Genomic DNA, 114,108 nt, shown 5'->3' with positions numbered 1-114,108 from the left:
AGGTCTCCGTCAATTGCGAGCGAGCGTGAACGCACCGCCTCGTCCCACTGCCGTGCTGCGATGGCGAGGCCGCTGGCGCTAGGCGGCCGCACGATGTCGGCCACCACTAAGACACCGCCAGGGCGGAGCGCCGCCGCGAGGTCGGCATACAGGATCTGCTTCTGCCGGCCGTCGAGGTGGTGGATGGCGAGGGATGAGACAAACGCATGCGGCGGCTCGGAAAAGCTTCGCCAGCCGCGATCGGCCAGCTCGAATGTCGCTGTGTTCAATCGGTCGGCATGATCGCGGCAGGTCGCTCGCGTCTGTTCGAGCATCCGATCCGATCCGTCGAGCGCTAGCAGCCGGCTGTCGGGAAATCGTCCCAGCAAGGTTTGGCTAAGCAGCCCCTCGCCGGGGCAGAGTTCGACCAGCAAGCTACGCGGCGCCGCCGGAATTAAGTCGGCGATCATGTCGATCTGGCGCTCGCGTTCTGGAACGAAATAGCGCCCGTAGTCGAGAAAGCTGCGAGAATTGCTCTCGGTCCATTGCTGTGCGCCTTGCATATCAGTCATGATGCCTTTCCACGTTTTCGATCATGATGCCCGAGGCCGGCGGATTATCATGATGCGGAGCTGAAATTGGACTGAAATCGCGCGAGGACCAGATCACCAATCCCGAAGCTCGGTCCAAACGACGCCGCTGCCGCTTCTTGCTTGGTCACTTGCTGGCATATGAACGGCGCTGACCCGAGTCGGATGCGGAGTTCGCGGCGGCGCTTGAAATTGACCCGAATTATGCCGGTGCATGGGCGGACTTGTCAGACTTTCGGTGTTGAGCGGTAAGCCTGCCATCGCGATTGAACAGGTCGAAAAGGCACTCCGCCTGAACCCACCCGCCCCCCGTGGTACTACTAGGATTTGGGGTTCGCGCAATACGCCGCCCGACAATACGAATCGTAAGCGGTGTTTTAGGGCCACTGTTTGGGTGGGATCGCGATCGTGAGGTGCCGTTCTAACCCAAGACCGGGTTTGAACTATCGCGACAGCCCTCGGCAACAGTCACCTGTGTGTCAAAGCAGTCCCGATAAATAAGATCGCGTCGAGAAGAATGATGCCGACAAGACAGGCGGCGAATAGTTTGAGGAACAGAGTGAAAAACAAGAAAAACCCTCGCTTGTATGCTTCGTGGAACGATATCTGCCGCCTTGCGCGCCACCATGCGACGAACGTCCAGATTGCGGCCGCAGTTAGCAACATTATCGCCGAGGTCAACTGAGACACTAGCTAGATTTCTTTCGCTTTGATGCTTTCTTCCAACTTCTGTACCATCGAAGCTTGTAGGTGGGAGCGCCAACCAATCGATAGCCAACGTTCTGCGCAACCTGGATCATAATTGCAGCGAGCCAAATCCCGCTAAGAAAACCCAATGGACCGAAAATCCTTCCCAGCGTCGGCCCTCCAACGCTCCTGGCCAAGTTCGCGATGGGGACACCTAAGCTCAATACGAGGAAGAGATAGGCTATCATAAAGAGGGGCAAGAACCGGACCGAGTCCTTCTTCGCGGCTGATGGTCGGCTGACCCACGCGCTGAGGGTAATGACAACGACAATGGCACAGACCGAGAAAACTCCGGATTTGACAACCATCTCGGCGATTGCTGGATCCACTTTTTACCTCAGGCATTGGGCCGCCTCGGCGCTTGAATTGCAAACTCCGATCGTCTAGGCCGGCGGCACGGCATTCGTGGCAGTACAGCACCTTCCCCAAGTCGCAATGCATGCAGCCGTGGTCCGGCCCGAGCCGGCGCACCAGTTCGGCCACATCGGCTGCGTTGGACCTCGGCACGAACTGCGCAGCCAAACCCAACAAGGTCGCTGACGCAATGTTCCATTAGCGCTCTCTTGATAACCCCGGCGCATGGGCGGCTCGCTCGGGGCACGCATTAAGCTGCTCTGGCGGCCCGCACCGCTCAGTTTCCGCCTGCATGTGACCACAATCCGGCAGGCGTGTGCTCCGTCCCGGTCAATCACATATGTTGCAGTAGCGTTCACGTATCAGCCATCAATCGTGCACTTTTTGAATGGTACTGATTGGGGCTCACGCGTAAGTGTGACCGGTGGTGGGTCCCCGGGTGTTAGGCAAAGCATGGCCAGATTTTTCTTCGACATCTCCTACGGCGGGGACGTCTATCATGATGCGCACGGCACCTCTCTCAAGAGCCAGCGCGAGGCCATGGAAGGCGCATTCGATATAGTACGCAAGCTGATGGCCGAGGTGAAGCCGACGGACCTTATCTGTACCGTCCGCGATGCCGGCGGCCATCAGATAATGCAGATCAAAGCCAGTGACGCCGATCGAGGATAGCTCGTCTAAAAAGGCACGTCAGTGGCAACCGCTTGACGAGGCAAGTTGTAGCGCCGGAGTCATTGGCATGGCGAAGGGTTCATTCAAGGTTGGCGATGAGGTTGCCATTACCGCGACGGTGCGCAAGCGCATCACGGAGGATCGGGTCAGCGTGCTGATCCCAACCTATAGCCAGCCTCGTTCGATCGTCGACACCACACCTCACGTCAGCAGCGGGCAGAAGATCGGGCTAACCGGCGAAGTGGTTCGCGTGGATGACGACACGGTGACCGTCGGCGGCAAGGATCTCGGAATAACAGTCAAGCGCAGTGCCGTGCGGCTCGTCACGAGCCATGTGCCGCCGAAGCGGAAGACATCCATAGAAAAAGCCCGTCGCCAATGACACACAAGCGACGGGCTGAATTAGGGGACTACAAGGTGAGCGGTCCGGAGGGGAGATGAACCGCTCATCGTCGAAACTCGCCGGCTTCAAAACGGTTCCAGAACTTCTGCGGAACATTTTAGCTAAAGCGAATGTTTGTTCGTCATGGAGACGATCGACATCGCCGAGTGCCGGGCAGCGCTACGCCTGATCCGCGCGACGATCGAAGAGCACGCCCTCCAGGCGTGCTGATGAGCGAGGACCAGGTGAACGGCCTTTATGGGCCGACGCTGCTCGACGAAGCCGAGGCACTGTCCGTGGCGATTGTCGCCACCGTGGAGCGGCTGAGTTTTGAGCCCCGACATATCCCTCCAGCGCCGAGCATAAAGACGTAAGTTCCCCCCTCATCAAGGCCCCGGGGCTGACTGCTGCTCTGGGGGGAAGCCCGTAAACAACCAGGGTGCGCCTAGCTCGCCCGACGGTAGGCCTGCGTGGTCTGAACCGCCTCAAGCAGCTCTTCTTCCGTTCTCCGGCCGCTCTCGAACATGTTAACCAGCAGCAAGGCGGTTGCCTCGGCGTCCGGCGAACCTGGTTGGCATCCTCGCACGCGGCACACCACGTCAAACACGCGCTTCAGCACGTCGAGGTCTTCTGGATAAAAGGCATTAGTTAGCAGGTACCGTTGCATCTCTCTGTTCCCGTTGGGGCGAGAGTGCGTTGGTCGCTCTCAAGCAGCGGAGCCCATAACATAGCCGCCGACCAGCGCACCTTGGCGGTTCCCGCCCAGACTGTCTATTGCATTTGATGTAGCCGCCAAAGGACGGGATCACCGGTTAAACGGCCGCTGTGCGCCCCTGAGCCGGAACAAGGCTTGGCGCTCATCGTTGGATCGGTGACCGTATCGGGGCGCCAAGCATGAAAACCTACCTGGTTGAAGAGATGGCCGGCGACACGCCGGTCTCCCACCACACTGTGATCGCCAACACGCCGTGGGAAGCAGCGACGATCGGAACCAGGAAGGAGGTCAAGGGCCGAACCGATGAACGGCTATGGGTTCGTGTCACGGAGGAGAGCAGCCGGACAGTGTATAAGTACGCCTTCAAATAGCCCTGTGGGTAGTAATGTCTCGTTCACCATATCAGGACATCCTATTTGAAGGTGCAAACAGCGCGCCTAATCTGGACCTGCGTCAATTGAGACGCGCCCCCGCCCAACACTGGCGGCCGACGCTTTCATGTACGGGACCCCAACCCCAAGTATGCGTTGGCCGCTTGCGGCGCCGCCGGATGTTAGAAGCTACTATTCCACTCGGTATCGAAGACCACCTTGTGCTCGTCTGCCTCGATCAGCTGCGTGAGCATTAGGGTGCCCTTCGCACCGATCAGTTCCCGATCGCTCCAGCGTTTGATCGCGACCAGACCCGCATAGCGGCTACCGTTGTCAGTGATGACAGGGTCGGGACCGAAGCAGGCAATAAAGCCTGCCCAGTCACCCCGGTTAATCGCATCGCGCATCGATACGATCGCCTGCGGAAAGCTGGCCATGTTCCGGTTCCGTGTCACGGCGCCGGCACAAATGGACGAAGCCCGTCGATAAGTTCCGTCAACCCAAGACGCACGACACCGCCAGGCGCCGCGTCAACCAGACCGCCCGCGTTCTTTGCGTCGTTGGCCTTGACCAATAGGTCTGCGAGGCTCGGGGGCATGTTTGCAAACGCGCCATTCCATTCCGAGCGAGGTACGGCCTGCGCCTTTATGCTCTTGCCCGAGAGTTGGCTAACGGCCGCTGCAACATCGTCGGCGCTGTAGCGACGCGGTCCTTCGGCATGAACCACCACGAAGTCCGCTCCCCTGTCGGCCTGCATCAACAAGTCGGACGCGATGCGACCGGTGTCCTGAGCCGCGATTGTCGGCTGCAGCATGGTGACCGGAATTTGGAAACTCGGCAGAACACCAGACGTGATCGCGGTTGGGATGCCGCGACCCCAGTTGTGCATGTACTCGGCGGATCGAAGGATGATCTTGTGACCGTCGAGCTGCTGTAGCATTGCCTCGAAGTCGTGAAACATGCTCGGCATACCGATGTCGTGCTCCACGTGGGCGCCATAGTCGGAGATCACGAGAAGGCGCTTCGGTTTTGCGAGGTTAAACGCGCTGACTAAGCTTTGCATGGTTCGGCGCATGTCATCGCGCGGCTCCGGTGACGGCCGCAGCGGGACGATCGCCTGCACCGCGTCGGCGCCTTCGATAGCCGCTGTCAGCGAAGAGGTATCCTGCAGGTCAGCCATAACGACCTCGCAGCCGGCGTCGCGGAGTGCGCCCGCCTTCTTTTCATCGTGCACAATGGCCCGCACGGCTGCGCCTTTTTCGCGGAGTGCCTTTGCGGCGGCAGAGCCGACATTGCCGGTGGCTCCAAGAATTGCAAACATTGGAATCTCCTTGATTTTTCTTCGGGCAAGTTAGGTTTGTGAAGGCCGAGTGAAGCCGGCGCGGCTATCAGGTCTTGGCGCCGCCAGCGAGCAGCAGATGTTGACCGCTAACAAACGCTGACAGGTCTCCGGCAAGATATTCGGCCGCATTGGCGACGTCTTCGACTGTGGCCATGCGCGGCATCGGACGGAACCCGGCGACCCAGTCCTTGATCCGTTTGTCAGCACCGCCGGTAAACACGCCGGCGTTATCGACAGTCGTAGGAATGATCGAATTGACAGCCACGCCGCGATGGCCGAGCTCCTGAGCGAGGTGTTCGACCATGAACCGCGCGCCCATCTTGCTGGCGGAGTAGATGGCCGTTCCAGGGACCGGCTGCTCGGTCGAGCTGGAGCCGATGTAGATAATGCGCCCGTTGTCGACGACGTGACGGCCAGCGCGCTGCAAGGTGAAGATTGCGCCCTTGGCATTGATCGAAAACAGCCGGTCGAACTGTTCTTCGGTAAAATCGAGCGCGGGCGTATCGATCAGTTCGACACCGGCATTGACGACAATGATGTCGAGCTTGCCATAGGCCTGCAACGCATTCGTAAAGAGCGCATCGATGTCGGCGACGCGCGTCATATCGCCCTTGATGCCGATTGCTTCGCTGCCGGCTGCCTTGATCGCGGCGACGGTGGCCTGCGCACCGGCCTCATCAGCCGAATAGTTGATAACGACTTTAGCCCCGAGCGAACCGAGGCGTTCGCTAATGGCCTTGCCGATACCACGGGCGGACCCCGTTACCAGGGCGACTTTTCCGTCGAGTGTAGTCATGACATCCTCCTGTGATCGATACCGCGCGAGCGCTATGAGCAGGTCCGAATTCCGCCGCTGCTCGGCCAGCGAGTAAGTTGAGATCGATGGCGAGTAGCAGCCCGGACTGCGCTGCTACTTCGAGGTTTCGGGGCACACTCGAAGAATCAGAGGAACATGCCGCCGGAGACCTCGATGCGCTGAGCATTGACCCAGCGATTGTCGTCCGACAGGAGGGACGCCACGGCTGGGCCGATATCATCCGGTAAACCGGCGCGCCCCAATGCCGTATGTTCGGCGACCGTCTTGTTAGCGTCCGGATTGTCGCGAATGACGCCGCCACCGAAGTCGGTTTCGATGGCGCCAGGTGCAACGGAGTTTACGGCGATCTGCCGCGCACCGAGTTCCACTGCGAGGTAGCGGGTCAGCACCTCGATGCCGCCCTTCATCATCGCGTAAGCGGAGAAGCCAGGAGTGCTAAAGCGGGCGAGACCGCTCGAAAGGTTTACGATACGCCCGCCGTCGGCGAGCAGCGGCAATACCGTCTGGGTCAGGAAGAATGGCCCTTTCAGGTTGATGTTCATGACCCGATCGAAATCGTCTTCGCTGGTGGTGGCGAAAGGAGCGTAGACGCCGATGCCGGCGTTGTTGACCAAATAGTCGAAGTTCGTGCGGCTCCAGGTGTCTGCCAAAGCCTGCTTCAGGCTGACGGCGAATGCAGCAAAGGTCGGCGTCTTGCCGGTGTCGAGTTGGAGCATGGTCGCCTTCCGGCCCAGTCCCTCGATAATCTTGGTCACCGCATCCGCTTCCACCTTGTTGCTGTGATACGTGCCGATCACGTCCACGCCCTTCGTGGCGAGAGCGATGGCCATACTGCGGCCTAGGCCGCGGCTAGCGCCGGTGACCAAAGCGATTTTTGTTTCGTTCGACATCGGAAAGCTCCGTTGGTTTCAATCACCGAACAGCTTCGGCACCCCCTCCTTTTGAACCTTTGCTACTTTCCGATAATCATGCATTATTCGGTTTCATTATACGGGATTTCGGATAATGGACCGGATCGATGCGATGCGCGTGTTTGCGCGCGTTATGGAGAGGCGGAGCTTCGTGCGGGCGGCGGAAGACCTTGGGTTTCCACCGTCGACGGTCAGCGATGCGATTCAGCAGCTTGAACGGCGGCTCGGGGTCAGATTGGTTCAACGGACGACCCGGCAAGCGGTCCCTACATTAGACGGGGAGGCTTACTACCGGCGGTGCCTGACAATTCTCGATGAAATCGAGGAAGCCGAAACAATCTTCAGCAGCGCGAAACCGCGAGGGTTGCTCCGCGTCGACGTGCAAGGGACCCAAGCCCGGCGCTTTATTTTGCCGGGCCTACCAGATTTTTTCGCGCAGTATCCTGATCTTGAACTCTACATGGGTGAAGGAGATCGGCTCGTCGACCTCGTTGGCGAGGGCATCGACTGTGTCCTTCACGCAGGCGAACCCAAGGAAAGTGACCTTATTGCGCGCAAGCTGGTTACGCTGCCTGAGGTGACGGTGGCGTCGAAAATCTACATTGAACAGTTCGGTGTGCCGACAAGCTGGGATGCGCTGGAGGGGCATCGCATGGTCGCTTTTAGATCTTCGGCTACTGGCGGAGTGCTACCGCTAGAATTCAAGGTCAAGGGCGTGCTCAAGCACGTCACTTTGCCCTCCACTCTGTCGGTCAACGGTGCCGACACCTATACCGCAGCTGCTCGCCAGGGCTTGGGCCTCATCCAAGTGCCGCGTTACGGGGTAGAGGATGACATCGCTAACGGAGTTTTGGTGGAGTGCTTGCCAGAAACACCGCCCTCTGCAACACCGATGTATGCGATGTACCCGCGCAGTCGCCAGCTCAGCTTGCGTGTACGGGTTTTCATCGAGTGGGTAGCGAAGCGATACGTGACTGTTGGTGGCCAAGCTGAATGATGGCCATCATTCCACTCCACAATTGGTGGAGTGGCGCACCCGACAAGATTCGAACTTGTGACCTCTGCCTTCGGAGGGCAGCGGTCAACTTCTGCCCTGAAAACTCCGACTAAGCGGCGTGCCTCCGATAGCAAAAGAATGCCCCTTCAATAGTGGGTGTCGGGATGTAGCGGCCTCCCGCTACCATCGATCCCAACACACCTGTGTGGGTTTTGTTCGCGGTGGGGAGCGCTTGTAGCGCTCCTCTGCGTCGCAGCCGATCTTCGAACGGCCAGTCGTCGTCACATCGCTCACCAGGCGGCCCGGTGAGGCGTAGACGATAATCGAGGAGAGTGAAACCGCCCTCTCTCCCCAGCTTCTTACGGACGAACGCGGATGACCGTCTTTCCCGTGCGTCGCTCGCTTGCGTTGAAGGTTGCAACGGCCGCGTCGAGGGCCGAAACTCTGCCGATGTTCGTCCGCAGTCGTCCGTCCCGCACCCGCTGGACGATCTCACTCAGTTGGGCGCGATCGGATTCGACAACGAAGTCAACCGCCAGCCCGTCTGCGGGCCGCGCCTCGGCCGGGCCGACGACGGTCACCAGCGTTCCTCCGGCCCGGATCAACGCTGCGGACCGCTTCTGAATGTCACCGCCGATGACATCGAATACCAGGTCGACGCCGCCGACGTCCCCCAGGCTATCGTTCCCGAGGTCGACGAATTCATTCACACCGAAGTCGAGCGCCTTCTCGCGGTCCGCGGCGCGTCCAGTGCCGATGACATAGGCGCCGGCTTCCCGCGCAAGCTGCGTCACGACCGAACCGACGGCGCCCGCCGCGCCATGCGCCAGCACGCTCTGTCCTGCCTGAAGCCGGCCGTGCTGAAACAGGCCCTGCCATGCGGTGAGGCCCGAGATCGGCAGACTCGCGCCCACCGCGAAGTCGATATCGCCAGGCAATGGTGCGAGATTGCGTGCTTCCATGGCGACGTACTCAGCAAGGGTGCCGTCGCGATGCCAGTCCGACAGGCCGAACACGCGCTGACCGATTGACAGCCCCGTGGTACCGTAGCCAAGCGCCGTGACCACACCAGCCAATTCATGGCCGAGAATCGACGGCGTCCGGTCACGGAAGGCCCGATCCGCCCAAGTCGAAGGCCACTCCAGTTCCGTGTTGACGAATCCCGCCGCATGAACCTGAACGACAACGTCGTTTATTGCTGCCTGTGGTTCGGGCCGCTCCACCAGTGTCATGCCGGCCGTTCCCGCAGTCCGGTCCGTTGCAACGATTGCTTTCATGGGAATTGTCTCCTCCGAAAAGACGCCGGTATACGTGGCCCCGTAGCGATCACTTCTGGCGCTTTCGCCCTCGCGCGGCCTCTGGTTTTATTCTGATGCGGAGCGTTCCGCCCTCGGGGCGGTCGATTTCGAACGCGTTCGTCTTGCGGACGAGATCGCTCAGCTTGCGAAAGCCGAAGGTGCGCGGATCGAAGTCGGAAGCCAGATTTGCAAGCTGCGTGCCGACGGCACCGAGCGGAACCCAGCCATCCTCGCTTTCCATCTGCGCGATGGTTTTGCGGATGATCGGCACGGCCGCGGAAGGCGGCTGCAGCGGCTTCACAGTCGATAAGGCTTCAGGCTCGTTTGCTGGCGCGGACGGCAGCAGGTTCTCGGTATAGACGAATCGCCGGCATGCCTGGCGGAAACTCTCAGGCGTCTTCTGCTCGCCGAAGCCGAAAACGTCGATGCCCTGCTCGCGAATACGGGCCGCGAGCCGGGTGAAATCGCTGTCGGAGGAAACCAGGCAGAAACCGTCGAACCGGCCGCTGTGCAGCAGATCCATCGCGTCGATGACGAGCGTGATGTCCGAGGCGTTCTTGCCTGTCGTGTAGGCGAACTGCTGCTGGGGTATGATTGCGTGCTTCGAAAGGACGTCGGCCCACGCTTTCGAGCGCGAGCTGGAAAAATCGCCATAGATGCGACGCACGCTGGCCTCGCCGATCTTGGCGATCTCCTCGAACAGCCCATCGGCGATCTTGGCCGAGGCGTTGTCGGCATCGATGAGAACGGCAAGGCGTGGCGAGCGCGGCTCTGGCGGCATCGTGGTCTTTTCCTCAGCGCTGTTCATGGCACCTGAAGTTCTTGCTCTCAATGTCGATGATGTCGCCGCAGTTCGCGCATTCCATCTGGGTGTGAGTACGAATCCAACCGACGAGCGTCTTTGCCTGATGATGGCAACGGGGACATTCCACGTCGATTTCGAAGCTGTCCGTCTCGCGCTGCGTCATCGCCATGCCTCAGCTTTCGTCAGCAGCGGGCTCTCGCTGTTCTTTCTGCTCTATGGATAATGGTTTCTCCTTCGCGGCTTTCCCCGCAAGCTTGGCTTCTTTCTTGGCCGCCTTGGCCTTGTCCCGTTGACTGCGCTCGTATCGATAGTTCGGCTTCATCGCCATTCGAACTCTCCCCGTCTGGTGGATCCGCCAGGCCGAATGCTGGCTGAGGATCGCAATCCGGCCAGCGCGCGGCTTCAAACCGCACAGTCGCCGTCAAGCTCAGTAAATCAACTGTGCGGTCGTAGCCGATCCCCGCCTCCTGAAGTGCGGTGAGGAATGCAGCACTCGCGTCATCGGCAGCGCCGTCTTCGGCGCAGCGTTTCATCGCGTCGGTCCAAGCCACGCTGTCGTTTCCTGGCCAATGGTCAAACAGGAAATCCGAAGCCTGTGCGACTGACTCAATCAGAGTGAAGCCGATCGGGCCGGCGACATAGACAACCACGGGAACCCGGAATTTTTTGCCAGCCATTGTGCACCCTACGCCCAATTGCATGGAAAGACGAGCGCGGCGGGTCGATTGTTCACCCGCCTTGATCGCAAGCGGATGCCGCTACCTGAAATCGGCGGCGGTCAAAGTGTAGGAGTCGCGGCGGTGGCGCGCATAGACCTTGCCTGCGACTTGCTGGATGGAGGTTCGCAAACCATCGAATGCCGAGAGGTCGGCACATCAGAATTTTGATCCATAGACAGGCTCCAGCCGGCAACGTTGCGGTTCGGCTCGGATCGCGCCGTGCGACGCTGCAAACACGACCGGTAAGGGATACAATTGCCGGAGCGAATGCGTCCCCGGGATGGCTCAAATGTCCTCCATCGATTCTCTCGCCGCGAGATTATTGTCGGCGACATTGATGTTCGATCGGGCGTCGTTGCTGGCGCTCGAGGCTTTGGCTGCCGAATCCGATCGTCGGGTCCTGAGGCGCGGTGAGGTCCTGGTTCGCGAAGGCGATCCATCGGACAGGTTCTTCGTTGTGCTGTCCGGTCGCTTTACGGTGCACAAAGGAGATCCGATTGGCTCGGTCGCCGAGATCGCACAGGGCGAACTAGTCGGCGAAATTGGTTTCTTTGCAGGGCTGCCCCGTACGGCCACTGTCCTTGCAGCGCGCGATTCGATCGTCCTTGAAATCAGCCGTAATAATTTCGAGAAGGCGGCCAAGGCTTTGCCGAACCTGAGAGAGGCCGTCACAATATCTCTGGCGCGCCGGTTCGCCTCGGAATCTCCGATTTTGTCACGTCTCCAGAAACCCGCCAAGATCCGAACGCTTGCCATCATTGCAGCCGGCGGAAGTCGCATCTCACCGGTTTTCATCGCGCACCTACAGCAAGAGTTCGGCGCGGTCACGCGCGCTCAGTTCGTTTCCCGGCTTGACGTCCACGCGAAGTTCGCAGGTCGTCCGATCGACGACCAGCCGGTCCTTAACTGGTTGAACGAACTGGAGGCGCAAGCTGAATTCGTTGTCTACGTGGCCGATGAAGAACCTAATGAATGGACACGAGTCTGCATTCGCCAAGCCGATACCGTCCTGTTGTTAGCGGACGCGTCCTCCTCGCCTCACTTGAACACGTCCGAGGAATTGGCCCTATCGGTCCATCCACCGTCGACCGGTCGGCTTGTCCTAATTCACGACAGTCGCTCGGCTGCGGTCACCGGAACCTCGGCGTGGCTCGATGAGCGTCCCCATATCGGCCAGCATCATCATGTTGCGCTGGAGGATATGTCTGATATCCAGCGCTTGGTCCGATTTATTTCCCGCAAGGCACGTGGCTTCGTGGCGGCGGGGGGTGGGTCCCTGGGCAGCGCCCATGTGGGCGTCTACAAAGCCTTCGTCGAGGCGGGCGGGCGCTTCGACTATCTCGGCGGGACGAGTTCCGGAGCGGCGATGATGGCCGGCTTCGCAAGAGGGTTGGACGCGGAGCAGATCGACCGCGGCACGCATAACGTGTTTGTCAAGAGTCGGGCGTTTCGGCGCCCCACCTTGCCGCGTTTCGCGCTTCTAGATCACAAAGCATTCGATCGGGCCCTTCGGGAGGAATACGGCGATGTTCTGATCGAAGATCTCTGGCTTCCGTTCTTCGCGCTTTCGACCAATCTGAGCAGCCGTCAGCCTCATGTCCACCGTCGTGGAAAACTCTGGCAAGCCGTTCGGGCATCAGGCTCGCTCCCGGGTGTCCTGCCGCCTTTCTTTACGGCTGACGGCGATATGCTGGTGGATGGCGCCATCATGAACAATTTGCCGCTGGAACAGATGAGGGAACTCAAGACCGGCCCCAATGTCATCGTGAGCTTTGGGACCAGCGGACCGCAAAAATACCACATCGACTATGACCGCATCCCCGGCAGATCGGAACTGGCGGCCGCCCTGCTGAACCCTTTCGGCCGTGCGCGCTTGCCGCAGGTTCCGAGCATGCTTCAGGTTATTGCCGCGAGTATGCTGGCACACGGGCCGCAGGACCTTGCTGTCGGCGATGAGGATGTCTTGGTCTGTCCGCAGGTTTCGGGCACCTTCATGGATTGGAGTCGGCATTCCGAGTTGTTTTCGGACGCCTACCACCGCACGGCGCAATGGATCGAGGAACGTCTCCGCCAGAACGACTCTGGACTCCGTGCGATGCTCGGTAACGCACATCCTTAGCGCATCACCGTCCCACTATGCTCAAGCGGTTCACGGAGGGTATCGGCTGACCTCTGTACCCAGAATTGGAAAATTTTGACTAAGCCGCGTGCCTCCGATAGCAAAAGAATGCCCCTTCGATAGTAACAGAACGCCCTTCGATAGTGAGTCTCGCGAAGTAGCGCTCTCCCGCTACCAACCCTCTCCAGGGCATCCAAAGAATTTAATGAAACCGATGGGCGGCTAAGCGCTGTGTCCTGACACGTCGCACCGCATCCCTTCCGCAGCCCAGGATCGAGCTCAATTGAATTCGCTTGGGCGGCGGCCTATACGTCGAGGCCATGGAAACCATAGCCAGCGCCCAGAAAAACATCATTCCGCTGTCCGTCCGCGCGCCTCATTCCGGACGGGCAGCGCCGTTCTTGCCGATGAGCCGCGCCGAGATGGCGGCGCTCGGCTGGGATGAATGCGACATCGTGCTGGTCACGGGCGACGCCTATGTCGATCATCCGAGCTTCGGCATGGCGATCATTGGGCGCCTCCTCGAATCTCAGGGTTTTCGGGTCGGCATCATCTCGCAGCCCGACTGGCAGTCGGCGGAGCCGTTCAAGGCGCTGGGCCGGCCGCGGCTGTTCTTCGGCGTCACCGGCGGCAACCTCGATTCCATGGTCAACCGCTATACCTCGGACCGCAAGCTGCGCCATGACGACGCCTATACGGCGGGTGGCGAGGGCGGCAAGCGGCCGGACCGCTGTACGATCGTCTATACGCAGCGCTGCCGCGAGGCCTACAAGGACGTGCCGGTGGTGCTGGGCGGCATCGAAGCCTCGCTGCGCCGCATCGCCCATTACGACTACTGGTCCGACAAGGTGCGCCGTTCGATCCTGGCCGACGCCAAGGCCGACCTTCTGATCTACGGCAATGCCGAGCGCGCCGTGGTCGAGGTGGCGAACCGGCTTGCCGCCGGCGACACGCCGCGCCAGCTCGACACCATCAGGGGCGTCGCCCTGTTCCGCCGCGTGCCCGAGCATTTTACCGAACTGCACGCCGACGATCTCGATTCCGCCGACGAGGGCGCGAGCCGCAAGCCCGGCGACATCGTGATCCGGCTGCCATCCTTCGAGCAGGTCGAGGGCGATCGCGATGCCTATGCCCGCGCCTCGCGCGTGCTGCACCGCGAGGCCAACCCCGGCAACGCACGCCCGCTCGTCCAGCGCCATGGCGATCGCGACCTGTGGCTCAACCCGCCGCCCATCCCGCTGACCTCCGAGGAGATGGACGCCGTCTACGATCTGCCCTATGCGCGCGCCCCTCACCCATCCTATGGAGATGCCAAAATTCCTGCCTGGGATATGATCAAGTTCTCGGTGACGGTGATGCGCGGCTGCTTCGGCGGCTGCACCTTCTGCTCGATCACCGAGCACGAAGGCCGCATCATCCAGAACCGCTCCGAGGGCTCGATCCTGCGCGAGATCGAGAAGATCCGCGACAAGACCCCGGGCTTCACCGGCGTGATCTCCGATATCGGCGGGCCGACCGCCAATATGTACCGGATGGCCTGCAAGGACCCGAAGATCGAGGCGGCCTGCCGCCTGCCGTCCTGCGTGTTTCCCGACATCTGCCCCAACCTCAACACCTCGCATGACGACCTGATCCGGCTCTATCGCAAGGTGCGCGAGGTCAAGGGCGTCAAGAAGGTGATGGTCGCCTCCGGCGTTCGTTACGACCTCGCCGTCAAGAGTCCCGAATATGTCAAAGAACTGGTGACCCATCACGTCGGCGGCTATCTCAAGATCGCGCCCGAGCACACCGAGCGCGGACCGCTCGACAAGATGATGAAGCCCGGCATCGGCACCTATGACCGCTTCAAGGAGATGTTCGACGCCGCCGCCAAGGAAGCCGGCAAGAAATACTATCTCATTCCGTATTTCATCGCCGCCCATCCCGGCACGACCGATGAGGACATGCTGCAGCTGGCGCTCTGGCTGAAGAAGAACCGCTACCGCGCCGACCAGGTGCAGACCTTCCTGCCTTCGCCCATGGCCACGGCGACGGCCATGTACCACACCGGCGTCAACACGCTGAAGGGCGTCCGGCGCGGCGTGACCGACAAGGTCGAGACCGTTCGCGGCGGGCGGCAGCGCCGGCTGCACAAGGCGTTCCTGCGCTACCACGACCCCGACAATTGGCCGTTGCTGCGCGATGCCTTGAAGGAGATGGGCCGCGCCGACCTGATCGGCCCCCGCCCCGACCAGCTCGTGCCCGCTCACCAGCCGCCCGGAACCGGCAAGGCCGCCGCCACGAAGCGCCCCATGCGCCCGATCGGCAGAGGGCAGCGCTTCACCACTAAGGGCGTGCCGTTTCCAAAGAAGTGAGCCTAGGGGCCGATAGTCTCTCTGTAGCGCACCGTCAGCATAGCTGGCCTGCCGGATAGCGATCCGAGCCACAGGCAGATCCGATTTCGCCGACAGCTTGGCGCCTCAATTTTGGCCACCGAGGCGGCCGTTACCCCCGAAAGCCGACGTTTTGGCTGACTGTGCCCGGGGGTCGCACATGCGCATTCGATGCCGTAGGCAGGCACATGTCTTGGAAAATGCATGTGCAGCCGGCTAGGCTCCGGCGTACAGCCAACGGAGGATCAACATTCCTAAGCCCACCTTCCTAGAGATTGCGCGCCGCGCCGGTGTCGGCACGGCCACGGTCGAGCGCGTGCTGAACGGCAGGGGTGGGGTTCGGCCGCAGACCGTCGAGAAGGTGGTGGCGGCGGCGCGTTCGCTCGATTATCCGCGCCGGCTGCCGGAGGCGCATCGCGGCGTCATTCGCATCGAGGTGATCCTGGTCAGGCCGGACGCGACCTTCTTCGCCCGTCTTTCCGGTGCCTTCGAGCGCATCGCCGCGACGCTCGACCGCTCGATCGCCGTGCACCGTACCTTTCTCGACGAGGCGAAGCCGGTGGCGATCGCCAAACGCATCCTGGAACCCGATCTGCGGCGCGCAGCGCTCATTCTCGCCGTGCCCGACCATCCGCTGGTCAGCGACGCCTTGCGGAAACTCGAGGCGGAGAACATCCCGACGGTGCAGATCGTCACCCAGATTTCCCGGACCAAAAGCACCTATGTCGGCATCGACAATTACGCCGCTGGCCGCATGGCCGGGCTGCTCATGGCCAAGATGCAGCGGCGGCCGGGCAAGGTGATCGCGATCTGCCATAGTCAGATCTACCGCGTGCACCGCGACCGCGTGCGCGGCTTCTTCGACTATCTGATCGAGGAGGGGCGGGACCTCGAGCCGATCGCTGCTTTGTTCGGCTTCGACGACGGCGACCGCAATGCCGAGCAGTTGCACGAGGCGTTGAAGCGCTGGCCTGACCTCGCCGGCCTCTACAATGCCGGCGGCGGCAACACCGCACTGAACGAGGTGCTGCGCAGGCACGGCAGAGGCCGCGATATCTTCTTCGTCGGCCATGAGCTCACCGAGCGCAGCACCAAGGCCTTGCGCGAGGGCACGATGGATGTCGTGCTCGATCAGGCGCCGGAGGCGCAGGCGCGCCGCGCCATTGACCTGGTGCTCGCCGCGCTCAACTTGCATGACCTGCCTGTCGACAATCCGCCGATCCGCTTCATCACCTTCACCGCCGAGAACCTTTGATCTGATTTGATCAAGGAACAAGCGGCGCCCGCCGGGGCGCGGTGTTATCCCCTTGCGAAACGGGAGGATGACCAGTGGCAAGGCGACTGACGACATACGACCTGCAGAGCGCCAAAGGCAGCCGCAAATGGCTGCAGCTCCATGTCGACACGCCGGCTGAAGCCGCTGCCGCAGCGGCATGCGACATCGTCATCCTCTCCTGCGAGCCCGATCACAATCTGGAAGCCATCCGCCAGGCGGCACCCTATGCGTTCCTCTCCGTGGGCATGCCGCATGGCGCGGTTGCGTCGCCCGAGGAGGCGGTGCGGCTGGGCTTCGCCATGATGAAGCGCGGCGCCGATGCGGTCTATTCATCACACTCGCCGCGCTTCATCGAGGCCATGGCGGCGGAAGGCATTCCCGTCACCGGCCATGTCGGCCTGGTGCCGAATCGCGCCACCTGGACAAATTTTCGCGCCATCGGCCGCAGTGCGGAGGAAGCCTTCAGGGTGCTGCGCGCGGCAAAGGATCTCGAGAATGCCGGCGCCGCCTGCATCGAGGTGGAAGTCGTGCCGGTGCGTCTTGCCGACCACATCACCCGCTCGACGCCGCTGATCACCATGGGCATGGGCTGCGGCAGCGCCTGCGACACACAATACCTGTTCTCCTGCGATGTGCTGGGTACCCACACCGGCCACTATCCGCGCCACGCCAAGCGCTACGCCGACTTCGTCACCTTGGAAGCCGAGCTACAGGAAAAGCGCGTCGCCGCCTTCCGCGCCTTCGGCCGCGACGTTGCCGGCGGAACCTATCCGGAAGCGAAGCACCAGGTGGAGATGGACGATGCCGCCTATGACCGCTTCCTCACCCTCGCTCAGTCTTTGTGAGATAGACCATGGACGACCTGCAATACGGCACGCGCAACAAAAGGGGTGATTGGGCTCCGAACGAACCGGCCGGCACCGCGCCGCTCTTCGTCTTCCCGCCGCGCCCGCTGGCGGTGCTGAAATGGCTGCCGAGCTATTTCCTGCCCTACAATCTGCTCTTCGCGCTCACGGCCGTCGTCTGGTGGCGCTACGTGTTGCCCGACGTCGAGGTGATGAAGACGCTCTCCGCCGGCTGGATCCTGCGTCTGTTCATCGTCAACTGCGTGGCGCTGCTCGTCTTCTTCGGCGCCTTCGAGCTTCGACTCTACATTGTGAGAGCCCAGGGCAGCCGTTTCAAATACAACGGCAAATGGCCCTCGGAGCAGAAGAACAAGGCCTTCTTCTTCGAGAACCAGAATATCGACAACATGCTGCGCACCTTCGGCACCGGCATGCCGATCTGGACGGCGATCGAAGTGGCGATCCTCTACGCTTACGCCAATGGCTATGTGCCGTGGCTGACCTTCGCAGAGCATCCGGTTTACCTGTTCTGCCTGGCGCTGGTGGTGCCGATCATCCACGAGACGCATTTCTTCCTGCTGCACCGGGCGATCCATTGGGGCCCCCTCTACAAATGGGTGCATTCGGTGCACCACAATTCGGTCAACCCGTCCCCCTGGTCGTCGCTGTCGATGCACCCGGTGGAGCAGCTCGGCTATCTCGGCGTCGCTTTCTGGCACCTGATCATCCCGTCGAACCCGCTCCTGGCGCTCTACCAGCTCCATTATGCCGGCTTCGGCGCCATTCCCGGCCATGTCGGCTTCGACAAGATCGAGCTTACCGAAGGCGCCGGCATCGATAGCCACGCCTATATCCATTACCTCCACCACAGATATTTCGAGGTGAACTACGGCGACGGCTTGATTCCGTTCGACCGCTGGTTCGGCACCTTCCACGACGGCAGCAAGGAAGGCGAGGCCCGCATGCAGGCCCGCTACGAGAGGAAGAAGGCACGCGCCAACGCGGCGGCCATCAAATGACATCTGCACGCACAGCCGCGTGCGAGGCCCGGGCGGCTAAGAAGGCTATGCGGAGCTGCGCCTCGATCGAATTTGACGGATGGGAAAAAATGACCAATTGGATCAGGGCTTGCAGCCTCGATGACATCGAACAGGAGGGTGCCCGACGTTTCGACCACGAGGGCCGGACCTACGCCGTCTTCCGGTCGCCCGACGACGAGGTGTTCTGCACCGACGGCTTGTGCACGCATGAGGCCGTGCATATCGCCGATGGGCTAGTAATGGACTACGAGGTCGAATGCCCGAAACATGCCGGCGCCTTCGACTACCGCACCGGTGCCGCCAAGCGCCTGCCGCCCTGCATAAATCTGCGGACCTATCTTGCGAAGTTGGAAGGCGGCTCGGTCCTGGTTGCGATGCCGGTGGCAACTGTCTGAAGACTTCGCGGACCGATCGACCTGCGCCTGACCGCTTTGGGTCAGTTCATAGGTAGGCAAGCGGGGTGCCCCATCGTCCGCTTCTGGCTATTATGCCTCAAAGCCGCCGACCCGCTATCGGCCCCATTCGAATGGGTCATTCAGGAAATGGATCGCGAATGGCTATGGGCGGCCCCGCCTGGGAGCAGGCCTTCTCGCTGCATCACGGCGGCAAAGAAGCCGTCGGTGTCGTGGCGCGCGGGCGTCAGCGACAGATAGTCGGCATGGGCTGAATTCGTCAGGTGCGGCGCGGCCTCGCGCAGCGGCACAGCACGAAAAGCGGGATGCGCCGCGAGGAAAGCGGCCACCTGGTCCTCATTCTCCTCGGACATTAGGGAGCATGTTGCGTAGACCAGCCGTCCGCCGGGCTTCACCAGGCGCGCCGCGCTCGCCAGAATCCGGGCTTGCAACGACACGAGCTTGTCCAGACCCTGTTCCTCCTGCGCGCGCCAGCGTGCATCGGGATTGCGGCGCCATGTGCCGGTGCCGCTGCATGGCGCATCCACCAGCACGCGATCGAAACCGCCCTTGTGGCGCTTGATCCAGCGATCCGTTTCGCCGGCCAGGAGCCGCGTCTCGATATTGTGCAACCCTGCCTGCCGGAAGCGCTCGGCGCCGCGCTTCAATCGGCCTTCCACGACGTCGCAGGCGACAACATGGCCCTTGTTGTTCATCTGCGCGGCAATGGCCAGCGTCTTGCCGCCGGCTCCGGCGCAGAAATCGACCACGCGCTCGCCCGGCCGGGCATCGACCAGCATGGCGACAAGCTGCGAGCCCTCGTCCTGGATCTCGACCTCACCGTTTTTCAGCATCGGCAGGGTCGCCAGCGACGGGCGCTCATGCACACGAATGCCGTAAGGAGCCAAGGCTGACGGTTGCGCCCGCAAGCCGAGATCCTTCAACGCGCCAAGCATGGCCTCACGCGTCGACTTGATCGGATTGACGCGCAGGTCAAGCGGCGCCGGAGTCAGAAGCGCGGACATCTCCTGGCCGAACGCTTCCTTGAAACGGCGCCGCAGCGGATCGGCCGCCCAGGACGGACATTCAAGGCGCACCTCTTCCGGCATGCCGGGATTGTCGATTGTGCCTCCCTGCAATTTGACCAGCAGCGCGTGCTCGTGATCCGTCAGCATGGCAGGCGCGAATTTCGCGCCATTGAACAGGCGTTTGACCTGATCGGGCGTGCCGCCTTCCGTCAGCGTCAGCCACGCGAGCAGGCGGTTGCGGGGCCTGTCCTCGCGCCCATGCCTCGCCAGCCACCAGCCGAGCCGTGCATGGTGTCGCAGAAGCGCATAGAGCAACTCTAAAATCCGACCACGGTCGCTGTCGTGGATATAGCGCCGGGATCGAAACCAGGCCGAGACGACAGCATCCGCCGGACGCGCGACGCTGTCGACTTCATGCATAAGTTCGATTGTGGCTTGCAGGCGGGCGGCAGGGTTCACGGAACGGCGATCAGGCTCGAAAAAAGGCTTGTATAGTCGACAGAACCGCTCCTGACCATTGTTCGCGCCCGCCGTTACCGCCATCCACGACGAGGACGGCGCCGTAGACGTTGCGCTTTGCCGAGATCGGTCTCGTCGATTCGCATGACGGCGGCTGCCAAAGTGTCACGAATGCCAGCGCCCTGACCCTGCGATCAGAATGCTCAGCACAATTACGGGTCTCTTTTTCATGCCTATACCCTCACGTCGAAATAGATTGCGTTCGAACTCTATACTCGATATAGATTACGGATGAAATCTAAAACGGAGATCGATGATGCGCGTAAGTCGCACTCAGGCTGCGGAAAACCGGGAGACGGTGATCGATGTGGCAAGCCGCCTTTTCCGGGAACACGGCTTTGATGGCATCGGCCTCAAGGATCTGATGAAAGGCGCCGGGCTGACCCAGGGCGCCTTTTACAAGCAATTCGCGTCAAAGGAGGACTTGGAGGCACTGGCGTCCAGACGGGCACTTCAGCACGCATTCCGTCGATGGTCGGACGCGGCCGCGAAAAGTCCCAAGGACCCGCTTGGTGCTGTGATCGCGTTCTACCTCAGCGTCGGACATCGCGAAGAAAGGATGGACGGCTGCCCGGTCGTGGCGCTGGGCTCGGATGCTGCCAGGCAGGGCAGCGACGTGAAAGCATCTTTCGAAGCCGGGATCAGGGAATACCTCGGGCTGCTCTGTGGGTGGGTTGGCGATGCCCACGGCGAGGATCCCGGCGGAGCGGCCATGGCCATTCTCTCGACGATGGTCGGTGCGGTCGTCCTTTCGCGAGCCGTCAACGACAAGCAACTGTCGAAGCAGTTTCTGCAAGCGGCAGCCGAGAGCATACACGCAGGGCTGGCCGCTGATCGCCAATGGGAAATGCCCCAATGACGATGGCTTCCCCAACCAAGAGACGAGGGATTCGACCGAATTTTCGGTGGCTATTTTCTCGCGCGTCTTGGCGCCACTGGCTGGAAGAACTGCACCGGTTTGAGGAAGCGATCGAGACCACCGAACTGGATCTCCTCGAAAGGCGCGTCAGGGGTCTCGAAGCGCAAGTCTCCGAGTTGCGCATAAGGGCGAGGCAGCCGTGACGCTCACATTTTCGACTTCGGACTTTTCGGTCGTTTTCACTCTGAGCGACGAAACGGTCATCCAGCTCGGCTGGATGCCGGCGCCGCGCCAGCCCCGAGCCACGCCGGTTGGCATCGGAGGAGTGCTGGAATCGAAAGGGCAATAGATGCGGCGGATTGTTGTTACGGGCATGGGGGCGGTCACGCCCCTTGCCGCCAATGTCGAAACGTCCTGGTCGCGCCTTCTGGCCGGCCGCTCGGGCATCCGGAGGCTTACCGACGAGGTCGTGGGAGATTTGCCCGCGAAGATCGGCGGCGTAGTTCCCTCTCTGGAAGACGATCCCGAGGCCGGTCTCGACGCCAATGCCTTCGTGGCTCCGAAGGACCAGCGCAGGATCGACCGGTTCATTCTCTTCGCTTTGGCGGCGGCGGAAGAGGCGCTGGCCCAGGCGAGATGGAAGCCAGGCTCGGAGAGCGATCGGGTTCGCACCGCGACGATTATCGCTTCAGGTGTCGGTGGTTTTCCGGCCATAACCGAGGCGGTGCGGACAGTCGACCAGCGCGGTGTTCGGCGTCTTTCGCCGTTCACGGTGCCCTCGTTCCTGGTGAATCTCGCGGCCGGCCACATATCGATTCGTTATGGCTTCAAAGGCCAGATCGGCGCACCGGTGACGGCGTGCGCCGCCGGCATTCAGGCAATCGGCGATGCCGCTCGCATCATCCGCGCCGATGAAGCCGACATCGCGGTGTGCGGCGGCACTGAAGCTTGCATGAACGTGGTCAGTCTGGGCGGCTTTGCTGCTGCACGCTCGCTTTCGACCTCCTTCAACCACCGTCCGGATCAGGCCTCCCGTCCGTTCGACATGTCGCGCGACGGCTTCGTCATGGGCGAAGGCGCCGGCATCCTGGTCATCGAGGAATTGAGCCATGCGCTTGCGCGCGGCGCCACACCGCTCGCCGAGGTCGTCAGCTACGGAACGACGGCGGATGCGCACCACGTCACTTCCGGTCCCGAGGACGGCGATGGCGCGCGCCGGGCCATGGAGATCGCAATCGCCCAGGCAGGGATTTCGCCGCGCGAGGTCCGTCATCTCAATGCCCATGCAACCTCCACGCCGGTGGGCGACCTAGGAGAAATCGAAGCGATCAAGAGCGTGTTCGGCACGGATTTCTCGATAGCCGTCAGCGGAACGAAATCGGCGACCGGACACCTGCTCGGCGCCGCCGGCGGGCTTGGCGCGATCTTCACGATCCTGGCGCTCAGGAATCAGGTGGCACCGCCTACCCTCAATCTGAGCGCCCCAGATCCGGCAGGCGACGGGATAGATTTCGTCGCCAATCGGGCGCGGCCGATGGAGATGGATTACGCGATCGCCAACGGCTTCGGCTTCGGAGGCGTCAACGCCAGCGCGCTGTTTCGCCGCTGGGACGCAGCGGCGTGAACGGTCGAGTCGCTCATGACTGACGCTTCCCTCCGGACTTCCTGCTTCTCCAACCAAAACCAGAGAATGTGATCTCCATGAACAAGACCGATCCGGGCGTCGCCATCGTTACAGGAGCATCCTCCGGCATCGGGCATGTGACCGCCAAGGTCCTGCAGAATGCGGGCTTTCGTGTGTTCGGAACCACTCGCCGCGCAGCTTCCAAGAAATCCGATGGCATTACCATGCTGACCTGCGACGTGACCGACGACGCGTCCGTGGCGAAGCTGGTCGACGAGGTGCTGGCCGAGGCGGGGCACATCGACCTGCTCGTCAACAATGCCGGCATGGGCCTGCTTGGCGGCGCGGAGGAATCCTCGACCGCGCAGGCTCAGGCTTTGTTCGACGTGAACGTGTTCGGCGTCATCCAGATGATCAACGCGGTACTGCCGACAATGCGCCGTCAACGGAGCGGAAGAATCATAAACTTGAGCTCGGTGCAGGGGTTCATCCCAGCTCCTTATTTCGCGCTTTATTCGTCGACCAAACATGCCGTCGAAGGCTATTCCGAATCGCTTGACCACGAACTGAGACCGTTCGGAATTCGCGTCGCGTTGGTCGAGCCGGCTTATACCCGTACGTCGTTCGAAGACAATCTCGCCAAGCCGGACCGGCTGCGTGATATCTATGACACTGCACGCGCAAGCATGAATGCAGCCGTGCGGAAGGCTATGGAAAAAGGCGATACGCCCGAAGTCGTAGCCAACACCGTTTTGGCGGCTGCGACCGATCCCACTCCGAAGAGGCGCTATGCGGCGGGAAAAATGGCGCGCCAGGTCAGCTTCCTTCGCCGTTTCGTCCCCGCATCCGCGTTTGACAAAAGCCTGCGAAAGCAGCTCGGGCTGCCCGTGTGAGAGGGTATTGGTTCGCGCCAGCAACCCGGCACTCCGGCCTATTCGCACGGAGCTGACGGCAGACGAGCTGAGATCGGCGCTGCAGTCGGCGAAGCGGTCTCGCGCTGCCAGTAATCGCGACGCCCTTCTCAGGGAATTCATGGCAGCCAGCGGTAAGCTGAGCCACGACGAAATCGTGGCCCGCAACCGGGCGGTGACTGCGTGATTACCGAAGCCCAAGATCGACAGCTGAGCGGAACCCTCGATCTGATCGGTGTGGGGAAAGTCGGTAGCACCCCCGCTAACATCGCCCCACGTTTCTAGCTTTCGCGTTCCCGCGCTTATCCCTTGCGTTCCTGCAGGATGTTGCCACCATCGACGACGAGAACGGCGCCGTTGACATAGCTGGCTCCGTCGGACGCTAGAAACAACACGGCGGCGGCGACCTCCCCCGGACTGCCGGCGCGCCCAAGCGGCGTGTTGCGGGCAGCAGCGAGTTCCTCCGGCGTCGATGCGCCGGTCGCGATCCAGCCCGGCGCCACGGCATTGACGGTGACGCCGCTGCGGCCAACCTCCAGGGCGAGCGCGTGCGTCAGCCCGATCATGCCGGCCTTGGCCGCGGAATAGGCGGTCTCGCCCTCATTGGAGACGTAAGGTCCTGTCACTGAGGCCATGTTGACGACGCGCCCATGGCCGCGCCGCACCATGCCGGCCAGGAATCCGCGCGTGCTCAAGAACGCGGTTTTCAGGCTGACGTCGATGCCGCGGTCCCAGTCGCTTTCGCTGAGGTCGAGAAACCGCCGCTGCAGCGCCGGCTGGCCGACAGTTCCCATCCCGGCATTGTTGACGAGGACGTCGATCTCGCCGGCCTGCGAGCACAAGCGCTCGACATCGCCCGAAAGCGTCAGGTCGGCCACAACGGCGCGGACGTCGAACCCTTCCGCCCGCAGTTCCCCGGCCCGCTGCTCGACGCGCGCGGACGAAGCGGTGATGACGACCGAAAGGCCGGCCTCGCCCAGCGCCCGCGCGGTCGCGATGCCGATGCCGTCGGCGGCGCCGGCGCCGGTCACCAGCGCCCTGCGAGACTTGCGGAACACGATCATTTCCTCTCCACGATTGGAATGCCGGCATGCCGACGCGGGCAATCATACCCGCGATGAAACCGCCCAGGCTTTTTTCAATAGCCGGCGCTGACGCCGAAATCGATCGAAAGCGCGGCCCCGGTGATCGGCGCCGCGCCCGGCTGGCACAGATAGTGGATGAAGGATGCAATCTCTTCTACCTGAATGAACCTTGCTTTGTCCCCTTGCGGATAGTGCCCGAGAAGCCGGCGCTTGTAGCCGTCGGGATCGTCCCCCCCATAGGTCCTGGCCTGATATTCGATCATCGGCGTCGCCGTATCGCCGGGGCAAACGGCGTTGATCCTGATGCCTTGCGGGGCGAGTTCCAGGGCGAGAGCCTTGGTCAGCAGAACCAGCCCGCCCTTCGAGGCGCAATAGACGGCCGCGCCATTGTTGCCGACGAGGCCGGCGTCGGACGCGATGTTGACGATCACGCCTTGCGCCGCCGACAGATGGGGGACAGCCGCCGAGATCAGGAAGAACGCTCCCTTGAGATTGACGTCCAGCACCAGGTCCCACTGATCTTCCTCGACCCCGCTCGCCGGCCCCTCGAGCCAGACGCCGGCGGCGTTGACGAGGATGTCTATGGCGCCGCCCCAGTCCCTGGCCTTGGCCACCACGTCGCGGCAGGCAGCGACGGAACGGATGTCGAGCGGCAAGCCGACCGCATCCGCTCCGGTCGCGACAATCTTGGCCACGGCTGCGTCGAGCTTGGCGCCGGGAAGATCGGCAAGCGCGATCCGCTCGCCGTCGGCCGCGAGGCGCAGTCCGGTCGCAAGACCCATGCCCCCGGCGCCACCGGCGATCAGAACCGTCCTGCCAGCCATTCGATAAACCTCCACGCCACGCAGCGCCCGGCAAAGGCAAACCATGTTCCTAAATCACGTCATGGGGCCCTGTCGCATGGACCAGCCAGGCAAAACAATGACCTCAGCAGTTCCGCCGGCCCCCCCGATCATCCCAACTCGAGCGTCGTGATGCCGAAAACCGTCGACGGGGCATTGCCGGGTTTGCCGCCCTTGTACATGCGTGTCGTCGCAAAGCCCGGCATCATGCCGACGGCCTGAAGCATGGCGGTGAATTGAACCTGGCTGGCCGGTACGTCGATATACAGTACCTCGTTGCCGATCCGGCCCGCGAGGTCCGCCAGCAATGCCAAGGCAAGGTCCGTCCTGTCGGCGAACAGCGGCCCGACCTTGAAGCCTTCCCGGCATCGGCGGGCCGCGCCGTAGCCGGCAATGCCGGCCGAGCCGCCACAAAGCAGCGCAATCCGGGGCTGCCGCAGCCACGTCCGGAGGAAGGCTTCCCGGGGCGCCGGGAAGCACTGGCGATCATAGGCAAGTATCCCTGCCATGTCGCCGGCCGTCGCTGGCCGTATGTCGCCACCCCCTGGCAAACCGGCGGCGGGACCGCTGTAGCGGACGGTCTCATAGACGGGCACGAAGCCCATGCGCTGGTAGTTGGCCCGCTGCTCGGCCACCCCGTCGAGACCGATGATGCGGTTGCCGAGGCGTGCCATGCCGGCATCCCAGACCGCCTTGCCGTGGCCTTCGCCACGCCGGTCGGGCCGGCAGATATAGAGGCCGATGAAGCCGAAACCCGGGCCGTATGCGACGGCCGAAATGCCGGCCACCATCTCTTGGCCGACGAAAGCGCCGATGAAACCGTCCGGATCGGCTGTCCTGAACGCCGCGGCATCGCCGATGCCTGGATTCCAGCCCTCTCCAACCGCCCAGTCGACGAGCGTTTCCACTTCACTGGCGGTCAGTGTCCGGATTGTTCTCGGCATCATTTCACCCGGGCGGCCTCGGCAAACGGCGTCAAGGCATCAGGATAGGTAGCCGCTTCCACGCTGCAAAGTCCACACGAGAACTTCAGTGTCACCGCCGATGCCGCGCATCGGCGCCAGACCCTGTCCTTGTTTCTTCTTTCCGGGAAAGCGCTCCCCGCACCCCCGATGGCGCGGAACCTATGCCTGCTTGACGGGACTCGTCAATTCAACGCAGGGCTGCGGGCCGGACTATTATTGGGACGGGTTTAACGAACCGATGCAAAGAGTTAGCAACAAACGCGCCGCATGATCGTTCGTTGTTCCAATAGGCAACTGGACACAACCGGCGAAGATCGGGAATCTTCATTTGTCGTTGCGTGGAATCGCATGGAGTACCGCAGGAATGCCGCTGAGTGCCGCAGAGATCGTCCGTCATCCGGCAGCGCTTGGCAGTGTGCAGGAACAGTCGCGCGCACTCATCCATGTCTACGAAACGACCCCGCGGCTGGCCACCGTCTTCGCCACCCAGCAGCGCTGGCTGCTCGCTCATGTCGGCCTGGCTCTGCATTTCCGGCGCGACCCCAATGACCGCCGCACCGAAATGACAATGGCGCGGTTCATCGAAGTCGTGCGACGCCATTCCGTGGCCAGCCGCAATACCGCCGAGGCCTTCGTCAAGGAGATGCTGCGCTACAACATCGCCGAGTATATTTCGGCCAGCGGTGACGGCCGCGCCCACCCCATGCGGGTCACCGAGGGCACCATCGAAACCTTCACCGGCTGGATCCACGCGCATCTGAGGACGCTCGACCGGATAGACGGCGGAAACCGCCTGACGACTTTCCTCGATCGACCCGGGATGCTGTCCAGGCTGCAGCCGCTCATCGCCGACGGACTGCTGGCCAGCGACGGCGTGCGGGAGCCTGGGCGGACTTTCTCGTTGTTTATCTGGCTCAACAATGGCGGCATCGTCATGGACTGGCTGATGTCCGGTATCGATCCGGAGGACGTTCATCTCGACAGGATACCGACCAGCGTCATCTCGGTCAGTGAATTCGCGCACTGGCTGAAGCTGTCGCGCACCCACTTGGCGCGGAAACTCAAAGATGGCGAGGCGCTTGGCAGCATCGGCTGGGTCGGCCAGCGCGGTCATTCCGTCATGTGGGTTTCACGCCAGTTCTTCGACGAGTACATGGCGGTGCAGGCGTCCAAGCTCGCCGTCGTCGACATGGCTTTCGAGGGTAGTTTGTCCCAGGCGGACGAGAGCTGACGGCGCAACGGTCGCTTCCCGGACCCAGCCGACAAATACCGCTGGTTGCGCTGGCAGGCGCCGGCCAAAACTGCTATCCGCATCGCATATTGCGATATTTGGCCGAGTCTGGGGGGATGGCGCTGAACTTCGAAGACATTGTCGGTCATCCGGCGCTGAATGCCGCCGTCCAGGCACAGGCCCGGGCGATGCAGCAGGCCTATGAAGGAAACCCGCGCGCGTCCTCGGTCTTTGCCACCCAGCAGCGCTGGTTGATGGCGCATATCGGTCTTGCCCTGCATTTCCGCAGGGATCCCAGCGACTACCGGAAGGAACTGACCGCCGCGCGTTTCGTCGACGTCACCGTCCAGCATGCGGTGGCAAGCCGAAACACCGCCCATGCCTTCATCAAGGAAATGCAGCACTATAATTTCATCGGAGTCGGGCCAATGGCCGACGACGGCCGCATTCGCCCCCTGCACCTGCCCGCCATAACCCTGGAGCCGTTGATCGGCTGGATCCATATGCATCTGAGCACGCTTGATGCTCTTGACGGCGCGAACCGGCTGGAAACGTTCCAGGCAAGGCCGCAAATGCTGGCGCGGTTGCAGCCGCTGATCGCGGACGGGCTGATCTCCTCGGTGCCGGTGCGGGAGCCGCAACAGACTTTTTCGCTGTTCACATGGCTCAACAATGGCGGCGTCGTCATGGATTGGCTGATCGCCGGCGTCGACCCGCTGAATGCCGGCCAGGAGCGCATCCCGACCGGCGTGCTGTCGATCGGCGATTTCGCTAGATGGCTGAAGCTGTCGCGTACCCATCTTGCGCGCAAGCTGCGCGACGCCGAGGCGCTCGGCAGCGTCGGCTGGCTCGGGCAGCGCGGTCATTCCGTCATGTGGATCTCGAAGGAATTCTACGGCGAATACATCACCGCGCAGGCGGTCAAGCTTGCCATCATCGACGCGGCCTTCGCCGCGAGCACGGCCAGTTGAGCGTATTCCGCTTTCTATCCGGCCTTCAGGATGGCTGAAAAGCGCGGATCGAAGGCCCGGCTGATCGGCTCGGCCGCGGCGCCCACGGCGATCGCCCAGGGATCGGTGGTGCCGAGCTGCAGCCGCGGCAGGCGGCGGGTGGGCCGGTCCGCGATCGACGGCAGCAGCGGGTGCATGGCCTGAAGCAGAAGCCGGGCCAGCGCCTCGGGCGCGGTGCTGGTGAGGATGACGGTTTGCGGATCGAAGATCGTTTCGATCAGATGCACGCTCCAGCGCAGGTCGGACGCGGCTCTTTCGACCCAGCTCATGACCCGCGGGTCTCGCTGCAGCGCCAGCGCGCCAAGCGTCTCGCAAAGCCCCCTCTCGGCGGGGTCGAGGCCGAGATGCTGGTAGAGCGAGGCGAGCGAGGCGCGATGCTCCAACGGCATCGAGCCTGGACCGGCCGGCGACAGCAGCGCCCTGCCGATCTCGCCGGCATTGCCGTTGCCGCCATTGTAGAGCTCGCCGTTGAGAATCAGCCCGGCGGCGATGCCGTAGCCGACATAAAGGCAGACGGCGTGATCGACGCCATGCGCGGCGCCGACGATGCGCTCCGCCGTTGCACAGGCCGCCGCGTCGTTCTGCATCCCGACATTCAGTCCGGTGCCGGCGGCAAGCGTCTCGAGCAGCGGGAATTGCTGCCAGGCAGGCATCATCCATTTGTCGTCGGATTCCTTCAGCCCGAACGGCCCTGGCATCGCGACGCCAAGGCCGACCAGCCGCCGTTCGGACTGTGCGAAAGAGGAAGCCAGCTCGCGCCTGACGCGATCGACCAGGCCGAGGATGATCTTGACGCCGGCTGACGGCTCGTCGAGCGGCAGACCTGCCTCGGCGCGCGCGATGACCTTGCCCACGAGGTCGACCACCACGACGCGCGTCAGATGCCGGTCTATCTGCAACCCGATGGCAAAGGCGCCTTCGGGCACCAGCCGGTAGGGCGTGAAAGGCTGGCCCCTGCCCTTGCGCACCGCATCCAGCGCCACGACCAAGCCGTCCCGCTCGAGATCCTCGATGATGTTGGAAACCGCCTGCTTGGTGAGCTGTGTTGCCCGCGCCAGGTCGGCACGCGACAGCGCGCCGTTGAGCCGCAGCGCCTCGATCATGACGCGGCGGTTGTGCGCGCTGGTACCTTCCTGGTTGGTACCGCTCTTGGCCCGGATCGGGTTGATGTCGTGCACCGTCGTTTCCCCTCTTGACTCCATTAAAGGATTGATCGACTAATTAAGTCAAGCGAATTGACTTAATGGTGATGTTCGGACGGTTTCGAGAAAAAGACGGCATGGCTCAAAGCCCTCGCCGCCCCACCGTTCCGGCAGATCCGGTCACGCGCGATGCACATTCGAGGAAGCGGTAAAGCCTCTGCCGCCTGCTCGCTGCTGTCGAAAATGGGAGAAAGACAAATGCTGAAATCGATCGGTACGACACTTCTGGGCGCGGTGTTCGTTGGCGGACTGTTCGTCCCGCACGCCTTCGCCGAAACCACGCTGAACGCGCTTTTCATGGCCCAGGCCGCCTATAGCGAGGCGGATGTGCGCGCCATGACCGAGGCCTTCACCAAGGCCAATCCGGACATCAAGGTGAACCTTGAATTCGTTCCCTATGAAGGCTTGCACGACAAGACCGTCCTCGCTCAAGGGTCGGGCGGCGGCTATGACGTGGTGCTGTTCGACGTCATCTGGCCGGCCGAATATGCGACCAACAAGGTGCTGGTCGACGTCTCCTCGAAGATCACCGACGACATGAAGAAGGGCGTGCTGCCGGGCGCCTGGACCACCGTCCAGTATGACGGCAAGTACTACGGGATGCCGTGGATCCTCGACACCAAATATCTGTTCTACAACAAGGAGATCCTGGAGAAGGCAGGCATCAAGGCGCCGCCGAAGACCTGGGAAGAGCTTGGCGAGCAGGCCAAGATCATCCAGGACAAAGGCTTGTTGAAGACGCCGATCGCCTGGAGCTGGGCACAGGCCGAAGCCGTGATCTGCGACTACACCACGCTGGTCAGCGCCTATGGCGGCGACTTCCTCAAGGACGGCAAGCCGGACTTCCAGAATGGCGGCGGCGCATCGGCGCTGAAATACATGGTCGACAGCTACAAGTCCGGCCTCACCAATCCGAACTCCAAGGAATTCCTCGAAGAGGATGTCCGCAAGGTGTTCGAGAACGGCGACGCCGCCTTCGCGCTGAACTGGACCTACATGTACAACATGGCCAACGATCCGAAGGACTCGAAGGTCGCCGGCAAGGTCGGCGTCGTGCCGGCGCCGGGCGTTGCCGGCACCAGCGAGGTCTCGGCCGTCAACGGTTCGATGGGCCTCGGCGTCACCGCTGTCTCGAAGCATCCGGACGAGGCCTGGAAGTACATCGAGTTCATGACCTCGCAGGCGACGCAGAACCAGTATGCCAAGCTCTCGCTGCCGATCTGGGCCTCGTCCTACGACGACCCGGCCGTCACTAAGGGCCAGGAAGAGCTGATCGCCACCGCCAAGCTCGGCCTCGCCGCCATGTACCCGCGCCCGACCACACCGAAATACCAGCAGCTGTCGACCGCTCTGCAGCAGGCCATCCAGGAATCGCTGCTCGGCCAGACGACGCCGGAAGACGCGCTCAAGACCGCCGCCGAAAACAGCGGCCTCTGATCTGACGTTCCTCGACGCGGGCGGCCTCATGGGAAGAGTGCCGCCCGTGCTGTTTCTGACCGAATGAAGGGAAAGAGGCGCCTCCGATGTCAGGCACCTGGATGACGACTCGCGCGTGGCTGTTGATGCTGCCGCTGCTGGTGATCATGGTCGCCGTCATCGGCTGGCCATTGGTCGATACGGTCAGGCTTTCCTTCACCGACGCCCAACTGGTCGGCACGGCGGGCAATTACGTCGGCTTCGACAACTACACCAAGATGCTGACAAGCTCGAACTTCACCCGCACGCTCTCGACCACCACCTGGTTCGCGGTTGTCTCGGTCGCCGCCGAAATGGTGCTCGGCGTGCTCGCGGCCCTCCTGCTCAATCAGGAATTCCGCGGCCGCGCCGTGCTGCGCGGACTGATGATCCTGCCCTGGGCGCTGCCCACCGTCGTCAACGCCACGCTTTGGCGGCTGATCTATAATCCAGAATATGGCGCGCTGAATGCGGCGCTGACGCAGCTCCATCTCATCGATGACTACCGCTCCTGGCTGGGCGAGCCGGGCACGGCGCTTGCGGCGCTAATCGTCGCCGACTGCTGGAAGAATTTTCCGCTTGTCGCGCTGATCGCGCTGGCCGCCCTGCAAGCCGTGCCGCGCGACATCACCGCCGCGGCGCTTGTCGACGGCGCCGGGCCGTTCAATCGCTTCCGCTTCGTCATCCTGCCCTATCTTGCCGGCCCGCTGATGGTGGCACTGGTGCTGCGCACCATCGAGGCCTTCAAGGTCTTCGACATCATCTGGGTGATGACCCGCGGCGGCCCGGCCAACAGCACGCGCTCGCTGTCGATCCTGGTCTACCAGGAAGCCTTCTCCTTCCAGCGCGCCGGCTCCGGCGCATCGCTGGCGCTGATCGTCACCTTGCTCGTCACCGTGCTCGCCGTCGCCTATGCGGCGCTGGTGAGAAAGACAGCGGGGAGCGCTGCCTGATGGAACGCAAGAGCCCCGTCTTCACCGCCTTCGTCTACGCCTGCGCCATCCTGCTCGCCGCCGTCATCCTGGCACCGCTTGCCTGGCTTTTTGTCATGAGCATATCGCCGGCCGCCGATCTCGCCGCCAAGCCGCTGCGCTGGTGGCCGCAGGCGGCCGACTTCTCCCGTTACGGGCAGCTTCTGTCGACGGCTCAAAACAGCGCCGGCGCGGCCTTCACCGCATCGCTGCGCAACAGTCTGGAGGTCGCCGGCATGGCGACGCTTGCCGCGATCCTGCTTGCCGTGCCCGCGGGCTGGGCGGTCTCGCGCACGCCTTCGGTCGGCTGGTCGCTGTCGATGGTGATCGCCACCTACATGCTGCCGCCCGTGGCGCTCTCGGTGCCGCTCTATATGGGCCTCTCCCATCTCGGCCTGCTCAACAACGTCTTTGGCCTGGCGCTGATCTATCTGACGATCCTGGCGCCATTCACCACCTGGCTGATGAAATCGGGTTTCGATTCCATCCCGCGCGAGATCGAGGCCGCGGCCATGATCGACGGCGCCGGCCTGTTTCAGACCTGGCGCATCATCACCTTGCCGCTTGCGGCGCCCGTGGTGGCGACATCGGCGCTGTTTGCCGTGCTGCTCGCCTGGGACGAATTCTTCTATGCCCTGCTTTTTACCTCGGACCAGCGGGCGAAGACGCTGACGGTCGCCATCGCCGACCTCGCCGGCGGCCGCGTGTCCGACTACGGATTGATCGCCACCGCCGGCGTGCTCGCGGCCCTGCCGCCGGTGCTGATCGGCCTCGTCATGCAACGCGCGCTGATCTCGGGCCTCACCAGCGGCGGCGTGAAAGGATAATGATGACTGAAGAGAAGAAACGCCCGGCAGGTCTCGTCGCAATCGACCGCGAAATGGCGCGTCAGCATGAGGATGCGCTTGCCTCGTTCGAGAGCAATCAGGAGGTGGCCGCCAGGGTCGCCGCCTCCATCAGGAAGACCGGACGGCTCCTCCTGCTCGGCATGGGCGCCTCGCATGCCGTCGCCCGCGCCGTCGAGCCGCTCTATCGCGCGCACGGCATCGATGCCATCGCGCTGCCGCTGTCGGAACAGCTCGGACAGCCACTGCCGCTGGCCGGCAAGACCGTGATCGTCACCTCGCAGTCCGGCGAAAGCGCCGAGGTGTTGCGCTGGTTCGCCAAGACTGGCGATCGCACGGGGACCTTCGGCCTGACGCTGGAGGCCGGCTCTTTCCTCGGGCGCACGGTGCCCTGCCTCGTCGGTGCCGGCGGCACCGAACTCGCCTTTGCCGCGACCCGCAGCCTGACCGTGACCTTCGCCTTGCATCTCGCCATCCTGGCCGCGCTTGGCGACGATCCCGCAGCGGCGCTGGCCGCACTCAAGGCGCCCGAGGAGGTTGAGATCGACGCCGCCTTGGCAGCGTTGAGCAAGGTCGCGACCGTGGTCACCTCCGGCCGCAGCCTGCAAGGCGTAGCTGAAGCCCTGGCGCTCGGCCTCACCGAACTGTCGCGCCTGCCTTGTTTTTCTCTCGAAGGCGGCCAGCTGCGCCATGGGCCGATGGAGATGCTCGGGCCGAAGATCGGCGTCGTCCTCTTCCGCGGCGACGACCCGACCGCCGACCTCGTCACCGCGATGGCCCTGTCCGTCGTCGAGACCGGCGCGCCGCTGATCGTCTTCGACGCCTCGGGCATGCCGCCGATTGCGGGCGCCGTTACATTGAGGTTCAAGCCTGCCTCCGGGCTGGCAGCGGTCTTTGCCATGCTGCCGGTGGCGCAGCGCCTGATGATCGCCTTCGCCGACAGCCGTGTCGAGAATGCCGGAACGCCGGTGCGCACCACCAAGATCACCAGGAGCGAATGATGCGGCCGCTCGCGGTGATCGGCAACGTCAATGTCGACCTGATCGTCGGTCCGGTCGCGCCCTGGCCGAAGGCCGGCACCGAGACCGTCGTCGACCACGACGACCTGCGCGTCGGCGGCCAGGCCGGCAATACCGCGCTTGCCTGGCAGGCGCTGGGCATCGACTTCGAGATCGCCGCCAATGTTGGCGACGACCAGTTCGGTCGCTGGCTGCGTGAGGCGTTCGGGCACCGCGCGCAAAATTGGCCGGTTCGACCAGAAGGCACGACGCTGTCGGTCGGCATGACCCATCCCGATGGCGAGCGCACCTTCTTCACCACGCGCGGCCACCTGCCCGGCTTCAGCCTGGACGATGTGCTTTCGGTGCTCGACGGCAACCGGCTCGCCGGCGGCTATGCGCTGCTCAGCGGCTCCTTTCTGACCGACGATCTCACCCGCGACTACAGCGCCTTTTTCGACTGGGCCGAAGCGCACCGGATATCAGTCGCGCTCGACACCGGTTGGCCGATCGAAGGCTGGACGGAGACGAACTGCGCGGCGGCGCGCTGCTGGCTGTCGCGCTGCGAACTGGCCCTGTTCAACGAGGTCGAGACGACGACACTGGCCGGCCTGGCTAGTCCAGTGGCCGCCGCGCGCAAAATCCGCGACGGTATGAAGGACGAGGCAATCGTCGTGGTCAAACGCGGGCCGGACGGCGCGATTGCCATCGGTGCCGACGGCGAGCTCATCGAAGTGTCGGCCCCCCGCGTGACGGTGGTCGATACGATCGGCGCCGGCGATGTCTTCAACGCCGCCTTCCTAGCCGCCCTGGCACAGGGGCGCTCCCTTGAAAAGTGCCTGTCCACCGCCATCCGCGTGGCGTCGCGCGCCATCTCAACCTTGCCCCGCGACTATGGCGGGCAGATCCAATTCGAGGATGCCGACCATGAGCGCGCTTGAAATCCGCGATGTCCGCAAAAGTTACGGCAGCGTCGAGACGCTGAAAGGCATCGACATCGCGCTCGAAAACGGCGAGTTCCTGGTGCTGCTCGGCTCGTCCGGCTGCGGCAAGTCCACCTTGCTCAACATCATCGCGGGTCTTGCCGAGGCAACCAGCGGCGACGTGCTGATCGGCGGCCGGTCGGTGCTCGGCGTGCATCCGAAGAACCGCGACATCGCCATGGTCTTCCAATCCTACGCGCTCTACCCAAACCTGACCGTCAGCCGCAACATCGGCTTCGGCCTGGAGATGCGCAAGGTGCCCGCCGCCGAGCGCGACAAGGCGGTGCGCGAGGCGGCGAAGCTTCTGCAGATCGAGACTCTGCTCGACCGCAAGCCCGGCCAGCTCTCGGGCGGCCAGCGCCAGCGGGTCGCCATCGGCCGGGCGCTGGTGCGCAAGCCGCAGGTCTTCCTGTTTGACGAACCGCTCTCCAATCTGGACGCCAAGCTGCGCCTGGAAATGCGCACCGAGCTGAAGCGCCTGCATGAGATGCTCAAGACCACGGTCGTCTATGTCACCCATGACCAGATCGAGGCGATGACGCTGGCGACCCGCATCGCCGTCATGCGCGACGGCCGCATCGAACAGCTGGGCACGCCGCAGGAGATCTACAACCAGCCGGCAACGCTCTATGTCGCCGGTTTCGTCGGCGCGCCGGCGATGAACATGCTGGAAGCCACCGTCGAGGACGGCACGCTCGCCATCGCCGGCACGGATGCGCGTCTGGCGCTGCCGGCACGCTTCACAGGCGCAGCCGGTGACGGCGCCCAGGTCATTGTCGGCGTGAGGCCGGAAGCGCTCCGCCTTGGGCCCGGCAGCGGCGCCGACCTGTCGCTGCCAGTCGAGATCGACGTCGTCGAACTGACCGGTCCCGAACAGGTCACCACCGCCCGGATCGGCGCGCAAAGGCTGACGGCAGCCCTGCCGCCGCAGGCCCGCGTTGAGAAGGGCCAGCCATGCGCGTTTGTGTTCGACGAAGACGCGCTGCGCCTGTTCGACCCGGCGACCGGCAAGGCTTTCTGAGGAGCAATAGCGAGCGGTTCGGCTTCTCCAAGCCGAACCGCTCAATTGTTTCAATCGATGTCGAACGACACGCCTTGCGCGAGCGGCAGCGCCTTGGAAAAATTCACCGTGTTGGTGGCGCGGCGCATATAGGCCTTCCAGGCGTCCGAACCGCTCTCGCGGCCGCCGCCGGTTTCTTTCTCGCCGCCGAACGCCCCGCCGATCTCCGCGCCGGAGGTGCCGATATTGACGTTGGCGATGCCGCAATCCGAGCCGTCGACGCCGAGGAAGCGTTCCGATTCCTGCAGGTCGCGGGTGAAGATAGACGACGACAGGCCGGCGCCGACCGCATTGTGCAATTCTAGCGCCTCGTCGAAATCGGAATATTTCATCACATAAAGGATCGGCGCGAAGGTCTCTTCCGTCACCGGCGAGACTTGGCTAGGCATCTCGACCAGCGCCGGATGCACATAGTAGGCGTCCGGATGACCGTTTTCGACGCGCGCGCCGCCGGTCACCTTGCCGCCATGCGCCTCAGCCTCCTTCAGCGCCTTCTGCATGTTGTCGAAGGCGGCCTTGTCGATCAGCGGACCGACCAGCGCCTTGCCTTCCAGCGGATTGCCGACCGAGACGCTCTGATAGGCCTTCTTTAGCCGCGGCAGCAGCGCGTCGTAGACGCTGTCGTGCACGAACAGGCGCCGAAGCGTGGTGCAGCGCTGGCCGGCGGTGCCCATGGCGCCGAAGGCGATGGCGCGCAGCGCCATATCGAGATCGGCGGTGGGCGTCACGATGCCTGCATTGTTGCCGCCGAGCTCCAGCACCGCGCGGGCGAAGCGCTTGGCGAGTCTCGGACCGACCTCGCGGCCCATGCGGGTTGAGCCGGTGGCCGAGACCAGCGGCACCTTCGGATGGTCGACCAGCACCTCGCCGGCAACGCGGTCGCCGATCAGCACCTGCAGCAGACCTGCCGGCGCATCGGCGCCAAAACGCTTTGCGGCGCGCTTGAAGATCGCCTCGCAGGCAAGCGCAGTCAGCGGCGTCTTTTCCGACGGCTTCCACACCACCGCATCGCCGCAGACGAAGGCGAGCGCCGCATTCCACGACCACACCGCGACCGGGAAGTTGAAGGCCGAGATCACGCCGACGACGCCGAGCGGATGCCAGGTCTCCATCATGCGATGCCCGGGACGCTCGGTGGCGAGGGTGAGGCCGTAGAGCTGGCGGGAAAGGCCGACGGCGAAATCGCAGATGTCGATCATTTCCTGCACTTCGCCCAGACCCTCGGACGGGATTTTGCCGACCTCGATCGACACCAGCCGGCCGAGCTCGTCCTTATGCGCGCGCAATTCCTCGCCGAGCAGGCGCACCAACTCGCCGCGCTTCGGACCCGGCACCAGCCGCCAGGCTTGGAAGGCCTTGTGAGCGGCATCGATGGCCTTGCCAGCGTCGGCGGCCGAAATCTGATTCAGCGCCGCGATCTGCTCGCCCGTCACCGGGCTGCGCACGATGAGATCGCCGCCTGACAGCGCCTCCTTGGCGACGCCGAGTTTCTCAAGAAGTGAGGCCGTTTCCTTCGCCAATGTCATTTTTGTTCCTTTCAGATCCCGCCTCTCATGGGGCGGGAATGGAGCCATGCGCCATCTCTTTGGCGTGCCGTCGGGCACGCCTGGGCGCTTTGATGGCGTGGCATTACTCGTTTCAGGGAAAAACCGCCACCCCGGCATGGTCCAAGGCCCGGCTGCGAAATTGGGCCAGACCGCGAGGACTGGGAAGGCGTGTTGAGATTCAGGTCAGGCAGAGCCGGAGTCGAAGACGGGCGCGAAGCGACCAAACTGGGTGGGTTCCGAGAACCGGAGCGGAGCGTACTTAAGGTACGTGAGCACCGGAAGCGCAGGAAGCCGCCATTTGCAGGCCGGCCTCACCTGAATATCAACATGCCTCAACGCGCCTTCTGGATCGACTTCTCGCTGCTTTCCTTGATCAGCCGATCGATATGCATGCGGATATGCGCCGCCTCGGCGGCCGTATTGGCCAAGGCGATGGCGCGGTCGAAGGCGACGCGCGCCTCTTCGTTGCGGCCAAGCTGCATAAGCAGCCCGCCCCTCAGGCCGAAGAAGTGGAAATAGCCCGACAACCGCTCCTCCAGCGGCTCGATCATGGCAAGCGCTGCCTCCGGGCCGCGCACCTTGCTGACCGCGACGGCGCGGTTCAGCGTCACCACCGGCGACGGCTGCATCTGCTCCAACAGGCCGTAAAGCAGGTCGATTTCGGTCCAGTCGGTGTCCTCGGCGACAGCCGCCCGCGCATGCAGCGCCGCGATCGCCGCCTGCACTTGGTAGGGGCCGGGCTTGCGATGGCGCAGCGCCTTGTCGACCAGTGCCAGGCCCTCGTCGATCATCTTGCGGCTCCACAGCGAGCGGTCCTGATCCTCGAGCAGGACGATCTCGCCATTGTCGTCGAACCGCGCCGGTGCTCGCGCGTGCTGCAGCAAAAGCAGCGCGGTCAGCCCCATGATCTCCGGTTCGGCCTGGAACAGCCTGAGCAGCAGCCGGGCGAGCCGGATCGCCTCTTCGCACAGCGGCGCACGGGCCGGCGCCTCGCCGCCATTGCTCGAATAGCCTTCGTTGAAGATCAGATAGACCATCGCCGCGACGGCGGCGAGCCGCTCCGAGCGCTCGACGGCGCCCGGCGTCTCGAACGGCACGCCGGCGTCCGCGATGCGCGCCTTGGCGCGGGTGATGCGCTGTTCCATGGCGCTCTCGCCGACCAGGAAAGCGCGCGCGATCTGCTTGACGGTGAGGCCCGAGACGATGCGCAGCGCCACCGCGATCTGCTGCGTTGCCGGCAGATCCGGATGGCAGCAGATGAACAGAAGCCGCAGGATGTCGTCGCGATAATGCGCGCCGTCGAGCCGCTCGGCCATGTCGCCCTCGGCATCCTCCAGATCGGAGATCTGGTCCTCTTCCGGCATCGGCGCTTGCTTGGCGCGCTTGCGCACCGCGTCGATGCCGCTGTTGCGGCCGACGAAGATCAGCCAGGCCGCCGGATCGCGCGGCGGCCCGTTCTTCGGCCAGTTCTTGAGTGCCCTCAGGCACGCGTCCTGGAAAGCCTCTTCCGCGGCGTCGAGATCGCGGAAGTAGCGCAGCAGCGCGCCCATCGCCTGCGGACGGGCGTTGCTGATCGCCGTGCTTATCCAGGCAAGGTCGGTCATACCGCGACCTTTGTCGGGTTGAAGAGCGAGACCGGCCGGATCTCGTAGGAGCCGCCGCTCGGATTGACCTCGGAAAGCTCGCGGGCGAATTCGACCGCCTCGTCGAGGTCGCGGCATTCGAGCGTGTAGAAGCCGAGGAATTGCTCCTTGGTCTCGGCGAACGGGCCGTCGAGCACGATCGCTTCGCCCTTGACCTTTCTCAGCGTCGTCGCGGCGGTCGTCGGCAGAAGGCGCGCCACCGGGCCGAGCCGGCCGGCTTTGGCGTATTTGTCCTGCACGTTGAGGAGCTTCGCCATGACCTCGTCATCCTGTTCCTTGCTCCAGGAGCAGACGACGTCTTCGGATGCGTAGCAGAGGATGGCGTAGAGCATGGCAGGTCCTTTCCGTATCAAAGGACGCGACACTAGGACCCTTCCCGACACAAGGTCGATAAAAAAATTCGGCGGGCAATCACGGGCTCGGTTGCCCCTCGCGCCTGGCCGTCACGCGCCATGCGCCTGCAGCCATCTGAGCACCAGCGTTTCTTCCTCGTCGAGGCCGGGTATCAGGCGCTTGCGCTTGTTGGCCTCGGCCATTTCGTCAAGCAGGCGCCCTTCGCTCCACGCCTCGAACACCAGCGGGTGGATGTAGCATTTGCGGCAGACGGCGCGGGTATTGCCCAACCGCTCGGCAACCTTGTCGACGACGCTGTTGATCACACGCTTTTGCTGCGTCTTGCTTTCCGGCAGCTCGGTCCCGGCAAACAGCGACGCGGCATGGATGGTGCCGCCCCAGGTGCGGAAATGCTTTGAGCTGAATTCGGCGCCGGATGCTTCGCGGATATAGCGGTTGACGTCCTCCGAGCGCACCGGCCGCCGTTCGCCATCCTCGTCGAGATATTGGAACAGCTTCTGCCCAGGCAGATCCTGGGCGCCGCGCACCACCTTGGCGATCCGGCGGTCGACCAGCTTCAGCTTCCATTCCTTGCCCGACTTGCCCTTGAAGGCGAAGCGCAGGCTGGAGCCGTTGATCTCGACATGGCGGTCGCGCAGCGTGGTCAGCCCGAAACTTTTGTTGTCGCGCGCATAGGCCGCATTGCCGATGCGGATCATGGTGTTGTCGAGCAGCCAGACCACCGAGGCGACGACGCGCTCCAGTGGCAGCCCGCGCCGGCGCAGGTCGGCATCGATCTGCCGCCTGAGCGCAGGCAGGCTTTCCGCGAAGGCGACGAGGCTGGAATATTTGACGCCGTCGCGTTCCTCGGTCCATTGCGGATGGTAACGGTACTGCTTGCGGCCGCGCTGGTCCCTGCCGGTCGCTTGGATATGGCCGTCCGGATCGGGCGAGATCCACACATCCGTCCAGGCCGGCGGGATAACGATCGCCTTGATGCGGGCGAGCGTCGCTTTGTCGACAATTCCACCACCGGCCTCGATATAGGTGAATCCCGTGCCTTTCCTCAATCTGCGGATGCCGGGATCGGCATCCGTTACATAGTTGAGCGACGTGCTCCCGGCCGAGCCGCGGGCGCCGTTCCTCCGGGTTTCCTCGTCCCGCGCCGAACGGTCCGATGACGCTTGTGAATGCTGCAACATGCCGGCTCCGCGAAATGATCCGTAGATAAAGGCGCGCGCCGGTGACTTGTTCCAGAAGGGCGTCAGCCCTGGTGGTCGAGCGATAAATCCGCCATCCAGAGCCCGCCGTCGTCGGCATGGGCGGGAAAGTAACCTCGTCGGGGCGGTATGGTTTCGAGGATCATTCCCGCCTCGTCCGCCAGATAGTCGTAGCCGATCTGCTGCAGGCGGCGGTCCGGATCGAGACGATTGTAGAGGTCGCGGCGCGCCACGCGCCGCTTTGGCTCGATCATCTTCAGATGATAAAGGTTGAGACCGCTGTCCATGAGACTGAAGCCGATATCGTCGGGAAACCAGGCGCCGTGCAGATCCTGCGCGCGGTAGCGGTTGGGGTGATAGGCGCCGAAAAGCCTGTGCTGCATCTTCCGGCCCCAAGGACCGTCGACCCGGTAGCTGGCCGGCGTATACATCTCCCGGCAGCGGAATCCCCAGGCGATGCGCCTGGATCTGCCCGTCAGTTGGCCTATACGATCGGCGACAGCGTTTTCCAGCCTTTCGTCGGGATCCATGGCCAGAACCCAATCGGCGCCCGCCTCGTAGGCTGCGGCAACAAGTGCGCGCCGCCTTCGCGGCTCGTTGCTGAAAATTCCGTCCGAGGCGCGGTCATCATAGGCGATCCAGCCGTCGACAATTGGGTTGAGGTTGGCGATCAGATCGGGCACGAGATGCTGATCGTAGCGATAGCTGAACACGGCGACGATTTTTCGCCGCGACCAAAACCATCGGCCTCGCCGCCGGCGTGTCGGCTTCATCTCGACCGTGATCATCGGCGACAGCCTGTCCTGTCGCCATGCCGGGCGCCGGTGGAGGCTCCCAGCGATTTGGCGAACAATGCCATCCACACGATCGGCATCGACAGCCTTGCGAAAATCATTTCCTTGCAGGACAGGCCCTCCTTGCCCAGCTTGCCGACATTGCGCCAGTCCCGAAAAACCTTCCGGAACGGACGCGCGGGTTTTCCGCCTTCGACGGATCCGAGATAGGCGCCGTAGCGGCGCCCACGCCGATACTGGTCGGCAAGCAGCTTGAACAGGCTCGTCTCATTGCGATGGATCGTCAGGACCCGCGGCTCCCAGACGGGTCGCAGAGCTTCCGGCAGCCTGGCCATGAATTCGGTGTCTTCTCCCGACCTCATCCGCTCGTCGAACGCCCCATATCGCTCGAACAGCGTCCGGTCGAACGAAACGCCGTAGCGTTGCGCCTTCTCGGCCGGAAGACCGGGCAGTCGTCGCATGTAGGTGACGAGATACGCCGCGCAAGCGACCGGATTGCGCGGGTGGCTGTTCACCACTGCGCTCGCCACCGCCGGGATGCCCAAACGATGGCATTGCAGCCTGGTTTCCGCCCATCCCGGGCAAGCCAGACAATCATCCGCGAGAAAGGCAATAAAAGGAGCCTTGGTGGCCGCAACGCCGCGATTTCGAGCAGCGCCGGCAAACAGCCGCTCCTCGACATCGATGACCCTCACCTCGATGCCGGCATTGGCAAGAAGCGCCTTGGCGTCGCCGCCGCCGGAATTCACCACCACGACCTCAAGCGGAATATTCTGGTCGAGGACCGATCTTACCGAGTCCGCCAGTTCGGCAGGCGCCTGGAAACCAATCACCACGACGGCAAGGTCCGGCCACTCGGCCATCAGGCGCGTTGCGGTTGGATGGCCGGCGCCGAGAACCGACGCCGTAGAGAGATCTTCAATCGATAGCGTATGCAACGCCAGACGTCCGCGGCGGCCCGTGGCGCGGCTTCGGCCACCGTAAGGAATCTTGCCGCCTTGTCGAAATCGCCGCGCGCGTAATGAACGCGCGCGATCTTCAAGGCGACGAGGCCTTCCCTGATCTTCAGCGACCGCTCCGCGATGCCGCAGGACCGGAGCCGGCGCAACGCCAGGCGCCATTCCAGAAAGCGCGCGGCAGATCTGACCGTGAAACGATCGTCGGAGCGCTCCGCCGACACGAAATAGATGAATATCGGTTGCGTCACGATCGCAAGCGAAGCCCTGGCCATCACGCGCGCCCAGAACAGGGTGTCCTCGTCGTAGGCAAGACCTGTCGCAAATCTCGTCTCGCCTATCAGCCGCCTCGACACCAGCGCGCTGCCGACCGCGATCGACCGTATCCGTCCTTCGAGATAGGCGCAGGCATTGGCCGGTCCGCTTGCCGTGTAGTCGCCCGGCAGCTTGGTCGACCGCTCCCCGCCATCGACCCTCCGGCGGTAGGCGCCGACAGCCATGTCGGCCCTGGGTTGCGCCTTGGTGGCGGTCGCCAGCAACATACGCAAGCCGCCTTCCAGATGAAGATCGTCAGCGTCGATCATGTAGATCCAGGGAAAGCGGGCTTGCTCCAGCGCCAGATTCCTGGAGCCGCCGGCGTCGCGGCAGCTCGACTTGATCACACGCAGGGGCAAGGCAAGCCGCAACGCCGCTTCCACCGCGACGGCGGCGGTGTCGTCGGACGATGAATCGTCGACCAGAAGCACCTCGCCGATAATCGCTTTTTCCGATGCCAGCGAGGCGAGCGTCCGGGCAATCGTCCGGGCCGCATCGTGTGCCGGAATGATGATGCTGACTGCTTCCAAACCTGTCTCCGCGCCGCAACCGATCCGCAAACGGCCGCGATCCCCGTCGATCCAATGCTCACGATATCGGCCGCGCCCGTGCTTGAGAAGCGTCTATCGGGCAATCGGGATTGCCATTACACCTTTTCCATGGCGACCGGAATGACGTCGACCGCCTGCTCGCCGACCTGGCCGCCCGTCGTCTTCAGCACGCCTACGATCGGCGCCACGTCGGAATAGTCGCGGCCATAGCCTACGGTGATATGGTCGTTGCTCGCCCGCATACCGTTGGTCGGGTCGAATTCCTGCCAGCCGGCATCGCGCCCGCACCAGACCTTGACCCAGGCATGCATGGCATCCGCGCCTTCGAGTCTTGGCTTGCCCTTCGGCGGAATGGTGCGCAGGAAGCCGCTGACATAGCCGGCCGGAATACCCAGCCCGCGCAAGCCGGCGATCATGATATGGGAAAAATCCTGGCAGACGCCGCGTTTCAGCGCGAAGGCGTCGCCCGCCCGCGTCTGGACGGTCGTCGCCTTACCGTCATAGGTGAAATCGCGATGGATGCGGTTGCAGAGATCGACCGCGGTGGCCACCGTCGAGCCGGCCAGGCTTTCCTGCGCATAGGCCGTGATCGCGGCATCGATGCCGACATGATCGCTGGCGGCGAGGAAATGATGCGGCGCGGATGGCGACAGGGAGCGGACCGAGCCGAGTTCCTCTTTGAGCCGCTGCAGATCCGGCGAGACGTCAAGGCCGGGCTCCGGACGCGACACCGACACCCGCGCGGTCATCTTGATATCGAGGCCGTCGTGGACATCGCGAAAGGCGATCGAGGTGACGTTGTTGCCGAAGAAATCGGAAAAATCCGTGCGTTCAGATGGGTTTGGCACGAAAGACAGCGAGGCGACGACGACGCGCTGCAAGCCCGCAATCGTCGGCGGCAGCACCCGCACCTGATGCCGGCTGCCACCGGCCGCGGCGTCATAGTCGTAGCTGAGGTGAAGCCTGATATCGTACAGCATGCTAACCGAAATAGGCTTTAGCGAGGCTGTTGTAGAGATTGCCGATCTCAGTCGCGAGATCATCAAGCACATCCGCCGTCATGTCCGATGGTTCCCTCACTGCGATTGCAGTGTTGAGCTGCAGGATTTCCTTGGCGGCCGTCGACATATGCCCCTCGCCGCCGATCGAAGGCAGCATGCCGATCTCGGTTTTCAGCCGCTCGAGCTGGAACAGGACCGAGCGCGGATTGAGCGGGTCGAGCGCCAGCAGGTCGATGACCGTGCGGCGCCCGGCCTGCACCGGATATTGCCGGCGGTGGGTCATGACGCTGTCGCCGATCTCCAGCATCATGTCGAGCGCGCCTTCCGGCGCCCCCTTCCTTGTCAGCCGGCTGAGCGTGCGGGCGATCTGGATGCCACGTTCCAGCCTGCGGCCGATCTCCAGGAACCGCCAGCCGGTGAAGCGATACATATTCTCGTGCAGCAGGCCCGAAAAGCCGGCGAGCTTGCGCAAAAGGACAGTCATCGCCCGTGTCGCATCATCTCCCGGCGCGACCGTCTGCGCGAACTTGTGAACAGTCTTTGACAGATCCTTGAGCGCCAGCCAGCCGTCGGGCGAAAAGCGGTCGCGTATCTGGCCAGCGCTATAGACCGCGCTGTCCAACGTGCCGATCAATCCCAGCGGTATCGCCGTTTCGACGTCGATGCCATACGGCTCAAGATAGTCCCTGATATCGGCAAGCAGCGGCATATCCGGATCGGACGTCTCGGCAAGCCGCACGTGATAGGCGCGCAGCACGCGCAACGTGTCTTCCGAACGCTCTATATAGCGCCCGAGCCAGGTCAGGTTCTCGGCCGCGCGGCTGGGCAGGCTGCCCGGCATGGTGCGGGTGAAGCCGTCATGTTCCTGAGGCAGCAGCGTCTCGCGCTCGACCGGCTTGTCGCTGACCACCCAGACATCCGCGGCCTGGCCCCCGCGCTGCATGGCGATCGCCGTCGGGTCGAGCGAGAAGCCGACGCGGGCGAAGCCGCCGGGCATCACCGTCCAGCCTTTCGGCGTGCGCGCCAGATAGACGCGCAGGCTGGCGGGCCGTGGTTCCAGCAAACCGCCGACAAACACCGGCGTGGTCGACAGCGTCACCGCTTCCTGGCCGACGAAACCAGTGCCGTCCGCTTCGATCTGCGCGACGAGCTCGGCTCGCTCGCCGGCCGACAGGGATGATCCGAGCCGGGTCGCGCCGTCGTCCTCGAAGGCGAGCCGGGTCGACAGCGCCGGGCCGACCACCATGCGATCGATGTTGGCGAGCACATGGGCGCGCTCGGTCTCCTGCCCGCACCACCAGGTGGCGATGTTCGGCAGCTTGAGATCGTCAGCCTGCAGTTCCCGCGCGATCCTGGGCAGGAAGGACAGCAGCGCCCGCGTCTCCATCAGACCTGAGCCCAGCGCATTGACGGCCGACACCGTGCCGCGCCGGATCGCCTCGACAAGCCCTGGCGTGCCGATCTGCGAGTCCGGCTTGAGTTCCAACGGGTCGGCAAAAGCGGCATCGAGCCGCCGCCACAAGACGCCGATCGGCATCAGGCCGGAAACGGTGCGCACCATAAGCCTGCCGCCGGACACGGTCAGGTCCTCGCCCTCGAGCAGCATGGTGCCGAGATAGCGGGCGATATAGGCGTGCTCGTAGTAGGTTTCGTTGAGCGGCCCCGGCGTCAGAATGGCGACACGACCGCCCGACTCCTTCGCCATGCCGTTCAACGCGTCGCGGAAACGGCGGAAGAAGCCGGCAAGGCGGTGCACATGCATCTCGCCATAGATATCCGACAGCGCGCGCGTGGTGGCGACACGGTTCTCCAGCGCGAAGCCGGCGCCCGACGGCGCCTGGGTGCGGTCGCCCAGCACCCACCAGCGGCCATCCGGTCCGCGGCCGAGCTCGAAGGCGACCATATGCAGGAAATGCCCGCTGGCCGGCCTGATGCCGGCGATGGGGCGCAGATATTCCGGGCTCGCCGCGATCAGCCCGGCCGGCAGGATGCCCTTCTCGATCAGCCGGTTCGGCCCATATATGTCGGCCAGGATCGCCTCGAACAGGTCTGCGCGCTGGACCAGTCCGGCGCTGATCTCAGCCCATTCCTTCTCGTCGATCAGCAGCGGGACGTAGGCGAGCGGCCATTCCCGCTCATTGGCGCCTGCCTTGTCGTAGACGCGGTAATAGACACCGGCATCGCGCAGATACTGGTCGGCGCGGGCAAAACGCTGCCCAAGCCGCTCCGCCCCCAAACCGTCGAGCGCGTCGATGAAGGAGCGCCAGGCCGGACGCGGGCTGCCCGACGCGTCGACCATTTCGTCGACGACGCCTTCAATCGGCCGATAGCGTTCCAGCAGGCTTTGTGCCCGCGGCCTGCCGCCCGCCCGTTTCTGATTCCCCTTGGCCATTGTCGATCAGAGTCTCGCCGGCCGCCTGAGGTCAAGGGTCATCGGGAACTCTTCAGAGACTTCTTCGTCACGCAACACATAGCCGCCGGGCGTGTGACCGCGCGGTTCGAAGCGGGCGAGGCGCCGGGCCTCGGCCTCGTTGCCGTTGACGGGGAAGGTATCGTAGTTGCGGCCGCCCGGATGCGCGACATGGTAGACGCAGCCGCCGACCGAGCGGCCCGACCAGCGGTCATAGATGTCGAAGACCAGCGGCGTGTTGACCGGCAGAGCCGGATGCAGGCCCGAGGCCGGCTGCCAGGCCTTGAAGCGCACCCCGGCCACCGCGACCTCGCGGTTGTCGGTGACCTTCATCGGCACGATGCGGCCGTTGCAGACGATGGCGTGACGCTCCGGGTTGAGCCCCTCGGTCCGCACTTGCAGCCGCTCGACCGAGGAATCGACGAAGCGGACCGTGCCGCCGATGGCGCCCTGCTCGCCCATCACATGCCAGGGCTCCAGCGCCTGCCTCAATTCCAGCTTGACGCCGGCATGCTGAACCTCGCCGCAGAAGGGGAAGCGGAATTCGAGCTGGGGCGCGAACCATTCGGGGCGGAAGTTGAAGCCGTTGAGCTTCAGATCCTCCAGCACGTCGAGGAAATCCGCCCAGACATGATGCGGCAGCATGAAGCGGTCATGCAGCGAGGTGCCCCAGCGCACGAAGCGTCCGTCCAGCGGGTTCTTCCAGGCGCGAGCGATGATCGCACGGACCAGCAATTGCTGGGCGAGGCTCATACGCGCATTGGGCGGCATTTCGAAGCCGCGGAACTCCACCAGCCCCAGCCGGCCGGTCGGGCCGTCCGGCGAGAACAGCTTGTCGATGCAGATCTCCGACCGATGCGTGTTGCCGGTGACGTCTGTCAGGAGGTTGCGGAACAGCCGGTCGACCAGCCAGGGCAAAGGTGCCGCGCCCTTGTCCGGATGCGGCACCTGCGCCAGCGCGATCTCCAGCTCGTATAGGGAATCGTGACGCGCCTCGTCGAAGCGCGGCGCCTGGCTGGTCGGACCGATGAACAGGCCGGAGAACAGGTAGGACAGCGACGGATGCCGCTGCCATTGCAGCACCAGGCTCTTCAACAGGTCGGGCCGGCGCAGGAACGGGCTGTCATTGGGCGTCGCGCCGCCGACCACGACGTGGTTGCCGCCGCCGGTGCCGGTATGGCGGCCATCGATCATGAACTTGTCGGTGCCGAGCCGCGACTGCCGTGCTTCTTCGTAGATCGCCGTGGTGGTGGCGACGCATTCGTTCCAGTTGGCGGCCGGGTGGATGTTCACCTCGATGACGCCGGGATCCGGCGCCACGCGGATGACGTTGAGGCGCGGATCGTGCGGCGGGGCGTAGCCTTCGATATGCACCGGCAGGCCGATGGCCTTCGCCGCGTTCTCGGCTGCGGCCACCAGTTCGAGATAGTCTTCCAGGGCCTCGACCGGCGGCATGAACACGCAGAGTCGCCCATCGCGCGGCTCGACGGTGAGCGCGGTTCGCACCGCGCCGCCGATCTCCGTGATCTCCTGCTCGACACGGTCCTGCTGGCCGGTCGCGGCCGTGAAGGACACCGCCTGCTGGCGACGCGCCATTTCATCGGCGCCTTCAGGCTCTGCTGGAGTGGCTTCCGACAGGATTTCGGCGCGCGTCGGTAGCGGGCCACGCGGCACCGAAGGATCGACCGGCACGATGTAAGGGAACTGTGCCGGCGGCACGTAGGGTAGCGTCCCCAGCGGCAGGCGATAGCCGACCGGGGAATCGCCGGGCACCAGGAACAACCTTCCGCGCCTTGTCTTCCATTTCTCCGAGCGCCAGCGCTGTCCGGCGGCCTGGCTGTTCCAGCGCTGCACCGGCAGCACATAACCCGATGGCTTGGTCAACCCGCGCTCGAAGACACGCGCCATGCGGCTGCGCTCCTCCGGGTCTTCCAGCTTCGAATTCGACGGATCGACATTGTCCGGCAGCTTGCCTTCCTTGAGCAGCCATTCGGCCGGATCCTCATAGGCCTCGCTGACCATCGCCTTGTCGATGCCGAGCTCGCCAGCGATCGCCGTGAGCAGGCTTTCGGCCTGCTCGGGTCCGACCGCGGCATTGCCCTTCTCCCGCGCGATCAATGACGGGTCGCGCCAGACCGGCTCGCCGTCGGTGCGCCAGTAGAGCGAGAACGTCCAGCGCGGCAGGCTTTCGCCGGGATACCACTTGCCCTGGCCGTAATGCAGGAAACCGCCCGGCGCGAAGCGCTCGCGCAGCCGGCGGATGAGCTGGTCCGCCTTGTCGCGCTTGGTCGGACCGACGGCCGCCGTGTTCCATTCCGCGGACTCGAAATCGTCGATCGATACGAAGGTCGGCTCGCCGCCCATGGTGAGCCGCACATCACCATCTCTCAGCGCCGCGTCGACCTTTTCGCCCAGTTGATCGAGCGCCTCCCAGCTTTCATCCGAGAACGGCTTGGTGATGCGCGGATGCTCGGCGATCCTGTCGACCCGCATGTCGAAGCCGAAATCGACATTGGCGAAGCTTGCCATGCCTGAGATAGGTGCTGCATTGCGATAGTGGGGCGTCGCGGCCAGCGGCACATGGCTCTCGCCGGTCAGCAGGCCCGAGGTCGGGTCGAAGCCGATCCAGCCGGCGCCTGGAAGATAGACCTCGCACCAGGCATGCAGATCGGTGAAATCGACCGACGTTCCGGGCGGCCCGTCGAGCGAAATCAGATCCGGCTTCAGCTGGATCAGATAACCGGAGACGAAACGCGCGGCGATGCCCAGATTGCGCAGGATCTGCACCAGCAGCCAGCTGGAATCTCGGCACGAACCCTTGGCCGCGGCGAGCGTCTCCTCCGGCGAGAAGACGCCGGTCTCCATGCGCACGATATAGGCGATCTCGCGCTGCAGCCTGGCATTGAGGTCGACGAGGAAATTGACGGTGTTGGTCGGGCTGCGGTCGATGCTGTCAAGGAATTTGGACAGGAGCGGCCCGACCGGCTCCGGTTTCCGGTGGATGGCGAGGTCTTCCCTGATCTCCTCCGGGTAATCGAACGGAAAATTCTCGGCCGATTCCTCAACGAAGAAATCGAACGGATTGTAGACCGTCATGTCGGCGACGAGGTCGACCTCGATCTTGAGTTCGGTCACCGGCTCCGGGAAGACGAAGCGGGCGAGGAAATTGCCGTAGGGGTCCTGCTGCAGATTGACGAAGTGGTTCTTCGGCTCGACCTTCAGCGAATGGCTGAGCACCTTGGTGCGCGAATGCGGCGCCGGCTGCAGCCTGATCACCTGGGGACCAAGCACCACCGGCCGGTCGTATTTGTAATGGGTCAGGTGATGAACAGCTGCCAGAATTGCCATGGTACCCCAGAGTTCGGCGTTTCAGTCGCCGAACCCTGACATAAATGCTGGCCATTCTCCAAGCAGAGATGTTGCGCTGCAACTAAATTAAGCAGCGTTGCCGGCTAAGGTGTGTCGAAATTCAGGTCAGGCCGAGCCGAAAACAGAGGTTTGCGAGAACCGGAGCGGAGCGTACATTTCAGTACGTGAGCACCGGAAGCGCAGGAAACCGCTGTTTGCAGGCCGGCCTCACCTGAATATCGGCATACCTTAGAAAAACGCCTGAATGCCCGTTTGCGCCCGTCCGAGGATCAGCGCATGCACGTCATGCGTGCCTTCATAGGTGTTCACCGTCTCCAGGTTCTGCGCGTGGCGCATGACGTGGTAGCCGATCTGGATGCCGTTGCCGCCATGCATGTCGCGCGCCTGGCGGGCGATGTCGAGCGCCTTGCCGCAGTTGTTGCGCTTGACGATCGAGATCATCTCCGGCGCCATCTTGCCTTCGTCCATCAGCCGGCCGACGCGCAATGAGCCCTGCAGGCCAAGCGCGATCTCAGTCTGCATGTCGGCGAGCTTCTTCTGGAAGAGCTGCGTGCCGGCAAGCGGCTTGCCGAACTGTTTGCGGTCGAGACCATATTGCCGCGCCCGGTGCCAGCAATCCTCCGCCGCGCCCATGGCGCCCCAGGAGATGCCGTAGCGCGCGCGGTTGAGACAGCCGAACGGACCTTTCAGGCCAGAGACATTGGGCAATAGCGCCTCCTCGCCGACCTCGACCCCTTCCAGCACCACCTCGCCGGTGATCGACGCGCGCAGCGACAGCTTGCCGCCGATCTTCGGCGCCGAAAGCCCCTTCATGCCTTTCTCCAGAATGAACCCGCGGATCTGGTTGTCATGCGCGGCCGACTTCGCCCACACGACGAAAACGTCGGCTATCGGCGCGTTGGAGATCCACATCTTGGAGCCGGAGAGCCTGTAGCCGTTGGCGGTCTTCTCGGCGCGGGTCTTCATGCCGCCCGGATCGGAGCCGGCATCCGGCTCGGTCAGGCCGAAGCAGCCGATCCATTCCCCCGACGCCAGCTTCGGCAAATATTTCTTGCGCTGCGCTTCCGAGCCGTAGGCATGGATCGGATACATGACCAGCGACGACTGCACGCTCATCATCGAGCGATAGCCGGAATCGATGCGCTCGACTTCCCGCGCCACCAGCCCATAGGTCACATATCCGGCGCCCAGCCCGCCATATTCCTCCGGAATGGTGATGCCGAGCAGGCCCGCCTGGCCCATCTCGCGAAAGATCGACGGATCGGTCTTCTCGTCGGCATAGGCTTCCTCGATGCGCGGCGCCAGCTTATCGGCGGCGAAGGCGGCTGCGCCGTCGCGCACCATGCGCTCATCCTCGGAGAGCTGGTCCTCGATGAGAAAAGGATCGTTCCAGACGAAGGCGTTCTTCTCGGCGGCCATGGCCTCGGGCTCCCAGTATTTTTTGATGTGCCCGGCTTATCCGCCTGCGCACGCGAAAAATCAAACGAAATTGCATCACGGATCAATGAGGAGTAGTAATGGATCATGAACGTTCAGCGCCGCCTCTTGCCGAACACCGCCGCCCTTGCCGCCTTCGAGGCGGTAGCGCGCCTCGGCTCCTTTACCGCCGCCGCGCGCGAGCTCGATTTGACCCAAGGCGCCGTCAGCCGCCAGATCAACCTGTTGGAAGAGCAGTTCGGCCGGCGGCTGTTCGAACGCGACAGCCGCAATGTCAGACTGTCAGCCGCCGGCGAGATCTATGCCGAAGCGGTGCGCTCGGCGCTCGGCCAGTTGCGCGACGCCGCGCTTGGATTGATGAGCAATCGGCATAGCGGCGTCCTCAACCTTGCGATCCTGCCGACCTTCGGCACGCGCTGGCTGATGCCGCTGATCCCGGATTTCGTCGCCCGGCACCCGGACATCACCATCAATTTCGCCACCCGCATCGGACGGTTCGACTTCGCCCGCGAGCGGCTGGACGCCGCCATCCATCACGGCTTGCCCGACTGGCCGGACGCCGACTGCACGCTTTTGATGCGCGAAACTGTGATGCCGGTGGTTTCGCCCGAATTCCTGGCCACCCGCGCCATCGTCGCGGCATCCGATATCAGTCGTCTGCCGTTGCTGCATATGGCAACCCGCCCCGGCGCCTGGAGCGAATGGTTTGAGTATCAGGGGCTGGAGGCGCCGACCGGGCCCGGCATGCAGTTCGAGCAGTTCGGCACGGTCGCGCAGGCCTGCATGGCGGGCCTCGGCGTGGCGCTGCTGCCGGAAATCCTGATTGCCGGGGAATTGCAGCGCGGCCAATTGGTGCCCGCGCCGGGCCAACCGATGCAGAGCCGCAGCGCCTATTACCTGGTCGTACCGCATGACAAGCGCAGCCACCCGCCGGTCGCAAGTTTTCGCGACTGGCTGCTGGGCCAGATCGGCAAAGAGCCAGCAGTGCTGGCCTGGTAGCTACTTGCGCTTCATCGCCTCGGCGAGCGCCGCGCCGAACGCGCCCTGCGATGGCCGTTCCGGCTGGCGTTGCGGCGCCGGCGAGCGCGGCATCGGCTTGCCACCGCCATTGTCGCGCGGGCCTCTCGGCGCACCACCCTCGCCGCCATCCTTGCGCATCGACAAGCCGATACGCTTGCGCTTGATGTCAACATCGACGACGCGCACCTTCACCACATCGCCCGCCTTCACCACTTCATGCGCATCCTTGATGAAGCGGTCGGCAAGCCGCGAGACATGCACCAGCCCGTCCTGGTGCACGCCGATATCGACGAAGGCGCCGAAGGCGGCGACATTGGTGACGGTGCCTTCGAGCAGCATGCCGGGTTTCAGATCCTTGATGTCGTCGACGCCCTCGGCAAAAGTCGCGGTCTTGAAGCCGGGGCGCGGGTCGCGTCCGGGCTTTTCCAGCTCGGCGATGATGTCGCGCACCGTCGGCAGGCCGAAACGCTCGTCGACGAAGACGCGCGGATCGAGCGCCTTGAGCGCGGCGCTGTCGCCCATCAGCGCGCGCACGTTGCGGCCGCAAGCGGCAACGATCTTCTTCGCCACGCCATAAGCTTCGGGATGCACCGAGGACGCATCGAGCGGCTCCGCGCCATTCGGAATGCGCAGAAAACCCGCGCTTTGCTCGAAGGCGCGCGGCCCGAGCCGCGCCACCTTGAGCAGGTCCTTGCGGCTGGCAAACGGCCCGGCCGCATCGCGATGCGCGACGATCGCCTCGGCGAGCGACGGCCCCAGTCCCGAAACCCGCGCCAAGAGCGGCGCCGACGCCGTGTTGAGGTCGACGCCGACGGCGTTCACCGCGTCCTCTACCACCGCTTCCAGCGATCGGCCGAGCCGGTACTGGTCGACGTCATGCTGGTACTGGCCGACGCCGATCGACTTCGGCTCGATCTTGACCAGTTCGGCCAGCGGATCCTGCAGGCGTCGTGCGATCGACACCGCACCGCGCAGCGAGACATCCAGGCCGGGGAATTCAGCCGCTGCCGTGGCCGACGCGGAATAGACCGAGGCGCCAGCCTCGCTGACGATCACCTTGAGCGGCTTCGGCCCGCTGCCGGCCGGCAGGTCCGACAGCATGTCGGCGACCAGCTTTTCGGTCTCGCGGCTGCCGGTGCCGTTGCCGATCGAGATCAGCTCCACCTTGTGCTGGCAGATGAGCGCGGCGAGTTCGGCCTGCGTGCCGCGCACGTCGTTCTTCGGCGGGAACGGATAGACGGTCGTGGTCGCCACCAGCTTGCCGGTGCCGTCGACCACCGCGACCTTGACGCCGGTGCGGATGCCAGGATCGAGCCCCATGGTCGGCCGCGAGCCGGCGGGAGCCGCGAGCAGCAGATCCTTCAGGTTACGGGCAAAGACGTGGATCGCCTCTTCCTCGGCCCGCTCGCGCAGATCGCGCATCAGATCGAGCGTCAGATGCAGCGACAGTTTGATCCGCCAGGTCCAGCCGGCCACTTCCATCAGCCATTTGTCACCGGGCAGGCTGCTGCCGATCGCATAGGCATTGGCGATCATGCGCTCCACCGGCTTTACCGGCGAGGCGTCGTCTGTATCGACCTCGATATCGAGCGACAGCACCTCTTCGTTGCGGCCGCGCAGCATGGCAAGCGCGCGGTGGCTGGGCACGCCCGCCCAGCGTTCGACATGATCGAAATAGTCCGAGAATTTCGCGCCGGCCTCCTGCTTTCCGTCGACGACTTTCGCACGCAGGAAGGCGCGTTCCTTCAGATAGGCGCGCAGCTTGCCGACCAGGTCGGCGTTCTCGGCGAAATGCTCCGATAGGATGTCGCGCGCGCCTTCGAGCGCCGCCTTGGCGTCGGCCACCTCTTCGGTGACATAGGCGAGCGCCAGTTCGGCCGGCACTTTCGAGCGGTCGGCCAGGATCGCCTCGGCGAGCGGCCCGAGCCCGCGCTCCCTCGCGATCTCGGCCTTGGTGCGACGCTTCGGCTTGTAGGGAAGGTAGATGTCTTCCAGCTCCGCCTTGGTGCTTGCCGCGGCGATCTTGGCTTCCAACTCCTCAGTCAGCTTGCCCTGCTCGCGGATGGAGTTGACGATCGTCTCGCGCCGCGCATCAAGCTCGCGCAGATAGGCGAGCCGCTCGGAAAGGTCGCGCAATTGCGTGTCGTCGAGCCCGCCGGTGACTTCCTTACGGTAGCGCGCCACGAAAGGCACCGTCGCGCCCTCATCCAGCAGCCCGATCGCAGCGGCCGCCTGCTCCGGTCGCGCGCCGATCTCGGTCGCGATGATTGCTGCGATGCGCTTGATGTTCGATGCCATGCGATCCCCGTCGAAAAGAGCGGCGACCATAGGCCGGGAGAGCCGCTACGCCAACCGCGCCGGTTTCAATCGGCGCCAAAGGTCCACAGGAAACAGCCGAACGAGAGAAGCAACGACCGGCTCAAACCATTCCGCTCAAAGCTTCGAAGAAGGCAACAACCTGCTCGTCCAGCCTGTCATCCACCGGTTCCGGCTGCGACGACATCTTGGCGATGACCACTTCCGTCCTCGGATTGACGTAGAGCCACTGGCCGTGAATGCCGATGCCGCAGAAGGCGGCGCTGTCATGGCCGGTCTGGTACCATTTGTTGCGGTAGCGCCCCTTTGGGAACTGGAACGCCATCGTGCCGCGCTGCCAGGCCTCAAAGCTGCCGCCGGTGGCAACCGTGTCGCGCACCCAGGCTTCCGACACGATGCGGCGGCCGTTCGCCATGCCGCCCTGCCGCATCATCTCGCCGATGCGGGCGAGGTCGCGCGGCGTCATCGACATGCCGCCGGCGGTGCGCGCCGTGCCTTCCATGTCGACCGTCACCGACATGTCGCTCGCGGCACCCAGCGGCAGCCACAGTTTTTCGGCGAGCAACTCGGTGACGCGCATACCCGACGCCCGCTCCACCAAGATGCCAAGCATGTCCGAATTAGGCGATCGATAGCGATAAGTCTGCCCGTGCGGCTCAGCGAGACGCTGCAGCGTCAGCAGGAATGCTGCAAGGCTTTCCGACCCGCCGCCCGGATTCCACAAGGTCGAACGGCGATAACGGGCAAACGCGCTTTCCGGATCGAGATAGGCTTCCTCGAAATCGAGGCTGACCGTCATGTCGAGCACGTGGCGCACACTCGCATCGCCATAGGCCGAGCCCTTGGCCTCGGGGATGTAGTGCGTCACCGGCGCGTTGGGATCGAACAGCCCCTCGCCTTCCAATATGCCGGCAAGAATGGCGGTCACCGACTTGCTGATCGAAAAGATGATGTGGCGGGAGCCGAACGGCATATGCGGCGCCGACCAGTCGCCGACAAGCTTGCCGGCCTTCAGGATCGTCAGCCCGTCCGTGTCGGAACGCTTCAAGAAGCTTTCGACGGTTTCGCTGCCGCCGGCGAACGGGATGTTCTCCGAAAGCAGTGCTCCTAGCGATTTCGCCTGCTCCTCGCCGCCGGGCGCCGCCGCGACATGCGCGCTCGGCACCAGCTCGCCGACATTCTGGAACGACCATCGGTTGAACGGCGAAAGCCGCCAGGTCTCAAGCCGCACATCCTTGCGGGCAAAGCCATACTGGGTCTGGAACGCGGTTTTGCCGGTCATGATGTTCTCGCGGTTGCTATCTTGGGGTGCTCAGGCCAATGCGGCGGCGATGGCGTGCACCGCCTTCAGCGTCGCCACCGAATAGGCGGCGTTGAGGAAATCCGGATAGGTCGAAAGCTTCACCACAACCATCCTGTGTTCCCAGCTCATATGGATCAATTGGCCGAACACGCCGCGGCACATCAGCGATCGCGAGCGCGAATCCTCGATCCAGAACTGGTTGCGATAGCTGCCGTCCGGAAGGCTCGGGCTGAAATCCGACCCATGCCTGCCGCTGCGCGTCGCCTCGATCCAGTCGGCCGGGATCACCCCGCCGCCATTGTCGAGGATCAATTGCCCGAAACGGCCATAATCGCGCAGCGTCGCGTTGAAGCCGCCATCAGCCAGCGCATAGCCGGCGCTGTCGACGGTGAAGCAGGCGCTCTCATCGGCGCCGAGCTTTTGCCAGAGCTCTTCCGAGACGAGCTGCGCCAGGCGCTTGCCGCTCACGCGTTCCATGATGAAGGCGAGCACGTCGGTCTCGATCGAGCGGTATTCGAAAGCCTCGCCATGCGGGCGCACCCTGTCCTTCAGCCGCAGGATCAGCTCGAACATGTGCGAGGGCCACGCAAAGTCCGGATCGCTACCCGGCGGGATTGGCTTCCAGCCGGTTGCAACATCGACCTGGCCGATCTCGGAATAGCGGTCGGTGTATTCCTCGGAAAAGCGCACGCCCGTCGTCATGTCGAGTACGTGCTGCACGGTGGCGCCGGCCCAGCCGGTCTCGCCGAGTTCCGGAAGATAGTCGGTGACGAGCTTCGCCGGATCGATCAGGCCGCGCCCGACGAGGATGCCGCACACCGACCCGGTGACCGACTTCGCCATCGACTGCGACAGATGCAGCGTGCGCTCGTTCATGCCGTTGAAATAGCGCTCATAGGCGACTTTGCCGTCCTTCAGCACCAGGAAGCCGTCGGCATAGGTTTCGTCGAGCAGGCCGGCGAGCGTCGTTGGAGCACCCTTGCTGTCCACCACCGGCAATTCGTCGAGATCGACCTCCGCCCGCTCCAGGCGATGGCGATGGCCGCTGCCGCGCCACACCTCGACCGTCGGCAGGAATTCGCGGATATGGTGGAAGGCCCACCGGTTCCAGGGTGGCCTGTCCCAATCGAGCTTCGGCGGCACCAGCTTGGGCGGCGAGCCCTGCATGATCGGCGGCCGCGGATCGGAGTTGCGATAAGACGACAAGGCTTCCTCCCTCGTGCAGGGTCGCCCAAAGCGCGCGGTGCCCTCGAGAACGACATGCACGGAATAGTCGCAAGAAAGGGAGGCCGGAGCCTCCCCCCTTTCATGCCTACCTGTGAAATTACTTGCGCAGGTTGGTCCAGATCTTGTTGTAGATCTCCACCACTTCGGGCGGGCACGGCGGCACGAATTCCGGCGTCGGCGCGCCTGCCGGCGGATTGAGTTCCGGCGAGTTGGCGAAGTCCGGCGTCAGGAATTTGTGGCTGCCGGCAATGCCGTTGTCGTAGCCCGCGAAGTCCGAGATCAGCGCCGCGTTCTCAGGCGCCATGACGAAGTCCTGGAACAGCTTGGCATTCTCCAGGTTCTTGGCGCCCTTCAGCACCGCGACATTGTCCATCCAGCCTTCAATGCCTTCCTTCGGATAGGCATATTTGATTGCCGGGATCTTCTGGCGCGAACGATAGGCCGCGCCATTCCATTGCTCGGTGACGATCACGTCGCCCGAGGTGATCTTGGTGATGGTGTCGTAGCTGAACGTCTTCCACGACGGCTTGGCAGCCACCAGGATGTCGTTGACCTTCTTCAGATTGGCCTTGTCGGCGCCGCAGCGCGGCACGCCGGCATAACGCTCCGCTGCATGCATGACGGTGTTCACGTCGTCGAGCACGTTGATCTGGCCCTTGAGCTCATCCGGCGGGCTAAACAGGATCGCCAGCGTGTCGATATCGCCCTTGAACTTGTCGGTATTGACCGAGAACGTTGTCGTGCCGAACTGCCACGGCGCGGTGTAGTGGCGCCCCTTGTCCCAGTAGATGTCGACGAAGCGCGGATCGATGTTCTTGCCGTTCGGCATCGCGTTGGGCTCGGTCTTTTCGAGCAGGCCCTCTTCGACCATGATCTTCACGGTGTAGTCGGACGGCACCACGATGTCGTAGCCGGAATTACCCGCGCGCACCTTGGACAGCATGGTTTCGTTGGAATCGTAATCGTCCAGCGTAACCTTGATGTTGTACTGCTTCTCGAACTTCTCGATCAGCTTGGGGTTGGTGTAGTCGCCCCAATTGTAGATGTGCAGTTCGCCGTCGGCCAGCGCCGGCACTGCCCATAAAAGCACGGCCGCGGAAACGGCCGCCATCAGTTTTGCAGACATTTTATGTTCTCCTTGCCTTCCCATTGTTGTGTGTTGGAGCTCATTTGGCGCGTCGGCGCGCAATCAGGAACGAGACCGAGACGAACAGGATCGACACCATGAGCAGAATGGTGGAGATGGCGTTGATCTCGGGCGTCATCGGCCGCCGGATCTGGTTCCAGATATAGAGGGGCAGCGTCGTCTGGCCGGGACCGGCGACGAGCTGTGTGATGGTGAAATCGTCGAAGGACACGATGAAGGCGAGTGCTGCGCCCGACATGATGCCGGGAACCAACAGCGGCAGCGTGATGCGTCTGAAGGCGTTCCACGGCGTGGCGTAAAGATCGGCCGCCGCATATTCCAGCGTCAGGTCCATGTCCTCCAGCCGCGCCCGAATCGGCATATAGGCGAAGGGAATGCAGAAAACGGTATGGGCGAGGATCAGATTGCCGATGCCGAAGTTCAGCCCGAACGCACCGGCTATCAACGCGAAGAAGGAGAGCGTCGCCACCGCCGTGATGATCTCGGGCACCATCAGCGGCAGGTTGATGACCATGAAGGCCGCCGCCAGCCCGCGCCACGGCTTCACCCGGGTCATTCCGATCGCCGCCAGCGTTGCGCAGATCGTCGAGACGATCGTCGCGGTCACCGAGATGATCAGCGTGTTCCTCGCCGCGGCATGGAATTCCTCGTTGAGGAACGCGGTGCCGTACCAGCCGAGCGTGACGCCTTCCCAATGCGTGACCAGCGAGCCGCTGTTGAGCGAGAAGATCATCAGGATCAGCACCGGCACATAGAGCACCAGCAGGCAGATGACGGCGATCGTGCGGAAGCCCGGCTGGTCCTTGATATCCATGACGCGGGGCTCAGCCATGCTGCACCTTGCCCGACGTGTTGCGGACATAGAAGTAGAGCGCGACCAGCACGGCGGCCATGAGGATCAGCGCCTGCGCGCAGCCGAGCGGCCAGTTGCGCCCCGATCCGAATTGCTGCGCGATCAGGTCGCCGATCATCAGGTGGATGCCGCCGCCGAGGATGAGTGGCGTCACATAGGCGCCGAGCGCCGGGATGAAGACGAGCAGGCATCCGGCGATGATGCCGGGCTTGGACAGCGGAATGATCACCCGCCACAGCACTTGCCGGCGCGTCGCATAGAGGTCATAGGCTGCTTCGATCAACCGGAAATCGAGTTTCTCCAGGCTCGAATAGAGCGGCAGCACCATGAACGGCAGGAAGGCGTAGAGCAGGCCGAGCTGGATGGCGAAGTTGGTGTAGAGCATGGTGATCGGCTTATCGATCACGCCGAGCCCGATCAGCGCGTTGTTGATCAGGCCCTCGTCACGGATGATGAACATGATCGCCAGCGTGCGGACCAGAAGGTTCGACCAGAACGGGATAGTGATCAGAAGCACCCACCAGTTGCGCTGCGCCGGCGGCCGCGTCGCCATGAAATAGGCGGTCGGAAAACCGAGCAGCAGGCAGATCACCGTTGTCACCACCGCGAACAGGAACGAGCGCAGGTAGATGATCAGGAAGTCCGGCGTGAACTGCAGCGTGTCGTCGAAAATGTCGCGCTGGAACAGGAAGTTCAGATAGGCGTCGGTCGAGAACTGCCACTGCACGCCGCCATAGGGCGCGGCGACGAGGAACGAATAGACGCAGATGATGATCAGCGGCAGCACGCCGAATATGCCGATGATGATCAGCGCCGGCAGCGACAGGAGCCGGTTCCGTCGTGCGCTGGTCTTCACGGCCTGGGCTTCGAACAGCGCGGCCTTGGAGATCATGGTCGGGGAGAGCGCGGCTGTCGTCATCAGTCTTTCAGGACGCGGGCGGCGTCCTCCTCGAACTGGATGCCGACCTTGGCGCCCGTGGCAAAGGTCACCGGCGACGAGCGGCTGTTCTGATGGCGCACGATGAAGTTCTCGCCGCCGCCATCCAACTTCACATGATAGTGGGTGTCGGTGCCGAAATAGACGATGTTGGCGAGCGTGCCGGCGATCGTTCCCTTGGCCGGATCGGGCACCAGGTCGGCATGCTCGGGACGCACCACCAGCGTCACCTCGCCGGTCGGATCGAAGCCTTCCGGATAACCGGCGCTGATCGTCGCGTCGCCGGCGAATTTGACCGTCGCCACGCCGGCCTGCTTCGACACCACCGTGCCCGGCAGAAAGTTCGTCTCGCCGATGAAGTCGGCGACGAAGCGTTCGGCCGGCCGGTCATAGATGTCGCGCGGCGTGCCGACCTGCAGGATCTTGCCGGCCGACATCACCGCGATGCGGTCGGACATGGTCAGCGCTTCTTCCTGGTCGTGGGTGACGAAGATGAAGGTGATGCCGGTCTCGTGCTGCAGCCGCTTCAACTCGATCTGCATTTCCTTGCGCAGCTTGTAGTCGAGCGCCGACAGCGGCTCGTCGAGCAGAAGCACCTTCGGCTGCGGCGCCAGCGCGCGGGCCAGTGCCACGCGCTGCTGCTGGCCGCCGGAAATCTGGCTGGTGCGGCGCGCCTTCAACGCCTCCATCTTGACCAGCTTCAGCATCTGGGCGACGCGGGCCTCGATCTCGGCTTTCGGCTTGCCGAGCATTTCCAGGCCGAAGCCGATATTCTGCGCCACGGTCATATGCGGGAACAGCGCATAGCTCTGGAAGACGGTGTTGACCGGGCGTTTGAAGGGTGGCAGCGGCGCGATGTCCTGGCGGTGTAGCAGGATCTCGCCGGCGGTCGGGAAATCGAAGCCGGCGATCAATCTCAGCAGCGTCGTCTTTCCGCATCCAGACGGGCCGAGCAGTGTGAAAAATTCGTTCTCGCGGATCGACACCGACACCGTGTCGAGGGCGGCTACCTGGTTTTCGCCGGTTCCGAAGACCTTGCGAACACCGCGAACTTCGATCGCGTTCTTACCCGGTTGTTCCGGCACGATTACCCCATTGAGAGAGCCTGCTCTTTCCGGCAGGTGTGTTCCTGTTTGATTGTCACCATAAGCCGGGCGGCTTGGCAACTGCGGAGCTGCTACCTGATTTTCAAACGCAATTCCCATGCCACACCTCAGGCCTGGTAGGTGATCTTGCCGCCACAAATGGTGGCGACCGGGCGCACCGTGTGCAGCGCTTCCGGCGCCGTCGCCTCGATATCGGCCGACAAGACGACGATATCGCCGAGGTAGCCGGTTTTCAGCCGACCTTTGCGATCTTCCATGAACTCCGCATAGGCGCCCTCGACCGTGTAGCCCTCTATTGCTTCATGCAGGGAGAAGCTCTGGTCCGGCATCCCTTCTGCCCAAGGTTTGCGCATGACCGCCGCCTGGATGGACAGGATCGGATCGATCGGCGAGACCGGCCAGTCGGACGCGAACACCACGCGCGCGCCGGCATTTTTCAGCGTGCGCCAGGCATAGCTTAGCGGCCACTTGTCACGGCCGATGCGCGAGATTGTCGGCTCCATCGGGAAATTCAGCGCGCCCGGCGGATGCGCCGGCTGCATCGAAGCCAGAACGCCAAGTTCGGCGAAGCGCGGCACGTCGGGGGCCGTGATCACCTCGATATGCTCGATGCGGTGGCGGCTGTCGCGCCTGCCGTTCCTCTTCGCCGCCGCCTGATAGCCATCGAGCACCGCGCGCACGGCGCCATCGCCGATCGAATGCACGGCGATCTGCAGGCCGCGCCTGTCGGCCTCGACCGCGACCTCGGCGAAATGCTCAGGCGAAAACAGCGGCTCGCCGCGCCAGCCGGGACGGTCGGCATAGTCGTCGACCATCACCGCCGTCCAGGAGTCCAGCACGCCGTCATAGAAGACCTTGACCATACCCGACGACAGCCATTCGGACTTGTAGGTCGCGGCCATGCTCGAGGCTTTTTCCAGCATGTCCAGCTTCATGAAGTTCTTGAAGTGGAACGGGATTTTGGTACGGCAAAGCAACCTTCCCTCGTTCTCCAGACCGGCCAGCAGCTCAAGCTGGTAGAGGTTGCCGTCCATGTTCTGGATCGAGGTGATGCCGTACTTGGCGCACCATTCAAGGCCACGATGCATCAGGTCGCGATCGGCCGCCAGCTCCTCCGCGGAAGGATAAGGATCCGGTTCGGCGCCTTCGAGGCCAAGCCGTGTCCGGTTCGCTCCGTAGTGATCGAGGACCGGCCCGAAGGCCTCGCCCTCGCGCAGCTCGCCGGCGGCAAGTCCGTCGGCGCCCATGACGACCTCGTTGCCTTGCCCGACTTGCCTGCCATTGAGCAGGCCGGCCTCTTCCAGCGCCTTGGTGTTCGCCCACATCGTGTGATGGTCGGACGCCGACATGACGAAAGGCCGGTCGGGAATGATGCGGTCGAGATCGTGGCGCGTCACCGGCTCCGGTAGGATGGCGTAGTCGACGCCGGCGCCTATAAGCAGCCTGGCGTCCGGACGCTTCGCGGCGAAATCCTGGATCGCGTCGCGCAGCGCGTCGAAGCCATGCACGCCCGCCAGATGCAGGTTGTCGAGCTCGGCCGCGCCGCCGAAGAGGTGCATATGCGCCTCGATGAAACCCGGCAGCACCGAGCCGCCCTGGGCGTCGACAACCTTTGTCGCCGGTCCTTTGAGTTCTTCGATGGAAGCCCGGTTGCCGATGGCGATGATGACGCCGTCCTTGACGGCAACAGCCTCAGCGGCGGGATTGTCGTCGTCCATGGTCAGCACACGGCCGTTGACGACAATCAGATCCGCACCACCAACCGACATCGCGACTCCACATTTTGCTGAGGGACCGACAACGCCATGCCCGACGAGCAGCCGCTCCACTCGGTGCGACGCCATGGACGAAAGTCGATGCCGATGCGCCGTCTCCGAAATTCCCCTTGTTATCGTTGAAGACAGCGTGGATAAAGAATGCGACTGTTTATTCGCGTTTGTCAACAGCCGGAATTTGGCATGTATAGTGGACTGCACCGCGCGCCGATGGTGAGGCCGAGCGGGGAACGGGGGCAACGGGCAGTGAAGCGCAGTCTCGACCGCAAGACCAAAATAGCGCTCGAACCGCGCAAGCAGCCGCGGCAGCAACGGTCGAGCAAGGTGGTCGACAGGATTCTCGACGCAGCGCTGATCCTGACCCGCGAGCAAGGAACCAAGACCCCGACGACGCTCGCCATCGCGCAGCGCGCGGGCCTGTCAGTCGGTTCGGTCTACCAATATTTCCCCAACAAGGAAGCCATCCTTCTCGAACTCGGCAGGCGCTGGCTGTCGTCCTTTCCCGAGGTGATCGCCAAGCGCATCAAAGTCGCCCCACCCACCAACCGCGAAGAGTTTCGCCGCGAAGTGCGCAAGCTCTTTATCGACACGTCGCGGATCTATCTCGAAAACGCGACCCTGATGCCGGTGATCGAGGCCATTTCCGGCAACGCCGACCTGAGGCCGATCCAGGACGGATACGACAAGGACATCATCGCCCTCTACGCAGCCTGGCTGCAGCATGTGAACCCGGCGCTTGAGGAAAAGACCGCCAAGCGGCTGGGCCTGGTGATGATGGAGGTCGGGCACGCCTGCAGGCTTGTTGGACTGAAGCGGGATCGCAAGACATTCGACCTCATCGAGGACGATGTGGAAGCCATGTGGCTGGCTCTCGTGACCCCCTATCTCAACCTCGATTGACTTCGCACCTCCAACCGATTCGCACTCCAGGGGAATTCCATGAAGACTGTCTTTTCGCCACTTCACGCCGGTCATTCAGGCCAGATGGAACTGGTCACATCGGCCATCGTGCCCGGCTTCGAGAAACCGTCGCGGGCCGAATTCATCAAGGCACGGGTGGAGAGCGAGAAGCTCGGGCCCATCATTGCGCCGGTCGAGCACGACCTCGGCGCCGCCAAGCGCGTGCATGACGCCCGCTACATCGATTTCCTGCCGACGGTCTGGCCGGAATGGGTCGCCGCCGGTTTCACAGGCTCGGCCATGGGCTTCACCTGGCCGACGCGCGGCCTGCGCGGCGACGTGCCGCCGAAGCGCATCGATGCCTTGCTCGGCTATTACTCTTTCGATGCCGGCGCCACCTTCGTCGAGGGCACCTGGGCGGCGATCAAGTCCTCCTATGACGTCGCCCTGACCGCCGCCGCCCTCGTCAAGGGCGGCGAGCGCACCGCCTTCGCGCTTTGCCGGCCGCCAGGCCATCATGCGGGTGCCGCCTTCATGGGCGGCTATTGCTTCATCAACAACGCCGCCGTTGCCGCGCAATGGTTCCGCGACCAGGGCGCCAGGCGCGTGTCGATCCTCGATGTCGACTACCATCACGGCAACGGCACGCAGGAGATCTTCTATCGCCGCGGCGACATCCAGGTCCTCAACCTGCATGGCGACCCGATGGTCGAGTATCCCTTCTTCCTCGGCCACGCTGACGAGCGCGGCGAAGGCGAAGGCGAGGGTTTCAACGTCAACTATCCAATGCCCTTCGGCACCAACTGGGACGGCTGGAGCGCATCGCTGGAGGATGCCTGCGCCAGGCTCGCGGCCTACGCGCCCGACATCGTCATCGTGTCGCTCGGCGTCGACACCTTCGAGAAGGACCCGATCAGCCAGTTCAAGCTGAAGAGCGAGGATTACCCCAAGATCGGCCGTCGCGTCGCCAAGCTCGGTCTACCGACGCTCTTCGTCATGGAAGGCGGCTATGCCGTGGAAGAGATCGGCATCAACGCCGTCGGTGTGTTGACCGGATTCGAGGATCGCTAAAGCGCAATTCGACCGAAAGGCAGACGCCCCCGAATGCAACCGGGGGCGTCTTTTTTTGCGACCCGGCCGGGAAATCATCGGCTCAATTCGACTTTGAGATCATCGCCAAGCAACGCGAAGATCGGCCGCTGAGTCGCAACGCGAGTCCATCGGATTCGATTTTGTCAAATCGCGTTTGATGTCGGATTCATCTGCGGGTAGATTAGACCCGAATCAGCCGGTCCATGGGGGGCGCGGCGACCACCCAAAGTCTCAAGTTCCGGCGCCAGGCCGGCACCAGACGCGGACGGTTTCGCGTTCCCTAGAGGGATTCGGCGCGGTTGGGCGCCGTTCGCGCCCGTGAGTGTGTCTTCGTAAACGTGACGCGTTTCGGGGTCCGGCCGCTGGCTTCGCCAGCACCGGGCACAAGGATCGATTCCGGCAAGAATCCAAGAATTAAAATGAGCAGTCCCGCCGCGCTTCTCCAACCCGATGCTTCAGGCCCGCACCTGACGTCCCGCGGCGATCTCACCGGTTTTTTCATGCAGCTAGCGGCCGACATCGGCGCCGACAGCTACATGCTGGTCGCCATTGTGCATGACCAGGACCGCAACGACGCGCGCATCGTCTCCTCGAACTGGATCTTCGACGCCATAGAGCTGATCGGCAAAAGGTTGATCGCCAATCTGGCGCTCGGCCCTCTCACCGTGGCGCCCGGAGTGCGCCCCAAGCCGTTGGTTGCGGCGCACGCGCCCGACGCCGGCGCATTGCTGACCGGCGAAGAGGCCCGCCTGCTCGACGTGCTCGGCCATGCCGAAATCTACTCGTTGCGGCTCAATGTCGGCCGGCAGCGCCTGTTCGTGCTGTTCTCGGCCGCCGAGGCAGGCAAGATCGACCTGACCGCCTTGATGAAGGCACAGCTCAAATGCTGCTATGCGCTTTCCAGCATTCCGCAGCTTATCGCGGCGGCATCCATGCAGGACCCGCTGTCGGACCGCGAACGCGAATGCCTGTTCTGGGTCTCGGAAGGCAAGACCACCGACGAGGTGGCCCTCATCCTCGGCGTCTCGTCCAACACCGTCAACAGCTACATCACGCACGCCATCCAGAAATTCGCGGCCTCGAACCGCGCGATGGCGATCGCGACGGCGATCAGGAGCGGCATCATTTGAAGCACGCACAGGTCAAAGAGGCGGCCGCCGCCCTTTTCAACGATCAGCGCAACCCCTTCGGCGCCTTCTCGCTGGGCTCGGAGACGCATCATGCGGCCACCATTCCGGATGCCGTGCGCCGTTGCCGCTGGATCGCGGTCGACATCAATGCCTCGGCCTTCGGGCTCTATTTCGTCAGCCCGTCGGCGGAACGCGCTCGCCTCGTCGCGTGCTTCGATTCCGACTATCCGAGCACCGCGGTCGCAACCAAATTCATCTCCGGCGCCAATGGCGAGGATGTGGTGCGCCACAGCCGCATCTCGACCGCGCCGCGCTGGTGGGCCGACGACGGCATCGCCGGATCGCGCCAGGTCTTCCAGTCGCTCGCTTGGGCCGAGCCGACCGCGCCGCTGGCGCCCGGCACAAACGGCATCGCCCTTCCCGTGCATGCCGACCGCGGTCAATGCGGCCTGGTCGTCTTCCTGGGCTCCGAGATGGCATTGTCCGACGACACGTTGTGCGAAATCCACGCGCGCTCCTTCGCGCTGTTCGCGGCGGTCGCCCGCATCCGCCCCAGCGACAGCGGCCGGATGCGCTCGATCTCCAAGCGCGAGCTCGAATGCCTGAAGCTGACCGCCAACGGCAACACCAGCGAAGAGATCGCCAAGCTTCTCAAGCTCTCTGTGCACACTGCCAACCAGTATCTCACCCAGTCGACGCAGAAGCTCAACGCGGTCAACCGCAACCAGGCGGTCGCCAAGGCGTTGCGGCTCGGCCTGATCGAGTGATGTCACGCATGCAGCGCTAAAGGTGACGCGGCGAGCTCGGCTCGCCACAATCAAATCATCAGGGAAATGCCAGCGGCTCGGTCCTGCGGATGCGGGCCTCCTCTACGGCGTCCTCGAGCAAGGCTGTGTTGTGCTCGGGCGTCTCGCCGGGCTTTTCGAACGACACGTAGTTGACCACCACGGAAGGCCCGCACTCGGTCAGCGTCAATTGGAAATAGACCGTCACGCCGCGCGGCCGCAGCTCGAGATCGAGCACGATACGCGGACTGCCGCTCCAGTCGACATGCGCCTCGCCGCCATGGCCGAGCCGCAGCGTGCCCGGCCGGAAGTAAAGCTCGGCGGCCGAGTCCACCAGGTCCGACAGGCAGGCGAAATGCTCGAGCCGGATGAAGGCGATATAGTCGGCAACGTCGATGAGCCTCAACTCGCCCACAACAGGCTCGATGGCGCTGGCGACGATCAGCTCGCGGGAATTGGCGTGTGGTTGCCGGTCCATGGATTAGCGGCGTCCGTTCATTGGGTTGCCTTGCGGGCGGACTTCTTCGAGTAGACGATCCGCACCAATTCGGCGACCGCCTGGTAGAATTGCGACGGGATCACGCTATCAACCGAAACTTGCTTGTACATGGAGCGCGCGAGCGCCACGTCCTCGAAGATCGGGATGTTGTTCTCCCTGGCTATCTCGCGGATCTTGAGCGCCACCAGATCCTGCCCCTTGGCGAGCACGATGGGAGCGGAATCCTCCCCGCGCACATATTTCAGCGCGATCGAAAAGTGCGTCGGGTTGGCGATCACCAGCGTCGCGCGCGGCACCGCCGTCATCATGCGTTTGCGCGCCCGGTCGCGCGCCAGCGAGCGCAGCCGCGACTTGACGATCGGATCGCCTTCCGACTGCTTCAGCTCGTCCTTGACTTCCTGCTTGGTCATGCGCAGGTCGCGCCGCCAGTGGAAACGCGACCAGACGATGTCGACCACCGCGATCAGGCCCATGACAAACACGATCGCCACCAAAATGTCGACGAAGATACCGCGGATAACCATGCCGAAGGACATCGGGTTGGTGATCATGCCGGCAAGCAGCTTGCGATGATCTTGCGAAAGCGTGAAGCTCAGCACCGCGATGGCGAAGCCAAGCTTGGCAAGCGACTTCAGGAACTCGACCCAGCCCTGCACGCCGAACATCCGGCTCCAGCCCTTGGCGATCGAGATGCGCGACAGCTGCGGCCTGATCCGCTCGCCAACGATCTGCGGCAGGTTCTGGAACACCGAGGCGCCGATGCCGGCAACCGTCAGGAGCACCAGCAGGCTGACCACGGCGCGGCCGATCTCGGTCATCACCTGCCGGTAGAGCGAGATGACGTCGGTCTCGGTGTCCATCGGCCAGGCTTCCGGTTTTTCCAGGAATGTCGACAGAAACATGCCGAGATCGACGATCGCGTCCTTGGCGTAGAAGACCGCGAAAACCAGGATGGCGAGGAAGGATGCAAAGATCGCGGTCTCACGCGAATGGGGCAGCTTGCCCTGTTCGATCGTGTCGCGGATCTTCTTTTCTGTGGCTTCCTCGGTTTTGGAGTCCTTGTCGACCGCTTCAGCCATGGCGTCCTGACCGGGTTACTATCGTCAGGCGGCTTCGGCGGCGGTGGCGGTCTGCATCGAGGGCAGCTCGAAAGCACCTTCGCGCGACAGCCGGATCGCGGCGCTTGATATGCTCTTGCGTGCCGCCATGATGTCGGCAAGCGCAATGCCTTCCGATCCCTGTCCAAGTTCGGATTCGATCATGCGGCGCGAGCGCGCGCCGATCGCCGACAGTGCCGATTCGGCCAGTTCCGGCGACGCGCCGCGAAGCGCCAGCGTGACGAGTTCGGTCGACAGCCCATCGAACAGGAGGACACGGGCCTTCTGCGGCAGCAGCGGCAGATCGTCGAACGCGAACAGCCGCGACTTGACGCCGGCGAGATCGGGCGTGCCGGCTTCCTCCAGGTCCTGCATCAGGTCGTCCAGTTCCGGCTTCGCCATCTCGTTGAGCATGCTGGCGACGCGTTCCTGCCCGGCCGTGGTGTCTCTGCTGGCCTTTTGCGACAGCACGCTCACGCGCAGCTGGTTCTCGACGATTCGGGAGGCCGAATCCGGGATGTTGGCCATCGTCACCATGCGCTTGATGATCTGGCTGCGCATCGGCTTTTCCATGGTGAGCAGAATATTGGCGGCAGCCTGCGGCGCCAGCTTCGAAAGCACCATCGCGGACGTCTGCGGATGCTCGCCGGAAAGGAAGGCGCCCAGCCGTGCCGGTTCGAGCTTTTCGAGGTCCGGCCAGATCGGCGCGGGCCCTTCCGCGACCGGCTCGAACTTCCTCTCGCCCATGATGGCGCTCATCTCTTCGGGCGACAGCGATTCGTTGAGGATCGTATCCATCCGGTCGGCCGAATCGAGCAAGCCCGCGCCCTCGGTGAACTCGGCCTCGAACTCGGCGACGATGCGCTCCAGATCGGCCTGCGGGATGGTGCGTAAGAGACGCGCGCCCTCGATCAGTGCCTTCAGCTCATCCTGCTTGAAGAATTTGAGCAGCCGGCTGGCCGCGGGCTTGCCCATGGCCACCAGTATGGCCGCCGCCTTTTGCGGACGTGTGAGCGCCAATGCCGTCGTCATGCGTGTTGCCCTCGCTGCCGATTGGTCCGCCCGCCGACCATGCTCACGCCCTCTTCGTCGCGGCGATGATCTCGGTGAGCCTGATGCCGAAGCGTGTCGGATCGCTCTCCAGCACCGTGATCTCGCCGCGCGCAATCTTGCGGCCGTTGACGACCACGTCGACCGGCTCGCCGATACGGCGGTTGAGCGCGACCGTGGAGCCTTTCTGCAGCGCCATCAGCTCCGAGACCGGCATCTCGGTGCTGCCGAGGATGATCTGCACGTCGACCGGAATGGTCATGATGATCGACGAATTGGCCCCCGACCGAAGCGCGGCATCTGGACGGCCCTCCTCTTCACGGAGCACGCCACGCAGTTCTTCGATAGCGCGATCCAGCTGCTCGTTGGGTTGGCCGGTTTCCGTTTCGGCCTCGGCTTCCACATTTGTCGCTGCCATACTTCGTCTCCATAAATCCCGGGCCTGGCGTCAGCCCGGCATCAGTCCGTCGATGAAATCCTGCCCGGCATCATGCGGATGGCTGATGCGGACGGTGTAGTTCTGTCCGAGCTTGCCGAACTCGCAGACAAACAATGTCTTGTCGCGGGCGCTGAGCCTGGCGTTGAGCTGCGCTTTCTCCTCGAACTCGATCACTTGGCCGGGCGCAAACGCGGCAAGGTCGCCGAGCGTCAGCCTGGCGAGCGGCATGGTCGCCTCGAGCCGGACGGTCGAGCGCATCACCTCTTCGGAGAAGCGGGCCCGCCAGTCGAATTCCGTGGCCTCGCCATCCTTGCCCGCGGCGGCTGCGCCGTCGCGCGAGATAAGCAGCAGGCGCTGCGGGATCATCACCGTGAGCGTGCCGCTGTCGCACGGCGTGGAAAGGCCAAAGACGATGCGCACGGCAGCGCCGTCGCGCAGCACGCGCCGCCTCGCCTCGTTGCCGGCCATGGCCCTCGGCACCGGCAGGCGCAGGTCGAGCGAGCGTTTGCCGGATCCGTTGAGCGCCGTCGCGACCTCCTGGAACACGGTCGTCGCGACATCGGCTTCGATCTGCGACAGGTCGCGCTCGATCGGCGCGACCGGCTGGTCGGGATCGCCGCCAAACAGCGCGCTCACCATGACGGCGACCGCCTGCGCATCCATCACCAGCGTCATGGCATCAGCCGAGGAAGGCGAGGAAACGACGGTCAGCGCGAAGGCATCGCCGGCGCGCGAACGCGCTTCGGGAACGCGGCCGACCTCTACCGCCTGCAGGTCGACGGTCACAGGCGCGCCGAGCTCGCCGGTAAGCGCCTTTTGCAGCACCGGCAGCGCCCGCTCGGCCATGCCGCGGCCGGCGCCGATCACCTGCGCCGCCTCGCCGCTGTCGCCGACGAGCCGCTCGATGATCAAGGCCCGCGTTTCTGACGGACTGGCCGGACTGGTCATGGCGGCAGGCGGCCCTGTCTCGGATGCTGCATGCTCAGGCCGCCTTCTTCTCGGCGGAGCCGGCGTTCATGGTGCTCTGCTCGACGGCATCGATCGTCGGACGCTCATAGGAGGAGATCGTCTTGCGGCCGAATTCGATCGCCACCTGCGGCAGGGCGCCGTTCATATACGCAAGCAGCGTCTGCTTGACGATGATGTAGAGGCGGTTCTTTTTTTCGCGCACCGTCTTGATCTTGGTGGCGACCGGACCGACCACCGCATAGGACAGGAAGATGCCGAGGAAAGTTCCGACGAGTGCGGCGCCGATCAGGCCGCCGAGGATTTCCGGCGACTGGTCCAGCGCGCCCATCGCCTTCACCACGCCGAGCACGGCGGCCACGATGCCCAGCGCCGGCAGGCCGTCGCCGACCGCCACCATCGCGTGGTAAGCCTTCAGCTTGTCGCTGCGGATCGTCTGGATCTCTTCATCCATCAGCGCCTCGATCTCGTGCGAGCGGGCATTGCCGATGATGATGATGCGGCAATAGTCGCAGATGAAATGCGTCAGGTCGTGGTTCTTCAGCACGGTCGGGAAGGCCTGGAAGATCGCCGACTCTTCCGGATTGTCGATATGCGCCTCGACCTCGCTGCGCGACTTCGAGCGCAATTCGCGCATCAGGCTGTGCAGGACGCCGAGCGTCTCGAGATAATCTCGCTCCTTCGGCACCGCCTGCTTGAAGGCTTCGAGAATGCCCTTGCCGGTGTCCTTGACCGTCTTCATCGGATTGGCGACGAGGAAGGTGCCGAGCGCCGCGCCGCAGATGACCACCGCTTCCCAGGGCTGCAGCAGCACGTGCAGATGGCCGCCCATGGCCATGAAGCCGCCGAGAACGCAGCCGAGCGTCACCACAAGTCCAATCAGAATGCCCACGACAGGTCCTTCCGCATGTCACGTCGTGGATCAGGGATAGTCCCCGTGCCTTGTGTGAGGCTTGAATCGAGGGCAGCGGACGCGATTCAGCTTCGCGCAAGGAAGTGAAGTTATTGTCCGGGGATAGCTTCGGCCGGAGGCGTGTCCTTGCTCAATACCTACACCAGCTATCAGTTGATTGCCAAAGACATCAGCAAGTCGATCGACCGGATTGAAAAACAGCCGATGGTCGATCGCGATACCCAATATTATCTGGCCAACATCACCAAGGTGAAATCGATCGACGATTTCGTCAACAATGACCGCCTGTTCAAATATGCCATGAAGGCCTACGGGCTGGAGAACATGGACTATGCCAAAGCCTTCATGGTCAAGGCACTGAAGGAAGGCGTTTCCGACCCCGACAGTTTCGCCAACAAGCTGACCGACAAGCGCTACGCCCAGTTCGTCAAGGCTTTCAATTTCGCGGCGGATGGCGCCAATGCGACCGTCTACAACCCAGCGCAGCAGCTGGTGACGAAGAACTACGCCATCCAGGCCGAGATCGCCGGCCTCGACCCGAATTCGGACTATGTGAAGGGCGAGACGACCTACTATCTCGCCAACATCACCAAGGTGAAATCGGTCGACGATCTGATGTCGAACAACCGGCTCTACACCTACGCGCTTGCCGCGTACGGCCTGGATTCGGCGACAGAGGACAAGGACCTGATCAAGTCGGTCCTGCAAGGCGGCGTGCGCGATCCCGAAAGTGTCGCCAACAAGCAGACAAACAAGGCCTATGCCGGGCTCGCCTCGGCCTTCAACTTCGAGCAATACGGCGAAAACGCCACCACCTATGTTCAGGCCCAGCAGCCGACCGTCGACATGTACATGCGCCAGACACTCGAGGAAGACGCCGGCAAGACGAATGAAGGCGTGCGGCTGGCGCTCTATTTCCAGCGCAAGGCCCCCGACATCACCAGCTGGTACGACGTGCTGGCCGACACCGCTTTGGCCAGCGTGGTGCGCACCGCGCTCGGCCTGCCCGATTCCTTTGCCACGGCCGACATCGACAAGCAGGCGCAGCTGTTCGAGCAGAAGCTCGACATCAAGGACTTCACCGACCCCGACAAGCTCGGCAAGTTCCTGACCCGCTTCACCAGCATGTACGAGATCGCTCACCCGACCTCGACGGCAGTGACGTCGGTCAGCGTGCTTTTCGCGCAGCCGACCACAGTCGGCATCTCCACCGATCTGATGATGGCCATGCAGCAATTGAAGTTCTGAGACGATCATGCAGGACAGTCTTTACGTCGCCCTTTCCTCTCAGATAGCGCTCGAGCGCCGTCTCGACACCATCGCTGACAACGTCGCCAATGCCTCGACTATCGGCTTTCGCGCCACCGGCGTGAAGTTCGAGGACGTCGTCTCCGGCACGGGGCCGAGGTCGGTTTCCTTTGCCTCCTCCGGCAATACCTATCTTTCCGGCGCGCATGGCGCGCTGACCGAAACCGGCAACCCGTTCGACTTCGCCGTCCAGGGCGATGCCTGGTTCGCCATCGACACGCCCGCCGGCACCGTGATGACGCGCGACGGCCGTTTCTCCATGAACGAGAACGGCGAACTGATGTCGATCGAAGGCTATCCGGTGCTGGACAGCGGCGGCGCTCCGATCCAGCTCGATCCGCGCAACGGCCCGCCCAAGGCAGGCGCCGACGGCTCGCTCAGGCAGAATGACCAGTTGGTCGGCGCCATCGGCCTCTACAATTTCGATCCCGGAGAGAATTTCGTCCGCTATGGCAATTCAGGCATCGTTCCGGCGCGCACGCCCGAACCCGTCACCGATCGCTCCGACATCGGCATCGCGCAAGGATTTCTGGAAGAGTCGAACGTCAACCCGGTGCTGGAGATGACCCGGCTGATCCAGGTGCAGCGTGCTTTCGAGAACACGGCGGCGCTGATGCGGCAGACCGATTCCTCGACCGAGGACGCGATCAAGACGCTCGGCTCGAAGTAGCGGCATGACGACCGGCCCGTCCCTGTTGCGCGCTTCCGAGAGCACTGCCGATTCCGGAAGGACGGACCGGCTGGCCGCGCTCGAACGCGTCTGGCGGCGGTTCGACGTTCCGCAGGCGCTGCTTGCGCGCGGCGGCCGTGTCGCCGAGATATCGCCCACGCATTACAAGGTCCGCGGCCTGTCCGGGATCGCCAGGCTGGGCGACATCGTGGAGCAGCGCGGCAAGGCCGGCGCGCGACGCGGCGAGATCGTCAAGATCGGCAGCGACGAGGTCGTGATCGCGCCTTTCGAGCGCAGCGCCGATGCCGGTATCGGCGACGTCGTCTTTCGCCGCGGCCCGCTCGCGGTCACGCCGCATGTCTCCTGGCGCGGGCGCGCCATCGATGCCTTGACCCGTCCCATTGACGGCGGTCCTCCGCTGATCCGGCCGAATGCCACCGATGTCACGCATGGCGCGACACCGGGCGCCTTGTCGCGCCAGCGCGTCGGCACCGGCTTCCTTACCGGCGTGCGGGTGATCGACATCTTCACCCCGCTCTGCTTCGGCCAGCGGCTCGGCATCTTCGCCGGTTCCGGCGTCGGCAAGTCGACGCTGCTTGCCATGCTCGCCGGCGCCGAAGCCTTCGATACGGTGGTCGTGGCTTTGATCGGCGAGCGCGGCCGCGAGGTGCGTGAGTTCCTCGAGGATACGATCGGCGCCGAGAGCATGGCCAAGACCGTCGCCGTCGTCGCCACCAGCGACGAAAGCGCCATGATGCGGCGCCGCGCGCCCGACACCGCCATGTGCGTGGCCGAGCATTTCCGCGACCAGGGCCATCGCGTGCTCCTGGTGCTGGATTCCATTACCCGCTTCGCGCATGCGCTGCGCGAGGTTGCGACAGGAACCGGCGAGCCGCCGGTCGCGCGCGGCTATCCGGCCTCGGTCTTCACCGACCTGCCGAAGCTGCTCGAACGCGCCGGCCCTGGCGCCGAGGGAAAAGGCTCGATCACCGCCATCATTTCCGTGCTGGTCGACGGCGACGACCACAACGATCCGGTCGCCGATTCGGTGCGCGGCATCCTCGACGGCCATGTCGTGCTCGACCGCGCCCTGGCCGAGCAGGGCCGCTATCCGCCGGTCAATCCGCTGTCGTCCATCTCGCGCCTTGCCGACAAGGCCTGGAGCCCGGAACAGCGTGTGCTGGTGACAAGGCTGAAATCGATGATCGCGCGCTTCGAGGACACGCGGGACATCCGTCTTTTGGGCGCTTACCAAAGCGGCGCCGATGCCGAGCTCGACAACGCGGTGCGCCAGGTGCCGCTGATCTACGATGCGCTCACGCAATCGCCGAGGGACCGCGCGTCGGTCGATCCGTTTGCCGACCTCGCCCGCCATCTCAAGGGGAAGCTGAATGGCGATCAAGGAGACTGAGCTCCAATATACCGAGCGCATGCTGCGCGACATGCTCGCCGAGGCCGAGGCGGCGGAGCGGGCCGAGGCCGACAAAGCGAGGATTGCCAAGGATCAAGCCGCGCGCGCCAGGACGGAGAAGGCGGCGGCACTGCTGACCAGAGCTGACAGGCCGCATCCTTCGAGGGTGCCCATCGCCAAGGGAGCCGATGCGGCACAGGCCAGCCGCGATTCATTGATCGACGGGCTTTTCCCGCGCGCCGAATGGCCGGAGCCGCCGAAAGCTCAGTTCCCGCGCCTTGCCGACAGGAGCGCCGACCGACGAAGCGATTTCGTCATCGCCGCGCTGGGCATCACGCTCGGCCTGATCTGCGCGTTGTTTCCCTGGTACATCTTCTTCAATCAGGAGCAGTTCGGCGTCCAGGCCATCAAGTTCGGCGGCAGCGGCAGCAATTCCGGACGCGAGGGCGGCGGCGTTGTGGCTCAACGCAGCGGACCGCTGACGGCCAAGGACGTTCCCAATCCCGATATCGACCTCTTTGCCACCGGAACGGTTGAGGATGACCCCGCCCCGCCGCCCGCCGACCAGCCTTTCCCGGCCGCCGCTTCCGAATTCAAGATGGTGCATGTCGCCAACGGCCGCGCCATGATCGAGGATGACACGGGTCTGTGGGTCGTTCAGCGCGGCTCCATCCTACCGGATTCGAGCCGTGTCGCCTCGATCGAGCAGCGCGGCGGCAAGTGGGTGATCGTCACCAGCACGGACAAGGTGATCCCGCTCTCGAAGTAACGGAGCCGGGCCGTACAGCCCGCCCCCGCGCAAGGTCCGCGCAAGACTGGCCGCCTAGTCTTGTGCGTGCTTGTCCGGGAGATTCCCATGGAACCCGTAAATCTTTTCGATCTTGCCACGCGGCAGTCGCAATGGCTGGCCGTGCGTCAGTCGGCGATTGCTTCCAACATCGCCAATGCCAACACGCCGGGCTATACGGCCAATGATGTCGAGCCGTTCGAAAAGGTCCTCGACCGCACCGCGGTGACGCTGGCTGCCACGCAGACGGGCCATCTTGGTGCCGAAACCACCAATGCCGGTTTCAACGTCAAGCCGGAGGACCCTGACGGCGCGATCATGCCGTCGAAGAACACCGTCGTTCTCGAGCAGGAGTTGATGAAGGCCGGCGAGGTCCGCCGCTCCTTCGAGCTCAACACGGCGATCGTCAAGGCCTTCCATTCGATGATGACGATGGTGGTGAAGAGCTGACCATGGACGCCCTCACCGCAGCCCTCAAAGTCGCGGCATCCGGTCTCGGCGCCCAGTCGGAGCGCCTGCGCGTGGTGTCGGAAAACCTCGCCAACGCCCAGTCGACGGGCAGCACGCCCGGCGCCGATCCTTATCGCCGCAAGACGATCACCTTCCAGTCCGAGGTCGACCGCGCGACCGGCGGTTCGCTGGTGGAAGTCAGCGCCATCAATCGCGATCCTTCGGACTTTCCGATCGAATTCCAGCCCGGCAACGAAGCCGCCGACGCCAAAGGGTACGTCAAGATGCCCAACGTCAACACATTGGTCGAAATGGCCGACATGAGCGAGGCGAACCGCTCCTATGAAGCCAACCTGCAGGTCATCAAGCAGGCTCGCGATCTGATTTCCATGACCATCGACCTGATGAGGAACCAGTAATGATCGGCGGTATCGGGGCAATACAGTTCAAGACGGCGGTTGACGGAGCGGAGTCGGCGTCACCAAACCTTTTGCAGGGCGGCGTCGGAACGCAGGCCAGCGAAAGCGTGGGCAGCAGCTTCGCCGACGTCCTCAGCCAGGCCGCGACGAAGACCGTCAACACGCTGCAGGGTGCCGAGCAGATGTCGATACAGGCGCTCAAGGGCGACGCCGACACCCGTCAGGTTGTCGATGCGGTGCTGAGCGCCCAGCAGGCGCTGCAGACGACCATCGCCATCCGCGACAAGGTCGTCTCGGCTTACCTCGAAATCAGTCGCATGAGTATCTAGGAACCGCGTCATGAAAGCACTCGCCATCGCCGCGACCGGCATGAACGCCCAGCAGACCAACCTGGAAGTCATCGCCAACAACATCGCCAACATCAACACCACCGGCTACAAGCGGGCGCGGGCGGAATTCTCCGACCTGCTCTACCAGGTCGACCGCACGCAAGGCGTGCCCAACCGCTCCAATACCTCGCTGGTGCCGGAAGGCGTTTCGATCGGCCTTGGCGTCAAGACGACGGCGGTGCGCAACGTCCACACCCAGGGCGAACTGGCCAGCACCGGCAACAGCTTCGACCTGGCGTTGACCGGCAGGGGCTGGTTCCAGATCCAGGGCGCCGACGGCGGCACGCTCTACTCGCGCGCCGGCGCCTTCAACACCAATGCCACCGGGCAGTTGGTGACCGTCGACGGCGCCGAGGTCATTCCGGCTATCACCGTGCCGACCGATGCCATCGAGGTTATCGTCAACAAGACCGGCCAGGTCTTTGCCCGTTTGGACGGCCAGACCAACCTCCAGCTTCTCGGACAGCTCCAGATCGCCAATTTCGCCAACGAGGCGGGCCTGGCCCCGCTGGGCGACAACCTCTTCCAGGAAACGGCCGCCTCAGGCCCGGCCAATGTCGGCGTTCCAGGGGATCCCGGCTTCGCCACGATCCAGCAGGGTTACCTGGAATCCTCCAACGTCGATCCGGTCAAGGAAATCACCGAGTTGATCTCAGCGCAGCGCGCCTATGAAATGAACTCCAAGGTCATCCAGGCCGCCGACGACATGGCCTCGGTTGTCTCCAAGAACATCAGGTAACGGGTGATGGCCGGGCCGATCTCCTTCGCACTCCGACGGGCCGTGCTGGCCACCGCCCTGTTGGCCGCCGGCACGCCGGCTATCGCGCAGGACGCCACCGGCCAGTCGGCGAACCAGATAGCGGCCGGCCAGCCCGCCGGCGAAGCCGTGCTGATCCCCAACCGGGTCATCTATCCCGGCGAGACCATCGAGGCCGCCTCGCTCAAGCAGGTCACGCTCATCCCCGGCAAGCACAAGCCTGACGGCATGGCGACGCGCTCCGAGGAACTCCAGGGCAAGGTCGCCAAACGCACGCTTCTGCCCGGCCGCTATATCCCGGTCACCGCTATCCGCGAGGCCTGGCTGGTCGAGCAGGGCGCTTCCGTGCAGGTCTATTTCACCGCTGGCGCGCTCACCATTTCGGCCGCCGGCATCACGCTCGAACCGGGTGCTGCCGGCGACCAGATCAAGATCCGCAACACCGACAGCGGCAAGATCATCTCCGGCACGGTAATGACCGACGGCACCATCAAGGTCGGCGCTTCGTGATGCGCGCCTTCGTCGTTCTGATGAGCATGGCCATCGGCCTCCAGCCGGTGCTGGCGGACGGGCTGACGCCGAAGGCCAAGCGCGAGCTGGCGCAGAAAAATGGCGGCGTCTACGACGATCCGGAATATGATCCGGCCACGACCCAGCGCATGTTCCGCGTTTCCACCGGGCCAAGCACGCTGCCGCCCGGCCAGGTCGCCGCGCGCATCAAGGACATCGCCCAGCTGCAAAGCGCGCGCGACAACCAGCTCGTCGGCTACGGCCTGGTCATCGGCCTCGCGGGCACCGGCGACAGCCTGCGCAATTCGCCCTTCACCGAACAGTCGATCCGCGCCATGCTGGAGAATCTCGGCATCGCCACCGAAGGCGGCAGCGCGCGTGCCAAGAACGTGGCCGCCGTCATCGTCACCGCCAACATGCCGCCCTTCGTCCAGTCGGGCGCCCGCATCGACATCGACGTCTCCTCGATGGGCGACGCCACCTCGCTCGCCGGCGGCACGCTGGTGATGACGCCGCTGAAGGCCGCCGATGGCGAGATCTACGCCGTCGGGCAAGGCTCGGTGATCGTCGGCGGCTTCACCGCCCAGGGCCAGGCGGAGCAGTTGACGCAAGGCGTGCCGACCGCCGGCCGCGTGCCGAACGGTGCCATCGTCGAGCGCGCCGTCCCGGCCGAGTTCGACGATCAGGGCGTGTTGACGCTGCAATTGCGCAATCCCGACTTCTCGACCGCCATCCGCATCGCCGATGCCGTCAACGACTACACCTCGCAGCGCTTCGGCATGCGGGTCGCCGCCGAGCGCGATGCCCGAACCGTGCAGATCAGGCGACCGAAGAACGTCTCCGCAGCTCGCTTCTATGCCGAGATCGAGAACCTCGTCGTCGAGTCGGATGCCCCTGCCCGCGTCGTCATAGACGAGCGCACCGGAACCATCGTCATCGGCAGCAATGTCAGGATCTCGCGCGTGGCGATCAGCCATGGCACACTCACCGTGCGCATCACCGAGGCGCCGCGGGTCGTCCAGCCTGAACCCTTCTCCAGGGGCGAGACCGCGGTGGAACCGTCCACGGCCATTGATGCGAGCCGGCCCAACGCACGCGTCGCCGTGCTCGACGGCCCCGATCTCGAAACGCTTGTCTCCGGCCTCAACCGCCTCGGCGTGAAGCCCGACGGCATCATCGCCATCCTGCAAGGCATCAAGTCGGCCGGCGCCCTGCAGGCCGACCTGGTTCTCCAATAGGCACACCGATGATCGCGCTCCTCTCCTCGATACTGCATCGCCGCCCAAGGCTTCACTCCGCGAGCGGCCTCCTCGCCATTGGCGCGATCGTCGCGCTGGCGGGCGGCGCGGTCCGCGCGGATGAAGTGCGCCAGGTATTGCCTGGCGGTCAGGCGCCGGCTCAGCCGGCCCAGCTCACGCGCGAGACGGCATCGGCCCAACCGGTTGGACTTGCGGGCGGGAAAGCGCCTGACGAAAGCGAGATCCAGCGCTTCTGCTCCAACATCGCGGATGCCGCGCGCGACCGCCGCTACGCCCTGCAGGCGGAGCAGCTGAAGCAGCTGCAGGCCGGCATCGACGAGCGCATGAAAGCGCTGGAGGCAAAGAAAGCCGAATATGAAGAGTGGCTGAAGCGCCGCGAAGTTTTCCTGGCGCGCGCCGAGGACGGCGTCGTCAAGATCTATGCCGGCATGAAGCCGGACGCCGCCGCCGAACGGCTGGCGATGGTCAATGCCGAGCTCGCGGCGGCCATCCTGATGAAGCTCGATTCGCGCAAGGCCGGCGTCATCCTGAATGAAATGGACCAGAAGGCGGCGGCGACGCTCACCGGCATCATGGCCAGCGCGGCGCGAAGGGTTGATCCGTCATGAAGTTGAAATTGCTCGCCCTGATCGCCCTGGCCGGCCTGGCCGGCTGCGGCACCGATCCCAGGGAAATCAACAGGGAGCCCGCTTTGTCGCCGGTCGGGTCCGGCATCGGCGAGGGCGGCTCCGGTCCATACAGCTACCCTGAGCCGCCCGCTTCGCGGCCGAAGAAATTCTCGCTGTGGGACGATCGCCAGAGCCGGCTCTTCACCGATCCGCGCGCGCTGCGCGCCGGCGACATTCTGACCGTCAACATCAGGCTCAACGATCGGGCCAATTTCAAGAACCAGAACGATCGCAGCCGCACCGCCGCGCGCAAGCTCGGCTACGACGTCAATCTCGGCTGGGAAACGGCGAGCACCAGCGGCAAGGGTGACGCCGGCTTGAGCTCCAGCACCGAGACCAATGCCGACGGCGAGATCAAGCGCTCGGAAGATATCGCGCTCAATGTAGCGGCTGTGGTGACGGAGGTGCTGCCCAACGGCAATCTGATGATCAGGGGTTCGCAGGAGGTCCGCGTCAACTACGAGCTGCGGGTGCTCACCATCGCCGGCATGGTTCGTCCGTCCGACATCGGCGCGGAAAACACCATCCCCTACGAGCGCATCGCCGAGGCGCGCATCTCCTATGGCGGCCGCGGCCGTGTGAGCGAGGTCCAGCAGCCGGCCTATGGCCAGCAGGTGCTGGACCAGGTTCTTCCTTTCTAGGACCGGGAGAGCGCGGCCGTGGCCAATGTCGAGCAGGTCCAGCCCAAGAAGGGACCTTCCCTGGTGATCCAGCTCGCCATGCTGCTGGTCATGACAGGCGCGGCCATCGGCATGGGCTGGGTTTCCGGCGGCTATCTCAAGCAGGGTGAAACGCCGGCGCCGGTGCCCGCGGCGTCGGAGAATGCCGGCAAGGCGGAGAAGCCCGGCGAAGCCGGCAAAGCGGCCGCCGGGCCAACGCTGGCTCAGTTGGCGCCGATCACCACCAATCTCGCCTCGCCGTCGGACGTTTGGATCCGGCTGGAGGTATCGGTACTCTATGATGCCCCGCAGCCGCCGGAAGTGACCGAGCAGATCCACCAGGATCTGCTTGCCTTCGTGCGCACGATCAAGCTGCATCAGATCGAAGGCGCCAGCGGCTACCAGCATCTCAAGGCCGATCTCGATGAGCGCGCGGCGCTGCGCAGCGGCGGCCACGTCAAACAGGTTCTCGTCAGGACGATGCTGCTCGAATGAGAAAGTTCCTCATAGCCACGGCGCTCATCGCCATCACCACTTCCGTCGCCGCGGCCCAGCAGCTCGATCTTGGCGGCATCGGCAAGGCCGACGGCACGACCGTTGGCTACCTGATCCAGATGTTCGGCCTGCTGACCGTGCTTTCGGTGGCACCGGGCCTGCTCATCATGGTGACGAGTTTCACCCGCTTCGTCATCGCCTTCTCGATCCTGCGTGCCGGCATCGGCCTGCAGTCGACGCCGGCAAACCTGATCCTGATCTCGCTGTCGCTGTTCATGACCTTCTATGTCATGGCGCCGACCTTCGATCAGGCCTGGAACACCGGCGTCAAGCCGCTGATGGACAACCAGATCACCCAGGCCGAGGCGTTCGAGAAGATTTCCGGTCCGTTCCGCGATTTCATGCTGCACAATGTGCGCGACAAGGACTTCGACCTTTTCGCCGACCTCGCCCGCGAGCGCGGCCAGACCGTCTCGCGCGAGACCGTCGATCTGCGCATCCTGGTGCCGGCCTTCATGATCTCGGAAATCCGGCGCGGCTTCGAGATCGGCTTTCTCATTGTCCTGCCGTTCCTCGTCATCGACCTGATCGTCGCCACCGTGACCATGGCCATGGGCATGATGATGCTGCCGCCGACGGTGGTGTCGCTACCGTTCAAGATCCTGTTCTTCGTTTTGATCGACGGCTGGAACCTTCTCGTCGGCAGCCTGGTGCGATCCTTCACCTGAAACCAGAGGCCGGCGCCGGATACGCGCTCGAATTTTAGGCAATATATTTTCGATTAACCCTGCGATTTAGCGCTTTGGTAGGGACTGGCCCGCATATTGCTCGCAGATGGCGGGTGATCGGGTTTCACAGATCATTGGCATGATGCCGCACCGTCATACCGGACATGCCGGTATGTCAAAAAAATCCGTGTAAAAATAGGGTACGAGTACCATGGCCAGTATCATGACCAACGCCTCGGCGTTGACCGCTCTGCAGAGCTTGAACGCCACCCAGAAAGCCCTCGACACCACGCAGTCCCGCATCTCGACGGGCTATCGCGTCTCCCAGGCTTCCGACAACGCCGCTTACTGGTCGATCGCCACCACGATGCGCTCCGACAACCAGGCCATGTCCACCGTTTCGGACGCGCTCGGCCTCGGCGCCTCGAAGGTCGACACCGCCTACACCGGCATGGACAGCGCGATCAAGACCATCAACCAGATCCAGCAGAAGCTGACCGCATCCTACGGCCAGACCGACGCTTCCAAGGAAAAGACCCAGGTTGAAATCAAGGCTCTTCAGGACCAGCTGAAGGCCTATGCCGACGGCGCCACCTTCTCCGGCACCAACATGCTGTCGGTCAACAGCGGCGCCACCGCCACGGCTGCTGCCGACGTCAAGATCGTTTCGGCTTTCAACCGCAGCTCCACCGGCGTGGTTTCGATCTCGACGATCGACGTCAAGGTGGACAGCATCAAGCTGTATGAGGCCGGCACTGCGGCGGGCGTGTCGAAGGGCATCCTCGACGCCGACCGCGTCGGCGCGACCGGCGCTGTCACCGCTACCGCGCAGAACCCGACCCTGGGTGCGGCCGCTGCAGCGGGCGACACCTATTCGGTCGCGACTCTGAAGATCTTCTCCGGCACCACGGCTGCCAGCGATACCCAGATCGCGGACATGATGAAGGTCGTCGACGCCGCGCTGAAGGACATGACGACCGCCGCGACCAAGCTCGGCGCCGCCAAGAGCTCGATCGACCTGCAGAAGACCTTCACCTCGAGCCTGATGGACTCCATCGATCGCGGCGTCGGCCAGCTCGTCGATGCCGACATGAACAAGGAATCGACCCGCCTCCAGGCCCTGCAGGTTCAGCAGCAGCTCGGCGTCCAGGCGCTGTCGATCGCCAACGGCTCGTCGCAGTCGATCCTGTCGCTCTTCCGCGGCTGATCGCTCTATACTGACCGCGCTAAAGCATCGGGCCGCGCCAAAAGCGCGGCCCGATTTTTCATTGGAGCGGCTCGCCGTTTCACGGAAACGGTGAACCGCTCCATCTCTATTTGCTTTGAAGCAATTCCGGACGGAAAACCGTTTCACACTTTTCCTGGAATTGCTTTGCTCAAGGCTCGCGCAACCCTCGTTTCTTAACTTCTCCAAAGCCTATTTTTAACATGCCATTAACCATATCGCGCTAGGTATGGTTAACCAATGACTTAGATTGCCGTATCGGCCTATCCGGCACGATCGCGATCAATGGCAGGCCAAGCCCGGCCTGTGGCATGCCGGCTTTTGAGAAGGAGCGAGTTTCTTGGCGAGCATCATGACGAACGCTGCGGCGTTGACTGCACTTCAAAGCCTCAACGCCACCAACAAATCGCTCGAGCAGACGCAGGCTCGGATCTCGACCGGCTACAGGGTCTCCGAGGCCTCCGACAACGCCGCCTACTGGTCGATCGCCACCACCATGCGCTCCGATAACTCGGCGCTGTCGACCGTGCAGGATGCGCTCGGCCTCGGCGCCTCGAAGGTCGACACCGCCTATACCGGCATGAACAACGTCCTTTCGACGATCGGCCAGATCAAGACCAAGCTTTTGTCGGCCGTCGGCCAGTCGGCAGCCAACAAGGCAAAGACCCAAACCGAAATCACCTCGCTGCAGGCGCAGATGAAATCCTTCGCCGACGCCGCCACCTTCTCCGGCTCGAATTATCTTTCGGTGACATCCACGCAAGTGGCGGCCCCCAATGATGGCGTCCAGCAGGACGCCAAGATCGTCTCGTCCTTCAACCGCTCTTCGTCCGGCGCCATCTCGCTCGGCACCATCGACATCAATGTCGAGAGCACCAAATTGTTCGATTCCGGCCTCTCCACCGCCGTCAAGAACCAGGGCATTCTCGACCGCAAGACCTCGATCTATTCCACCGCCGCGGACCAGTCGGCGTATGACGCCGCCTATGCCACCGCGATCGCCGGCGGCGCCACCGACATCGCCGCCAACACCGCCGGCCAGGCCGCGGTGTCGGGCACGCCCGTCAAGATCGACAACGTCTCCGCCTTCAATCTCGACATCACCGCGGCTGGCGTGACCGACGACATCATCACGCAGATGGTCACCAAGATCGACAACGTCATGAGTCAACTTACCGACGCCGCCACCGTGCTCGGCGCCGCCAAGAGCTCGATCGACCTGCAGAAGACCTTCACCCAGAGCCTGATGGACTCCATCGATCGCGGCGTCGGCCAGCTCGTCGATGCCGACATGAACAAGGAATCGACCCGCCTCCAGGCCCTGCAGGTCCAGCAGCAGCTCGGCATCCAGTCCCTGTCGATCGCCAACAGTTCCTCGCAGTCGATCCTGCAGCTGTTCAAGAACGGCTAAGCCAACCAACCCCGATCAACGAAAAAGGGCCGCGCTTCGGGCGCGGCCTTTTTCGTTGGTCGGAAAAACCCGGCGGTTCGGTAGTTTTCTGGTTCCTCGGCAGCACACCCTATCATCCTCGCACAAGCTTCACGGTCTAGTCTTCCGGCGGACAGTCGTGCTGGGAGCCGTTGAATCGTGCCGGAACAGATCCAGAGCATCATCGCGAATTTCAAGAGCTTCGGCGTGAGGCGTCTGGCGCTCATGGGTGGCATCGCGGTCCTGGTCATGGCCGTCATCGGCATCGCCTCCGTCTATCTCAATCGCCCGGCCTATGAGACGCTCTATGTCGGCCTCGAGCGTTCCGACGTGAACCAGATCGGCCTGGTGCTGGCCGATGCCGGCATCGGCTTCGATGTCGGCTCCGACGGAACCTCGGTGCTGGTGCCTGCCGGCACCACCGCGCAGGCGCGCATGCTGCTTGCCGAGAAAGGCCTGCCGACCAGCGCCAACGCCGGCTACGAGCTGTTCGACAATGTCGGCTCGCTCGGCCTCACCTCCTTCATGCAGCAGATCACCCGTGTGCGCGCGCTGGAAGGCGAGATCGCGCGCACGATCCAGTCGATTTCCGGCGTCAAGGCCGCGCGCGTCCATATCGTCATGTCCGAGCGCGCCAATTTCCGGCGCGACGAGCAGCAGCCTTCCGCTTCGGTGGTGATCCGCTACGCCGGCAACGATGCCGAGAAGAGCGCCATGTCGATCCGCCACCTGGTTGCGGCGGCGGTTCCCGGCCTCTCGGCCGACAAGGTCACCGTGCTCGATTCCAACGGCAATCTGCTGGCCGCCGGCGACGATCCTTCCAACACGAGCGCCGCACGCACGCTGGGCGTCGAGCAGACGGTCGAGGCGCAGATCGGCGACAACATCCGCCGTGCGCTCACCCCTTATCTCGGCCCCGACAATTTCCGCGCCAGCGTCAAGGCCGACGTCAACACCGACAGCCGCCAGACCGAGGAAACGATCTTCGATCCGAACTCGCGCGTCGAGCGTTCGGTGCAGTCGGTGAAGACCAACGAGGCCAGCAACCAGAAGCAGGCCTCGACCCCGACCAGTGTCGAGCAGAATCTGCCCGAGACGCAGACCACCAGCACGGAGGGACCGCAATCCTCCTCGCAGAACGATCGCAAGGAAGAGATCACCAACTACGAGATCAACTCGAAGAAGATCGCCACCGTCTCCAACGGCTACACTGTCAACAAGATGTCGATCGCGGTGGTCGTCAACCAGGATCGCCTGAAGACCATCCTTGGCAAGGACGCCACGCCGGAGCAGATCGCCAAGCGCGTCGCCGATATCCAGAAGATGGTGGCCTCGGCGACCGGCTTCGACGACAAGCGCGGCGACGTCATCGATGTGTCGGCGGTCGAGTTCATCAACGGCCTCGACGGCGAGCCGATCGACCAGCCTGGCATCCTCGCCTCGATCGGCACCTATACCGGCACGCTCATCAATGCCGGCGCCTTCATTGTCGTCGTTTTCCTGGTTGCCTTCTTCGGCCTGAAGCCGATGGCCACCGCGCTGACGGCATCGGCAAAGCCCGCGGCCATTGCCGGCCCAAGCTTCGACGACGTGCAACGCTCGCTGCCGACGCCAGACGCGCCGGTTGCCGCGATCACCGCCGAGACCCCGGCCGGCCCCCTGCCCGGGGCGCGCGCCGGCGCAACCCCGCTCGATGATCTGCGCCAGAAGATCCGGCCGGCGCCGCAGGAGCGGCTTGCCCGCATGGTCGACCTCAATGAGGAGCGCACCGCGCAGATTCTGCGCAAATGGGCGGCCGCCCCGGAAGCCGTGGGTTAGGCCATGGTCTCGGCAGCCCTCTTCGATCTCCTGCCCGATTTCGGCTCGCAGGCCCCGCATGCCAGCCACGCCGCGACCCCGCGCGACGCCGGACATATGCCAGCCGCGCCGGCCGCACAGGCCCCGCAGGCCGATATCGGCGCGCTGATCGCCGAGGCGGTGGCCGACGCGGAGGCCACGCTCGAGGCGCGCCTCGCGCTTGCCCATCAGGCCGCGCTCGACGCCGAGCGCCAGGCCAGCGACGATGCCGCGAGAGCCTTTCTGGAAAGCTTCGGCGGCGACCTCGGCGCCGCTGTCGCCACGCGCATCGAGGCCATGGAGCAGCGCGTTGCCGAGCTTACCGGCTCGACTGTTGCCCGCGTCATCGGCGGCCTTCTCAGCGACGACCTGCAGGAACGTTCGCTGCAGGCCCTTTCACGCGCCATCGGCGCCGCGGTCGCCGACAACGAAGCCGTCCGGATCGGTGTTCGGGGACCCCTTTCGCTGTTCGAGCCCCTGAAGGCGGCGCTTGGATCCCGCGCCGCGAATCTCGACTTCGCCGAGGCGCCGGGCTTCGACCTGACCGTCAGCATCGACGAAACGGTGTTCGAGACGCGTATCGCCGAGTGGTCTGCGTCCTTGTCCGAGGTTCTGTCATGAGCGCCATCGACCATGCCGAACTCCGGCACGAGATCATCATCGTCAAGCGCAATCAAGACGGGCATGACGATGATCACCATGGTGGCGTGTGGAAGATCGCCTTCGCTGATTTCATGACGGCGATGATGTGCTTCTTCCTCGTCATGTGGCTGATCAACGCCGCCAACGAGCAGACCAAGGCGGCCGTCGCCAGCTACTTCAATCCGGTCGAGCTGATCGACCGCAATTCCAGCCGCAAGGGCCTCGAGGACCTCGGCGACGGCCCGAGCAAGGTCGGATTGACCGCGGACAATCCGCAGCAGGGCGCGACCAAAGCGGGCGAGGACGGCAAGGGCGGCGCCGGCTCGTCCGAACGCCGGCAGACCAAGACCGGCGCGCAGGATGCCCAGCTGTCCGACGAAAAGCTGTTTGCCGATCCCTATGCGGTGCTGGCGGAAATCGCCGCCGATACCGGGGTGCTGCAGAACGTCAGCGCCAAGGGCGAAGGCGGCGCCCAGACGGCCGGCCCGGCGACCGGCGCTTCCGGCGGTGAATCCTATCGCGACCCCTTCGCGCCCGATTTCTGGTCGCAGCAGGTGGCGGCCCCAGGCGCCGAGGCCACGGCCGAACGCGCCAGGATCGAGGGCGACCCGGCCAAGCCCGGCGAGAAGGTCGCAACGGCCGCGGTGCCGAAGGTGAAGGCCGTTCCGGCGGCCCCTCCGCTGACGGCCGCGCCGCTGGAGCCGCTGGCAACCTCGGAAAAAACCGAAGCCAGGAGCGGGCAGAAAGCCGCGCAGGCCGAGGCCGAGAAGCCGTCGGGTGAAGGCAACAAGACCGAGAAAGCACAAGGCGGGAAAGCCGAAACCGACAAGCGCGAGGCCGCGTCCGGCAACGCCAAGGCCGAAGCGACGACGGCCGAGAAAACTGAACCCGATCAGACCGCCGACAAGGGCGACAAGGCGCCAAGCAAGGCCGCCCTCCAGCAAGCCGCGGACATCAAGAAGGAACTCGCCAAGGCATTCCTGCCGGGCGAGAAGCTCGCCGACGGCGTCTCGGTCGAGGCTACCGACAAGGGCGTCGTCATTTCGATCACCGACCAGCTCGATTTCGGCATGTTCGAGATCGGCTCGGCTATGCCGCGCCGCGAGCTGGTGCTGGCGATGGAAAAGATCGGCCACATCATCAACGAGAAGAAGGGCACCATCACCATCAGCGGCCACACCGACGCGCGGCCGTTCCGCAGCGACACCTACGACAACTGGCGGCTGTCCACCGCGCGTGCCCATGCGGCCTACTACATGCTGGTACGCGGCGGCGTCGACGAAAGCCGCATCACCGAGGTCGCGGGCTTCGCCGACCGGCAGCCCAAGATCGCCTCCGATCCGATGGCGGCCGCGAACCGCCGCATCGAAATCCTGATGACGGCCGGCGGATGAAGGGCAGGAGCGTCATCGGCGGCGCGATCGCGCTGCTATCGCTTGCGGCGGGGTCGCCACCGGCGGCCTTGGCACAGGACGCGCTGCAGCCTTATCAGCTGGTGCGTTCGCTGCAGCTGATCCAGGACCGCATTGCCGGCGGTGATCATGCCGCTCTGCCGATGCAGGCGAAGCTCCTCGAAATGATCGACGCCCGGATGCGCGATGCCAACGCCGAGGATTTCAAGGAGCCGAAGAATTTCCGCGCCTTGCTGGTCTACGGCATGAGCGGCGGCAATCCGGTGACGGTCGCGGCGGCGGCTTCGCGCGCGTCGGTCGACCCGCAAAGCCTCGCCATCGCCAAGGGCGTCGTCGCCTATCTGAACGGCCGGCCGGCCAATGCGATCGAAATGCTGAAGCCTATCGATCCGATGAGCGTGCCCCCGGACATCGGCGCCTTTCTGGCGCTGGTCAAGGGTTCGCTGCTTGCGGCCGATGACCCTGCCCAGGCGCTTGCCCTGCTGGACGAGGCGCGTTTGCTCAGCCCCGGCACGCTGGTCGAGGAGGCGGCGCTTCGCCGCTCCGTCGGCATCGCCGCCGCGCAGGGCGACGCCGCCCGCTTCGCGTTGGCCTCGACCCAGTATGTCGCGTCCTATCTCTATTCGCCTTACGCCAGCCAGTTCGCCGATGCCTTTGTTTCCGGCGTCATCACGCTGCATATGGCGATCAGCCAGGACAAGATCGCCGACATCACCTCGATGATGGATCCCGAGCGCGAGAAGGTGATCTATCTGCGCATCGCGCGCCGCGCCGCGATCGACGGGATGACGGAGCTCTCGGCTTTTGCCGCGGCCAAGGCGGAACTGGGCCGCAACGGCGGCAGCAGCCAGGACGACCCGCGCAGCCAACTCTATTCGAGCCTTTCCACCATGACATCGGCCAGCGTCGATGAAGTGCGTGCCAAGCTCGGCAAGATCGATCGCGGCAAGCTTTCGCAAAGCGACCGCGACCTGCTTGATGCCGCGCAGGCTGTGGCGGGCGAAGTGGTGGCGCCGGTAAAGACGCCCGCCAAGGCGGAAGCCGCGCCGGCCGCAGCGAAGGGAAACGAGGCGAACGCGGCGGCCGAGGCCTCTGCCGATCCGGCCAATGCGGACCTGCCTCCGGTGGAAGGAGCGATGCCCGACCAGCCAGCGGTCGCGGCAAGCGATCCGCCGGTCGCATCGAGCGATCCGCCGGTCGCGTTGGGCGATCCGCCGGTCGCGTTGGGCGATCCGGCGAAGGACACTCCACCCGCGGCTTCGCCGCCCTCTGCCCGGCCACCGGCGCGGACAACGGATGAAACGCCGGCCGCCGCTCCGATGCAAGCTGACGCCGCGCCGGTGGTTCAGGCCTCCGCGCCGACGGCCTCGAATGCGCAAGACCCCATCGACGCCGCGGTGGCCAGCACGCGCCGCCAGCTCGACCAGATCGACCAACTCCTCGGAGCAGCCCCCAAATGACCAGCGTCAACCAGACCCTGCCGGGCTTCGCTTCGACCCAGCCCCGGCAGCACGCCGCCGGCGGCAAGGACAAGGATCAGGGTTTCGGCGAGATGGTGCACGGGACGGAAAAGCCCGATCGGCCGCAGGACAAGCACGTGACCGTATTGCCGGACGCGCATCTTGCAAAGCGCTCGGCGGCCGACAACGGCAAGCAGGAGCCGGACCAGGATCCACAAGGGAAAACCGGCTCGCAGAAAGCCGCGGGAAAGTCCACGAGGACCACGGCCACCCGGGCCGATGAGGCGAAGCCGACGACCGGCAAAGATGCCACGGCGCAAGCCAACGATTCCACGCCGCTGCAGGACCGCTTGCCGTTGCTGATGGCGTTGAGCGACATGAAACACTTCGCGCAATCATCGGGCGCGGGCGGGAAGGATTCCGCTGCCAATGGAGAAGGCGCCAGCGAGCACGAAGCACTGGAGCTGCAACTGCGCATGGGCAAGCGCGCGACGGTCGGCAATTCCGCCGAGCCGCAGTCGCGATCCGCCCGTTCGATGGCGGCTGAAGCTTCCGGGCCTGACTTCGGGCAGAAGCCGGTGAAGGCGGACATGGCTCTCGACATGCCCGGCCGCGGCGAAACCAGAATCTTGCAGACGCGGGGGAATGAACCGCAGCCCGACAGCCCTGTGCCGCCGCAGGGCTGGCGGCCAGCTTCGACCTCCAAGGTCTCCCAACAATCGCAGCCAACCGCGCAGCAGACACCGGCCAAGCCATCTTCTTCCGCCACACGCGTGGAAGTCGTCAGCCAGCAGAGCTTCCCTGCGCCGGCGCAAAACCCGATCGGCCAGACGGCATCTGCGCTGGTTGAGGCGCTTGCCTCCGACAAAGGCGTTCAGCAGGCTTTCGCAAGCGCCTCGGCAGGCTCCCAGACGACCAATTCTGTTGCCGTTCCGACACACGTGCTCAAGATCGAGCTCCACCCTGCGGAGCTCGGGGCGGTCACGGCCAGCTTGCGGCTATCGGGCGAGCAACTTTCGATTGAGATGAAGCCCGAGACGCACGAGGCATATCGCCGTCTCACCACCGACAGCGATGCCATCGTCAAGTCGATGCGCAGCCTCGGCTTCGACGTCGACAAGGTCACCATCCTGCAACCTTCGATAGCAGCGCATGCGGCGAGCCGCGCCGACGCCAACAGCGCCATGCCGATGTCGACAGGTCGCCACCAGCCTTCGTTCCAGCCCGGGAACTCGGGCGGCAACGGCGCGGGCGGCGGCCGGCAACCGGGAAGGAACGACGGCAATGGCGCACAGGAATTCGCTCGCCCGGCTTCGCCTCTTCGCGAGCGCGCTGGCGACGATATGTATATCTAGCTTGGCGGCCGGCGGCGCGAGCGCCGCTACAAATCCCTGCGAGCCGGAGATCCTGCGCGCCGCAGATCGCTACGGCGTGCCGGCCGGCATACTCTATGCGGTCGGGCTGACAGAGACCGGAAAGAAAGGCAGCCTTCAGCCTAATGCTTTGAATATAGAGGGAAAAGCGATCTTTCCGCGCAGCCGGGATGAAGCGCTAGCCACCTTCGAGAACGCCCGCCGCGAAGGCAAGGTGCTGATCGACCTCGGCTGCATGCAGATCAACCAGCACTATCATGGCGACCATTTCCGCAGCGTCGACGACATGCTCGACCCGCATCAGAATGTCGACTACGCCGCACGCTTCCTGGCCGCCCTGCACGCCCGGCATATGACCTGGTCGATGGCGGTCGCCCGCTACCATGCCGGCCCCGACAACGACCCCGCGCAGAAGGTCTATGTCTGCCGCGTCATCGCCAACATGGTCGCCACCGGCTTCGGCAAATGGACGCCGAATGCCAGCGCATTCTGCAACCAATAGTTGCTCCTTCCTGAGTGCCGATCGGCCCGCGCCGGCCTGTCCGCCGGCGCCAATATTCATCGGCCAAAAATGGGTGCGAATACACCTGCACAACCGCTTTTATTACGGCTCCCAAAAAAACTCCCAAGAAAATAGCTACAAGAAATGATGGTTTTTCAGGATTCGTCGACCCGGCTACCCCTTTCCCCACGGGGCAAATGAATTGATTCGGAGGGCGGGCCGATGATCGTTATCGTTGACGAGCGAGAGCTCGTGACTGAGGGCTACTCTTCACTTTTCGATCGCGAGGGCGTGGCCACGGCCGGTTTCGCGCCAGGTGAATTCGGCGAGTGGGTGAGTTCCGCCGCCGACACCGATCTCAGATCCGTCAGGGCCTTTCTCATCGGCGACTGCCGCGAGGGCGCGGTATCGCCGCGCCAGATCCGCGACCGGACCGGCGCGCCGGTCATTGCGCTCAGCGAGCATCACTCGCTCGAACATACGTTGCGGCTTTTCGAAAGCGGCGTCGACGATGTCGTCCGCAAGCCAGTCCATATCCGCGAGATCCTTGCGCGCATCACCGCCATTCGCCGCCGCGGCTCCGAAGAGGCTGCCTACACCGAAGTCGGCTCGATGCGCATCTTCATGGATGGCCGCGATCCGGAGATCGACGGCGAGCCGCTGCCGCTGCCACGGCGCGAGCGGCGCATCCTGGAATATCTGGCCAGCAACCGCGGCCGGCGCGTGACCAAGACGCAGGTCTTCAACGCCATCTACGGCATCTTCGACGAGGAGGTCGAGGAGAACGTGGTGGAGAGCCACATCTCGAAGCTGCGCAAGAAGCTGCGCGAGAAGCTCGGCCACGACCCGATCGATTCCAAGCGGTTCCTCGGCTACCGGCTGGTGTTTTGATGGCCGTCCAAGGCACATCCCGCGCCAGCTTCGCGCAAGACACGAGGCATAGTTTTGTGGCCTCCTACCCAGGCATTGCGGAGATCAATCGATGAGCCTCTACGGAATGATGCGGACCGGCGTTTCCGGTATGAACGCGCAGGCCAACCGCTTGTCCACGGTGGCCGACAACATCGCCAACTCCGATACCACCGGCTACAAGCGCTCTTCGGCCGAGTTCTCGTCACTGATCATGCCTGGCACCGGCGGAGCCTATAATTCCGGCGGCGTGACGACGACGATCCGCTCGGCCATCAGCACGCAAGGCGTCATGACCTACACCACTTCGGTGTCGGATCTTGCCGTCAACGGCGATGGCTTCTTCGTCGTGCAGGATGCCAGCGGCACGCCCTATCTGACCCGCGCCGGCTCCTTCGTCCCGGATGCGCAGGGCCGGCTGGTCAATGCCGCGGGCTACCAGCTGATGGCCTACGACTACGCCAATGGCGATCCGGCCGCGACCGCCAACGGCTTCGAAGGCCTCGTGCCGGTGCAGATCTCCGATCAGGAAATGACGGCGACGCCAAGCACGCAAGGCATCTTCAGCGGCAACCTGCCGGCAGGCGCCACTCCGGTCGCGGCCGGCAGCCTACCCTCCACCAATAGCGCGACTGCCCAATACACGTCGAAAACCTCGCTGGTCGCCTACGACAATCTCGGCAACAAGAAGCTGCTCGACGTCTACTTCACCAACACCGGCGCCGGCACCTGGCAGGTCGCTGTCTTCGACCAGTCGAAGGCAACGCCGGGCACCTCCTTCCCCTATACGGGCGGCGCGCTGGGTACGGCCAACCTCACCTTCGACACCACCACCGGCAAGCTCACCGGCGCGACCACGGGCGTCTCCTTCACCGTTCCAGGCGGCCAGAGCCTCAACCTCGATCTCTCCAAGCTGACCCAGCTCGGTACCGGCTTCACCGTCGCCGACGCCAAGGTCAACGGCAACGCGCCGAGCTCCATCCAGAAGGTCCAGATCGGCCAGGACGGCATCATCTACGCGCAGTTCGCCGACGGCTCGACCAAGGCGCTTTACAAGATCCCGCTGGCCGACGTTCAGAGCCCAGACAACCTCACCGCCATGCCCGGCAACGTCTATGTGGAGAGCACCGATTCCGGCGCGGTCCATATCGGCTTTGCCAATGAGGGCAAGCTCGGCTCCATCGTCTCCGGCGCGCTTGAAAACTCAAATGTCGATATCGCCGAGGAACTGACCAACATGATTGCGGCGCAGCGCAGCTACACCGCCAATTCCAAGGTCTTCCAGACCGGCTCGGACCTGATGGACGTCCTCGTCAACCTGAAGAGATAAACGACGGGCGCCGTCCCGTGAAAGATCAGCATGTCGCTTTCCTCCGCACTAAGCATTGCCCAGTCGGCGCTTCTGGCCACGTCCAAGCAAACCAGCGTCGTATCGCGCAATGTGGCCGATGCGTCGAACCCGGACTACACCCGTCGCATCGCCGTGGTGACCAGCACGGCGCCCGGCGCCAGGGCGGTGGAAATCCAGCGTACCGCGAATGACCTTCTGTTCCGCCAGAACCTTTCGGCGCTGTCGGCATGGAGCGGCCAAAGCGCGCTTTACGACGGCATGGATCAGCTCGATCTGTCGGTCAACGGGGTCGACAATGCGTCGTCGCCCTCGACGGCAATCGCCAACCTGCAGAAAGCCCTGCAGCTCTACGCCACAACGCCGTCGAACCAGAACCTTGGCACCAGCGTCGTCGACGCCGCCAAGCAGGTGGTGAATTCGCTGAACAGCGGCACCAAGGCGATCCAGGATTTCCGCACCCAGGCGGACAGCCAGATCGCCACGGCCGTCAACGATCTCAACTCGCTGCTGAGCCAGTTCCAGGACGCCAACAGGGCCGTTATCTCGGGCACCCGCTCGGGCACGGACGTGTCCGACGCGCTCGACCAGCGCGACGCGCTTTTGAAGAAGATATCGGAATATGTCCCGATCTCGACCTTCACGCGCGGCGACAACGACATGGTCATCACCACCAGGGACGGCTCGACGCTGTTCGAGACCGTGCCGCGTTCGGTGACCTTCACGCCATCGTCCGGCTATTCGGCCGGCACGCCCGGCAACACGGTCTACATCGACAACGTGCCGGTTTCCGCCGGCACCGGCGACAACACCACGGCCGATGGCAAGCTTGCGGGCCTGTTGAAGCTGCGCGACGGCGTCGCCTCGACCATGCAAAGCCAGCTCGACGAAATCGCGCGCGGCCTGATCACGGCATTTGCCGAGACCGCGCCGTCGCAACCCAATGCGACCGGCCTGTTCACATGGTCCGGCGCGCCGGCAATTCCGGCAGCGGGCACCCTGGTCGATGGCCTCGCCGGCTCGATCAGCGTCAACGCCGCCTTCGATCCGAGCGCCGGCGGCAACCCGGCGCTGTTGCGCGACGGCGGCGCCAACGGTGCGGCCTATGTCGTCAACACCGGCGGCGCATCCTATGCGGACCTATTGATCAGTTACGGCAACAAGCTTGATCAGCCGATGGCCTTCGATACTTCCACCGGCATCGCCGTCAGTTCGGGCGTCTCCGACTACGCGGCCAATGCCATCGGCTGGTTCGAAGGCGTGCGCCAGCAGGCCTCGACCAATGCCGATAGCAAACAGGCGCTGGCGGCACGCACGGCCGAGGCGCTGTCCAACGACACCGGGGTCAATGTCGACCAGGAGATGTCCCTGCTTCTCGACCTCGAGCACACCTATCAGGCATCCGCGCATATGATGAAAACGGTGGGCGACATGCTGGACTCCCTGTTGGCCGCGGTGGGATAATTCATGAAAGCGACAGGCGTTTCCTCAGCTGCCATTTCCAACGCGCTGCGCTACCAGCAGGCGAGGATGCAGGCCGACCTCGTCAAGGCGACGAAAGAATCACAGACCGGCACGGTCGCCGATATCGGCCTGGCGCTTGGCAGCCGCACGACCCAGGCCGTCACCTTCCAGCGCGATCTCGACCGGCTGAACGGCATTGTCGATTCCAACGCGCTCGTGACGGCGCGCCTGAAATCGACCCAGGATTCCCTCGGCCAGATCGCCAACAGCGCGCAGAGCTTCCTGTCGGCGCTGACCAGCGGCGTGTCGGGCGACTCTTCGACCAGCATCCTGCGGACCGCCGGCGCCTCGGCGCTGCAGCAGATGACCGGCATCCTGAACACCAGCGTCAACGGCGAATATCTGTTTGCCGGCACCAACACCGACGTCAAGCCGATCGACGACTTCAACGCCGCCGGCTCGCCGGCCAAGGCGGCGTTCGACGCCGCCTTTACCAGCTATTTCGGCTTTTCCCAGACAGCCCCGGCGGCAGCCAACATCACCGCCGCGCAGATGGACAACTTCATCACCACGCAGGTCGAGCCGCAATTCCTGGGCTCCGGCTGGCAGGCCAACTGGTCGAGCGCCACCGACGAACAGATCACCAGCCGCATTTCGCTCAACGAGACCACCCAGACCTCGGTCAGCGCCAACGACCTAGGCATCCGCAAGCTCGCCATGGCGGCCGCCATGGTCAGCAGCCTGATGACCGGCAGCTTCAGCGAGGCCGCGCAGAACGCTGTCGTCGGCCGCGCGCAGGCGCTGGTCGGCGAAGCCATCGGCGGTATCACCCAAATACGGGCCGAGACCGGCATTGCGCAGCAGCGCGTGTCCGATGCCAGCGACCGCATGAAGACCCAGGTCGACCTCTTCGAGAAGCACATCGTTGATCTTGAAGGGGTCGATCCCGCGGAAGCGGCGACCCGCGTGGCCGACCTGACACAGCATATCGAGACATCCTTTGCCTTGACCGCGCGTCTGCAGCAGCTCAGCCTGCTCAACTATCTGACTTGAACACGTAAACCGGAACGCCAGAGCGCCGACGATGTATCAATTCTCCTACGCCGACATCCAGACCGACTCCGTCGCCGACGCCAAGGACCGGGAGCGGCAGTTGCTCACGCGCTCGATCGACATGCTGGCGGCGGCGGCCGCGGTCGGCACCGACTCCATGGAGGCGGTCGAGGCGCTGCACTTCACCAACCGCATCTGGACCACCTTCGTCGAGGATCTCGGCTCCAGTGACAACGCGCTCCCCAAGGAGCTGCGCGCCAACCTGATCTCCATCGGCTTGTGGCTGCTGCGCGAGACAGAGGACATCCGCCAGGGCCGCACCAACAATTTCGAAGGATTGATCGAGGTTTCTCAGATCATCCGAGACGGCATCCAATGACCAACACGCTGAAGATCTCGCTGAAGCCCAACGAGAAGATCTACATCAACGGCGCTGTCATCCGCGTCGATCGCAAGGTCACCATCGAGCTGATGAACGATGTGCAGTTCCTGCTCGAAAGCCATGTCATCCAGGCCGACCAGGCCTCGACGCCGCTCAGGCAGCTCTATTTCATCGTGCAGATCATGCTGATCAATCCCGCTGGCGCCGCGGAAGCTCGCGACATGTTCCGCCGCTCGCTGCCGATGTTGATCGCAAGCTTCGACAACCAGGACATCTGCAACAGCCTGAAGCAGATCGACCGCATGGTCGGTGAGGACGAGATCTACGAGGCGCTGAAGGCGATCCGCGCGCTCTATCCACTCGAGCGCAAGGCGCTCGAAGGCAATGACGACATTCCCGAGACGCCCCGCGCACTGGCTGTAGGAGCATAAGATGGCCGTCGACATGACGACAACGATCCCGGTTGGCGCCAACCAAGCCAGCCAGAAGACCTCGAAGACGGCGGTGGACTACCAGTCGTTCCTGAAGCTGTTGATCGCCGAGATGAAGAACCAGGATCCGACCAAGCCGATGGATTCGACGCAATATGTCGCGCAGCTCGCCACCTTCTCTCAGGTCGAGCAGTCGGTGCAGACCAACACCAAGCTCGACCAGATCATGCAATCCTCGGCGCTCTCGCAAGCCGATGCGCTGATCGGCCGCTCGATCACCTCGGCCGACGGCAAGACCACCGGCACGGTGGCCTCGGTGACGCTCTCCAGCAACGGCCTGATCGCCGTGCTGCAGGATGGCACCAAGGTTCCGGTCGGCGCCGGCGTATCGATCAAGCCGGCCAGCTAAAGCATGTCTCCCGAAAGTGGGAACCGGCTTCGGGATAAAGACATGCGTAAAACCAAAGACCTAAAGCGCATGGAGCGAATCCGAAGGATCGCGACGCGCTTTAGTCTGACCGCTGGGGGTGTGCCCGCATGAATGAGGCCGATGCCCTCGATATCGTCCAGTACGCGGTGTGGACGGTTCTCACCGCCTCAGCCCCCGTGGTGCTGGTGGCGATGGTGGTCGGTATCGGCATCGCGCTCATCCAGGCGCTGACCCAAATCCAGGAAATCACGCTGACCTTCGTGCCGAAGATCGTCGCCATCATGCTCGTGGTGGCGCTGACCGGCCCGTTCATCGGCAGCCAGATCTCGGCCTTCACCAACGTCATCTTCGAGCGCATCGAGCACGGCTTCTGACGCAAAGCGTTAAGCGAGCGTCACGCGCTTTCTGCAGGCCGTAAGATCGCTTGCGGCGACTTTAGTTGCAGCTAGATTGCAAGTCGTTGTCTCACGCGATTTTCAGGAAGCGATGCATCAGGCAAGAACGGCCGGCGGGCCATGTGCGGAATAGCCGGCGTCTGGCGAAAGCGCGATCCGATCGGCAGCGGCGATCTTTCCGATGTGGCCCGCATGATGCAGGCATTGGCGCATCGCGGTCCCGACGATCACGGCAACTGGAACAACGCCCGACTGGCGCTCGGGCATCGCCGGCTGACCATCATCGACCCCTCACCCGCCGCGCGCGAGCCGATGCTGACCGCATCCGGGGACGGTGTGCTGTGCTACAATGGCGAGGTCTATAATTTTCGCGCGCTACGCAAGACGCTGGAGGCGGAAGGCCTGACGTTCCGCACGGTGTCCGATACCGAGGTGGTGCTTCAGGCCTTGCATCACTGGGGCCCGCAAAAAGCGGTGCCGTTGTTCGACGGCATGTTCTCCTTCGCCTATTTCGATGCCCGCGACGGCACCTTGTGGCTTGCCAGGGACAGGCTTGGCATCAAGCCATTGTCGGTCGCCGATGCCGGCGACCGCTTGCTGTTCGCCTCCGAGGACAAGGCGATCCTCGCTTGCCATGACTTTGCGCGCCGTATCGACACGCGCGAGCTGACATTGCGGCTGGCCTGGCAGAGTCGCGATTCGAGCTACAGCGTCTTCGACGGCATCGAGCGGCTGCCGCCGGCCGGCCTGTGGCGGATCACCGGAGATGGAATCGAGAAGCGCCGCTTCTGGCATGTCCTCGATGTAATCGAGACGGCGCGCATCGCCGGCGACAAGACATCCGACGCCGAACACATGGCGACGCTTCAAACGTTGCTGGAGGAAAGTGTCGAGCTGCACTGCATCGCCGACACCAGCCTTGCCACCGCCTGCAGCGGCGGTGTCGATTCCGGCCTGATCACCGCGCTCGCCAAGCGCTTCAGGCCGGAGCTGCACGGTTACGTCGTCGACCAGAAACTCGGCCGCAGCGAAGCATCGGACGCCGAGCGCACCGGCCGCCATGTCGGTGTCGGCCTGCGCCGGGTACCCTTCGACAGGGACCGGTTCCTTGAGCTTTGGCCGCGTGCGGTCTGGTATCTCGAAACCGACGGCTGGCATGCCAGCCATGCGGCGCTGCTGGCGCTGGCCGAGCAATGCCGCGCCGATGGCGTCAAGGTGCTGCTCACCGGCGAGGGCTCCGATGAGCTTTTCGGCGGCTACAAATGGCAGGCATCGACAATGCGGCTCTGGCGCCACTCCTGGCTGCAGCGCCTGTTCCGCTCGAAGGCCAGACGCGACCGCAAATTCGCCGAACTACGCCGCGCACCGTTCCGCAACTCGATCGGCCGCGGCTCGCCCTCCGAGCGCAGCATGGCGCTCAGAGCCCTGTCGCCCGAGTTGAATTTCCTGCAGACGAAGCTGTTCGACAGGCTGGACGGCGTCACGCCCCTCGACGACCGCGCCTTCCTGGCAAGCTGCTTCTACGACCTCTACTCGCATCTGCAGGACCTGCTGCACAGGCATGACCGGCTGAGCATGGCGGCTTCCGTCGAGCTCAGGGTGCCGTTCCTCGAGAACCGGCTCATCGACTTCGCCCTTCACCTGCCGCGCCGGCAGAAATACCGCGACGGAACCGGCAAGTGGCTGCTGAAGAAAGTCGCCGAACACCATCTGCCGCGCGAAAACATTCGTGCGGCAAAGATCGGCTTCGACATGGCCGATGCTTTTTCGGCCGGCACGCAAGGGCTGCTGCGCGGCGGTCTGCTCCGCGACGCGATGAAATGGTCTTCTTCCGAGTTGGATGACCTCATCGACTTGGCAAGGGGCCAGGAATCGTCGCGCCTGCGTCTCGTCGGCATGGAAATGCTGCTCAGGCTCTACGTCGGTGGCGACACGACGGGCGACCTGACCGAAGCCCTGCACGCCGAAACGAGAGGCGAGAAATAGCCAGGGGTTGGTCCAGACCGGCAAGATGCTTGGTTTAAAGCTTCGCCGACGCATTTTCGCCTTTGCCATCCTGTTGTTGGGTCGCACTCTTTGACGAGTCGCCCTCCCTTCTGGGCGCGGCGAGCCTCAAATAGCGGACGAAGGCCCAACCATGATCGACGACGAGCCGGAAAGCGAACGCGTCTCCGCGCTGGCGCCGTTCCGGCACGGCATCTTCCGCGCAGTCTGGGCGGCCAGCCTGGTGTCGAATTTCGGCGGTCTGATCCAGGGCGTCGGCGCCGCTTGGATGATGACCACGATCGCCACCTCGTCCTATCAGGTGGCGCTGGTCCAGGCCTCGACCACCTTGCCGATCATGCTGTTCGCACTCGTCGCCGGCGCCATCGCCGACAGCTTTAACCGCCGCAAGGTGATGCTGGTGGCGCAGACCTTCATGCTGGTCGTCTCGGCGCTGCTCACCTTGTTCACCTGGCAAGGCTGGATGACGCCCTGGACGCTGCTTGCCTTCACCTTCCTGATCGACAGCGGCACGGCGCTGAACAGCCCGTCATGGCAGGCATCGGTAGGCGACATGGTGCCGCGCGCTAAGGTGCCGGCGGCGGTCGCGCTCAATTCGCTGGGCTTCAACATCACCCGCAGCATCGGTCCGGCAATTGGCGGCGTCATCGTCGCCGCCGCGGGTGCTGCCGCTGCCTTTGCCGCCAACGCCGTCAGCTATATCGGCCTGATCGTCGTGCTCGCCCGCTGGAAGCCGGCGCTGCCCGAGCAGACCTTGCCGCGCGAGTCGCTGGGCGCGGCAATGGGCGCCGGCCTGCGCTATGTCGCCATGTCGCCCAACATCGCCAAGGTGCTGGTGCGCGGTTCCGCCTTCGGCTTCAGCGCCGGCGCGGTGCTGGCGCTGCTGCCGCTGGTGGCGCGTGACGTCGTCAAGGGCGATGCGCTGACCTACGGCATCATGCTCGGCGCCTTCGGCATCGGCGCGGTCGGCGGCGCGCTGATCAGCGTGCGGCTGCGGCAATTGCTGTCGAGCGAGGTGATGGTGCGCATGGCGTTTGCCGGCTTCGCGCTCTGCGCCTTCAACGCCGCCGTCAGCCACAATGCCTGGCAGACGTCGGCGGGCCTGCTCATCGGCGGCGCCTGCTGGGTGATCGCGCTCTCGCATTTCAACGTCACAGTGCAGATGTCGACGCCGCGCTGGGTGGTCGGCCGCGTGCTGTCGATCTACCAGACGGCGACCTTCGGCGGCATCGCGCTGGGCAGCTGGATCTGGGGCGTTGTCGCCGACGCACATGGCGCCGAGATCGCGCTGATCGCGGCGGCGGTCGCCATGCTTGCCGGCGCGGCGATCGGCTTCGTCCTGCCATTGCCGAAGCAGACGGTGCTCAACCTCGATCCGCTCAACCGCTTCAAGGAGCCGATGCTTTCGCTCGACCTTAAGCCGCGCAGCGGCCCGATCGCCATCATGATAGAGTACATCATCCGCGAGGAGGACGTCCCGGAGTTCCTGGCAACCATGGCCGAGCGCGGTCGTATCCGCCGCCGTGACGGCGCGCGCAACTGGACGCTCGCGCGGGATCTCGAAAATCCCGGCATCTGGATCGAGCACTACCACACGCCGACCTGGGTCGAGTATATCCGCCACAACCGGCGCGCCACCCATGCCGATGCCGTGGTCGGCGAACGCATCCGCGCGCTGCACAGCGGCGAGAACCCGCCGCGCGTGCGCCGCATGATCGAGCGCCCGACCACGGCAGGCACGACGCTTGTGTCGCCCAAGGGCCCGATCGATCACTGATCTTCCGGCCGATCAGTGGCCTGTGATGCTGTCGGCAAGGGCGGCCAGCCTTGAAGTGTGGCCGAGCCCAGCCGCCTCGCGCTCGTCGGCGACGCGGTAGAGCTGATACATCGAATGGACGCCCAGCCAGCGGAACGGCTCCGGCTCCCAGGGCCGCACCTTGCGGTTAACCCAGGGCAGCCGCGTCAACTCCGTATCCTGGCCGAGCACGAGATCGGTCAGCGTGCGCCCGGAAAGGTTTGAACTCGACACGCCGAGCCCGACATAGCCGCCGGCCCAGCCTATGCGTGTCGCGGGATCGAGGCCCACCGTCGTGCACCAGTCGCGTGGCACGCCGAGCACGCCGCACCAGGCGTGGTCGATGCGGCATGCGGCTGTCTGCGGCAGGAGCGTCGTCAGGATCGTGTGCAGCTGGTCGATCGTTGCCTGCTGCGTCTGCCCGTTGACGTCGGTGCGCGAGCCATAGCGATAGGGCACGCCGCGCCCGCCCATGGTGACGCGTCCTTCCCGTGTGCGCTGCGCATAGCAATAGGCATGCGCGGCATTGCCGAGAAGCTCATGGCCCTCCCACCCGATCTGGCGCCAGAGCTCTTCCGAAAGCGGCTCGGTGACGATCTGCGCGCTGTTGAGCGCCAGCCAGGTGCGCTCCTCGCCCGGGATGCCGGCAGTGAACCCTTCCGTCGCGCGGATGATGGTTTCGGCCCGCACCGTACCGCGATCCGTTGCCACGACGCTCTTGGCGATCGCAGTCACCGTCGTCTTCTCGTAGATGGAAACGCCGAGGCGCTCGACCGCCGCCGCCAGCCCGCGCACCAGCTTTGCCGGCTGCACGCGCGCCTGGCCGTGGATGACGAAGCCGCCCATGACATTTTTGATCTTGATGCGCGCCCGCGTCGCCTCGGCGTCAAGCAGCTCGATCCGTTCGGGATCGGCATCCCAGGAGCGGGTCGTCTCCCATTCCTCGCGCACCCGCTCCAACTGCGCCGGATTGGTGGCGACCGTCAGATTATCGACGCGGCGGATGTCGGCATCGATGCCCTCTTCCGTCGCCACCCGGATCACCTCGTCGACACAGCCGGCCATCGCCTTCTGCATGGCGGTGACGCCTTGCCGTGTCGAATTCTTCAGATATTTCTCGCGTGACCAGCCGAAGCCGCCCGACAGCCAGCCGCCATTGCGCCCTGAGGCGCCGAAGCCGGCGAACTCGCGTTCGATGAGCACGATGCGCAGCGAGGGCCTGACCTTCTTCAGATAATAGGCCGTCCACAGCCCCGTATAGCCGGCGCCGACGATCGCGACATCCGCCTCGATGTCGCCCGGCAAAGGCGGACGCGGCGCGGGGATGGCGCCCAGATCCGCATACCAGAACGAGATATCGCCGTTGCGCTTGACTTGCATGGGTGGCTTCCAGGGGTGATCGTCTTAGAGACCGTTTCGAAATTCGCTCCGGCGAGTCATATGATGGCGGTTTCGAGAACCGGAGCGGAGCGGACATTCAGGTCCGTGAGCACCGGAAGCGCAGAAAACGCCACCAGATGGCCGCCGGAGTGGATTTTCCAACGGTCTCTTATTGGCTGGGCTGTCGATAGTGGTCAACCTTCGCCTGACAGGTCGCGCCGCGCCTTGTCGAGCTCCTCGGCGTAGCGGCGCATCAGATGGCTTTCGGTCAGCAGGCCGAGAACGATGCGCTCGTCGAAATCCTCGACCACCGCCAGTTCTTCGGCCCCGGTGCGCTGGAAGGTCTCGGCCGCGGTCTGGACGTTCATCGAAGGCACCAGCACCGCATCCTTGAACTGGGCCAGCGCGCTCACCGGCGTCTCGTCGTCAGAGCGGTCGCTGTGCAGTTCCGGCACCAGCAGCATGCCGACATATTGGTCGGCCTGCTCGACGGCGATGACGCGCTGCGCCGAGCCGAGCGGGACCTCCTTGCGGAATTCGGCGAGCGTGGTCGAGGCGGGAATGGTGCGGACGTCCTTGCGCATCATCGAGCCGACGGTGAGGCTGCGCATCCAGCCGACGTCATGCGCGCTGCGGATCGTCTCGCCGCGCAGATGGAAGCGCCAGGTCGAGAAGGAGTAGCCGAAGGTTTCGCGCACCAGGATCGCCGACATGATCGAGGCCGCCAGCACCACGCCGGTGAGCGTCAGGTCACGGGTCGATTCCAACGCCAGGAACGTCATGGTCAGCGGACCGCCGACGACGCCGACCGCAAGCGAGGTCATGCCGACGACGGCGGCGACCGCCGGGTCGATGCCGGCCGACGGCGCGGTCATCGCCATGACGCCGGCAAAGACCTTGCCGAGCAAAGCGCCCAGGAACAATGAAGCGAAGAACAGGCCGCCACGAAAGCCGGAGCCGAGCGAGATGGCCGAAGCTGCCAGCTTCATCACGAAGACGCTCGCCACCACCGGAAGCGCGTAATTCATGGCGAACTCGCGGTGCAGCGCGCCATGCCCGCTGGAAAGCACCTGCGGCGTGACCAGCCCGAGCAGACCGACGAAGATGCCGCCGATGAAGGGCCTGACCGAGGCGTCGATCGACAGCCGCACGAAGATGCTCTCGACGATGCTCACCAGATGCATGATCGCGATCGAGGCCGCGCCGCCGAGCAGGCCCAGCAGGAGGAACGGCACATACTCGCCGGCGGTCAAATTCGGCAGACCCGACAATTCCAGCGGAAACGGCACGCCGCCGAACATTTCCGCCGTCAGCGAGGCTGAGATCGCCGCCGCCATCACCGGCGCCACATTGGCGACGGAGTAGATGCCGATGATCAGCTCGAACCCGTAGAAGGCGCCGGTCAGCGGCGCGTCGAAAGCGGCCGCGATCGCGCCGGCCGCGCCACAGCCGACCAGGATGCGCACGTCGTTGCGGCGCAGCCGGAAGGCTCGCGCCAGCCGGGAAGCGATGCCGGAGCCGATCTGCGTGTAGCCGGCTTCCAATCCGACCGAGGCGCCGAAGCCCGAGGAAATCATCGTCTGCGCCACGATGATGAAGGTGTCAGTCAGCGACATGCGCCCGCCATAGAGCGCGTTGGCCTCGATCGGGTCGACAGGCGTGCGGAATTTGTACCGTCTGAGCCAGATCACAGAAAGGCCGAGCAAAAGACCGCCGATGGCTGGGAACATTGCCTGCACCGGATCGGCGAGCGAGAACATCGCCGACAGCCGGCCGCCCGGCTGCACATCGAACAGCACATAATGCATGCCTTGCACCAGCGCGCTCATGCCGGTGACCAGCGCGCCCGCGATGACGCCGACCATGCCGGCCATCAGCACGATCACGATGCCGCGTGCCTCGAGCACGGGGATCGAGCTGATCAGCACCGCGCGAAGCCGGCGGGCGTAGACTTGTGGGTCGTTTCTGGCAGGCAACGGAACGGCTCGCCGGTATGCGGAAGAAAAGAACTGTCGTGCCTGATACGCGCGGCGGCTATGCGTGGCAACCGCAATGCCGACCGCTTATGGCGCCAATTTGGCGTTGCGTGAATTAGTCTTAATGCCTCGGACGTTCAGGTCGGCGCGCCGCCGGCCGTTTCGTAAAGCATGAGCCTGCGATCGCCGATGCCGAGTTCCGCCCAGCTCGCGCGCCATTCGGCGATATGCGCCGATTTGAAATGCGCTTCGAGCGCGGCGCGGTCGCTCCAGGCTTCCGAAACATGGATGAGCCCGGCGTCCAGCACATCCTGCGCGTAGGAATAGTGAAGGCAGCCCGGCTCGGCGCGGCTTGCCAGGATCATGCGTTGCATCGCCGGCCTTGCCCGTTCGAGCCTGTCGGCTGATAGCCGGATCGTGCCGGTGATCAGAAGCATTTGCCATCCTTTCGCAAGACCGAGGCAAGGTCCCGTAGCCACTCTCCCACCTTCGCGCAAGCTTGGAGGGTTACGGTCGAGGGCCTGCCTTGTGCGTGGCGGTTCTTGATTTGGGGACGACATGGCGATCAGCGAAACACTCCCGTCCGGCCTGGCGGCGAAGAACGGCCGCGACGTCTTCTTCGCGCTCGGCATCGTCGTCATCCTGGCGGTGCTGTTCCTGCCGATCCCCGCCTTCCTCATCGATATCGGCCTTGCCTTCTCGATCGCGCTCTCGGTGCTGATCCTGATGGTGGCGCTGTGGATCCAGCGGCCGCTCGATTTCTCGTCCTTCCCGACCGTGCTGCTTATCGCCACGATGCTTAGGCTGTCGCTCAACATCGCCACCACGCGCATGATCCTGTCGCACGGCAATGAGGGCACGCATGCAGCCGGCTATGTCATCTCCGGCTTCTCGAAGCTGGTGATGTCGAGCGACTTCGTCATCGGCCTCATCGTCTTCATGATCCTGATCGTGGTGAACTTCATCGTCATCACCAAGGGCGCCACCCGTATCGCCGAGGTCGGCGCGCGCTTCACCCTCGACGCCATCCCCGGCAAGCAGATGTCGATCGACGCCGACCTTTCCGCCGGCATGATCGACGACAAGACGGCGCAGCTGCGCCGCCGCGAGCTGGAGGAGGAATCTTCCTTCTTCGGCTCGATGGACGGCGCCTCGAAATTCGTGCGCGGCGACGCCATCGCCGGCCTGATCATCACCGCCATCAACATCGTCGGCGGCATCGCCATCGGCTATCTGCGCCACGGCATGGGCCTCGGCCAGGCGGCCGACGTCTTCATCAAGCTATCGGTCGGCGACGGCCTCGTCACCCAGATCCCCGCGCTCATCGTCTCGCTCGCCGCCGGCATGCTTGTCTCCAAGGGCGGCACGCGCGGCTCGGCCAACCAGGCGGTGTTCGGCCAGCTCGGCGCGCATCCGCGCGCGCTCTATGTCGCAGCCTCGCTGCTGGTCATCCTCGGCCTGATGCCCGGCCTGCCGCTGTTCCCCTTCTTCGCGCTCGCCGGCGGCATGGCCGGCCTAGGCTACATCATCCCGCTGCGCCAGCACCGCGCGCTTGCCGCCGCCGAAGCCCTGAAGACGCAGGAGAAGGCGAACAAGGTCGAGGAAGAGAAGAACTCGGTCAAGGCCTCGCTGGTCACCGCCGAGATCGAGCTTCTGATCGGCAAGCAGCTGTCGACCCGGCTGATGGTGGCGCATCAGGAACTGGTCTTCCGCATGTCGAAGATGCGCAAGAAATTCGCCCAGCAATACGGCTTCGTCGTGCCGGAAGTGCGCGTCGCCGACGACTTCGCCATTCCACCGAAGAGCTACCAGATCAAGGTGCACGGCACGGTCGTCGCCGAATACCAGATGCGCGTCGGCGAGATCATGGTGCTGCTCGGCACGCGCGGCGTGCCGGACATCCCCGGCGAGGAGATCCGCGAGCCGGCCTTCGGCATGCGCGCCTATTCGGTGCTGGAAACCTTCGCCGAGGATCTGAGGCGCGAGAACTTCACCTTCGCCGACAATATGTCGGTGCTGCTCACCCACCTGTCCGAGGTGATCCGCAACAACCTGCCGCAGCTTCTCTCCTACAAGGACATGAAGGCGCTGCTGGAGCGGCTCGACCCGGAATACCGCAAGCTCGCCGACGAGATCTGCACGTCGCATATCTCCTATCCGGGCCTGCAGGCGGTGCTGAAGCTGCTGCTCGCCGAGCGTGTCTCGATCCGCAATTTGCATCTGATCATCGAGGCCATCGCCGAGATCGCGCCGCATGTGCGCCGCACCGAGCAGATCGTCGAGCATGTGCGCATCCGCATGGCGCAGCAGATCTGCGGCGATCTGTCGGAAGGCGGCACGCTCAAGGTGCTGCGCCTCGGCAACCGCTGGGACCTCGCCTTCCACCAGAGCCTCAAGCGCGACGCCAAGGGCGAGGTGCGCGAGTTCGACATCGATCCGCGCCAGCTCGAGGAATTCGGCCAGGACGCCACCAAGGCGATCCGCAAGCATCTCGAGGCCGGCGAGCGCTTCGTTCTCGTCACCGCGCCCGACGCGCGGCCCTATGTGCGCATGATCATCGAGCGGCTGTTCACGACGCTTCCCGTGCTCAGCCATGTCGAGATCGCCAAGGGCGTCGAGATCAAGGTGCTCGGAACCATCTCGTGAACGCGCTCTCGCAAGGCGTCGTCATCGCCGCCTTCCTCGCTATCTGCCGCATCGGCGCCTGCTTCATGCTGATGCCCGGCCTGTCCAGCGCCCGCGTGCCGCTGCAGGTCCGCCTGTTCGTGTCGGTCGCCGCGACCGGCGGCCTGCTCGCCTTCCTGTGGGACCGCATCTACCCCTTCGTCGATCCGCGCCCGCAGGTGCTCGCGCCGATGATCGTCTCCGAGCTTCTCGTGGGCGGACTGATCGGAGCCATGACCAGGCTCTACATGGAAGCGCTGCGCTTCATGGGCTCGGCCATCGCCACGCTGATCGGCTATGGCGGCTCCGGCGGGCCGGCGATCGAGGAGCCGGAACCGCAGGCGGCCCTTGCCGCCATCATCTCGTTCTCGGCGCTGCTTCTGCTCTTCGTCTTCGACTTCGACCACGAGATCGTCAAGGCGCTCGTCGCCTCGTACCAGGTCGCGCCGGTCAACGTGTTCTTCAATCCCCAGGCAGCGCTGGTCGACGTCACCGACACGGTGTCGGACGCCTTCTTCCTGGTCATTCGCCTTGGCAGCCCGTTCGTCGCCTATGCCATCCTGGTCAATCTGACGATCGGCTTCGTCAACAAGCTGACGCCGCAGATCCCGGTCTATTTCATCTCGCTGCCCTTCGTCATCGCCGGCGGCATGATCATCTTCTACTTCGCCGTCGGCACCTTGCTGTCGCTCTTCGTCGACGGCTTCGTCGACCTCACCTTGGCGAGATAGGCGCCATGACGGCACGAAAAGACCGCCTGAAGAAACTGGTCAAGGTGCAGGAGCAGTTGAAGGCGTTGCACGAGACCCGCCATGCCGGCTTCCTGGCCGCCGCCGTCAAGGCGGAAGCGGAGGCCAGGGAACTGATCGAGCATTTCGACACGGACAAATCGCTGGCAGGCCTCTTTCCCGCGCTCTACCACAAGCGCATCACCGACGCGCTCGGCCGCCAGAAACAGAACCTGGAAGATGCAAGTAAGGAAGCCGCGCTGATCGCCACCGCGACGGCGCGCACCAACATGGTCGAGCGCGCCTATAAGGACGTGCGCCGCCGCGACGAACGCGAGCGCTCCGACCGCGAGCGGCTCGACCTGATCATGCAGAAGCGCGCCGAGGAGTAGCTCGGTAGCAACCCGAAGGTGATTTACGGGCGACACCACGACCGCTATGCGCCCCATGTCGGTCGTACAAGCAAACTCACTCGCTCCCCTAAGCAGACGGCGGCGCTGATCATAGTCCGAGATGCTTGTAGACATTTGTTCGCGAGAGGCCAAGATAACCGGCGTCCGGTCGCGACCCTTCAGGATCGGCTCTTCCAGGCGGATCTCGGAATGGCCAATCTGGTCGAGCGGAATCTGGCGGCCGTCCCTGCTGAATGGGAACCTATCACGGCGAGGAGGGATTCCGGGCTCACGCGTCATCGGGTCTTTCCAACCGAACTGTTACCACCGGAACCCGGAACACTATGACTTGCTGCGACGTTGCGGTGATTCCTCTCGCACTTGCTGCGGCGTTTTGCCTACCCACTCCCTGAACGCACGAGTGAAGGCGCTGTGCTCGGAGTATCCGAGGAGCAAAGCAACATCGACGATCTGCAGCCGGGGATCCCGCAGATATGACGTGGCAAGCTGATATCGCACGAAATTGAGCTCGTCGCGAAAGCCGGTGCCGGCGGTCCTCAGGCGACGCTGCAGGGTTCGAGAGGAGCAACAGAGCTTCACGCTAACCTTCTCGATATCCGGCTCTCCCTCGAGCAGCAGGTGGGCGATCGCTTTGCGAACCTGTTCGATGACTTCCGCCTCCTGCGGAAGCTGTGACAACAGGCGGTCTGCATGCTGTTCGAGAACCAGAATCAGGCCTGGGTCGGGACTCTTCAGTGGCGACGCTAGGAAGTCGAGGCCGACGCGAATGACAGGTTCAGGTCGCTCGAATTTGACAGGGCACCCGAAAAAGTCCTCGTAGGGTCGGATGTCAGTTGGCTCGAGGTGCGCAAACTCCACCGCCGACAGATTTGCGACGCCGCGCACTATGCTGCGGCAAAACTGCGTAAAAACCGCGAACCCCGTCTCGGTGACCAACCGCCCAGGACGGTACCGGCTGATGTCCCAAACAACGTCAACCCAACCGGGGCCAGCCCGCTGGGACATCGGAACCACATCGAAGATCAGCCGCTGATAGCGTTCCAGCCGCTGAAGCGCAGCGCCGAGATTGTCGCAGGCGAGCAGCACCGGCCCAAGGATGCCAAGATGCCGGGCCGTGATCGTTTGGCCGACATGCAGGCCCAGTAGCGGGTCGCCCAGGTGCTGCTCGGCGCACGCCAACATCCGCTCCCAGCGATCCACGTCCACTCCACCCAGGCCGGTCGGATCATGCTCCGGCCAGGGCTCCCCAAGCACTGACTCGGGGGTATGTCCGTGAGCCTCCAGGTACTCGTAGAGAAGTTGGGCGTACGTCTCGGGCACCACCCGTCGGTGCAACGGTTTTCCCATTCCGATTGGCATTGTCATCGTGGCGCAAAGTGTCAAGCGAGTTGTCGGGTAGTGTCAAGACTACACCGCCTGCCTCATCGAGAATTGTGGTCCGACGACTCGATGGGGAGCGCGATGTCTCAGCAATCCAGACAAATCCTGGAGCCGACCGATGTTCAGTTCACCTCGGGCGGCCTGAGCTGCAGCGCCTGGCTGTATCGCCCTTTGGGCGACGGGCCATTTCCCGTCATTGTGATGGGCCACGGCCTCGGCGGTACGAAACGGATGCGGCTGCCGGCGTTCGCCGAGCAGTTCGCGGCCGCCGGTTACGCCTGCCTTGTCTTCGACTATCGGAATTTCGGCGACAGCGAGGGCGAGCCTCGCCAGCTACTCGACATCGGGCGTGAGCTCGAAGACTGGAAGGCCGCGGTCGCCTACGCACGCAGTCTCGATGACGTGGACCCCGCGAAAATCATTCTCTGGGGTTCCTCGTTCGGCGGCGGCCATGTTCTGTCAACCGCCGCCGACGACCCCAGGCTGGCGGCCGTCATTTGCCAATGTCCCTTCACCGACGGTGTCGCGTCGAGCCTCGCCATGAATCCCGTCACCTTGCTGAAGCTCACAGTCCTGGCGCTGCGCGACCGCATCGGGTCGTGGCTGTGCGCCAGGCCGGTAATGGTCGCGACGGCAGGCCGACCGGGCACGACGGCCCTAATGAATGCGCCGGACGCCTACGACGGGTATCTCGGAATTATGCCACCCGACGGCGGCGTCCCCAACCATGTCGCGGCGCGTTTTGCGCTCGACATAATCCGCTACTTTCCGGGTCGCCGGACGCCGCAGATACGCAGCCCGATCCTGTTCTGCGTTTGCGACACCGATTCGGTCGCACCGGCGAAAACCACGCTGCGCCACGCCAGCCGCGCGCCCCGACATGAAATCAAGCGGTATGTCGACGGTCACTTCGACATCTACGTGGGGAAGGCTTTCGAACGAGTGGTCCGTGACCAACTGGACTTTCTACGCCGCACCGTTCCCACGAACTACTTTCCGAAACGCCACCAACCAGGTGCCCACGAATGACGTACGACCTCAACCGAAAAGTGGTTTTAATAACTGGCGCCGCCGGCGGCATCGGCTCGGCCACCGCACGGCAGCTCTACGCGAGGGGCGCGTCCCTGGTGCTTACCGACATGCAGCAGTCGGCAGTCGACTGCCTCGCCCAAGAGTTCGATGGCGCGCGCGTGTTGCCGCTGGCGCTGGATGTCACCGATGCCGGCGCGACGAAGGCAGTCGTGCGCAAGACCATCGAGAAATTCGGGCATCTCGATGTCGCCCTTGCCAATGCAGGAATTTCCTGGCGCGGCACGCCCGGCACCATCATGGGCTGCGATGAGCAGGAGTTCGAACACATCGTGGAGGTGGACCTATTCGGCGTGTGGCGCACCATCCGAGCCGCGCTGCCGGAGGTTGTTCGCAACGAAGGCCAGATCTTGGTAACCTCTTCCGTCTACGCCTTCCTCAACGGCGTTGCCAATGCACCCTATGCCGCCTCGAAAGCCGCGGTGGAGATGCTGACGCGATCGCTGCGGGTCGAACTCGGCGGCACCACGGCTACGGCCAGCGTTGTCTATCCGGGCTGGACCGCGACGGCGATCGCCAAGCCCGCTTTCGGCGGAAACGCTCTCGCCACACGGATGAGCGAGGTTGTGCTCCCCAGCCCTCTGCGTCGCCCCATCCAGCCTGAACAGATGGCGCGGGCGATCGTGAAGGGAATCGAGTCGCGCAGTCCCCGCATCATCGCGCCGGGCCGCTGGGCGCCCATCAATTTGCTGCGTGGCGTGTTCAACGCCGTGATGGATTGGCACTTGCGGCGGCACGCGCGCTTCCAGGAACTATTGCGCGAGCTGGAAGCGCAACAGCCTGCTCGCTCGCGGGTGCCTGCCATACAGGAGCCACGGCCAACGGATGAATGGATTTCCGCGTGACTTTTGACCTCAACGATCGCACGATCCTCATCACCGGCTCAACTGGCGGACTGGGTCGCGCGTTAGCCTCTGCGCTGCGCACCAAGGCGATCATCGCTGCCGGCGTCCCTCATTTCCCACTCCCGGGCTTTCGCGGACCATGAGGAACTGAATTTCAGACGCGCGGTGGTCGGCGCCCCATCTTCGGTGCTCTCGAAGGGCCGAATAAGTTCCGGTCTGACGGTAACTTCGACCAGATGTGGCTTTCGTTTTGCAGACTGATCGAAAGCATCCATGATCAGCGTGAACGCTTCTTCCGCAAGATGCTCAAGGACGAACCACTGTTTTCGCCGGAAAAGATTGGCACGGACGGCGCCAACACATTCCCATTCGCGATCAAAGCATCGGTCGATTCCGGACTGCTGAGAGGAGGGTTGGGACCGCTACTCCACGAGGGAACGGTCCCATCATCCTACGCCGCCTGAACGGTGCCCCGGCCGACGAGGCTGATGTCGTCCGGATTGATGAGGTCTGAACTCGTCCAGCCGGAAAGATCATATTCGCTCATGCAGTCCTTCACGATCGATTGCAT

General features: G+C 63.9%; 109 protein-coding genes and 3 pseudogenes (2 of these 112 running past the window's edge). 66 read left to right on the top strand and 46 right to left on the bottom strand.

Annotation, left to right across the window (positions count from 1 at the left end):
* Positions 1–542, bottom strand: the 5' portion of a protein-coding gene (locus EN862_RS03130; protein WP_193771559.1) for a class I SAM-dependent methyltransferase. Its footprint begins 184 nt before the window's first position; 542 of the gene's 726 nt are visible here — the first part of the coding sequence; the start codon lies at positions 540–542; its stop codon lies beyond the left edge, outside the window.
* A gap of 1,581 nt (positions 543–2,123) precedes the next feature.
* On the opposite strand from EN862_RS03130, the gene EN862_RS03125 reads away from it, so the two are divergent.
* The 3 genes from EN862_RS03125 (at position 2,124) to EN862_RS36745 (ending at position 3,098) form a co-directional block, all read left to right on the top strand.
* Positions 2,124–2,342, top strand: a complete 219-nt coding sequence (locus tag EN862_RS03125) for a hypothetical protein (RefSeq protein WP_127864396.1) — start codon at positions 2,124–2,126, stop codon at positions 2,340–2,342.
* 67 nt (positions 2,343–2,409) lie between these two features.
* Complete coding sequence (locus EN862_RS03120; RefSeq protein ID WP_127864395.1) at positions 2,410–2,724, top strand: hypothetical protein; 315 nt, start codon at positions 2,410–2,412, stop codon at positions 2,722–2,724.
* Between the two features lie 230 nt (positions 2,725–2,954).
* A complete protein-coding gene (locus EN862_RS36745; protein ID WP_245519487.1) occupies positions 2,955–3,098 on the top strand; it encodes a hypothetical protein in 144 nt (47 codons plus the stop codon).
* Positions 3,099–3,169: 71 nt separating this feature from the next.
* Here EN862_RS36745 and EN862_RS03110 read toward each other — a convergent pair whose 3' ends face one another.
* Positions 3,170–3,391, bottom strand: a complete 222-nt coding sequence (locus EN862_RS03110; RefSeq protein WP_127864394.1) for a hypothetical protein — start codon at positions 3,389–3,391, stop codon at positions 3,170–3,172.
* A 227-nt stretch (positions 3,392–3,618) separates the two neighbouring features.
* Here EN862_RS03110 and EN862_RS03105 point away from each other — a divergent pair, with 227 nt between their 5' ends.
* Positions 3,619–3,810 (top strand): hypothetical protein, encoded by a 192-nt coding sequence (locus EN862_RS03105; protein WP_126082897.1) that lies wholly within the window; start codon positions 3,619–3,621, stop codon positions 3,808–3,810.
* A gap of 182 nt (positions 3,811–3,992) precedes the next feature.
* Here EN862_RS03105 and EN862_RS03100 read toward each other — a convergent pair whose 3' ends face one another.
* The 4 genes from EN862_RS03100 to EN862_RS03085 all read right to left on the bottom strand — a co-directional run bounded on the left by EN862_RS03100 (position 3,993) and on the right by EN862_RS03085 (position 6,859).
* A complete protein-coding gene (locus EN862_RS03100; RefSeq protein ID WP_127864393.1) occupies positions 3,993–4,247 on the bottom strand; it encodes a nuclear transport factor 2 family protein in 255 nt (84 codons plus the stop codon).
* A gap of 14 nt (positions 4,248–4,261) precedes the next feature.
* Positions 4,262–5,131 carry an NAD(P)H-binding protein gene (locus tag EN862_RS03095; protein WP_127864392.1) on the bottom strand — a complete coding sequence of 290 codons (870 nt, stop codon included), beginning with the start codon at positions 5,129–5,131 and terminating at the stop codon, positions 4,262–4,264.
* 67 nt (positions 5,132–5,198) lie between these two features.
* Positions 5,199–5,948: an SDR family oxidoreductase gene (locus tag EN862_RS03090; protein ID WP_127864391.1), complete on the bottom strand. Its 750-nt coding sequence runs from the start codon at positions 5,946–5,948 to the stop codon at positions 5,199–5,201.
* 146 nt (positions 5,949–6,094) lie between these two features.
* Positions 6,095–6,859, bottom strand: a complete 765-nt coding sequence (locus tag EN862_RS03085; RefSeq protein ID WP_127864390.1) for an SDR family oxidoreductase — start codon at positions 6,857–6,859, stop codon at positions 6,095–6,097.
* A gap of 115 nt (positions 6,860–6,974) precedes the next feature.
* On the opposite strand from EN862_RS03085, the gene EN862_RS03080 reads away from it, so the two are divergent.
* Positions 6,975–7,877 (top strand): LysR family transcriptional regulator, encoded by a 903-nt coding sequence (locus tag EN862_RS03080; protein WP_127864389.1) that lies wholly within the window; start codon positions 6,975–6,977, stop codon positions 7,875–7,877.
* A gap of 359 nt (positions 7,878–8,236) precedes the next feature.
* Here the strand turns inward: EN862_RS03080 and EN862_RS03070 are convergent, their stop codons facing one another.
* The 5 genes and pseudogenes from EN862_RS03070 to EN862_RS36735 form a co-directional block, all read right to left on the bottom strand.
* Positions 8,237–9,154 carry an NADP-dependent oxidoreductase gene (locus EN862_RS03070; protein ID WP_127864388.1) on the bottom strand — a complete coding sequence of 306 codons (918 nt, stop codon included), beginning with the start codon at positions 9,152–9,154 and terminating at the stop codon, positions 8,237–8,239.
* Positions 9,155–9,203: 49 nt separating this feature from the next.
* On the bottom strand, positions 9,204–9,956 hold the full coding sequence (locus EN862_RS03065; RefSeq protein ID WP_127864831.1) for an NYN domain-containing protein: 753 nt from the start codon (positions 9,954–9,956) through the stop codon (positions 9,204–9,206).
* Positions 9,957–9,969: 13 nt separating this feature from the next.
* Positions 9,970–10,149, bottom strand: a complete 180-nt coding sequence (locus EN862_RS03060; RefSeq protein WP_127864387.1) for a hypothetical protein — start codon at positions 10,147–10,149, stop codon at positions 9,970–9,972.
* 13 nt (positions 10,150–10,162) lie between these two features.
* Entirely contained in the window at positions 10,163–10,657 is a 495-nt protein-coding gene (locus EN862_RS36740; RefSeq protein ID WP_245519486.1) for a DUF982 domain-containing protein, read from the bottom strand.
* A gap of 81 nt (positions 10,658–10,738) precedes the next feature.
* Positions 10,739–10,846, bottom strand: a pseudogene (locus EN862_RS36735) (DUF1488 domain-containing protein); the annotation flags it as partial.
* Between the two features lie 142 nt (positions 10,847–10,988).
* Between EN862_RS36735 and EN862_RS03045 the strand changes: the two are divergent.
* From EN862_RS03045 to EN862_RS03020, 6 genes are all read left to right on the top strand, one after another.
* Positions 10,989–12,818 carry a patatin-like phospholipase family protein gene (locus tag EN862_RS03045; RefSeq protein ID WP_189400976.1) on the top strand — a complete coding sequence of 610 codons (1,830 nt, stop codon included), beginning with the start codon at positions 10,989–10,991 and terminating at the stop codon, positions 12,816–12,818.
* A gap of 320 nt (positions 12,819–13,138) precedes the next feature.
* Complete coding sequence (locus tag EN862_RS03040; RefSeq protein ID WP_127864385.1) at positions 13,139–15,172, top strand: YgiQ family radical SAM protein; 2,034 nt, start codon at positions 13,139–13,141, stop codon at positions 15,170–15,172.
* A 268-nt stretch (positions 15,173–15,440) separates the two neighbouring features.
* Complete coding sequence (locus tag EN862_RS03035; protein ID WP_127864384.1) at positions 15,441–16,445, top strand: LacI family DNA-binding transcriptional regulator; 1,005 nt, start codon at positions 15,441–15,443, stop codon at positions 16,443–16,445.
* 74 nt (positions 16,446–16,519) lie between these two features.
* Positions 16,520–17,311: a 3-methyl-2-oxobutanoate hydroxymethyltransferase gene (locus EN862_RS03030; RefSeq protein WP_127864383.1), complete on the top strand. Its 792-nt coding sequence runs from the start codon at positions 16,520–16,522 to the stop codon at positions 17,309–17,311.
* A gap of 8 nt (positions 17,312–17,319) precedes the next feature.
* Positions 17,320–18,330, top strand: coding sequence for a sterol desaturase family protein (locus EN862_RS03025; RefSeq protein ID WP_127864382.1), 1,011 nt, complete (start codon positions 17,320–17,322; stop codon positions 18,328–18,330).
* Between the two features lie 89 nt (positions 18,331–18,419).
* Positions 18,420–18,746: a MocE family 2Fe-2S type ferredoxin gene (locus EN862_RS03020; RefSeq protein WP_127864381.1), complete on the top strand. Its 327-nt coding sequence runs from the start codon at positions 18,420–18,422 to the stop codon at positions 18,744–18,746.
* A 140-nt stretch (positions 18,747–18,886) separates the two neighbouring features.
* On the opposite strand, the gene EN862_RS03015 is transcribed toward EN862_RS03020, so the two are convergent.
* The gene (locus EN862_RS03015) at positions 18,887–20,191 is read right to left on the bottom strand and encodes an RsmB/NOP family class I SAM-dependent RNA methyltransferase (protein ID WP_245519485.1); all 1,305 of its coding nucleotides are present in this window, start codon (positions 20,189–20,191) and stop codon (positions 18,887–18,889) included.
* A gap of 355 nt (positions 20,192–20,546) precedes the next feature.
* Here EN862_RS03015 and EN862_RS03010 point away from each other — a divergent pair, with 355 nt between their 5' ends.
* From EN862_RS03010 to EN862_RS36730, 4 genes and pseudogenes are all read left to right on the top strand, one after another.
* The gene (locus EN862_RS03010; RefSeq protein ID WP_127864830.1) at positions 20,547–21,149 is read left to right on the top strand and encodes a TetR/AcrR family transcriptional regulator; all 603 of its coding nucleotides are present in this window, start codon (positions 20,547–20,549) and stop codon (positions 21,147–21,149) included.
* 349 nt (positions 21,150–21,498) lie between these two features.
* On the top strand, positions 21,499–22,773 hold the full coding sequence (gene fabF, locus EN862_RS03005; protein ID WP_127864379.1) for a beta-ketoacyl-ACP synthase II: 1,275 nt from the start codon (positions 21,499–21,501) through the stop codon (positions 22,771–22,773).
* 77 nt (positions 22,774–22,850) lie between these two features.
* Positions 22,851–23,666 carry an oxidoreductase gene (locus EN862_RS03000; RefSeq protein ID WP_127864378.1) on the top strand — a complete coding sequence of 272 codons (816 nt, stop codon included), beginning with the start codon at positions 22,851–22,853 and terminating at the stop codon, positions 23,664–23,666.
* A gap of 15 nt (positions 23,667–23,681) precedes the next feature.
* Positions 23,682–23,871: pseudogene (locus EN862_RS36730) on the top strand (3-hydroxyisobutyrate dehydrogenase); the annotation flags it as partial.
* A 115-nt stretch (positions 23,872–23,986) separates the two neighbouring features.
* Here the strand turns inward: EN862_RS36730 and EN862_RS02995 are convergent.
* The 3 genes from EN862_RS02995 to EN862_RS02985 all read right to left on the bottom strand — a co-directional run bounded on the left by EN862_RS02995 (position 23,987) and on the right by EN862_RS02985 (position 26,555).
* Positions 23,987–24,742, bottom strand: a complete 756-nt coding sequence (locus EN862_RS02995; RefSeq protein ID WP_245519484.1) for an SDR family NAD(P)-dependent oxidoreductase — start codon at positions 24,740–24,742, stop codon at positions 23,987–23,989.
* Between the two features lie 80 nt (positions 24,743–24,822).
* Positions 24,823–25,593, bottom strand: coding sequence for an SDR family oxidoreductase (locus EN862_RS02990; RefSeq protein WP_127864376.1), 771 nt, complete (start codon positions 25,591–25,593; stop codon positions 24,823–24,825).
* A gap of 128 nt (positions 25,594–25,721) precedes the next feature.
* Positions 25,722–26,555, bottom strand: coding sequence for a GNAT family N-acetyltransferase (locus EN862_RS02985; RefSeq protein WP_127864829.1), 834 nt, complete (start codon positions 26,553–26,555; stop codon positions 25,722–25,724).
* 385 nt (positions 26,556–26,940) lie between these two features.
* Here EN862_RS02985 and EN862_RS02980 point away from each other — a divergent pair, with 385 nt between their 5' ends.
* Positions 26,941–27,807, top strand: coding sequence for a hypothetical protein (locus EN862_RS02980; RefSeq protein ID WP_127864375.1), 867 nt, complete (start codon positions 26,941–26,943; stop codon positions 27,805–27,807).
* Between the two features lie 116 nt (positions 27,808–27,923).
* Positions 27,924–28,778: a hypothetical protein gene (locus EN862_RS02975; RefSeq protein ID WP_127864374.1), complete on the top strand. Its 855-nt coding sequence runs from the start codon at positions 27,924–27,926 to the stop codon at positions 28,776–28,778.
* 14 nt (positions 28,779–28,792) lie between these two features.
* Here the strand turns inward: EN862_RS02975 and EN862_RS02970 are convergent, their stop codons facing one another.
* Positions 28,793–29,995, bottom strand: coding sequence for an ROK family transcriptional regulator (locus tag EN862_RS02970; RefSeq protein ID WP_127864373.1), 1,203 nt, complete (start codon positions 29,993–29,995; stop codon positions 28,793–28,795).
* A gap of 222 nt (positions 29,996–30,217) precedes the next feature.
* Here EN862_RS02970 and EN862_RS02965 point away from each other — a divergent pair, with 222 nt between their 5' ends.
* The 6 genes from EN862_RS02965 (at position 30,218) to ugpC (ending at position 36,292) form a co-directional block, all read left to right on the top strand.
* A complete protein-coding gene (locus EN862_RS02965; RefSeq protein ID WP_127864372.1) occupies positions 30,218–31,456 on the top strand; it encodes an extracellular solute-binding protein in 1,239 nt (412 codons plus the stop codon).
* An 86-nt stretch (positions 31,457–31,542) separates the two neighbouring features.
* Entirely contained in the window at positions 31,543–32,427 is an 885-nt protein-coding gene (locus EN862_RS02960) for a sugar ABC transporter permease (RefSeq protein WP_127864371.1), read from the top strand.
* Complete coding sequence (locus tag EN862_RS02955) at positions 32,427–33,272, top strand: carbohydrate ABC transporter permease (protein ID WP_127864370.1); 846 nt, start codon at positions 32,427–32,429, stop codon at positions 33,270–33,272. Before EN862_RS02960 ends, EN862_RS02955 begins: the two co-directional genes overlap by 1 nt.
* Positions 33,269–34,291: an SIS domain-containing protein gene (locus tag EN862_RS02950; RefSeq protein WP_189401083.1), complete on the top strand. Its 1,023-nt coding sequence runs from the start codon at positions 33,269–33,271 to the stop codon at positions 34,289–34,291. Before EN862_RS02955 ends, EN862_RS02950 begins: the two co-directional genes overlap by 4 nt.
* Positions 34,291–35,229, top strand: coding sequence for a PfkB family carbohydrate kinase (locus EN862_RS02945; protein ID WP_127864827.1), 939 nt, complete (start codon positions 34,291–34,293; stop codon positions 35,227–35,229). Before EN862_RS02950 ends, EN862_RS02945 begins: the two co-directional genes overlap by 1 nt.
* Positions 35,216–36,292 carry a sn-glycerol-3-phosphate ABC transporter ATP-binding protein UgpC gene (gene ugpC / locus EN862_RS02940; RefSeq protein WP_127864369.1) on the top strand — a complete coding sequence of 359 codons (1,077 nt, stop codon included), beginning with the start codon at positions 35,216–35,218 and terminating at the stop codon, positions 36,290–36,292. The genes EN862_RS02945 and ugpC overlap by 14 nt, the downstream gene beginning before the upstream one ends.
* 50 nt (positions 36,293–36,342) lie before the next feature.
* Here ugpC and EN862_RS02935 read toward each other — a convergent pair whose 3' ends face one another.
* From EN862_RS02935 to EN862_RS02885, 11 genes are all read right to left on the bottom strand, one after another.
* A complete protein-coding gene (locus tag EN862_RS02935) occupies positions 36,343–37,857 on the bottom strand; it encodes an aldehyde dehydrogenase family protein (RefSeq protein WP_127864368.1) in 1,515 nt (504 codons plus the stop codon).
* Positions 37,858–38,210: 353 nt separating this feature from the next.
* Positions 38,211–39,482, bottom strand: coding sequence for an RNA polymerase sigma factor (locus EN862_RS02930; RefSeq protein WP_127864367.1), 1,272 nt, complete (start codon positions 39,480–39,482; stop codon positions 38,211–38,213).
* Positions 39,479–39,853 (bottom strand): YciI family protein, encoded by a 375-nt coding sequence (locus EN862_RS02925; protein WP_127864366.1) that lies wholly within the window; start codon positions 39,851–39,853, stop codon positions 39,479–39,481. The genes EN862_RS02930 and EN862_RS02925 overlap by 4 nt, the downstream gene beginning before the upstream one ends.
* Before the next feature lie 111 nt (positions 39,854–39,964).
* A complete protein-coding gene (locus tag EN862_RS02920; protein ID WP_127864365.1) occupies positions 39,965–41,056 on the bottom strand; it encodes a DNA topoisomerase IB in 1,092 nt (363 codons plus the stop codon).
* Positions 41,057–41,118: 62 nt separating this feature from the next.
* Entirely contained in the window at positions 41,119–41,862 is a 744-nt protein-coding gene (locus EN862_RS02915; RefSeq protein ID WP_127864364.1) for a hypothetical protein, read from the bottom strand.
* The gene (locus EN862_RS02910; RefSeq protein WP_127864363.1) at positions 41,859–42,731 is read right to left on the bottom strand and encodes a glycosyltransferase; all 873 of its coding nucleotides are present in this window, start codon (positions 42,729–42,731) and stop codon (positions 41,859–41,861) included. The genes EN862_RS02915 and EN862_RS02910 overlap by 4 nt, the downstream gene beginning before the upstream one ends.
* On the bottom strand, positions 42,731–43,669 hold the full coding sequence (locus EN862_RS02905; protein WP_127864362.1) for a glycosyltransferase family 2 protein: 939 nt from the start codon (positions 43,667–43,669) through the stop codon (positions 42,731–42,733). Before EN862_RS02905 ends, EN862_RS02910 begins: the two co-directional genes overlap by 1 nt.
* Positions 43,670–43,785: 116 nt before the next feature.
* Entirely contained in the window at positions 43,786–44,670 is an 885-nt protein-coding gene (locus EN862_RS02900) for a transglutaminase family protein (protein ID WP_127864361.1), read from the bottom strand.
* A 1-nt stretch (position 44,671) separates the two neighbouring features.
* Positions 44,672–47,083 (bottom strand): circularly permuted type 2 ATP-grasp protein, encoded by a 2,412-nt coding sequence (locus EN862_RS02895; protein ID WP_127864360.1) that lies wholly within the window; start codon positions 47,081–47,083, stop codon positions 44,672–44,674.
* A gap of 6 nt (positions 47,084–47,089) precedes the next feature.
* Entirely contained in the window at positions 47,090–50,449 is a 3,360-nt protein-coding gene (locus EN862_RS02890; RefSeq protein ID WP_127864359.1) for a transglutaminase family protein, read from the bottom strand.
* 249 nt (positions 50,450–50,698) lie between these two features.
* Positions 50,699–51,889, bottom strand: a complete 1,191-nt coding sequence (locus EN862_RS02885) for an acyl-CoA dehydrogenase (protein ID WP_127864358.1) — start codon at positions 51,887–51,889, stop codon at positions 50,699–50,701.
* 105 nt (positions 51,890–51,994) lie between these two features.
* Between EN862_RS02885 and EN862_RS02880 the strand changes: the two genes are divergently transcribed.
* Positions 51,995–52,906, top strand: coding sequence for a LysR family transcriptional regulator (locus tag EN862_RS02880; RefSeq protein ID WP_127864357.1), 912 nt, complete (start codon positions 51,995–51,997; stop codon positions 52,904–52,906).
* On the opposite strand, the gene EN862_RS02875 is transcribed toward EN862_RS02880, so the two are convergent.
* The 8 genes from EN862_RS02875 to EN862_RS02840 all read right to left on the bottom strand — a co-directional run bounded on the left by EN862_RS02875 (position 52,907) and on the right by EN862_RS02840 (position 63,585).
* On the bottom strand, positions 52,907–55,225 hold the full coding sequence (locus tag EN862_RS02875; protein WP_127864356.1) for a Tex family protein: 2,319 nt from the start codon (positions 55,223–55,225) through the stop codon (positions 52,907–52,909).
* 121 nt (positions 55,226–55,346) lie between these two features.
* A complete protein-coding gene (locus EN862_RS02870) occupies positions 55,347–56,525 on the bottom strand; it encodes a serine hydrolase (RefSeq protein WP_127864355.1) in 1,179 nt (392 codons plus the stop codon).
* Between the two features lie 30 nt (positions 56,526–56,555).
* The gene (locus EN862_RS02865; protein ID WP_127864354.1) at positions 56,556–57,752 is read right to left on the bottom strand and encodes a serine hydrolase; all 1,197 of its coding nucleotides are present in this window, start codon (positions 57,750–57,752) and stop codon (positions 56,556–56,558) included.
* Between the two features lie 118 nt (positions 57,753–57,870).
* A complete protein-coding gene (locus EN862_RS02860; RefSeq protein ID WP_189400979.1) occupies positions 57,871–58,899 on the bottom strand; it encodes an extracellular solute-binding protein in 1,029 nt (342 codons plus the stop codon).
* A gap of 40 nt (positions 58,900–58,939) precedes the next feature.
* Positions 58,940–59,752, bottom strand: a complete 813-nt coding sequence (locus EN862_RS02855) for an ABC transporter permease (protein WP_127864353.1) — start codon at positions 59,750–59,752, stop codon at positions 58,940–58,942.
* Positions 59,745–60,692 (bottom strand): ABC transporter permease, encoded by a 948-nt coding sequence (locus EN862_RS02850; RefSeq protein ID WP_127864352.1) that lies wholly within the window; start codon positions 60,690–60,692, stop codon positions 59,745–59,747. Before EN862_RS02850 ends, EN862_RS02855 begins: the two co-directional genes overlap by 8 nt.
* Entirely contained in the window at positions 60,692–61,795 is a 1,104-nt protein-coding gene (locus EN862_RS02845; protein WP_127864351.1) for an ABC transporter ATP-binding protein, read from the bottom strand. The genes EN862_RS02850 and EN862_RS02845 overlap by 1 nt, the downstream gene beginning before the upstream one ends.
* 128 nt (positions 61,796–61,923) lie before the next feature.
* Entirely contained in the window at positions 61,924–63,585 is a 1,662-nt protein-coding gene (locus EN862_RS02840; protein ID WP_127864350.1) for an amidohydrolase, read from the bottom strand.
* Positions 63,586–63,774: 189 nt separating this feature from the next.
* Between EN862_RS02840 and EN862_RS02835 the strand changes: the two genes are divergently transcribed.
* The 4 genes from EN862_RS02835 (at position 63,775) to EN862_RS02820 (ending at position 67,480) form a co-directional block, all read left to right on the top strand.
* Complete coding sequence (locus EN862_RS02835; RefSeq protein ID WP_245519483.1) at positions 63,775–64,491, top strand: TetR/AcrR family transcriptional regulator; 717 nt, start codon at positions 63,775–63,777, stop codon at positions 64,489–64,491.
* Positions 64,492–64,530: 39 nt separating this feature from the next.
* Positions 64,531–65,562: a histone deacetylase family protein gene (locus EN862_RS02830; protein ID WP_127864349.1), complete on the top strand. Its 1,032-nt coding sequence runs from the start codon at positions 64,531–64,533 to the stop codon at positions 65,560–65,562.
* A gap of 440 nt (positions 65,563–66,002) precedes the next feature.
* The gene (locus EN862_RS02825) at positions 66,003–66,713 is read left to right on the top strand and encodes a helix-turn-helix transcriptional regulator (RefSeq protein WP_042640446.1); all 711 of its coding nucleotides are present in this window, start codon (positions 66,003–66,005) and stop codon (positions 66,711–66,713) included.
* Positions 66,710–67,480, top strand: coding sequence for a helix-turn-helix transcriptional regulator (locus EN862_RS02820; protein WP_127864348.1), 771 nt, complete (start codon positions 66,710–66,712; stop codon positions 67,478–67,480). The genes EN862_RS02825 and EN862_RS02820 overlap by 4 nt, the downstream gene beginning before the upstream one ends.
* A 58-nt stretch (positions 67,481–67,538) precedes the next feature.
* Here EN862_RS02820 and EN862_RS02815 read toward each other — a convergent pair whose 3' ends face one another.
* The 6 genes from EN862_RS02815 to motA are packed head-to-tail and all read right to left on the bottom strand — an operon-like array spanning position 67,539 to position 72,441.
* The gene (locus EN862_RS02815) at positions 67,539–67,976 is read right to left on the bottom strand and encodes a hypothetical protein (RefSeq protein WP_127864347.1); all 438 of its coding nucleotides are present in this window, start codon (positions 67,974–67,976) and stop codon (positions 67,539–67,541) included.
* Positions 67,977–67,993: 17 nt separating this feature from the next.
* Positions 67,994–69,076 (bottom strand): flagellar biosynthesis protein FlhB, encoded by a 1,083-nt coding sequence (flhB, locus tag EN862_RS02810; RefSeq protein WP_127864346.1) that lies wholly within the window; start codon positions 69,074–69,076, stop codon positions 67,994–67,996.
* Between the two features lie 24 nt (positions 69,077–69,100).
* Positions 69,101–70,126, bottom strand: a complete 1,026-nt coding sequence (locus EN862_RS02805) for a flagellar motor switch protein FliG (RefSeq protein WP_127864345.1) — start codon at positions 70,124–70,126, stop codon at positions 69,101–69,103.
* A gap of 43 nt (positions 70,127–70,169) precedes the next feature.
* The gene (gene fliN, locus EN862_RS02800) at positions 70,170–70,562 is read right to left on the bottom strand and encodes a flagellar motor switch protein FliN (protein ID WP_127864344.1); all 393 of its coding nucleotides are present in this window, start codon (positions 70,560–70,562) and stop codon (positions 70,170–70,172) included.
* A gap of 30 nt (positions 70,563–70,592) precedes the next feature.
* Positions 70,593–71,531 carry a FliM/FliN family flagellar motor switch protein gene (locus EN862_RS02795; RefSeq protein WP_127864343.1) on the bottom strand — a complete coding sequence of 313 codons (939 nt, stop codon included), beginning with the start codon at positions 71,529–71,531 and terminating at the stop codon, positions 70,593–70,595.
* Between the two features lie 34 nt (positions 71,532–71,565).
* Positions 71,566–72,441: a flagellar motor stator protein MotA gene (gene motA / locus EN862_RS02790; protein WP_127864342.1), complete on the bottom strand. Its 876-nt coding sequence runs from the start codon at positions 72,439–72,441 to the stop codon at positions 71,566–71,568.
* A 147-nt stretch (positions 72,442–72,588) separates the two neighbouring features.
* Here motA and EN862_RS02785 point away from each other — a divergent pair, with 147 nt between their 5' ends.
* The 32 genes from EN862_RS02785 to EN862_RS02630 all read left to right on the top strand — a co-directional run bounded on the left by EN862_RS02785 (position 72,589) and on the right by EN862_RS02630 (position 103,044).
* Positions 72,589–73,710 carry a DUF1217 domain-containing protein gene (locus tag EN862_RS02785; protein ID WP_127864341.1) on the top strand — a complete coding sequence of 374 codons (1,122 nt, stop codon included), beginning with the start codon at positions 72,589–72,591 and terminating at the stop codon, positions 73,708–73,710.
* 7 nt (positions 73,711–73,717) lie between these two features.
* On the top strand, positions 73,718–74,440 hold the full coding sequence (flgF, locus tag EN862_RS02780) for a flagellar basal-body rod protein FlgF (RefSeq protein ID WP_127864340.1): 723 nt from the start codon (positions 73,718–73,720) through the stop codon (positions 74,438–74,440).
* Positions 74,441–74,444: 4 nt separating this feature from the next.
* Positions 74,445–75,851: a flagellar protein export ATPase FliI gene (fliI, locus tag EN862_RS02775; RefSeq protein ID WP_127864339.1), complete on the top strand. Its 1,407-nt coding sequence runs from the start codon at positions 74,445–74,447 to the stop codon at positions 75,849–75,851.
* Positions 75,832–76,620, top strand: a complete 789-nt coding sequence (locus EN862_RS02770) for a hypothetical protein (RefSeq protein WP_127864338.1) — start codon at positions 75,832–75,834, stop codon at positions 76,618–76,620. Before fliI ends, EN862_RS02770 begins: the two co-directional genes overlap by 20 nt.
* Before the next feature lie 87 nt (positions 76,621–76,707).
* Positions 76,708–77,088 carry a flagellar basal body rod protein FlgB gene (gene flgB / locus EN862_RS02765; RefSeq protein WP_126059627.1) on the top strand — a complete coding sequence of 127 codons (381 nt, stop codon included), beginning with the start codon at positions 76,708–76,710 and terminating at the stop codon, positions 77,086–77,088.
* 2 nt (positions 77,089–77,090) lie between these two features.
* Entirely contained in the window at positions 77,091–77,507 is a 417-nt protein-coding gene (flgC, locus tag EN862_RS02760; RefSeq protein WP_095817159.1) for a flagellar basal body rod protein FlgC, read from the top strand.
* Positions 77,507–77,836, top strand: a complete 330-nt coding sequence (locus EN862_RS02755) for a flagellar hook-basal body complex protein FliE (protein WP_127864337.1) — start codon at positions 77,507–77,509, stop codon at positions 77,834–77,836. Before flgC ends, EN862_RS02755 begins: the two co-directional genes overlap by 1 nt.
* 10 nt (positions 77,837–77,846) lie before the next feature.
* A complete protein-coding gene (gene flgG, locus EN862_RS02750; protein ID WP_127864336.1) occupies positions 77,847–78,635 on the top strand; it encodes a flagellar basal-body rod protein FlgG in 789 nt (262 codons plus the stop codon).
* A 6-nt stretch (positions 78,636–78,641) separates the two neighbouring features.
* Positions 78,642–79,163 carry a flagellar basal body P-ring formation chaperone FlgA gene (gene flgA, locus EN862_RS02745; protein WP_127864335.1) on the top strand — a complete coding sequence of 174 codons (522 nt, stop codon included), beginning with the start codon at positions 78,642–78,644 and terminating at the stop codon, positions 79,161–79,163.
* Positions 79,164–79,312: 149 nt separating this feature from the next.
* Positions 79,313–80,401: a flagellar basal body P-ring protein FlgI gene (locus EN862_RS02740; protein ID WP_245519544.1), complete on the top strand. Its 1,089-nt coding sequence runs from the start codon at positions 79,313–79,315 to the stop codon at positions 80,399–80,401.
* Between the two features lie 8 nt (positions 80,402–80,409).
* A complete protein-coding gene (locus tag EN862_RS02735; protein ID WP_127864333.1) occupies positions 80,410–81,030 on the top strand; it encodes a MotE family protein in 621 nt (206 codons plus the stop codon).
* Positions 81,027–81,731, top strand: a complete 705-nt coding sequence (gene flgH / locus EN862_RS02730; RefSeq protein WP_127864332.1) for a flagellar basal body L-ring protein FlgH — start codon at positions 81,027–81,029, stop codon at positions 81,729–81,731. The genes EN862_RS02735 and flgH overlap by 4 nt, the downstream gene beginning before the upstream one ends.
* An 18-nt stretch (positions 81,732–81,749) precedes the next feature.
* Positions 81,750–82,244: a flagellar basal body-associated FliL family protein gene (locus tag EN862_RS02725; RefSeq protein WP_127864331.1), complete on the top strand. Its 495-nt coding sequence runs from the start codon at positions 81,750–81,752 to the stop codon at positions 82,242–82,244.
* Entirely contained in the window at positions 82,241–82,972 is a 732-nt protein-coding gene (gene fliP, locus EN862_RS02720; RefSeq protein WP_127864330.1) for a flagellar type III secretion system pore protein FliP, read from the top strand. Before EN862_RS02725 ends, fliP begins: the two co-directional genes overlap by 4 nt.
* A 211-nt stretch (positions 82,973–83,183) precedes the next feature.
* Positions 83,184–84,179 carry a flagellin gene (locus EN862_RS02715; RefSeq protein WP_127864329.1) on the top strand — a complete coding sequence of 332 codons (996 nt, stop codon included), beginning with the start codon at positions 83,184–83,186 and terminating at the stop codon, positions 84,177–84,179.
* Between the two features lie 358 nt (positions 84,180–84,537).
* Positions 84,538–85,608, top strand: coding sequence for a flagellin (locus tag EN862_RS02710; RefSeq protein ID WP_127877190.1), 1,071 nt, complete (start codon positions 84,538–84,540; stop codon positions 85,606–85,608).
* Positions 85,609–85,785: 177 nt separating this feature from the next.
* Entirely contained in the window at positions 85,786–87,444 is a 1,659-nt protein-coding gene (gene fliF / locus EN862_RS02705; protein ID WP_127864328.1) for a flagellar basal-body MS-ring/collar protein FliF, read from the top strand.
* Between the two features lie 3 nt (positions 87,445–87,447).
* On the top strand, positions 87,448–88,083 hold the full coding sequence (locus EN862_RS02700) for a hypothetical protein (protein ID WP_127864327.1): 636 nt from the start codon (positions 87,448–87,450) through the stop codon (positions 88,081–88,083).
* Complete coding sequence (locus EN862_RS02695) at positions 88,080–89,498, top strand: MotB family protein (RefSeq protein ID WP_127864326.1); 1,419 nt, start codon at positions 88,080–88,082, stop codon at positions 89,496–89,498. The genes EN862_RS02700 and EN862_RS02695 overlap by 4 nt, the downstream gene beginning before the upstream one ends.
* Complete coding sequence (locus EN862_RS02690) at positions 89,495–90,976, top strand: chemotaxis protein MotC (RefSeq protein WP_127864325.1); 1,482 nt, start codon at positions 89,495–89,497, stop codon at positions 90,974–90,976. The genes EN862_RS02695 and EN862_RS02690 overlap by 4 nt, the downstream gene beginning before the upstream one ends.
* A complete protein-coding gene (locus tag EN862_RS02685) occupies positions 90,973–92,331 on the top strand; it encodes a flagellar hook-length control protein FliK (protein WP_127864324.1) in 1,359 nt (452 codons plus the stop codon). Before EN862_RS02690 ends, EN862_RS02685 begins: the two co-directional genes overlap by 4 nt.
* On the top strand, positions 92,261–92,851 hold the full coding sequence (locus EN862_RS02680; RefSeq protein WP_245519482.1) for a transglycosylase SLT domain-containing protein: 591 nt from the start codon (positions 92,261–92,263) through the stop codon (positions 92,849–92,851). The genes EN862_RS02685 and EN862_RS02680 overlap by 71 nt, the downstream gene beginning before the upstream one ends.
* A gap of 222 nt (positions 92,852–93,073) precedes the next feature.
* Positions 93,074–93,742, top strand: a complete 669-nt coding sequence (locus EN862_RS02675) for a response regulator transcription factor (RefSeq protein WP_042640505.1) — start codon at positions 93,074–93,076, stop codon at positions 93,740–93,742.
* Between the two features lie 91 nt (positions 93,743–93,833).
* Positions 93,834–95,090, top strand: a complete 1,257-nt coding sequence (locus EN862_RS02670; RefSeq protein ID WP_127864322.1) for a flagellar hook protein FlgE — start codon at positions 93,834–93,836, stop codon at positions 95,088–95,090.
* Positions 95,091–95,120: 30 nt separating this feature from the next.
* Positions 95,121–96,572, top strand: coding sequence for a flagellar hook-associated protein FlgK (gene flgK / locus EN862_RS02665; RefSeq protein ID WP_127864321.1), 1,452 nt, complete (start codon positions 95,121–95,123; stop codon positions 96,570–96,572).
* 3 nt (positions 96,573–96,575) lie between these two features.
* A complete protein-coding gene (locus EN862_RS02660) occupies positions 96,576–97,625 on the top strand; it encodes a flagellar hook-associated family protein (protein ID WP_127864320.1) in 1,050 nt (349 codons plus the stop codon).
* Positions 97,626–97,656: 31 nt separating this feature from the next.
* On the top strand, positions 97,657–98,004 hold the full coding sequence (gene flaF, locus EN862_RS02655; RefSeq protein ID WP_042640513.1) for a flagellar biosynthesis regulator FlaF: 348 nt from the start codon (positions 97,657–97,659) through the stop codon (positions 98,002–98,004).
* The gene (gene flbT, locus EN862_RS02650) at positions 98,001–98,438 is read left to right on the top strand and encodes a flagellar biosynthesis repressor FlbT (RefSeq protein WP_127864319.1); all 438 of its coding nucleotides are present in this window, start codon (positions 98,001–98,003) and stop codon (positions 98,436–98,438) included. Before flaF ends, flbT begins: the two co-directional genes overlap by 4 nt.
* A 1-nt stretch (position 98,439) precedes the next feature.
* Entirely contained in the window at positions 98,440–98,847 is a 408-nt protein-coding gene (gene flgD, locus EN862_RS02645) for a flagellar hook assembly protein FlgD (RefSeq protein ID WP_095817139.1), read from the top strand.
* Between the two features lie 128 nt (positions 98,848–98,975).
* Entirely contained in the window at positions 98,976–99,242 is a 267-nt protein-coding gene (fliQ, locus tag EN862_RS02640) for a flagellar biosynthesis protein FliQ (RefSeq protein WP_040989996.1), read from the top strand.
* 141 nt (positions 99,243–99,383) lie between these two features.
* Positions 99,384–101,249: an asparagine synthase (glutamine-hydrolyzing) gene (gene asnB, locus EN862_RS02635; protein WP_127864318.1), complete on the top strand. Its 1,866-nt coding sequence runs from the start codon at positions 99,384–99,386 to the stop codon at positions 101,247–101,249.
* 151 nt (positions 101,250–101,400) lie between these two features.
* Entirely contained in the window at positions 101,401–103,044 is a 1,644-nt protein-coding gene (locus tag EN862_RS02630) for an MFS transporter (RefSeq protein ID WP_127864317.1), read from the top strand.
* Positions 103,045–103,056: 12 nt separating this feature from the next.
* Here the strand turns inward: EN862_RS02630 and EN862_RS02625 are convergent, their stop codons facing one another.
* The 3 genes from EN862_RS02625 to EN862_RS02615 all read right to left on the bottom strand — a co-directional run bounded on the left by EN862_RS02625 (position 103,057) and on the right by EN862_RS02615 (position 106,855).
* Positions 103,057–104,442, bottom strand: a complete 1,386-nt coding sequence (locus EN862_RS02625) for an FAD-binding oxidoreductase (protein ID WP_127864316.1) — start codon at positions 104,440–104,442, stop codon at positions 103,057–103,059.
* A 194-nt stretch (positions 104,443–104,636) separates the two neighbouring features.
* Entirely contained in the window at positions 104,637–106,418 is a 1,782-nt protein-coding gene (locus EN862_RS02620; RefSeq protein ID WP_127864315.1) for a chloride channel protein, read from the bottom strand.
* A gap of 137 nt (positions 106,419–106,555) precedes the next feature.
* Entirely contained in the window at positions 106,556–106,855 is a 300-nt protein-coding gene (locus EN862_RS02615; RefSeq protein ID WP_127864314.1) for a putative quinol monooxygenase, read from the bottom strand.
* Between the two features lie 121 nt (positions 106,856–106,976).
* Between EN862_RS02615 and flhA the strand changes: the two genes are divergently transcribed.
* From flhA to EN862_RS02600, 3 genes are read left to right on the top strand one after another with little or no spacing between them, the layout of a single operon-like run.
* Positions 106,977–109,064: a flagellar biosynthesis protein FlhA gene (gene flhA, locus EN862_RS02610; RefSeq protein WP_127864313.1), complete on the top strand. Its 2,088-nt coding sequence runs from the start codon at positions 106,977–106,979 to the stop codon at positions 109,062–109,064.
* A complete protein-coding gene (gene fliR / locus EN862_RS02605) occupies positions 109,061–109,813 on the top strand; it encodes a flagellar biosynthetic protein FliR (RefSeq protein WP_127864312.1) in 753 nt (250 codons plus the stop codon). The genes flhA and fliR overlap by 4 nt, the downstream gene beginning before the upstream one ends.
* A 5-nt stretch (positions 109,814–109,818) precedes the next feature.
* A complete protein-coding gene (locus EN862_RS02600) occupies positions 109,819–110,202 on the top strand; it encodes a hypothetical protein (protein WP_127864311.1) in 384 nt (127 codons plus the stop codon).
* A 342-nt stretch (positions 110,203–110,544) separates the two neighbouring features.
* On the opposite strand, the gene EN862_RS02595 is transcribed toward EN862_RS02600, so the two are convergent.
* Positions 110,545–111,423, bottom strand: a complete 879-nt coding sequence (locus tag EN862_RS02595) for an AraC family transcriptional regulator (protein ID WP_210235649.1) — start codon at positions 111,421–111,423, stop codon at positions 110,545–110,547.
* 261 nt (positions 111,424–111,684) lie between these two features.
* Here EN862_RS02595 and EN862_RS02590 point away from each other — a divergent pair, with 261 nt between their 5' ends.
* From EN862_RS02590 to EN862_RS02580, 3 genes and pseudogenes are all read left to right on the top strand, one after another.
* Positions 111,685–112,632 carry an alpha/beta fold hydrolase gene (locus EN862_RS02590; RefSeq protein ID WP_210235648.1) on the top strand — a complete coding sequence of 316 codons (948 nt, stop codon included), beginning with the start codon at positions 111,685–111,687 and terminating at the stop codon, positions 112,630–112,632.
* Positions 112,629–113,537 (top strand): SDR family NAD(P)-dependent oxidoreductase, encoded by a 909-nt coding sequence (locus EN862_RS02585; RefSeq protein ID WP_127864310.1) that lies wholly within the window; start codon positions 112,629–112,631, stop codon positions 113,535–113,537. Before EN862_RS02590 ends, EN862_RS02585 begins: the two co-directional genes overlap by 4 nt.
* Positions 113,538–113,821: 284 nt before the next feature.
* Positions 113,822–113,941, top strand: a pseudogene (locus EN862_RS02580) (IS6 family transposase); the annotation flags it as partial.
* Between the two features lie 47 nt (positions 113,942–113,988).
* On the opposite strand, the gene EN862_RS02575 reads toward EN862_RS02580, so the two are convergent.
* A protein-coding gene (locus EN862_RS02575; RefSeq protein WP_245519481.1) for a 4-hydroxyphenylacetate 3-hydroxylase C-terminal domain-containing protein crosses the window boundary here: on the bottom strand, positions 113,989–114,108 show its end. 507 nt of this gene lie beyond the right edge of the window; 120 of the gene's 627 nt are visible here — the last part of the coding sequence; the start codon falls outside the window, past its right edge; its stop codon occupies positions 113,989–113,991.

Source organism: Mesorhizobium sp. M2E.F.Ca.ET.219.01.1.1 (assembly GCF_004016445.2).
Lineage (GTDB): Bacteria > Pseudomonadota > Alphaproteobacteria > Rhizobiales > Rhizobiaceae > Mesorhizobium.
The sequence above is the reverse complement of the archived record's forward strand: the minus strand, read 5'-3'. Positions and strand labels throughout refer to the sequence as shown.

Bases quoted from the DNA above. Each gene is read 5' to 3' on its own strand.
- EN862_RS03125 (WP_127864396.1), top strand. From the start codon at position 2,124: ATGGCCAGATTTTTCTTCGACATCTCCTACGGCGGGGACGTCTATCAT.
- EN862_RS03120 (WP_127864395.1), top strand. From the start codon at position 2,410: ATGGCGAAGGGTTCATTCAAGGTTGGCGATGAGGTTGCCATTACCGCG.
- EN862_RS36745 (WP_245519487.1), top strand. From the start codon at position 2,955: ATGAGCGAGGACCAGGTGAACGGCCTTTATGGGCCGACGCTGCTCGAC.
- EN862_RS03110 (WP_127864394.1), bottom strand. From the start codon at position 3,391: ATGCAACGGTACCTGCTAACTAATGCCTTTTATCCAGAAGACCTCGAC.
- EN862_RS03105 (WP_126082897.1), top strand. From the start codon at position 3,619: ATGAAAACCTACCTGGTTGAAGAGATGGCCGGCGACACGCCGGTCTCC.
- EN862_RS03100 (WP_127864393.1), bottom strand. From the start codon at position 4,247: ATGGCCAGCTTTCCGCAGGCGATCGTATCGATGCGCGATGCGATTAAC.
- EN862_RS03095 (WP_127864392.1), bottom strand. From the start codon at position 5,131: ATGTTTGCAATTCTTGGAGCCACCGGCAATGTCGGCTCTGCCGCCGCA.
- EN862_RS03090 (WP_127864391.1), bottom strand. From the start codon at position 5,948: ATGACTACACTCGACGGAAAAGTCGCCCTGGTAACGGGGTCCGCCCGT.
- EN862_RS03085 (WP_127864390.1), bottom strand. From the start codon at position 6,859: ATGTCGAACGAAACAAAAATCGCTTTGGTCACCGGCGCTAGCCGCGGC.
- EN862_RS03080 (WP_127864389.1), top strand. From the start codon at position 6,975: ATGGACCGGATCGATGCGATGCGCGTGTTTGCGCGCGTTATGGAGAGG.
- EN862_RS03070 (WP_127864388.1), bottom strand. From the start codon at position 9,154: ATGAAAGCAATCGTTGCAACGGACCGGACTGCGGGAACGGCCGGCATG.
- EN862_RS03065 (WP_127864831.1), bottom strand. From the start codon at position 9,956: ATGCCGCCAGAGCCGCGCTCGCCACGCCTTGCCGTTCTCATCGATGCC.
- EN862_RS03060 (WP_127864387.1), bottom strand. From the start codon at position 10,149: ATGGCGATGACGCAGCGCGAGACGGACAGCTTCGAAATCGACGTGGAA.
- EN862_RS36740 (WP_245519486.1), bottom strand. From the start codon at position 10,657: ATGGCTGGCAAAAAATTCCGGGTTCCCGTGGTTGTCTATGTCGCCGGC.
- EN862_RS03045 (WP_189400976.1), top strand. From the start codon at position 10,989: ATGTCCTCCATCGATTCTCTCGCCGCGAGATTATTGTCGGCGACATTG.
- EN862_RS03040 (WP_127864385.1), top strand. From the start codon at position 13,139: ATGGAAACCATAGCCAGCGCCCAGAAAAACATCATTCCGCTGTCCGTC.
- EN862_RS03025 (WP_127864382.1), top strand. From the start codon at position 17,320: ATGGACGACCTGCAATACGGCACGCGCAACAAAAGGGGTGATTGGGCT.
- EN862_RS03020 (WP_127864381.1), top strand. From the start codon at position 18,420: ATGACCAATTGGATCAGGGCTTGCAGCCTCGATGACATCGAACAGGAG.
- EN862_RS03015 (WP_245519485.1), bottom strand. From the start codon at position 20,191: ATGCATGAAGTCGACAGCGTCGCGCGTCCGGCGGATGCTGTCGTCTCG.
- EN862_RS03010 (WP_127864830.1), top strand. From the start codon at position 20,547: ATGCGCGTAAGTCGCACTCAGGCTGCGGAAAACCGGGAGACGGTGATC.
- fabF (WP_127864379.1), top strand. From the start codon at position 21,499: ATGCGGCGGATTGTTGTTACGGGCATGGGGGCGGTCACGCCCCTTGCC.
- EN862_RS03000 (WP_127864378.1), top strand. From the start codon at position 22,851: ATGAACAAGACCGATCCGGGCGTCGCCATCGTTACAGGAGCATCCTCC.
- EN862_RS02990 (WP_127864376.1), bottom strand. From the start codon at position 25,593: ATGGCTGGCAGGACGGTTCTGATCGCCGGTGGCGCCGGGGGCATGGGT.
- EN862_RS02985 (WP_127864829.1), bottom strand. From the start codon at position 26,555: ATGCCGAGAACAATCCGGACACTGACCGCCAGTGAAGTGGAAACGCTC.
- EN862_RS02980 (WP_127864375.1), top strand. From the start codon at position 26,941: ATGCCGCTGAGTGCCGCAGAGATCGTCCGTCATCCGGCAGCGCTTGGC.
- EN862_RS02975 (WP_127864374.1), top strand. From the start codon at position 27,924: ATGGCGCTGAACTTCGAAGACATTGTCGGTCATCCGGCGCTGAATGCC.
- EN862_RS02965 (WP_127864372.1), top strand. From the start codon at position 30,218: ATGCTGAAATCGATCGGTACGACACTTCTGGGCGCGGTGTTCGTTGGC.
- EN862_RS02960 (WP_127864371.1), top strand. From the start codon at position 31,543: ATGTCAGGCACCTGGATGACGACTCGCGCGTGGCTGTTGATGCTGCCG.
- EN862_RS02955 (WP_127864370.1), top strand. From the start codon at position 32,427: ATGGAACGCAAGAGCCCCGTCTTCACCGCCTTCGTCTACGCCTGCGCC.
- EN862_RS02945 (WP_127864827.1), top strand. From the start codon at position 34,291: ATGCGGCCGCTCGCGGTGATCGGCAACGTCAATGTCGACCTGATCGTC.
- ugpC (WP_127864369.1), top strand. From the start codon at position 35,216: ATGAGCGCGCTTGAAATCCGCGATGTCCGCAAAAGTTACGGCAGCGTC.
- EN862_RS02935 (WP_127864368.1), bottom strand. From the start codon at position 37,857: ATGACATTGGCGAAGGAAACGGCCTCACTTCTTGAGAAACTCGGCGTC.
- EN862_RS02930 (WP_127864367.1), bottom strand. From the start codon at position 39,482: ATGACCGACCTTGCCTGGATAAGCACGGCGATCAGCAACGCCCGTCCG.
- EN862_RS02925 (WP_127864366.1), bottom strand. From the start codon at position 39,853: ATGCTCTACGCCATCCTCTGCTACGCATCCGAAGACGTCGTCTGCTCC.
- EN862_RS02920 (WP_127864365.1), bottom strand. From the start codon at position 41,056: ATGTTGCAGCATTCACAAGCGTCATCGGACCGTTCGGCGCGGGACGAG.
- EN862_RS02915 (WP_127864364.1), bottom strand. From the start codon at position 41,862: ATGATCACGGTCGAGATGAAGCCGACACGCCGGCGGCGAGGCCGATGG.
- EN862_RS02910 (WP_127864363.1), bottom strand. From the start codon at position 42,731: ATGGCCGAGTGGCCGGACCTTGCCGTCGTGGTGATTGGTTTCCAGGCG.
- EN862_RS02900 (WP_127864361.1), bottom strand. From the start codon at position 44,670: ATGCTGTACGATATCAGGCTTCACCTCAGCTACGACTATGACGCCGCG.
- EN862_RS02895 (WP_127864360.1), bottom strand. From the start codon at position 47,083: ATGGCCAAGGGGAATCAGAAACGGGCGGGCGGCAGGCCGCGGGCACAA.
- EN862_RS02890 (WP_127864359.1), bottom strand. From the start codon at position 50,449: ATGGCAATTCTGGCAGCTGTTCATCACCTGACCCATTACAAATACGAC.
- EN862_RS02885 (WP_127864358.1), bottom strand. From the start codon at position 51,889: ATGGCCGCCGAGAAGAACGCCTTCGTCTGGAACGATCCTTTTCTCATC.
- EN862_RS02880 (WP_127864357.1), top strand. From the start codon at position 51,995: ATGAACGTTCAGCGCCGCCTCTTGCCGAACACCGCCGCCCTTGCCGCC.
- EN862_RS02875 (WP_127864356.1), bottom strand. From the start codon at position 55,225: ATGGCATCGAACATCAAGCGCATCGCAGCAATCATCGCGACCGAGATC.
- EN862_RS02870 (WP_127864355.1), bottom strand. From the start codon at position 56,525: ATGACCGGCAAAACCGCGTTCCAGACCCAGTATGGCTTTGCCCGCAAG.
- EN862_RS02860 (WP_189400979.1), bottom strand. From the start codon at position 58,899: ATGTCTGCAAAACTGATGGCGGCCGTTTCCGCGGCCGTGCTTTTATGG.
- EN862_RS02855 (WP_127864353.1), bottom strand. From the start codon at position 59,752: ATGGCTGAGCCCCGCGTCATGGATATCAAGGACCAGCCGGGCTTCCGC.
- EN862_RS02850 (WP_127864352.1), bottom strand. From the start codon at position 60,692: ATGACGACAGCCGCGCTCTCCCCGACCATGATCTCCAAGGCCGCGCTG.
- EN862_RS02840 (WP_127864350.1), bottom strand. From the start codon at position 63,585: ATGTCGGTTGGTGGTGCGGATCTGATTGTCGTCAACGGCCGTGTGCTG.
- EN862_RS02835 (WP_245519483.1), top strand. From the start codon at position 63,775: ATGTATAGTGGACTGCACCGCGCGCCGATGGTGAGGCCGAGCGGGGAA.
- EN862_RS02830 (WP_127864349.1), top strand. From the start codon at position 64,531: ATGAAGACTGTCTTTTCGCCACTTCACGCCGGTCATTCAGGCCAGATG.
- EN862_RS02825 (WP_042640446.1), top strand. From the start codon at position 66,003: ATGAGCAGTCCCGCCGCGCTTCTCCAACCCGATGCTTCAGGCCCGCAC.
- EN862_RS02815 (WP_127864347.1), bottom strand. From the start codon at position 67,976: ATGGACCGGCAACCACACGCCAATTCCCGCGAGCTGATCGTCGCCAGC.
- flhB (WP_127864346.1), bottom strand. From the start codon at position 69,076: ATGGCTGAAGCGGTCGACAAGGACTCCAAAACCGAGGAAGCCACAGAA.
- EN862_RS02805 (WP_127864345.1), bottom strand. From the start codon at position 70,126: ATGACGACGGCATTGGCGCTCACACGTCCGCAAAAGGCGGCGGCCATA.
- fliN (WP_127864344.1), bottom strand. From the start codon at position 70,562: ATGGCAGCGACAAATGTGGAAGCCGAGGCCGAAACGGAAACCGGCCAA.
- EN862_RS02795 (WP_127864343.1), bottom strand. From the start codon at position 71,531: ATGACCAGTCCGGCCAGTCCGTCAGAAACGCGGGCCTTGATCATCGAG.
- flgF (WP_127864340.1), top strand. From the start codon at position 73,718: ATGCAGGACAGTCTTTACGTCGCCCTTTCCTCTCAGATAGCGCTCGAG.
- fliI (WP_127864339.1), top strand. From the start codon at position 74,445: ATGACGACCGGCCCGTCCCTGTTGCGCGCTTCCGAGAGCACTGCCGAT.
- EN862_RS02770 (WP_127864338.1), top strand. From the start codon at position 75,832: ATGGCGATCAAGGAGACTGAGCTCCAATATACCGAGCGCATGCTGCGC.
- flgB (WP_126059627.1), top strand. From the start codon at position 76,708: ATGGAACCCGTAAATCTTTTCGATCTTGCCACGCGGCAGTCGCAATGG.
- flgC (WP_095817159.1), top strand. From the start codon at position 77,091: ATGGACGCCCTCACCGCAGCCCTCAAAGTCGCGGCATCCGGTCTCGGC.
- EN862_RS02755 (WP_127864337.1), top strand. From the start codon at position 77,507: ATGATCGGCGGTATCGGGGCAATACAGTTCAAGACGGCGGTTGACGGA.
- flgG (WP_127864336.1), top strand. From the start codon at position 77,847: ATGAAAGCACTCGCCATCGCCGCGACCGGCATGAACGCCCAGCAGACC.
- flgA (WP_127864335.1), top strand. From the start codon at position 78,642: ATGGCCGGGCCGATCTCCTTCGCACTCCGACGGGCCGTGCTGGCCACC.
- EN862_RS02740 (WP_245519544.1), top strand. From the start codon at position 79,313: ATGTTCCGCGTTTCCACCGGGCCAAGCACGCTGCCGCCCGGCCAGGTC.
- EN862_RS02735 (WP_127864333.1), top strand. From the start codon at position 80,410: ATGATCGCGCTCCTCTCCTCGATACTGCATCGCCGCCCAAGGCTTCAC.
- flgH (WP_127864332.1), top strand. From the start codon at position 81,027: ATGAAGTTGAAATTGCTCGCCCTGATCGCCCTGGCCGGCCTGGCCGGC.
- fliP (WP_127864330.1), top strand. From the start codon at position 82,241: ATGAGAAAGTTCCTCATAGCCACGGCGCTCATCGCCATCACCACTTCC.
- EN862_RS02715 (WP_127864329.1), top strand. From the start codon at position 83,184: ATGGCCAGTATCATGACCAACGCCTCGGCGTTGACCGCTCTGCAGAGC.
- EN862_RS02700 (WP_127864327.1), top strand. From the start codon at position 87,448: ATGGTCTCGGCAGCCCTCTTCGATCTCCTGCCCGATTTCGGCTCGCAG.
- EN862_RS02695 (WP_127864326.1), top strand. From the start codon at position 88,080: ATGAGCGCCATCGACCATGCCGAACTCCGGCACGAGATCATCATCGTC.
- EN862_RS02690 (WP_127864325.1), top strand. From the start codon at position 89,495: ATGAAGGGCAGGAGCGTCATCGGCGGCGCGATCGCGCTGCTATCGCTT.
- EN862_RS02685 (WP_127864324.1), top strand. From the start codon at position 90,973: ATGACCAGCGTCAACCAGACCCTGCCGGGCTTCGCTTCGACCCAGCCC.
- EN862_RS02680 (WP_245519482.1), top strand. From the start codon at position 92,261: ATGGCGCACAGGAATTCGCTCGCCCGGCTTCGCCTCTTCGCGAGCGCG.
- EN862_RS02675 (WP_042640505.1), top strand. From the start codon at position 93,074: ATGATCGTTATCGTTGACGAGCGAGAGCTCGTGACTGAGGGCTACTCT.
- EN862_RS02670 (WP_127864322.1), top strand. From the start codon at position 93,834: ATGAGCCTCTACGGAATGATGCGGACCGGCGTTTCCGGTATGAACGCG.
- flgK (WP_127864321.1), top strand. From the start codon at position 95,121: ATGTCGCTTTCCTCCGCACTAAGCATTGCCCAGTCGGCGCTTCTGGCC.
- EN862_RS02660 (WP_127864320.1), top strand. From the start codon at position 96,576: ATGAAAGCGACAGGCGTTTCCTCAGCTGCCATTTCCAACGCGCTGCGC.
- flaF (WP_042640513.1), top strand. From the start codon at position 97,657: ATGTATCAATTCTCCTACGCCGACATCCAGACCGACTCCGTCGCCGAC.
- flbT (WP_127864319.1), top strand. From the start codon at position 98,001: ATGACCAACACGCTGAAGATCTCGCTGAAGCCCAACGAGAAGATCTAC.
- flgD (WP_095817139.1), top strand. From the start codon at position 98,440: ATGGCCGTCGACATGACGACAACGATCCCGGTTGGCGCCAACCAAGCC.
- fliQ (WP_040989996.1), top strand. From the start codon at position 98,976: ATGAATGAGGCCGATGCCCTCGATATCGTCCAGTACGCGGTGTGGACG.
- asnB (WP_127864318.1), top strand. From the start codon at position 99,384: ATGTGCGGAATAGCCGGCGTCTGGCGAAAGCGCGATCCGATCGGCAGC.
- EN862_RS02630 (WP_127864317.1), top strand. From the start codon at position 101,401: ATGATCGACGACGAGCCGGAAAGCGAACGCGTCTCCGCGCTGGCGCCG.
- EN862_RS02625 (WP_127864316.1), bottom strand. From the start codon at position 104,442: ATGCAAGTCAAGCGCAACGGCGATATCTCGTTCTGGTATGCGGATCTG.
- EN862_RS02615 (WP_127864314.1), bottom strand. From the start codon at position 106,855: ATGCTTCTGATCACCGGCACGATCCGGCTATCAGCCGACAGGCTCGAA.
- flhA (WP_127864313.1), top strand. From the start codon at position 106,977: ATGGCGATCAGCGAAACACTCCCGTCCGGCCTGGCGGCGAAGAACGGC.
- EN862_RS02600 (WP_127864311.1), top strand. From the start codon at position 109,819: ATGACGGCACGAAAAGACCGCCTGAAGAAACTGGTCAAGGTGCAGGAG.
- EN862_RS02590 (WP_210235648.1), top strand. From the start codon at position 111,685: ATGTCTCAGCAATCCAGACAAATCCTGGAGCCGACCGATGTTCAGTTC.
- EN862_RS02585 (WP_127864310.1), top strand. From the start codon at position 112,629: ATGACGTACGACCTCAACCGAAAAGTGGTTTTAATAACTGGCGCCGCC.